This is a genomic window from Vibrio sp. 10N.261.52.C11, from assembly GCF_041471405.1.
GTDB lineage: Bacteria > Pseudomonadota > Gammaproteobacteria > Enterobacterales > Vibrionaceae > Vibrio > Vibrio crassostreae_C.
Genome location: NZ_JBFROI010000025.1, coordinates 7,210 through 122,552 on the forward strand (window position 1 = coordinate 7,210; position 115,343 = coordinate 122,552).

110 protein-coding genes, 1 tRNA gene and 7 pseudogenes (1 of these 118 running past the window's edge) are annotated in these 115,343 nt (G+C 43.7%); 54 read left to right on the top strand and 64 right to left on the bottom strand.

Features of this window, described 5'->3' with window-relative positions:
- Positions 1-169 precede the first annotated feature (169 nt).
- From AB4323_RS10275 to AB4323_RS10285, 3 genes are all read right to left on the bottom strand, one after another.
- Positions 170-850 carry a haloacid dehalogenase type II gene (locus AB4323_RS10275; protein WP_372152351.1) on the bottom strand — a complete coding sequence of 227 codons (681 nt, stop codon included), beginning with the start codon at positions 848-850 and terminating at the stop codon, positions 170-172.
- A 197-nt stretch (positions 851-1,047) separates the two neighbouring features.
- The gene (locus tag AB4323_RS10280) at positions 1,048-1,851 is read right to left on the bottom strand and encodes a MetQ/NlpA family ABC transporter substrate-binding protein (RefSeq protein ID WP_017059075.1); all 804 of its coding nucleotides are present in this window, start codon (positions 1,849-1,851) and stop codon (positions 1,048-1,050) included.
- Between the two features lie 331 nt (positions 1,852-2,182).
- Positions 2,183-3,091 carry a dienelactone hydrolase family protein gene (locus tag AB4323_RS10285; protein WP_372152354.1) on the bottom strand — a complete coding sequence of 303 codons (909 nt, stop codon included), beginning with the start codon at positions 3,089-3,091 and terminating at the stop codon, positions 2,183-2,185.
- A gap of 408 nt (positions 3,092-3,499) precedes the next feature.
- Between AB4323_RS10285 and AB4323_RS10290 the strand changes: the two genes are divergently transcribed.
- A complete protein-coding gene (locus AB4323_RS10290) occupies positions 3,500-4,126 on the top strand; it encodes a type II secretion system protein (protein WP_372152357.1) in 627 nt (208 codons plus the stop codon).
- Between the two features lie 11 nt (positions 4,127-4,137).
- On the opposite strand, the gene AB4323_RS10295 is transcribed toward AB4323_RS10290, so the two are convergent.
- On the bottom strand, positions 4,138-4,593 hold the full coding sequence (locus tag AB4323_RS10295; protein ID WP_017059083.1) for an Lrp/AsnC family transcriptional regulator: 456 nt from the start codon (positions 4,591-4,593) through the stop codon (positions 4,138-4,140).
- A 142-nt stretch (positions 4,594-4,735) separates the two neighbouring features.
- Between AB4323_RS10295 and AB4323_RS10300 the strand changes: the two genes are divergently transcribed.
- Positions 4,736-6,547 carry a PLP-dependent transferase gene (locus AB4323_RS10300; protein WP_372152360.1) on the top strand — a complete coding sequence of 604 codons (1,812 nt, stop codon included), beginning with the start codon at positions 4,736-4,738 and terminating at the stop codon, positions 6,545-6,547.
- A gap of 300 nt (positions 6,548-6,847) precedes the next feature.
- Here AB4323_RS10300 and AB4323_RS10305 read toward each other — a convergent pair whose 3' ends face one another.
- The 7 genes and pseudogenes from AB4323_RS10305 to AB4323_RS10335 form a co-directional block, all read right to left on the bottom strand.
- The gene (locus tag AB4323_RS10305) at positions 6,848-7,411 is read right to left on the bottom strand and encodes a LysR substrate-binding domain-containing protein (protein WP_372152362.1); all 564 of its coding nucleotides are present in this window, start codon (positions 7,409-7,411) and stop codon (positions 6,848-6,850) included.
- A gap of 104 nt (positions 7,412-7,515) precedes the next feature.
- Positions 7,516-8,784, bottom strand: a pseudogene (locus AB4323_RS10310) (HD-GYP domain-containing protein); the annotation flags it as partial.
- 317 nt (positions 8,785-9,101) lie between these two features.
- Entirely contained in the window at positions 9,102-9,596 is a 495-nt protein-coding gene (locus AB4323_RS10315; protein ID WP_017059097.1) for a YcxB family protein, read from the bottom strand.
- Between the two features lie 467 nt (positions 9,597-10,063).
- A complete protein-coding gene (locus AB4323_RS10320) occupies positions 10,064-12,058 on the bottom strand; it encodes a choice-of-anchor X domain-containing protein (protein ID WP_017059098.1) in 1,995 nt (664 codons plus the stop codon).
- A 12-nt stretch (positions 12,059-12,070) separates the two neighbouring features.
- Positions 12,071-13,588: an esterase/lipase family protein gene (locus AB4323_RS10325; RefSeq protein WP_372152365.1), complete on the bottom strand. Its 1,518-nt coding sequence runs from the start codon at positions 13,586-13,588 to the stop codon at positions 12,071-12,073.
- 489 nt (positions 13,589-14,077) lie between these two features.
- Complete coding sequence (locus AB4323_RS10330) at positions 14,078-15,175, bottom strand: nickel/cobalt transporter (RefSeq protein WP_372152368.1); 1,098 nt, start codon at positions 15,173-15,175, stop codon at positions 14,078-14,080.
- 94 nt (positions 15,176-15,269) lie between these two features.
- Positions 15,270-15,992 (bottom strand): DUF1007 family protein, encoded by a 723-nt coding sequence (locus tag AB4323_RS10335; RefSeq protein WP_029235926.1) that lies wholly within the window; start codon positions 15,990-15,992, stop codon positions 15,270-15,272.
- 475 nt (positions 15,993-16,467) lie between these two features.
- Here AB4323_RS10335 and AB4323_RS10340 point away from each other — a divergent pair, with 475 nt between their 5' ends.
- Complete coding sequence (locus AB4323_RS10340; protein WP_017059102.1) at positions 16,468-16,914, top strand: NifB/NifX family molybdenum-iron cluster-binding protein; 447 nt, start codon at positions 16,468-16,470, stop codon at positions 16,912-16,914.
- Positions 16,911-17,108 carry a (Na+)-NQR maturation NqrM gene (gene nqrM, locus AB4323_RS10345; RefSeq protein ID WP_017059103.1) on the top strand — a complete coding sequence of 66 codons (198 nt, stop codon included), beginning with the start codon at positions 16,911-16,913 and terminating at the stop codon, positions 17,106-17,108. Before AB4323_RS10340 ends, nqrM begins: the two co-directional genes overlap by 4 nt.
- A gap of 63 nt (positions 17,109-17,171) precedes the next feature.
- On the opposite strand, the gene AB4323_RS10350 is transcribed toward nqrM, so the two are convergent.
- Positions 17,172-17,450 (bottom strand): DUF134 domain-containing protein, encoded by a 279-nt coding sequence (locus AB4323_RS10350; protein WP_029235478.1) that lies wholly within the window; start codon positions 17,448-17,450, stop codon positions 17,172-17,174.
- Between the two features lie 34 nt (positions 17,451-17,484).
- On the opposite strand from AB4323_RS10350, the gene AB4323_RS10355 reads away from it, so the two are divergent.
- Complete coding sequence (locus AB4323_RS10355; protein WP_372152371.1) at positions 17,485-17,934, top strand: PaaI family thioesterase; 450 nt, start codon at positions 17,485-17,487, stop codon at positions 17,932-17,934.
- 34 nt (positions 17,935-17,968) lie between these two features.
- Positions 17,969-18,097, top strand: a pseudogene (locus AB4323_RS10360) (ABC transporter substrate-binding protein); the annotation flags it as partial.
- A gap of 42 nt (positions 18,098-18,139) precedes the next feature.
- Here the strand turns inward: AB4323_RS10360 and AB4323_RS10365 are convergent.
- Complete coding sequence (locus tag AB4323_RS10365) at positions 18,140-18,343, bottom strand: hypothetical protein (RefSeq protein ID WP_017059106.1); 204 nt, start codon at positions 18,341-18,343, stop codon at positions 18,140-18,142.
- Between the two features lie 364 nt (positions 18,344-18,707).
- Between AB4323_RS10365 and pnuC the strand changes: the two genes are divergently transcribed.
- The 3 genes from pnuC to AB4323_RS10380 all read left to right on the top strand — a co-directional run bounded on the left by pnuC (position 18,708) and on the right by AB4323_RS10380 (position 20,985).
- A complete protein-coding gene (gene pnuC, locus AB4323_RS10370; protein ID WP_017069647.1) occupies positions 18,708-19,442 on the top strand; it encodes a nicotinamide riboside transporter PnuC in 735 nt (244 codons plus the stop codon).
- An 8-nt stretch (positions 19,443-19,450) separates the two neighbouring features.
- Entirely contained in the window at positions 19,451-20,179 is a 729-nt protein-coding gene (locus AB4323_RS10375) for a nucleoside phosphorylase (protein WP_372152374.1), read from the top strand.
- Positions 20,180-20,304: 125 nt separating this feature from the next.
- Positions 20,305-20,985 carry a Crp/Fnr family transcriptional regulator gene (locus AB4323_RS10380; protein WP_136978221.1) on the top strand — a complete coding sequence of 227 codons (681 nt, stop codon included), beginning with the start codon at positions 20,305-20,307 and terminating at the stop codon, positions 20,983-20,985.
- Positions 20,986-21,144: 159 nt separating this feature from the next.
- Here AB4323_RS10380 and AB4323_RS10385 read toward each other — a convergent pair whose 3' ends face one another.
- The 8 genes from AB4323_RS10385 to AB4323_RS10420 form a co-directional block, all read right to left on the bottom strand.
- Entirely contained in the window at positions 21,145-22,848 is a 1,704-nt protein-coding gene (locus AB4323_RS10385) for an FAD-dependent oxidoreductase (RefSeq protein ID WP_372152377.1), read from the bottom strand.
- Between the two features lie 268 nt (positions 22,849-23,116).
- On the bottom strand, positions 23,117-24,019 hold the full coding sequence (locus AB4323_RS10390) for a VirK/YbjX family protein (RefSeq protein WP_372152455.1): 903 nt from the start codon (positions 24,017-24,019) through the stop codon (positions 23,117-23,119).
- A gap of 320 nt (positions 24,020-24,339) precedes the next feature.
- Positions 24,340-24,483, bottom strand: a complete 144-nt coding sequence (locus tag AB4323_RS10395; protein WP_017059112.1) for a hypothetical protein — start codon at positions 24,481-24,483, stop codon at positions 24,340-24,342.
- A 25-nt stretch (positions 24,484-24,508) separates the two neighbouring features.
- Entirely contained in the window at positions 24,509-24,784 is a 276-nt protein-coding gene (locus tag AB4323_RS10400; protein ID WP_017059113.1) for an HU family DNA-binding protein, read from the bottom strand.
- Positions 24,785-25,140: 356 nt separating this feature from the next.
- Complete coding sequence (locus AB4323_RS10405) at positions 25,141-25,836, bottom strand: VC0807 family protein (RefSeq protein WP_017059114.1); 696 nt, start codon at positions 25,834-25,836, stop codon at positions 25,141-25,143.
- Positions 25,837-26,007: 171 nt separating this feature from the next.
- Positions 26,008-26,664: a glutathione S-transferase family protein gene (locus AB4323_RS10410; RefSeq protein WP_372152380.1), complete on the bottom strand. Its 657-nt coding sequence runs from the start codon at positions 26,662-26,664 to the stop codon at positions 26,008-26,010.
- Between the two features lie 50 nt (positions 26,665-26,714).
- Entirely contained in the window at positions 26,715-27,905 is a 1,191-nt protein-coding gene (locus tag AB4323_RS10415; RefSeq protein ID WP_102333237.1) for a YbfB/YjiJ family MFS transporter, read from the bottom strand.
- Between the two features lie 405 nt (positions 27,906-28,310).
- Positions 28,311-28,883: a YceI family protein gene (locus AB4323_RS10420; RefSeq protein WP_372152382.1), complete on the bottom strand. Its 573-nt coding sequence runs from the start codon at positions 28,881-28,883 to the stop codon at positions 28,311-28,313.
- A 291-nt stretch (positions 28,884-29,174) separates the two neighbouring features.
- Here AB4323_RS10420 and AB4323_RS10425 point away from each other — a divergent pair, with 291 nt between their 5' ends.
- Complete coding sequence (locus tag AB4323_RS10425; RefSeq protein ID WP_102333238.1) at positions 29,175-29,891, top strand: DUF1826 domain-containing protein; 717 nt, start codon at positions 29,175-29,177, stop codon at positions 29,889-29,891.
- 52 nt (positions 29,892-29,943) lie between these two features.
- On the opposite strand, the gene AB4323_RS10430 is transcribed toward AB4323_RS10425, so the two are convergent.
- The gene (locus tag AB4323_RS10430; protein WP_372152457.1) at positions 29,944-30,252 is read right to left on the bottom strand and encodes a glyoxalase; all 309 of its coding nucleotides are present in this window, start codon (positions 30,250-30,252) and stop codon (positions 29,944-29,946) included.
- A gap of 166 nt (positions 30,253-30,418) precedes the next feature.
- Positions 30,419-31,147, bottom strand: coding sequence for a helix-turn-helix transcriptional regulator (locus AB4323_RS10435; protein ID WP_372152385.1), 729 nt, complete (start codon positions 31,145-31,147; stop codon positions 30,419-30,421).
- Between the two features lie 333 nt (positions 31,148-31,480).
- Between AB4323_RS10435 and AB4323_RS10440 the strand changes: the two genes are divergently transcribed.
- Positions 31,481-33,367 carry a methyl-accepting chemotaxis protein gene (locus AB4323_RS10440; protein ID WP_372152388.1) on the top strand — a complete coding sequence of 629 codons (1,887 nt, stop codon included), beginning with the start codon at positions 31,481-31,483 and terminating at the stop codon, positions 33,365-33,367.
- 106 nt (positions 33,368-33,473) lie between these two features.
- Here the strand turns inward: AB4323_RS10440 and AB4323_RS10445 are convergent, their stop codons facing one another.
- On the bottom strand, positions 33,474-33,875 hold the full coding sequence (locus AB4323_RS10445) for an ACT domain-containing protein (protein ID WP_372152390.1): 402 nt from the start codon (positions 33,873-33,875) through the stop codon (positions 33,474-33,476).
- A gap of 145 nt (positions 33,876-34,020) precedes the next feature.
- The gene (locus AB4323_RS10450) at positions 34,021-34,914 is read right to left on the bottom strand and encodes a LysR family transcriptional regulator (RefSeq protein ID WP_017059121.1); all 894 of its coding nucleotides are present in this window, start codon (positions 34,912-34,914) and stop codon (positions 34,021-34,023) included.
- 160 nt (positions 34,915-35,074) lie between these two features.
- Between AB4323_RS10450 and AB4323_RS10455 the strand changes: the two genes are divergently transcribed.
- From AB4323_RS10455 to AB4323_RS10465, 3 genes are all read left to right on the top strand, one after another.
- Positions 35,075-35,974, top strand: coding sequence for a Vmh family MBL fold metallo-hydrolase (locus AB4323_RS10455; protein WP_372152392.1), 900 nt, complete (start codon positions 35,075-35,077; stop codon positions 35,972-35,974).
- Positions 35,975-36,284: 310 nt separating this feature from the next.
- On the top strand, positions 36,285-37,100 hold the full coding sequence (locus tag AB4323_RS10460; RefSeq protein ID WP_017059123.1) for a TauD/TfdA family dioxygenase: 816 nt from the start codon (positions 36,285-36,287) through the stop codon (positions 37,098-37,100).
- Positions 37,101-37,356: 256 nt separating this feature from the next.
- Entirely contained in the window at positions 37,357-39,405 is a 2,049-nt protein-coding gene (locus AB4323_RS10465) for a response regulator (RefSeq protein WP_372152394.1), read from the top strand.
- Positions 39,406-39,555: 150 nt separating this feature from the next.
- Here AB4323_RS10465 and cqsA read toward each other — a convergent pair whose 3' ends face one another.
- On the bottom strand, positions 39,556-40,737 hold the full coding sequence (cqsA, locus tag AB4323_RS10470) for an alpha-hydroxyketone-type quorum-sensing autoinducer synthase (RefSeq protein WP_372152396.1): 1,182 nt from the start codon (positions 40,735-40,737) through the stop codon (positions 39,556-39,558).
- A gap of 316 nt (positions 40,738-41,053) precedes the next feature.
- A pseudogene (locus AB4323_RS10475) lies at positions 41,054-42,340 on the bottom strand (PLP-dependent aminotransferase family protein); the annotation flags it as partial.
- Between AB4323_RS10475 and AB4323_RS10480 the strand changes: the two are divergent.
- Positions 42,331-43,063: pseudogene (locus AB4323_RS10480) on the top strand (DMT family transporter); the annotation flags it as partial. The pseudogenes AB4323_RS10475 and AB4323_RS10480 sit on opposite strands and share 10 nt — an antisense overlap.
- A 117-nt stretch (positions 43,064-43,180) precedes the next feature.
- On the opposite strand, the pseudogene AB4323_RS10485 reads toward AB4323_RS10480, so the two are convergent.
- Positions 43,181-43,318, bottom strand: a pseudogene (locus tag AB4323_RS10485) (GTP-binding protein); the annotation flags it as partial.
- A gap of 449 nt (positions 43,319-43,767) precedes the next feature.
- Between AB4323_RS10485 and ihfA the strand changes: the two are divergent.
- Positions 43,768-44,064, top strand: coding sequence for an integration host factor subunit alpha (ihfA, locus tag AB4323_RS10490; RefSeq protein ID WP_004734853.1), 297 nt, complete (start codon positions 43,768-43,770; stop codon positions 44,062-44,064).
- Between the two features lie 172 nt (positions 44,065-44,236).
- Here the strand turns inward: ihfA and AB4323_RS10495 are convergent.
- Positions 44,237-45,231 (bottom strand): annotated as a pseudogene (locus AB4323_RS10495) (ABC transporter substrate-binding protein).
- A gap of 193 nt (positions 45,232-45,424) precedes the next feature.
- Positions 45,425-46,201 carry a RelA/SpoT domain-containing protein gene (locus tag AB4323_RS10500; protein ID WP_017059130.1) on the bottom strand — a complete coding sequence of 259 codons (777 nt, stop codon included), beginning with the start codon at positions 46,199-46,201 and terminating at the stop codon, positions 45,425-45,427.
- 324 nt (positions 46,202-46,525) lie between these two features.
- Between AB4323_RS10500 and AB4323_RS10505 the strand changes: the two genes are divergently transcribed.
- Positions 46,526-47,179 carry a thiopurine S-methyltransferase gene (locus AB4323_RS10505; RefSeq protein ID WP_372117441.1) on the top strand — a complete coding sequence of 218 codons (654 nt, stop codon included), beginning with the start codon at positions 46,526-46,528 and terminating at the stop codon, positions 47,177-47,179.
- A gap of 113 nt (positions 47,180-47,292) precedes the next feature.
- Here AB4323_RS10505 and purT read toward each other — a convergent pair whose 3' ends face one another.
- From purT to AB4323_RS10540, 7 genes are all read right to left on the bottom strand, one after another.
- Positions 47,293-48,468, bottom strand: coding sequence for a formate-dependent phosphoribosylglycinamide formyltransferase (purT, locus tag AB4323_RS10510; RefSeq protein ID WP_372152399.1), 1,176 nt, complete (start codon positions 48,466-48,468; stop codon positions 47,293-47,295).
- A 167-nt stretch (positions 48,469-48,635) separates the two neighbouring features.
- Positions 48,636-49,523, bottom strand: coding sequence for a cytidine deaminase (cdd, locus tag AB4323_RS10515; RefSeq protein ID WP_017069825.1), 888 nt, complete (start codon positions 49,521-49,523; stop codon positions 48,636-48,638).
- 357 nt (positions 49,524-49,880) lie between these two features.
- Positions 49,881-50,558 (bottom strand): LrgB family protein, encoded by a 678-nt coding sequence (locus tag AB4323_RS10520; protein WP_372102221.1) that lies wholly within the window; start codon positions 50,556-50,558, stop codon positions 49,881-49,883.
- Between the two features lie 2 nt (positions 50,559-50,560).
- Positions 50,561-50,932, bottom strand: a complete 372-nt coding sequence (locus AB4323_RS10525; protein WP_004734867.1) for a CidA/LrgA family protein — start codon at positions 50,930-50,932, stop codon at positions 50,561-50,563.
- A gap of 25 nt (positions 50,933-50,957) precedes the next feature.
- On the bottom strand, positions 50,958-52,382 hold the full coding sequence (sbcB, locus tag AB4323_RS10530) for an exodeoxyribonuclease I (protein ID WP_017091224.1): 1,425 nt from the start codon (positions 52,380-52,382) through the stop codon (positions 50,958-50,960).
- Positions 52,383-52,588: 206 nt separating this feature from the next.
- On the bottom strand, positions 52,589-53,437 hold the full coding sequence (locus AB4323_RS10535) for a sterol desaturase family protein (RefSeq protein ID WP_372102220.1): 849 nt from the start codon (positions 53,435-53,437) through the stop codon (positions 52,589-52,591).
- Between the two features lie 87 nt (positions 53,438-53,524).
- Positions 53,525-54,538 (bottom strand): DUF2804 domain-containing protein, encoded by a 1,014-nt coding sequence (locus AB4323_RS10540; protein ID WP_372102219.1) that lies wholly within the window; start codon positions 54,536-54,538, stop codon positions 53,525-53,527.
- A 169-nt stretch (positions 54,539-54,707) separates the two neighbouring features.
- Here AB4323_RS10540 and AB4323_RS10545 point away from each other — a divergent pair, with 169 nt between their 5' ends.
- Positions 54,708-55,742: an AraC family transcriptional regulator gene (locus tag AB4323_RS10545; protein ID WP_372102218.1), complete on the top strand. Its 1,035-nt coding sequence runs from the start codon at positions 54,708-54,710 to the stop codon at positions 55,740-55,742.
- Between the two features lie 4 nt (positions 55,743-55,746).
- Here AB4323_RS10545 and AB4323_RS10550 read toward each other — a convergent pair whose 3' ends face one another.
- Positions 55,747-56,697, bottom strand: coding sequence for a chromosome partitioning protein ParA (locus tag AB4323_RS10550; RefSeq protein ID WP_102427806.1), 951 nt, complete (start codon positions 56,695-56,697; stop codon positions 55,747-55,749).
- A 39-nt stretch (positions 56,698-56,736) separates the two neighbouring features.
- Positions 56,737-58,071: a sphingomyelin phosphodiesterase gene (locus AB4323_RS10555; RefSeq protein WP_102427807.1), complete on the bottom strand. Its 1,335-nt coding sequence runs from the start codon at positions 58,069-58,071 to the stop codon at positions 56,737-56,739.
- A gap of 415 nt (positions 58,072-58,486) precedes the next feature.
- Here AB4323_RS10555 and AB4323_RS10560 point away from each other — a divergent pair, with 415 nt between their 5' ends.
- Complete coding sequence (locus AB4323_RS10560; RefSeq protein ID WP_016786196.1) at positions 58,487-59,008, top strand: DUF2058 domain-containing protein; 522 nt, start codon at positions 58,487-58,489, stop codon at positions 59,006-59,008.
- 128 nt (positions 59,009-59,136) lie between these two features.
- On the opposite strand, the gene AB4323_RS10565 is transcribed toward AB4323_RS10560, so the two are convergent.
- The 4 genes from AB4323_RS10565 to AB4323_RS10580 all read right to left on the bottom strand — a co-directional run bounded on the left by AB4323_RS10565 (position 59,137) and on the right by AB4323_RS10580 (position 63,539).
- Positions 59,137-59,358, bottom strand: coding sequence for a hypothetical protein (locus tag AB4323_RS10565; RefSeq protein WP_017059142.1), 222 nt, complete (start codon positions 59,356-59,358; stop codon positions 59,137-59,139).
- A gap of 218 nt (positions 59,359-59,576) precedes the next feature.
- Positions 59,577-61,049: an aerolysin family beta-barrel pore-forming toxin gene (locus AB4323_RS10570; protein WP_372152402.1), complete on the bottom strand. Its 1,473-nt coding sequence runs from the start codon at positions 61,047-61,049 to the stop codon at positions 59,577-59,579.
- 477 nt (positions 61,050-61,526) lie between these two features.
- Positions 61,527-62,288, bottom strand: a complete 762-nt coding sequence (locus AB4323_RS10575) for a YdcF family protein (protein WP_372152405.1) — start codon at positions 62,286-62,288, stop codon at positions 61,527-61,529.
- 366 nt (positions 62,289-62,654) lie between these two features.
- Positions 62,655-63,539: a LysR family transcriptional regulator gene (locus AB4323_RS10580; protein WP_372152408.1), complete on the bottom strand. Its 885-nt coding sequence runs from the start codon at positions 63,537-63,539 to the stop codon at positions 62,655-62,657.
- Between the two features lie 132 nt (positions 63,540-63,671).
- Between AB4323_RS10580 and AB4323_RS10585 the strand changes: the two genes are divergently transcribed.
- Positions 63,672-64,682 carry an aldo/keto reductase family oxidoreductase gene (locus AB4323_RS10585; protein ID WP_372152411.1) on the top strand — a complete coding sequence of 337 codons (1,011 nt, stop codon included), beginning with the start codon at positions 63,672-63,674 and terminating at the stop codon, positions 64,680-64,682.
- 9 nt (positions 64,683-64,691) lie between these two features.
- A complete protein-coding gene (locus AB4323_RS10590) occupies positions 64,692-65,084 on the top strand; it encodes a heme-binding protein (protein WP_372152414.1) in 393 nt (130 codons plus the stop codon).
- Positions 65,085-65,198: 114 nt separating this feature from the next.
- On the opposite strand, the gene AB4323_RS10595 is transcribed toward AB4323_RS10590, so the two are convergent.
- Positions 65,199-66,572: an L-cystine transporter gene (locus AB4323_RS10595; protein WP_017085107.1), complete on the bottom strand. Its 1,374-nt coding sequence runs from the start codon at positions 66,570-66,572 to the stop codon at positions 65,199-65,201.
- A 184-nt stretch (positions 66,573-66,756) separates the two neighbouring features.
- Positions 66,757-67,452 (bottom strand): NAD-dependent epimerase/dehydratase family protein, encoded by a 696-nt coding sequence (locus tag AB4323_RS10600; RefSeq protein ID WP_280543072.1) that lies wholly within the window; start codon positions 67,450-67,452, stop codon positions 66,757-66,759.
- 718 nt (positions 67,453-68,170) lie between these two features.
- Here AB4323_RS10600 and AB4323_RS10605 point away from each other — a divergent pair.
- From AB4323_RS10605 to AB4323_RS10655, 11 genes are all read left to right on the top strand, one after another.
- Positions 68,171-68,782 (top strand): flavin reductase family protein, encoded by a 612-nt coding sequence (locus AB4323_RS10605; RefSeq protein WP_102444627.1) that lies wholly within the window; start codon positions 68,171-68,173, stop codon positions 68,780-68,782.
- Between the two features lie 44 nt (positions 68,783-68,826).
- A complete protein-coding gene (gene cobT / locus AB4323_RS10610) occupies positions 68,827-69,900 on the top strand; it encodes a nicotinate-nucleotide--dimethylbenzimidazole phosphoribosyltransferase (RefSeq protein ID WP_372152418.1) in 1,074 nt (357 codons plus the stop codon).
- Positions 69,900-70,706 carry an adenosylcobinamide-GDP ribazoletransferase gene (locus tag AB4323_RS10615; RefSeq protein WP_372152421.1) on the top strand — a complete coding sequence of 269 codons (807 nt, stop codon included), beginning with the start codon at positions 69,900-69,902 and terminating at the stop codon, positions 70,704-70,706. Before cobT ends, AB4323_RS10615 begins: the two co-directional genes overlap by 1 nt.
- A 9-nt stretch (positions 70,707-70,715) precedes the next feature.
- Entirely contained in the window at positions 70,716-71,336 is a 621-nt protein-coding gene (gene cobU / locus AB4323_RS10620) for a bifunctional adenosylcobinamide kinase/adenosylcobinamide-phosphate guanylyltransferase (protein WP_017059154.1), read from the top strand.
- A gap of 9 nt (positions 71,337-71,345) precedes the next feature.
- Complete coding sequence (cobC, locus tag AB4323_RS10625) at positions 71,346-71,963, top strand: alpha-ribazole phosphatase family protein (RefSeq protein WP_017059155.1); 618 nt, start codon at positions 71,346-71,348, stop codon at positions 71,961-71,963.
- A 139-nt stretch (positions 71,964-72,102) separates the two neighbouring features.
- Positions 72,103-73,899, top strand: a complete 1,797-nt coding sequence (locus tag AB4323_RS10630; protein ID WP_372152422.1) for a M3 family oligoendopeptidase — start codon at positions 72,103-72,105, stop codon at positions 73,897-73,899.
- Positions 73,900-74,177: 278 nt separating this feature from the next.
- The gene (locus tag AB4323_RS10635; RefSeq protein WP_017059157.1) at positions 74,178-75,206 is read left to right on the top strand and encodes a succinylglutamate desuccinylase; all 1,029 of its coding nucleotides are present in this window, start codon (positions 74,178-74,180) and stop codon (positions 75,204-75,206) included.
- 133 nt (positions 75,207-75,339) lie between these two features.
- Positions 75,340-76,335, top strand: a complete 996-nt coding sequence (gene btuC / locus AB4323_RS10640; protein WP_017096955.1) for a vitamin B12 ABC transporter permease BtuC — start codon at positions 75,340-75,342, stop codon at positions 76,333-76,335.
- Positions 76,322-77,080 carry a vitamin B12 ABC transporter ATP-binding protein BtuD gene (btuD, locus tag AB4323_RS10645; protein WP_136974865.1) on the top strand — a complete coding sequence of 253 codons (759 nt, stop codon included), beginning with the start codon at positions 76,322-76,324 and terminating at the stop codon, positions 77,078-77,080. Before btuC ends, btuD begins: the two co-directional genes overlap by 14 nt.
- Positions 77,081-77,138: 58 nt before the next feature.
- A complete protein-coding gene (locus AB4323_RS10650) occupies positions 77,139-77,498 on the top strand; it encodes a DUF6559 family protein (RefSeq protein ID WP_017066163.1) in 360 nt (119 codons plus the stop codon).
- 375 nt (positions 77,499-77,873) lie between these two features.
- On the top strand, positions 77,874-79,340 hold the full coding sequence (locus AB4323_RS10655) for a lytic polysaccharide monooxygenase (RefSeq protein ID WP_371724527.1): 1,467 nt from the start codon (positions 77,874-77,876) through the stop codon (positions 79,338-79,340).
- Between the two features lie 256 nt (positions 79,341-79,596).
- Here AB4323_RS10655 and AB4323_RS10660 read toward each other — a convergent pair whose 3' ends face one another.
- The 3 genes from AB4323_RS10660 to AB4323_RS10670 form a co-directional block, all read right to left on the bottom strand.
- On the bottom strand, positions 79,597-79,830 hold the full coding sequence (locus AB4323_RS10660) for a hypothetical protein (protein ID WP_017068278.1): 234 nt from the start codon (positions 79,828-79,830) through the stop codon (positions 79,597-79,599).
- A 59-nt stretch (positions 79,831-79,889) separates the two neighbouring features.
- Complete coding sequence (locus AB4323_RS10665) at positions 79,890-80,609, bottom strand: hypothetical protein (protein WP_372152424.1); 720 nt, start codon at positions 80,607-80,609, stop codon at positions 79,890-79,892.
- A 98-nt stretch (positions 80,610-80,707) separates the two neighbouring features.
- Positions 80,708-81,547, bottom strand: a complete 840-nt coding sequence (locus AB4323_RS10670) for a LysR family transcriptional regulator (protein WP_017078016.1) — start codon at positions 81,545-81,547, stop codon at positions 80,708-80,710.
- Positions 81,548-81,740: 193 nt separating this feature from the next.
- Between AB4323_RS10670 and gntH the strand changes: the two genes are divergently transcribed.
- The 4 genes from gntH (at position 81,741) to AB4323_RS10690 (ending at position 85,305) form a co-directional block, all read left to right on the top strand.
- The gene (gene gntH / locus AB4323_RS10675; RefSeq protein ID WP_017068281.1) at positions 81,741-83,366 is read left to right on the top strand and encodes a guanitoxin biosynthesis MBL fold metallo-hydrolase GntH; all 1,626 of its coding nucleotides are present in this window, start codon (positions 81,741-81,743) and stop codon (positions 83,364-83,366) included.
- A gap of 125 nt (positions 83,367-83,491) precedes the next feature.
- Positions 83,492-84,007, top strand: coding sequence for a hypothetical protein (locus AB4323_RS10680; protein ID WP_372100463.1), 516 nt, complete (start codon positions 83,492-83,494; stop codon positions 84,005-84,007).
- 185 nt (positions 84,008-84,192) lie between these two features.
- The gene (locus AB4323_RS10685) at positions 84,193-84,702 is read left to right on the top strand and encodes a hypothetical protein (RefSeq protein WP_017066167.1); all 510 of its coding nucleotides are present in this window, start codon (positions 84,193-84,195) and stop codon (positions 84,700-84,702) included.
- A 114-nt stretch (positions 84,703-84,816) separates the two neighbouring features.
- The gene (locus tag AB4323_RS10690; RefSeq protein WP_048658534.1) at positions 84,817-85,305 is read left to right on the top strand and encodes a GNAT family N-acetyltransferase; all 489 of its coding nucleotides are present in this window, start codon (positions 84,817-84,819) and stop codon (positions 85,303-85,305) included.
- A 135-nt stretch (positions 85,306-85,440) separates the two neighbouring features.
- Here the strand turns inward: AB4323_RS10690 and AB4323_RS10695 are convergent, their stop codons facing one another.
- The gene (locus tag AB4323_RS10695; protein ID WP_372152427.1) at positions 85,441-86,016 is read right to left on the bottom strand and encodes a nucleoside triphosphate pyrophosphohydrolase family protein; all 576 of its coding nucleotides are present in this window, start codon (positions 86,014-86,016) and stop codon (positions 85,441-85,443) included.
- Between the two features lie 213 nt (positions 86,017-86,229).
- Between AB4323_RS10695 and AB4323_RS10700 the strand changes: the two genes are divergently transcribed.
- Positions 86,230-87,300, top strand: a complete 1,071-nt coding sequence (locus tag AB4323_RS10700) for a diguanylate cyclase domain-containing protein (protein ID WP_372152430.1) — start codon at positions 86,230-86,232, stop codon at positions 87,298-87,300.
- A gap of 28 nt (positions 87,301-87,328) precedes the next feature.
- Here AB4323_RS10700 and AB4323_RS10705 read toward each other — a convergent pair whose 3' ends face one another.
- Complete coding sequence (locus AB4323_RS10705; RefSeq protein ID WP_009846920.1) at positions 87,329-87,895, bottom strand: DUF1415 domain-containing protein; 567 nt, start codon at positions 87,893-87,895, stop codon at positions 87,329-87,331.
- An 85-nt stretch (positions 87,896-87,980) separates the two neighbouring features.
- Positions 87,981-89,180 (bottom strand): MFS transporter, encoded by a 1,200-nt coding sequence (locus AB4323_RS10710; protein WP_102333264.1) that lies wholly within the window; start codon positions 89,178-89,180, stop codon positions 87,981-87,983.
- 110 nt (positions 89,181-89,290) lie between these two features.
- Here AB4323_RS10710 and AB4323_RS10715 point away from each other — a divergent pair, with 110 nt between their 5' ends.
- Positions 89,291-90,163: a LysR family transcriptional regulator gene (locus AB4323_RS10715; protein WP_372152433.1), complete on the top strand. Its 873-nt coding sequence runs from the start codon at positions 89,291-89,293 to the stop codon at positions 90,161-90,163.
- 89 nt (positions 90,164-90,252) lie between these two features.
- Here AB4323_RS10715 and AB4323_RS10720 read toward each other — a convergent pair whose 3' ends face one another.
- Positions 90,253-90,489 (bottom strand): glutaredoxin family protein, encoded by a 237-nt coding sequence (locus tag AB4323_RS10720; protein WP_016786183.1) that lies wholly within the window; start codon positions 90,487-90,489, stop codon positions 90,253-90,255.
- A 137-nt stretch (positions 90,490-90,626) separates the two neighbouring features.
- Here AB4323_RS10720 and AB4323_RS10725 point away from each other — a divergent pair, with 137 nt between their 5' ends.
- Both AB4323_RS10725 and rlmF read left to right on the top strand, forming a co-directional pair.
- A complete protein-coding gene (locus AB4323_RS10725) occupies positions 90,627-91,124 on the top strand; it encodes a YgjP-like metallopeptidase domain-containing protein (RefSeq protein ID WP_004734935.1) in 498 nt (165 codons plus the stop codon).
- A gap of 4 nt (positions 91,125-91,128) precedes the next feature.
- Complete coding sequence (rlmF, locus tag AB4323_RS10730; RefSeq protein ID WP_017066172.1) at positions 91,129-92,451, top strand: 23S rRNA (adenine(1618)-N(6))-methyltransferase RlmF; 1,323 nt, start codon at positions 91,129-91,131, stop codon at positions 92,449-92,451.
- 88 nt (positions 92,452-92,539) lie between these two features.
- On the opposite strand, the gene pilW is transcribed toward rlmF, so the two are convergent.
- The gene (gene pilW, locus AB4323_RS10735; protein WP_372122253.1) at positions 92,540-93,307 is read right to left on the bottom strand and encodes a type IV pilus biogenesis/stability protein PilW; all 768 of its coding nucleotides are present in this window, start codon (positions 93,305-93,307) and stop codon (positions 92,540-92,542) included.
- Positions 93,308-93,475: 168 nt separating this feature from the next.
- Entirely contained in the window at positions 93,476-94,417 is a 942-nt protein-coding gene (metA, locus tag AB4323_RS10740; RefSeq protein ID WP_017066439.1) for a homoserine O-succinyltransferase, read from the bottom strand.
- 275 nt (positions 94,418-94,692) lie between these two features.
- Here metA and AB4323_RS10745 point away from each other — a divergent pair, with 275 nt between their 5' ends.
- A complete protein-coding gene (locus AB4323_RS10745) occupies positions 94,693-95,061 on the top strand; it encodes an ATP-binding protein (protein ID WP_017065537.1) in 369 nt (122 codons plus the stop codon).
- 78 nt (positions 95,062-95,139) lie between these two features.
- Positions 95,140-95,562, top strand: a complete 423-nt coding sequence (locus AB4323_RS10750; protein ID WP_019824122.1) for a DUF3859 domain-containing protein — start codon at positions 95,140-95,142, stop codon at positions 95,560-95,562.
- Positions 95,563-95,670: 108 nt separating this feature from the next.
- Here the strand turns inward: AB4323_RS10750 and AB4323_RS10755 are convergent, their stop codons facing one another.
- Positions 95,671-96,777, bottom strand: a complete 1,107-nt coding sequence (locus AB4323_RS10755) for a M20/M25/M40 family metallo-hydrolase (protein ID WP_017059177.1) — start codon at positions 96,775-96,777, stop codon at positions 95,671-95,673.
- 261 nt (positions 96,778-97,038) lie between these two features.
- Between AB4323_RS10755 and AB4323_RS10760 the strand changes: the two genes are divergently transcribed.
- Complete coding sequence (locus tag AB4323_RS10760) at positions 97,039-98,997, top strand: diguanylate cyclase domain-containing protein (RefSeq protein ID WP_372152435.1); 1,959 nt, start codon at positions 97,039-97,041, stop codon at positions 98,995-98,997.
- Between the two features lie 135 nt (positions 98,998-99,132).
- Here the strand turns inward: AB4323_RS10760 and AB4323_RS10765 are convergent, their stop codons facing one another.
- On the bottom strand, positions 99,133-99,318 hold the full coding sequence (locus AB4323_RS10765) for a hypothetical protein (protein WP_017059179.1): 186 nt from the start codon (positions 99,316-99,318) through the stop codon (positions 99,133-99,135).
- A 273-nt stretch (positions 99,319-99,591) separates the two neighbouring features.
- Here AB4323_RS10765 and AB4323_RS10770 point away from each other — a divergent pair, with 273 nt between their 5' ends.
- From AB4323_RS10770 to AB4323_RS10785, 4 genes and pseudogenes are all read left to right on the top strand, one after another.
- On the top strand, positions 99,592-100,260 hold the full coding sequence (locus AB4323_RS10770) for a DUF2726 domain-containing protein (RefSeq protein ID WP_372152437.1): 669 nt from the start codon (positions 99,592-99,594) through the stop codon (positions 100,258-100,260).
- Between the two features lie 264 nt (positions 100,261-100,524).
- Positions 100,525-100,601 (top strand) — tRNA-Val (locus tag AB4323_RS10775).
- Between the two features lie 186 nt (positions 100,602-100,787).
- Positions 100,788-102,028: pseudogene (locus tag AB4323_RS10780) on the top strand (integrase domain-containing protein).
- A gap of 182 nt (positions 102,029-102,210) precedes the next feature.
- On the top strand, positions 102,211-102,402 hold the full coding sequence (locus AB4323_RS10785) for an AlpA family transcriptional regulator (RefSeq protein WP_004734946.1): 192 nt from the start codon (positions 102,211-102,213) through the stop codon (positions 102,400-102,402).
- 152 nt (positions 102,403-102,554) lie between these two features.
- Here the strand turns inward: AB4323_RS10785 and AB4323_RS10790 are convergent, their stop codons facing one another.
- On the bottom strand, positions 102,555-103,169 hold the full coding sequence (locus AB4323_RS10790; RefSeq protein WP_004734947.1) for a hypothetical protein: 615 nt from the start codon (positions 103,167-103,169) through the stop codon (positions 102,555-102,557).
- A 164-nt stretch (positions 103,170-103,333) separates the two neighbouring features.
- Between AB4323_RS10790 and AB4323_RS10795 the strand changes: the two genes are divergently transcribed.
- Together AB4323_RS10795 and AB4323_RS10800 are read left to right on the top strand one after the other, a co-directional pair.
- On the top strand, positions 103,334-104,806 hold the full coding sequence (locus AB4323_RS10795) for a hypothetical protein (protein ID WP_004734948.1): 1,473 nt from the start codon (positions 103,334-103,336) through the stop codon (positions 104,804-104,806).
- 281 nt (positions 104,807-105,087) lie between these two features.
- Positions 105,088-105,723, top strand: coding sequence for an inovirus Gp2 family protein (locus AB4323_RS10800; protein WP_372152441.1), 636 nt, complete (start codon positions 105,088-105,090; stop codon positions 105,721-105,723).
- A gap of 42 nt (positions 105,724-105,765) precedes the next feature.
- Here the strand turns inward: AB4323_RS10800 and AB4323_RS10805 are convergent, their stop codons facing one another.
- The 7 genes from AB4323_RS10805 to radC all read right to left on the bottom strand — a co-directional run bounded on the left by AB4323_RS10805 (position 105,766) and on the right by radC (position 110,269).
- On the bottom strand, positions 105,766-107,121 hold the full coding sequence (locus AB4323_RS10805; protein WP_372152444.1) for a hypothetical protein: 1,356 nt from the start codon (positions 107,119-107,121) through the stop codon (positions 105,766-105,768).
- Between the two features lie 56 nt (positions 107,122-107,177).
- Positions 107,178-107,864 (bottom strand): hypothetical protein, encoded by a 687-nt coding sequence (locus AB4323_RS10810; RefSeq protein WP_004734951.1) that lies wholly within the window; start codon positions 107,862-107,864, stop codon positions 107,178-107,180.
- A 107-nt stretch (positions 107,865-107,971) separates the two neighbouring features.
- Positions 107,972-108,307, bottom strand: a complete 336-nt coding sequence (locus tag AB4323_RS10815; RefSeq protein WP_371995725.1) for a hypothetical protein — start codon at positions 108,305-108,307, stop codon at positions 107,972-107,974.
- 148 nt (positions 108,308-108,455) lie between these two features.
- Entirely contained in the window at positions 108,456-108,707 is a 252-nt protein-coding gene (locus AB4323_RS10820; protein ID WP_004734953.1) for a hypothetical protein, read from the bottom strand.
- 176 nt (positions 108,708-108,883) lie between these two features.
- On the bottom strand, positions 108,884-109,324 hold the full coding sequence (locus AB4323_RS10825) for a DUF2787 domain-containing protein (protein ID WP_004734954.1): 441 nt from the start codon (positions 109,322-109,324) through the stop codon (positions 108,884-108,886).
- A gap of 49 nt (positions 109,325-109,373) precedes the next feature.
- The gene (locus tag AB4323_RS10830) at positions 109,374-109,802 is read right to left on the bottom strand and encodes a DUF2787 domain-containing protein (protein WP_004734955.1); all 429 of its coding nucleotides are present in this window, start codon (positions 109,800-109,802) and stop codon (positions 109,374-109,376) included.
- Positions 109,799-110,269 (bottom strand): DNA repair protein RadC, encoded by a 471-nt coding sequence (gene radC / locus AB4323_RS10835; protein ID WP_004734956.1) that lies wholly within the window; start codon positions 110,267-110,269, stop codon positions 109,799-109,801. The genes AB4323_RS10830 and radC overlap by 4 nt, the downstream gene beginning before the upstream one ends.
- Positions 110,270-110,387: 118 nt before the next feature.
- Between radC and AB4323_RS10840 the strand changes: the two genes are divergently transcribed.
- The 5 genes from AB4323_RS10840 to AB4323_RS10860 form a co-directional block, all read left to right on the top strand.
- A complete protein-coding gene (locus AB4323_RS10840; RefSeq protein WP_019350943.1) occupies positions 110,388-110,603 on the top strand; it encodes an AlpA family transcriptional regulator in 216 nt (71 codons plus the stop codon).
- A gap of 64 nt (positions 110,604-110,667) precedes the next feature.
- On the top strand, positions 110,668-111,108 hold the full coding sequence (locus AB4323_RS10845) for an RNase H family protein (RefSeq protein ID WP_004734958.1): 441 nt from the start codon (positions 110,668-110,670) through the stop codon (positions 111,106-111,108).
- 114 nt (positions 111,109-111,222) lie between these two features.
- Entirely contained in the window at positions 111,223-111,840 is a 618-nt protein-coding gene (locus AB4323_RS10850; RefSeq protein WP_004734959.1) for a bifunctional 2-polyprenyl-6-hydroxyphenol methylase/3-demethylubiquinol 3-O-methyltransferase UbiG, read from the top strand.
- Complete coding sequence (locus AB4323_RS10855; RefSeq protein WP_004734960.1) at positions 111,840-112,967, top strand: HNH endonuclease; 1,128 nt, start codon at positions 111,840-111,842, stop codon at positions 112,965-112,967. Before AB4323_RS10850 ends, AB4323_RS10855 begins: the two co-directional genes overlap by 1 nt.
- Before the next feature lie 153 nt (positions 112,968-113,120).
- Positions 113,121-115,343 carry the 5' portion of a UvrD-helicase domain-containing protein gene (locus AB4323_RS10860; RefSeq protein WP_371995724.1) on the top strand. 666 nt of this gene lie beyond the right edge of the window, so 2,223 of the gene's 2,889 nt are visible here — the first part of the coding sequence; it begins with the start codon at positions 113,121-113,123; its stop codon lies beyond the right edge, outside the window.

The following is a 115,343-nucleotide window of genomic DNA, read 5'->3' on the forward strand; positions in this document are numbered from 1 at the left end:
AGCTTATATTTGTTGCTAGGTAACTGCAGTTTTTAGGTAACCGACAGCGTCTCTATAACCAGAGCAGTTCAACACAAGGTTGATCAAAGCGGTTAAGTCAGTGTCCGGAATTTGTTGACCACTACAGGGTGGTTGTATCGAATCAGGAGTAGAAAAGTCTCTTGAGATTTTACTTGTCTAAATTGTGCTTAATTATCTGTTCTACCACACCATCCATCGTCTTTGAGCTAATCTCCGGCTTCAAATACAAGGAATGATACTCAACTCCTGTTCGGTCTATATAGGCTGCTTGTAAGCCAGCGGATAGCGCACCATGAGTGTCCCAATCATGAGTAGCGACAAGACGAAGGTTTTCGACAGGCTCTTTTAAAGTTTCGGCTGCAAAGTTATACACATCTGAATTGGGTTTGAAACTGCCTGTTTCTTCAACGGAAATGACGGTGTCGAAATAATCTTCTAAGCCTGAGTTCTTGATTTGAGAAGTGATGAGATCGAGGGATGAGTTGGAAAAAGCGACGGTTTTAAACCCGTTCTCGCGCAATTTGAGCAAAGACGCTTTGATATCTGTGTGCGGTGGTAGATTGGCAAAAGAAGTTAACAAGGCACCTTTGCTTTCCGCCGTTAAATCACACTTGTACCGTTGTGCAATAGCGTTGAGCGCTGCATTCGCTAATTCAGAAAAAGTAGATTTTACGTTTGTTGCGATGCAAACCGTTGAAGAGTGTAAAAGCTTTGAAAACCAAAGTGATAATGCATCCTCCTTTCCAAACACCGCTTTAAATTTAGGCTGTAATGACTCCAAATTTAAAACCGTTTCGTTTATATCAAAAAGTATCACTTCTTTTTTCATGCAAAGCCCCCAGATTTAATTGAATTTTATGCTTACATAATCTGCTCTGACGATATGGTTTTCAACCTCCATTCAAGTAACTAAAGCTTTGCTCTCTAATTTGAAAAGAAGCTGGAATGCGTCAACGACAACCCGCCAACTCAAATCTGGCGTTGCTTTATGAGTATCATGCAACGCCAAATCTGAAACGATTTAGCTTAATTTGCGGCTTCGATGGTGCCTTTGAAAGTGCTGTCTAAAAAGTCATTGATCTCTTGTGAGTGGTAAATTGAGATAATCTTTTTATACGTTTCATTATTTTTGTCTTCTTCTCGCGCCGCAACAACCATCACTGCTAAAGGTGCGTCTTTTTTCTCTAAGTAAATGCCTTGTTTCTTAGGGTCGAGTCCAGCCGACATTACATAGTTCATGGTGATTGCAGCAGCATCTACATCGTCAAGAGAGCGGGGGAGCTGCGCGGCATCCACTTCAACAAATCGAATGTTCTTCGGGTTGCTAACAATATCGTTTAAAGACGCGTTGAAACCAGCGTTGTCTTTTAATGAGATCAGCCCTGCATCTTCAAGCAGTAATAGTCCACGCCCGCCATTCGTTGGATCGTTTGGAATCGCGATTCGAGCGTTTTCGGGAATAGAATCAAGCGAAGTGTACTTGTTCGAGTAAACGCCCATACGCATCAAAATTGAACGTCCGATAGAAACTAACTGGCTATCGTGATTGGCATTAAAGTTATCGAGGAATGGCTGATGCTGGTAACTGTTCAGTTGGATACTTCCATCATCTAATGCTGCGTTAGGGGTGATATAGTCTGAGAACTCGACGAGTTCAATGTTTATCCCTTGCTTTGCTGCTTCTTTGGCAACAGCTTGTACAACTTGTGCATGTGGGCCAACTGTCGCCCCAATCTTGATGACAGCCTCGTCTTTTTTTCCACATCCTGTTACACCGAATACGAAAGCTAATGCCAACAGGGATGCTGTGATTTTTTTGTAGCTGTTCATGATAACTCCATTTAATAAATAAAAGACATGTAGACGTCTAGCTATCTATATTATCTATTTGCGCGATCGGGTCAATAGGTTTGTTTGAAGCGAAGTTACATTGATGAGCGGTTAAGTCAGTGAATCAACGAGGCTTCTGTACGTGAGACTCGACCGACAATCCCCTTCTAACCCCCTTGGTTTACATCTCAAACCTATTGTTGGTAATGGGAAAAGGGAGGAACTGATTACCGACCAACAAAGGCCTCGCGAGTGCGAGGCCTTTTGGGTTTTGTAGGGAATAGGGCAGTCACTCGGAATCTAAAGAAAACGGGTTCAGTAAAGCTAACTATTAAGAAAGCTTTTGGTTAAAGAACTCAAGTGTACGTTTCCAAGCTAACTCTGCTTCTTCTTCAGCATAGCGGCCAGTTGAATCGTTATGGAAGCCATGGTTCACGCCGTCATAGATGTAAGCTGTGTAGTCTGCTTCGTTCTCTTTGAGTTCGGCTTCATAATCTGGCCAAGTCGCATTCACGCGTTTATCGATTCCCGCAAATTGGATGAGCAAGGGGCCTTTTACATTTTTTCTTAAATCTGGTGCGGCAGGAGTACCATAAAATGGAACGCCTGCATCGAGTTGCTCTGGCATGACAGCGGCCAACATATTCACGATATAGCCACCGAAGCAGAAACCGACTGCGCCTAGCTTACCGTTACTTTTTTCATGGGACTTCAAGAAGTTTGCCGCTGCGATAAAGTCTTCTTCGATTTTCTCTTTTGATAGCGACTTCTGCATCGTTCGACCTTCATCATCATTACCTGGATACCCGCCAAGCGAATAGAGTGCATCAGGTGCAAACGCAATAAACCCCGCCGCTGCGAGTCGTCTTGCCACATCCTTTATGTATGGATTGAGGCCTCTATTTTCATGAATGACCAATACAACAGGCGTATTGCCCTCTAACTCTTTGGGTACAACCAAGTAACCATAGCCTTCGCCGTGTCCTTTAGGTGAAGGAAACTTCTCGTAGGTTGCTTTGATGGAAGGGTCATTGAAAGAGACTTGCTCTGCCTGCGCATAATTAGGAATCAGTGCAGAAGTTAGCGTCGTCATGGTTAAGCCAAGTACAGCTAGCCCAGATAGACGAGCCATAAACTCTCTGCGATCAATCAGGCCGTGTGCATATTCGTCGTACCAATCAAATGCTTCTTGAGGGATAGATCGAGTCGGCGTTGATTGAGATTCGGTATTTGGATTCATAACTTTTCCTTGTTGTGAGTTGTTTGACCAATCAACTATAGTGGAAAATTTGATATAATTGAACGATCACTCAATAACTTTTGAGCTATTTGTTATATCAAAGTACAAAAATTAGATGACAGTCCGATAAAACGATCACTTCAAATCGATTTCCATCGCTTTGGTTTGTTTTACGGAGCAATTCAATACAAGGTTGATTTGAGGGTTAAGTCAGTGAAGTCGGGTGTGATGATTGTTTGTTTTTAGGGAGGCTCTAAATCGAAGTTGGGCACATTAGAGCTAGGCTTATTTTCCGCAGACATGGACAAGTAAGTTTCAATGCAAAACGCTTGATTTTACTCTGGTATAATCTTTCTCATAGGGACGACCTTAGCGTTATCAGAACCTTCTTGATGAGAGATAAAATAGATGTTGAAACTTCTGCGTCAGATAAAAAAATGGAAACTTGTAACGTTTGGCTTACTGATGCTCATTGCCGCTTTTTTTATCTACAACCAGTTCGGGAACCGTATGTCCCGTGTCGACGAGGCAAAATTTCTAATCGGCCAACTGAATACTGTTTTGGATGCCGCTGAGCAATATTCTCGTGATAATGGCTCTCTGCCTCCTATTGCTTCCGATACCGATACGAACTTCGGCTACTTAAACATCAATCACTTAATTGCAAATCCGGGCTTATCCACATGGAAAGGGCCGTACCTACCTTATGAAGATACATGGATAGGTGGCGATCAGTACATCGACCACCCAGATTACATAGCAACGCAATTACTGCTTAAGGAAAAGGATAGTCTTTGGATAAGAGGAAGCTCCGAGACAGGTTGCGAATCGTCATCATCCACTTGCTCTGTTGCAGCTTGTATCTGGTTGGTACCAACAAAAGTCGCACAAGAAATTAATAAGATTGTGGACGGCAGTTCGAGTATAGAAAGCTCAGATGCGACAGGAAAAATACGTTACGAAAAAGCTTTTGGTGGCGCTCTTATCTGTATGATTGGAGATGATTATCCAATGCCTTCAGCACAGACACATTAAGTCGTTTCTAATTACCTCACTGGCAACTTGGTCTTAGTTTTTACCTGACCGAAGGCGAAGCTGGATTCAATAGAAGCAATATTAGGCAGGCGAGTTAGTTGTTTACGGATGAACTGCTCGTAGCTTTTTAGCGATTCACTGACTACATGCAATAGGTAGTCGTGATTGCCCGTCATCAGAAAACACTCTAACACCTCGTCAATCACTTCAATGTGCTGCTCAAAGTCTCGCATGTTCTCTTCTGTCGGCTTTTCAAGTTTCACCAACACAAACACATTGACTGGCAGGCCACACGCTTCTTGGTCGACACTGGCGTGGTAACCACGAATTATCCCTTGTTTCTCTAATGCTCGAACTCGGCGTAAGCAAGGAGAGGGCGACAGTGCTACTCGATCGGCCAACTCTTGATTAGACAGCCGAGCGTTGTTTTGCAGTTCAGCCAGTATTTTTTTGTCGATCTCGTCCATTGGCATAATCCATCAATATTGAATTTAGTTTGGCAATATTATTGCTCAAAGTGTATGTCTTACTTCGCAAATAGCAATTTTTAACATCTGCCCAAAACTAAAATTAAAGAAGGAACAACAAGCATGGAATGACTTAGGAATTATGAATACTTCAACTCAACTTAGCCCACTGCGTAAAACCACCAAACACGAACAAGCAGAAGCTCTTGCCGTTGAGCAAGCAAAGCATTTTGGTATCGACCCAAATAGCGATTACGGCATCACGCTGATTGAACTGGCGACGACACTGTACCAAGCCAATACCAAGACACACGATCTTTGGGCATTGACGGTTGATGGACTTTCAGAGCTCGATAAAAGTGACCGAATCGCTTGGTTTAACGCCAAACGTTTTTTGTCATTCCAGATCGCTAAGATCCTCGATAATCTGCAAAACCCAATGCGCGCCACTTACCAGTCTATTGCCACCAATAATGGTAATTTTGCGTCTAAAGGTGCGTATCCAATTTTCGATAATGTCGCTGCTATATTTTCTGCAAGCCCTGTGATTACACGTACCGCGACCTATTTGTTTGCGTGTACAGAATGGATTGAAGATGCGTTTAACGGTAAAGAGCCGTTGCACGATATATATTCTCGACTGCTTAACCCTACATCGATTTCACTGGCTAACCATATGGTTGATATCGAGGCAGGCTCTAGAGCCAACGAATACCTCGCATGGAACTTTAACTCGGGTATGGCGGCTATTGATGGGTTGTTGAGCCACTTGCTCGGGCATGAAGAGATTGTTTTGGCTTCACGCAATATCTACGGTGGTTCTTACCAGCTGTTGGAAGATTGGTTTGGAAAACCTTCTAATCTGAATGTCGCGGTAGAGTGGGTGGATGGTTACTCCGGTGATGAGTTTGCGACGCGCCTTGATGAGGTTGCTGATAAATACGCAGATCGCATCGCTGCAGGTAAGAAAATCTACGTTTACCTAGAGTCACCGTGTAACCCGCATGGATACGTGTTGGATGTTGCTAGCATCAGTAAAGCTGGTCACTCTCGTGGTTGGGATGTGATTGTTGACTCAACAGTGGGTACACCATTGTTGCACCCAGTACTAAAACGTGACGATGTGATGGAAAGACCAGATTATGTGATTCACTCCTACACCAAAGAACTGGCGGGTTCTGGCACCACAACTGCTGGGGTTGTGATTGGTCGCAATGAGACTATGTTTGTGCCAAAAGGAGAGGAGGTCACTTTCACCAAGCCCAACGGTGATGAGGCCAAAATCCGATGGAACGAAACGCTGTTTTGGAATGTGTACTACATTAAGGGTGCATTCCTAGATGCAGATAAAGCGTTTGAAGTGCTCAATGGTATGAAAACGTATGAGATGCGAGTGGTGCAAAAAACGATTAATACACTGACTCTCGCGAAGATCTTTGATGCTCACCCAGACATCAATGTGTCGTGTCCTGCTTTGCCAGATAGTGATAACTATGAACACTGCCAGAACAACATGTACTTGGGGCTACCAGCGGCGCTTTTCACTATCGATATGGAAGGCAATGGCGACCGTGCGCCAATCAATCGAGATGGCTTCAAACAGTTCTTCGACATGCTTGAGCCCGCTATCGGCATGCAAGTAAGTTTAGGGCAAACCAATACAGTGGCGCTGTGTCCAGCACTGACTACGCACTCAGAACTCAGTGATGAAGCGCTCAATGAAGCCGGTATCAAACCGACGACAATGCGTATCTCTATCGGCTTGGAAGATCCTCGAATGTTCATTGCTCATATTGTCGAGGCGGCTAAATTGTCGATTGACCGCAACCACGTAGATTTCTCATCCAGCTTCCCGGGTAGTGACAATATCGATGAAATCTATATGCAAACTTATATGGATGTACACCAGAGGTTTGTGAAAAGCTTGCCGAAGTTCAGTGAGCTGAGTCAGTAACTTAGGTCAGTAAGGAAAGCTAACAAGAGAAGTCAGCGAAGTAGGTTAGCTGTAAACGTTAAATGAAAAACGTAAGGCCTCGCATGTACGAGGCCTTTTGGTTTTCGAGTAATAACATAAACCAATCTAGAATAAATCTTAGAAAAATGCATCGATGAATCACCTAATAGCCTTTAACTCGTAGAATATGGGTAATTCATTTCTTATAACATAAGGCAAATATGAGTGGAAAAAGTAGTTTTTTGGACAACACTGATGTTGAGCACTTTTTCCACTCAATGAAGCTGCAATTAACGTTGGCTAGGGTCCTTTAATTAAAGACGCTATCGCCCCAAAACTTGGCGCACTAGCCACGATTTTTCTCTTCACTCCTCGTTTTTTAAGTATTGTGTCTATCTCAGTTTGGTGAGAATGCTCAAAAGACATGATGGCGTGAGGTTTGGAACAATATTGCTCTATCGTTGTTGGCGGTGTTTGCTTTTGAGGATTGTAAAAACAGACCTCTTGGTCAGAAAACAACTTAGTTTGAATTAAATCCGACTCGTTACTCGTTAGTTCAGGTGACAAAACAAAATCTACATCGCCAGACCTAAGTAATGAAGCCCACTGAAGTTGAGTTCTGGCTGGAGCTATGTGCAACGAGCTCATCGGCGCTGCTTTCTGGAAATCATGAAACATAGGTTTTATAACGGTTTCTATTTCATAGTCGTTAGCCGCGATGGAAAAAACTTTATCATCTATTAGTGGGTTGTATTGTTGTGAGTTTGCGAAGGCTTGCATCGCTATTACGATTTCTCTGGCTTTTTCAATAAGTTCTCCCGCCTTTGGCGTAGGCGCGATGCCTCTTCCTGAAGTGACAAACAATTCATCTTTTATGGATCAGGTCGCTGCTTTAAGTATTGCGCTGATTATACATCACCTTTGAATTGGGTAGCTAAATTTACTATGCCACTAGACACCTTTTCGGTTTAGTCAGATCGATATTTTTGAATGTCGACCTCGTCAACATGTGCTTCCGGCATAAATTTCTTCGCGTAGTCGAGGTACACTCCGCTCTCCAAGAACAGTAAGAATAAGTCCATATCCAAATGCTCATCCACTGCCATTTGATACATTATATCGATAGCGATACTCACAGGCTTCGCTTTCTTGTATGGCCGGTCTCCTGCGGTTAACGCTTCAAATATGTCTGCAATCACCAATATACGTTCTGGTATCGATAAATCCTCGGCATTCAATTTCCGTGGATAACCGTTACCTTTGAGTGTTTCATGGTGCGTGGAAGCATAGCGCGGTACATTGCTCAGTTCAGGTGGAAATGGCAAAGCTTCAAGCATTCTTATCCCACTAATCATATGCTCATTGATTTTGAAACGATCCTCCGGTGTCAAAGTCCCACGTGAAATCGTTAGATTGTATACCTCACCCATGTTGTATTGATGCTCAGGAACTTGCATTTGGATGCCATGCTCAGGTTCGAATTCGACGGGTCGCACACGTCTAATGATGTGCTCAGGTTTATCTTCTAGCAGTTTTTCCATGACTGGTAGAGACGAATCCTGTTCGGGTTTGTTCATTTCTTCAAATGGCGACAAACCCAAGCGATCGTCAAAGTAACGTAACCATGTTTTCTCAGCAATTTGCTTAATTCGAGCAACTTTATCTTCACTCATGAATTCACCACCGATGTTAGCCTTGGCAAGGAACTCAAAGTCATCGTTCAACTGGCGTACTTTTTCTTTAAACTCGGCATTTGCTTTATCCTTACTTACCTCACTGTGCAATAACACGTTTAAGTAATCGATTTCTGCATCTCTCCGTAGGACTTCAAACCGAGTTCGAATTTCATTGATTCGGTTGTAGTTCGCTTCAAGTTTAGTGCCCTTATCAACAATATGTTCTGGCGTCGTAATTTTTCCGCAGTCATGCAACCAGGCAGCAATACGAAACTCTCTTCGTTCGGCATCATTTTGGAAAGCAAAGTCTTTGAACTTACCGCTTTGGCATTTCTCAGCTGCACTTGCCAGCATCATGCCAATTTCTGGAACGCGATTACAGTGTCCTGCTGTGTACGGTGACTTATCATCGATCGCTTGAGCAATAAGGCGAATAAACGCTTCGATGAATTCTTCTTGTTGTTTTTCGTGCAATTGAATCTCAGCCATCATTTCCATCATGGCTTCGGAAAGTTCATCAATTTCTTTGACTCTGGTTGTCACATGCTGAAGCAATGCGAATGTGGTGCACCAAGCCAAAAAGTGAAGTTGAAGAAGGCTGCTTGGAACGATGATTATCGGGCACGAGTCTTCTTTGGGTTATAAATTGAACAAAGTGTGCTCGCGCCCTGCAACAGGGGGGGGGGGATGCACATGAACAAGGGTTTTCATGAATAGGGGCAATCGATGGAAGGGGCAATTTCGAGAAGGAAATTGCCCCTAGTTAAAGTGTAACCTGCATGCATATCGGCAAATAAGCGCTCACATACGCTATATAACAATGTTCCGTATTTAGCTTTCTCGATTATGCCTGCTAAGTCAGCAGGCATTTATTGGTGTTATTTCGCTTTTGATGCGGCGTGGTGTTCAATCATGAAGGCAATAGCTTCATCGTTTAAACAAGATTTACTCACATATTGGCGCTGTTTACCGATATGCAGGATAAAACCAAGATCGGTCTGCTCAAGTTGGTCGATGTCACTCCACGCGATGGTGTTGGTCGCTTTGTGGTTTTTGTAACTTACTCCGTTAGCGTCACCTTGAAAGACAATTTTGCTGCCTGCGCCTGAGCTGATTTTTTGTCGCCATAACCACCAGGTTCTTTTGCAGTACACACTGAATGCTTCAATCACACTCAAAACAATAAAGAACCAGCCAACATAGCCGTTAGGTAATAGTTCAAATTCCAGTAGAACCACACCAAAAATAAGAAACAGTATTCCTTTTAAGTAGGCTTTTGGAAATTGAGTCGGAAGGCTAGTTTGATCATAACACTCCGCGAAAAACGTCTTGTCGAGTTTGTATTCTGTAGTGAAACCGGGTTCTTTAGACATGTGAGGCTACTTTATGGTTCTCTGTGAATGGGCTGTCAGTGGGCAGGTGTCCCACGCTGCAATTTTGCAACTTGATTATTGTATCGCTTCTCACTGTTTTTATTTAGATATTTTGGCTCTGTTTTGTAAATCGATGATACTTAACGGGTCTATTCTAACTTTAGCTATCAGACTAGTGTAGGGGCATCTTTAAAGTCACCTAAAAAATTGGTGATGGGATGGATAGATCTGTGGAGTCACCCGGTTGTTGGGACTACTGGCCTTTTTGGATAAAACTTCGATCTCATTTTGTTGGTTGATGGAGTCTATAGTGATTAGCGTGCTTTATCACTACTGTTGAGGGGCTGGCATAGTCTGCTCTAACAGAATAAACATATGAAGCTTGCAAAGTTCATCACTGTTCACTCTGAGAGGCCATGCCCAAAGCGATACCTTGGGCATGGCCTTATTCTATTTCAGTTTTAGGATCAGTACTCGATGAATAATGACACCTGCTTAACGTTAATGAAGAAACTTCTTTCATAGGGAGAAGAGGTAAGAGCAATATCTAGTTTGTTCAACCCAGACACTCTCTTCTCATTTAATGCTTCTAATAGTTTAGAGTTGGTAAACCTAAGCGTTTGACCGGCTTCTACGTTGTTGAATGTAGTGAGTGGATTACTCCATGCTGCACATATTGTAAAAGACTCACAGAACGTGTCGTAATCCAGTGTGTTTGGAGACCAAGTTTGATTAACGATATGCGCAGTTACATTGTTGAATGGAAATTGAAGAGTTGAATCTCCGAAATCAACAATAAGCGTTGCCTGTTTAATTTTCCCTCGAACCTCACTTAAGTCAAAACTCGCTAGTGTTTCGTAGTCGTATGGGATTGAAGCCCCCGCTCTTAAGTAACCACCGACACGATGTTGCGTGACATGTGTTGCCGGGGTTGCTTGCCAGTTTTCTCTTTCCAAACCGAATAGGTTAGAGGGGAGGGTCACATTCACTGGCGGACTGAAATCAGAGGCTTGGTATGGTGGAGTTTGACCGAGAACTCCTTGTCGATAGGAGTCAACGCCACTGTAGATTAGCAGTGCGTTCAGTTCATAAGGACCATCGGCTTGCTTAAACGTGTCACCAGGAACGGTAAACTTGATGGTGTTTTCGCCAGCCTCAAGCGGTTCTTGGAAACTCACTAGCTCTAAATACTCTCCGGCTGCACCAACGATATTTACCGAACCTGTGTAAGTTCCACTGCGCGTAACATGGATAGGAAACTCAAAACTCAGCGAATCAATGTAGGTTCCATCTTGCGACATAGTCGGTGTGGTGACTAAACTCCCCGTGACTTCAATCGGTTCGCGGCAACGCTCAAAAGATGCTAAATCAATAAATTCTTCAAACTGAATTCGAGGGGCTGAAATTCGTATGTCATCTTGAGTGATTGCGTAGATGATCGTCGGGTTGGAGGTCAAAGTAGACGCTGAATCAAACGCGCCAAAAATATCTTCAGTTGAGTACTGTAGAGTGACGATTTGCTTCGCAGGTTTGAGTTGCAGACGTTTGCTTGTGTTCAGCTCGTCAATTCCATCGGTGAGGTAACCATGAATGGCAAAATCCCCCGCGGATTTAACATCAAGTTCCAAGCGCTGCTCTAAGGCAATAACACAGCCTTCAGAGGAAAACAGTGGAGCGAGTGAGAGGCTGACAAATTCAATGTCAGAGGGTAGTACGTGGATTTTTTTACTTGTCTGGCGAGTGATAGTTGTTCCATATTCTTCAAAAGACGTTATGCCTTCAATTAGATAATCCCCTTCAGCGGGTGGAACGAAAATATTGCTGTAGACACCATCTTTAGCAATAGCATCGAAATTGACACCCTCATCTTTAAGCGTCAGGCGTGTTTTTATTCCAGCTTCATCAATGATCACTGCGCTGGTTTGGGCACCTGTGATTGGATTCCCTTTGTTTGTCAGTAATGCAGAAACGGGAACTGGTTCACCGACCACAAATTGGTTTGCAGCTATCGCCATGCCAAACGCAATAGGGGATTGGATCGCAACCTGAGCAATAATTACTGTGTTGTAACTTGGGTTTGGAAAATCAACGACGATCTTCCATTCGCCAGGTTCAGGGTTAGTTACTTCAGGCAAAAATAAATAGCTGCCCGGTAGCGGCGGACTTTGTGTGTCACCTGAAAGTATGTTCGCTTGCACATCATTGGATGATGTTGCGACTTGCCCGTTAGGCTTGACTAAATATACGGTTGCATCATCCAACGGCACGATGATTTCTGCTTTTAGGGCTTCCGCTTTGTCGATGGTAAATAGCATTGTGACTTCGTTATCGTTACTAGTCACTGGTTGAGATAGTGTCGTGCTTGTACTCATCCCAACGGGTATTGCATTACTGGCGATAGCCGGTGTGATGAAGGTACAGAAAAGACTGAACACCATCACTAATTGCTTGATGAATTTCATTGTGGCCACTCCTTAGCGCATTGAAATAATTTGTTGTAGAAAACGTTCAACGTTTTGTCCCGTTTTCATTGTTGAGTGGTTAGCCAATACGTTACCCAATGCATTGGTATAACTTGGGTTAGCGCTTTCCAAGGTCACAACAACATCATTTTCTTGCGGTACTGTTTGAATGGCTTGGTAACTGACTATGGTGATTGGATGAGCTTGTGGTCCATGCACACTTGGCATTGTGACCGATTGAGTTTGAGTATCGAGGTAGGCCGCAGAACTAAAGCTTCTTAGCGCCTGCCAAGCGGTAACGCCTGCCCAACGCGATCCCCACGGGAATAGGCCAACGATATCAGGATCTTTCTCAATAACACCGTCTTGGTTGAGATCGGCATTTGCCCCAATAGAAAATGTATTTGCAATATTGCCGCGAGTACGCATTTGGATCGCGTTTGATGCTGTATCCGTTGTTAGATCACGGATACCAGGCATTTTAGGACCCGCAAACGGAATATTTGGGAGTTGCATGTACTTGCCAGCGTAATTATTTGGATCGGTACTGACGTTACTGTAGATATCGGCGTAGTGGTCCATTTTTATCACCGACAAATCTGCTGCGACGCTACCAAGGTGAGGTGTGGAGAAAGTAGAAAGGGAGGTTATCTCAAAGGAAGGGCTAAGTGCTTTGAGGTTTTGGGTATCTAGCCCGCCTTTACTGTGTGCAATGACGTGAACTTTGTCGGATTTCAACTCATCGAGAAAACCCTGAATTTTGTTGTTCAAGATATTAGCGTTAGTCGCTGTGGTTCCATTTTTGTCAGCAGAGAAACGAGTATAACGAATGCCATAGTCATCAAGTGTAGAAAGCACGCCTGGAGCCGTATCATCATCCCAAGTGTCTGATTGTGCAGCAATGCCATGAGCAAGAATCACAGGAATGGCAACATCAAACTCGATTGAGACCCAATCGACAGACATACACCAGTTGTCTCCCGTATTGCCAGTATCAATATCGACGCGAATCTCATTGTTTTGGCCGAACTTGACATCACTGATATCGACTTGAAGGTTAGTATCCGTCCAGCGGTTATCAGCGCCTTGCAGCGTACCTAAAGACTTTCCGTTGAAAGATACGATATCTATTTCTGGAGCAATATTACTGACGTTGGCATTGGAGTCTATGTCGAAGACCGGCATGCTGATCCTTGCGTTAGAACCGATAACGCCTTTTTGCTGCATATCGCCCAGTTTACTCGGAGCAATTCTCCCGTCACTTTGTAAAACGTTGGGGCTGACAACCATAGGAACAGGTAAAGAGATAAGTAGAGGTCCGCCAGAAGCATAGGTACAACCGGTATCCAGACCAGGACCAGAATTGACAACATAAACGCCGAGTACTTCTTGCGGTGGGGCTATCCCAGAGCTTTGTGAGCGCATCGAAAAATTACGCAATTCGTGTGAATCAGGTATATCTTCGGCACTCGCGAAACTCGGAGAAAGTAACAAAACACTGAGCGTGGCGCTCGGAATGTATAGTTTCATTTGTTTACCTTTGAGTATAGGTTATCCAAGAATTTGGTTGAAGAAAGCTCTATCTGTAGTTGTAAGGTAAAGGCTTGGAGTTTGATGTGAAATTTATTGGGTATAATTTCGGCTTGTTACTCAATTGATAAAACTGCTGCTCTATTTTTTTTCAAAATAGGAAGAGTGCGATCGCAGTTTCTGGATTGCGGAAGTTATGTCCTTATTTTCAAAAGGAGGGGGATAGTGCTCTAATATTGTTAGAACAATCTAAGTTAGTTTATGAAAGAGTAGCTAAGAATAGGAAAATCAAAGTTGGATGTAGGTTTGTTACAGAACTACATAGAGCGCGCTGTTCTGAATGGCTGACTACTAACCTAACTGGCTGTGCAAAGTTAGGTTAGTAGAAATTATGTGGCTGTTAATTCAGATTTGAGAGATAAGGGCTAGTGTTTTTTAGTAAAAATGGTAAAGGTCGCAATAAACTGAGGTTTGTTATTACATCGTTCGCTACATAGTGAAAACAGGCGACATACCGCTGTCTTGTCCACTCATTAGCAACAAGCCAATTAAGACAAGTAAAACACCACCGAATAGCTGTAAATAATGACCTGCGGCTTTTAGTGAAGCACTGTTATTCTTGTTACCTGCTGCCAAATAGCGTTTTACCAAGTTCTTGCCTGTTAGTGTCATTATAGCAATCGTCGAGGTTGTGAAAGCAGTACCAATCGCCATGGAAAAAGCACTGACAACACCCATCCAATATAGGCCAACCATGTTTGCGAAAAGCAGTACCATGATGGCTCCGGTGCACGGTCTTACGCCAATCGTCACTATAATTCCAGCATATTCTCGGAGCGTTGAGGCTTTGTTGATTGCGTCTGCATCGGCTACATGCTGGTGGCCGCACCCACAGTCGGCATGAGAATGATCTGCATGAGTGTTAGCTGCGGCTTGCATTGTGCTAGTAGCGTCGATTATCGGAGAAGGGGCTGATATTGATGAACGAAGTGCCATTGGCGAACGCGCTGAAATTGTCGCAGCTGTGTCTGTTGCGAGTGTAGTGATGGCTTTCACTTTCAGCTTAGGCTTACGCATAGCGGTGTAGATGTTTTTCAAAGCCTTCCAACATATAAGTGCGCCGACGACCGCGACTAAGGCAAAGCTTAATGAAACAAACATATTCGCTTTGTCATTCACTACTCGCATGGAAGCACTAAAGCCCCACAGCAACACGCTTACTAGTAAGATTGCGACCAATGCTTGTAAAAAAGCGGAGACGACCGTAAGCACTAAACTCGCCTTGGCTTTGGTTGGGTGAGTCGCTAAGTAAGTCGACACGATAACTTTGCCGTGCCCAGGCCCCAAAGAATGAAGCATGCCATAGATAAAGCTGAACCCGATAAGGTAACTGCCTGCGCCCCAAGGGTTGGATTTAGCTTCATAGAGCAGGTCTGCAAGTTCTGAATTGACTTCTCTTTGCCATTGAATGCTAGAGATAACTAACGATGGCCACATGGAGCACAGTTGATACGCACCAATAGCAATAAGCACGAACGCACCAGCACCAATGAGGTAGTGATTGATTTTGGATTGATTTTTCTTCATTTAACAAGAACCTATATCTGAAATCTTTCTGTTAATTAGTTGCCATGCTTAATCAGCTAGACGCTGACTTAAAGGCTGAAACGAACCACTGCGACTAAGAAGCGGGAACCGCCGCACAATGAAGCTCAACCGATTGTGTAAACAGTTGGCCTAGCGTGTTATCTGGATCTGCATCGACAGGTAAAGACATTGCATAACTCATTTGCTCTGGCGTCGGGTTAGGCTCGATTAATTCTAAATGGCATTGTCTTGCTAGTTCAGGTGACAATGTCACGTCGCTGTTGGATAGCCACGACATGTCGACAAAGTAACTAGGGTCAAAAATCAATACGCGAAGCGAGTTTCGTGTCACAGGCTTAGGTTTAGAAAGTGGTAGGTCAAATGTTAGAACCATCTTGGCTTTATCACGCTCAAACTTTGCGTTCTCAACCACCTGATATTTGATGGGCTCTTCACCATCATAAAAGTACGTGAAGTAGTGCTCGTACATCATGTTTTCGATTACAGACGCAGCGAGCTTTTTGAATGTTTCAGTTTCTGTATCGGCAGAGACGTCTTCTCCATCCAACATGTACATCGAGGTCATTGCATCAAAAGACCACTCCATAGAGAGACCGGTGATCATGCCATTCTCTCCCTCAATATGAGTTTTCATCTCTATCCAAGAGTGAGGGTGGGCATATAGATTTGGCGCAAAACACAATAATGCTAGGCCAACAGTCAAGCCCTTGAGAGAGCGAAAGCATGTCGAGAAACGGCTTACATAGCGTGTGGAGAGGCGATTGATGACATCGATTAGAATAAATGGCTGTTTCATGAGAAATGATGGTAATTTAGTGTGATGTTATATTATAACAACTCGATGCGTTGTTCACTTCAAATTATAAGCTTGTTTACATTGAAGCCGACTGCAATTCTTGATTTTCAATCCAACCTATTTTTCCTATAAACATCTTTGATTGGTCCCTAATTCGACATTATTCAGACTAGTGTGTGACGTTGAATAGTCGATTAAGCTCTCGGTTGTGCGAGGCCTTTTTGTAATGGGTTTGAGCTTGGCTCTTGATAATAGGCATTAACAACGCAAAAAATACCCCCAGTAAAAATACTACCCCCTAGTATATATGGTTATTTGAAAGGTAACTGAGATAGGCTGAAGATGACGGTAAGTTTGGGTGCTTGTGATCTTAGTTATCGATCCAGTAAATCTTATTTTTCACATGATAGTTATTGGCATATGCCAATAATGGGGCGTATGCTGAACTCTTGATCATCAATAACAGGAAGTTACTATGTTATACGCAGTACCTTGTCGCGACCTTCATGTTGGCAACCACTTTGCTCGTTCCCCACAGATCGCGATTGTCGATGAACAACGACAGATAAAACAGATTGTTCCTTTGATTGACTCCGACACCTCTTGCAATAAAAAGAAGCAATGGATTTCGGTTCTCCGTTCTTACGATGTGAAATCTGTGGTGGTTCGTTATATTGGTAAGAAGATGCTGGCGCACTTGTTCAATAACGATATTCGAGTCTTGGCATCGACAGGTAAGGCAGAAATCGGGGCTTTGGATTTCGACAATCTACGGGAAGTGACCGATCTCGATTATGGTCGCGAGCCGAGAAATAGTGGGTGTGGCAATAAAACGTGCGGCGAAAACGGGCACAAAAAACAAGCTTCGATTCTAATGGTACAGCCTAATCAGCTAGGTGCTATTCGAGGGTTCCGACAATGACCTTTTTGTTGACGCTATTGGGGTTTGTCGGAGTCGTTACATTGATGGCGATAGGCGTGATTTTTTCGCGCAAGCCAATCAAAGGCAGTTGTGGAGGACTCGCACAGTTAGACATTGAGCGTGAATGCAATTGCAAGGATGTGTGTGAAGGGCAAAGCAAAAAGCTGTATCAGATTACTGAGCCATCAAGCTAAGTATCGAAGTAAGCATCAGAGTTCTCGCTCACTGAGTTAAATAACTTCTGGCTAACACGTTAATTAACTACTTTGAATCACCAACGCGTGACCATTGACGATGCACTTGGCGACTTTAGCTCGTGCACGCTTGATAATGTTGCCGAACGTTTGGCGAGACACCTGCATTTGTTCAGCGGCTTCAAGCTGGCTCAGGCCTTCTTGATCAGCCAAGCGCAAGGCTTCGAGCTCTTCCAATAGCAATTCTTCTTTATGAAGCTCGTCCATAGGAACACCATTGGGCTTAAAACAAGAGTAAGCCGTACGGGTACACAACTGGCGATGTTTTTTTGGTCGAGCCATATCAATCTCTAGCAATCTATGGGTAAAGGTAAGTATGAAGGTTTTCATTCCACACAATCATCGGCGTTGCCAAGTGTGCAGCCAAGGTTTTTTCAACGACAGCGCCATTTGTTTTGAAGCTATTGGCGAGCATGACTCTTTAACTAAGCATGAGGCAGTAGCTAAATATAAAACCAGAGCCAAGATTGTACCAACAGATAAAGCTGAGGGCTACGATGGCATCATGCAAGGCGGCATTGTCACCACACTGCATGACAGCGCGATGCTACATTGTCTATTTCAGAATGATATCAAGGCGATGACGGTGAGTTTAACCTCTCGTTTTCACCATCCGATTTTGATTGGTCAAGAACTGGAAGTTCGTGCCCAGTGGGTGAAAAGTAGACGTAATATCTACTTCCTAGAAAGCCAAATTACTCAGTGCGGAAAGTTATGTTCGTCGGCACAAAGTCAGTTTATGTCAGTTTCTAGCTATCAAACTTAAGCTTGGTATAGCGGTGTTATTTTATCAGTTATAAAAGTCCAACTACGGTTTCATAATCACTGAAAATAACGTGTACGAAGAAGAGATTAACCGCGCCCTGTTGAAGATTCGTGAGTCACGAAAGTGGCGTAAAATCTTGGTCGATTATTTCGCAGATCAGTAATCGAAATTAGAGGCTTATTCAAAAGCTTTTGGACTTTCGCCGTTACAGTTGATCTGAATCTGAGGCCTTGATCTTTTTGAAGTATTTAAATGCACTCCAAACCGCGTAAGCCGCAACCCCTACAATCAATGCCGAGCGAAGGAGAATAGGCGCATCATGCTCAAGTTGACCAACATGAGGAACAATACTGGCAAACAATCGACTGGTAAAAAGCAGCCCCATTACTAACATAATTACTTTATTCATGTGACCTGCCATACAATTGAGTACGTTGCACAGAACGAGTTTTGGGGCGATTACACGGTTAACACGCCAGACAACGATTCTGCTCGAGATAAAATCATGCGCTTCTCAAACGTAACCGTCAATGCGATATCGGCGTTAAGCCAGTAAGCTAAAATTTCGTTTTTGGAAGGGGGCTGTTCTGGTGCTGGAGTTTCGAGTTCGAGACTGTGGGAGGGCTATGACATCTTCCCGTGAAATTGATTTTCCGGATTTAATATTCTGATTTATGATCGCATGCATTCTAGGGGGGACAAATGTCCTCCTTTTTATTTGGAGAGGCGCAATAAAATAGGTGCCACTAAAACAAATAATAAAGGACACATCTATGGACCTATTCGCTCTACTTGATATCAACAATACTTTAGTCAATATCCCAATAGGGGATGGCTACGCAATGAGCTGGATTGAAGCATTCGGCACCGTGTTTGGTTTGTTGTGTATTTGGTTTGCAAGCCAAGAAAAAACCATTAACTACCTGTTCGGATTGCTGAATGTCACCTTATTCGCGGTTATCTTTTTCCAAATTCAGTTATACGGACTGTTACTTCTACAACTCTTTTTCTTTTGCGCCAACATTTACGGTTGGTACGCATGGACACGTCCTAATGAGCAAGGTGAAACGCTAGAAGTTCGTTGGTTGAGCCAAAATAAACTAGTAGCAACGGCCGTAGCGTGTGCGATTTCTATTGCTTTGTTAACTATGTACATCGACCCATTCTTTTTTGCGCTAGCAAACATCGCGGTAGATAGCCTGAATCTATTTGGTGCGGATTTAGCGGAGCCAGTGCTTGAACCGGATGCGTTCCCATTCTGGGATGCCACGATGACCATTCTATCTATTGTTGCTCAAGTTCTTATGACACGTAAGTATGTTGAAAACTGGATACTGTGGATTGTGATTAACATTATCAGCGTTGGTATTTATGCGACGCAGGGTGTGTACGCAATGTCTGTTCAATACGCAATCTTAATGTTTATTGCGGCAAACGGTACTCGTGAGTGGGCACGCACAGCTAAACGAAACAGTGATAAATCGTTAACTCAAGCAACGGCTTCTTAGGAGTGAAGATGGCAAAGCAACCTCATATCTGCGTTGATGAAACGCAAATTGCTCCGTTAGTTATTGTTTGTGGTGAGCCAGATAGAGCGAATCGAATCGCTAACTTGCTTGAACATGCTGAACTGGTCTCTGAAAACCGTGAATATCGAATCTTCACTGGTCAATATCAAGGTAAAGCGATATCGGTTTGCAGCACGGGCATTGGCGCACCTTCAATGATCATTGCGGTAGAAGAACTTAAGTTTTGTGGTGTGACTCATATCATCAGAGTAGGGTCTGCAGGTGCGATGCAGTCACATATCGGGCTTGGTGAGCTAATTATTGCAGAGGGCTCGGTTCGCGATGAGGGTGGTTCTACCGCTTACGTTAAGCCGTCGTATCCCGCCTATGCAAGCTTCTCTCTGCTTAAAGAGCTAGACAAGTTCTTGCAGCAGCAAACAACACCTTACTATTTGGGCACGGTACGCTCACACGACAGTTTTTATACCGATGACGAGAAGGCGCTTTGTCAGTACTGGAATGGCAAAGGCATTTTAGGTGCAGACATGGAAACATCCGCGCTGTTTACCGTGGGACGCTTGAGAGGGCTTAATGTCGCTTCTATCTTGAACAATGTTGTCTTGTACGAACAAGATGTAAAGGAGGGCGTTGGGCAATATGTCGATGAGGCAGAGGTAATGATGCAAGGAGAGCGGCTAGCGTCATTAGCGGCACTGGAAGCATTAATTACTCAATAAGAGCCTGAATAAATGCAAGACGAAAGCGACGGGAGACCGTCGCTTTTTTATTGGGTTCTCTCCTGTGGTTTAAGTGGTTACAATCGTTTGAATATAAACAGCAGTAATGCAATGAGAGAGTAAGTATGAAGATTGCACCATACTCAAGCGGACGCTTTAAAAACTACTTAGAACAAAAAAGCTCTGAATTTAGAGATCTCATCTACCAACACCAAGTTAACTCTCGTTACTTCAATCAAAATGATGAAATCCTACGTCAAGGTGAGCAGCTTCAGTATCTTTATGTAGTGCCCGCAGGAAGAGTCTCTATGAGTATTTCCGCGGCTAATGGGCGACGCTTTCAATTGGGCGAAGTGAATTGTGATTACCATATCTTCGGTGAGATGGAGTTTTTCACGCAGACCCCTTGTCAGTGGAACGTAGTGGCTGATGAACACATGCAAGTTGATGTTATTTGCATTCAGAGATTAGCAGAAGCACTACTTGAAAATCCGGGGATGATGTTCTTCTTTGCCTCTGCATTGGCGGAAGATTATCAAGACTCTATGGGTATTTACACTAACCGTCTTTTACACTCAATTACCTACAACATTGCCTACGACTTATTGGTTCAAAGCGAGACAAATACTGTGTTAGGCGGTTTCGATAAAGTGAATCAAGAAGCGGAACGTTTTGGCACATCGAGCAGAGTGTATCGAAGAGCGGTTAAAGACCTATTAGACAAAGGTTTCATCAGAAAAGGAGAGCAAGGGTTAGAAATTGTCGATCAGCGAGCACTGCAAGCTTTTATTGACTCCTACGAATAATAAAAGAGCTTGGCACTTACTTAAATGCCAAGCTCGGTTTTTCAATGTTTACTATTAACTACTCGCATCTATTTATGAGCGACTTTCTCTCAGCAACTAGCAACTAGCAACTAGCCCGTAAGTGTCCGCGCACCATTACCGGCGACTAAGTATTAATCCTTAAGCTTTTGCATACATGAGTGTTCTATAACCACCGATTAAGTTGCGTGCTTTAAAGCCGTTGTTGACGAGTTGGCGATAAGCCACGTTACCACGTAACCCGACTTGGCAGTAGATTACAATCTCTTTGTCTTTTGATAGTTCGTCCATGCGGTGACGCAGTTGGTCGACAGGAATGTTGATTGCGCCTTCAATAAAGCCACCATTTTCTAGTTCGCTAGGGTTACGAACATCGAGTAGGAGTTGGTTGTCGCTTAATGTTGCAATCTCATCGAAATGAATAGGTGTCGCGTCACCTTTAATAATATTGTTGGCAACAAATGCGGCTTGGTTAATCACGTCTTTGGCACTCCCGTAAGGTGGTGCATAGGTTAATTCAAGGTGTTGAAGCTGATCAACGGTCATACCTGCACGTTGAGCTACTGCCATAACATCAATGCGTTTATCAACGCCATCTTTACCGACGGCTTGCGCACCTAGTATTTTCCCTGTCTTAGGGGCGAATAACATCTTGAACGAGACAATCTCAGCGCCAGGATAGTAGCTAGCGTGGCTTGCGGTATGCACATAGACTTTTTCATAGTCGACGCCTTCACGCTTCAACTGTTTTTCGTTTTTCCCTGTTGAGGCAACGGCTAGGTCAAAAATCTTACAGATAGCTGTGCCCTGTGCACCTTGATAGATTTCATTGCGTCCGAGCATGTTGTCGGCAGCCATACGACCTTGACGGTTAGCAGGGCCAGCAAGCGGAACTAGAGTTTGTGCACCTGTGACAAAGTCTTTTTCTTCGACCACATCACCCACAGCGTAGATGCTAGGATCGCTAGTCTGCATCATTTCATTGGTGTAGATACCACCTAGTTCGCCAATTTGAAGTCCTGCTTCTTTTGCTAACTTAGTCTCAGGACGCACACCGATAGCCATGATTAAGATATCAGTAGTTAATGACTCGCCATTATTAAGTGTTAATTCTAATTCACCCTCTATGTGTTGGTGCTTCTCGCTCTCGCCTGAATCAAAACTTGCGATGTGTTCGTTAGGTATATATTTCACAGACTCAAGCGCGACGCCGAGTTTTAGGTCGATGCCTTTGTCACGAATCTCCGCATGGGCAAAGCCGGCCATTTCCCGGTCTACTGGCGTCATTACTTGGTCAGCCATCTCAATCAACGAAGTCTTGATCCCAAGCTGATGAAACGCTTCCATCATTTCCAAGCCGATAAAGCCACCGCCAACAACTGTCGCGTGCTCAGGTTTATTCATTTGGATTGTTTCGATGATGCGATCCATATCTGGAATATTGCGTAGTGAATGGGTGAGGGGGTTATCGATTCCTGAGATGGGAGGAACGACGGCACCGGCTCCAGGGCTGAGTAATAAGAAGTCGTAACTCTCGCTGTAGTGATTACCATCAACAAGATTTTTGACTGTAACGGTTTTATTGGTGCGATCAATAGAGGTAACTTCGTTCATCACTCGTGCGTCAACGTTGAAGCGAGCTAAGAAGCTTTCAGGTGTTTGTAACAGAAGCTTGCTTCTATCCTCGATATCGCCACCTATGTGGTATGGCAATCCACAGTTGGCAAAAGAGACGAATGGTCCTCGTTCAAACATTATGATTTCGGCTTCTTCACTAAGACGACGAGCGCGTGCAGCAGCTGAAGCACCTCCAGCTACGCCACCGATGATTACAATTTTAGTCATACGTTTACCTATTACTGTCTCTAAGTTTAACTATACAAATTGCCGAGCATAGAGCTTGTATCTTCTTAATGATCAGTACTGGCTGGTCGCCGGCGATTGAGTAGTTTTCGAAATACCTAGATACTATAAAGATGTAAATTAGCATTGTCTAATATTTATTTTGAAGCTATCACCTCGGGATTGAGCGTTTGGTCCAAGGGCTGTGATTAGACTAAAGCACGCTAGTAAAGGTAATACGCGTTAGCGAGTCGAGTACAGGTTAGCCAAATTAACTGTCATGAGCATAATGAACAGGATCACGGATGTGCTGACTGATTACGTTCTTCAGATCTTGTTCATACAGATCTAGCCAGGCATAACGCTCGCGATACAACTTACGCTTTTGACGTTTTAGAGCTTCAAGATCTTTCTTGTTCGGGTTTGTCGGGAGACGATAGAAATAGTTATCATGCACCTGTCCATCGTGCTCTTCCCACAGACTGTCGTATTTAAGGCTGATGTCTTTGTTTTTCTTACCGTAGCGTAATGAGTTCGAGACATGACCAGACTCTTTTACCGCATAGATATTGTCGATACCCAAGTTAATAGCGAGCAGTCGTAGTGTTTCTACCATGAAGGATTTAGGTCTTAAACCGTAAAAAGCTTTGGTGAATGTGCGGCTAAATCCATTGTCATTGGCGCCACCCTGTATACCGCCGATGTAGATGTTGTTGTCGAAAACAGTAAACGAAATGGTATACATTTTTTCGAGTTGAGAGTTGGTCAATGAAATTGTCAGTTCACCTTCTTTTCTCGCGTTTCTTTCGAAGCTGAGATTAACCAGATAAACGTTGTCATCTATCTCAAGTTTTAAAAGATTGAGCCTTTCGTTATAGATTTGGTGTCTAGCTTCTGTTGCGAAGGTGTTTTCAAACCAGTCGTAGTGTTTGGATAAGATATCGATCTTTTCTTTATTGCTAAAGCCAGTACATAAGTAGGGAGTCACAAATTTAGAAAGGAAGTTGGGTTGCTTGATAAATAATAACTTTCTCTCTTCAGAGTTGAAATTATTACTCATTTTTCGAGTAGCTGAATAATAAAACAGGGCTCGAATAGTAAACTTAACTATCGCTTTGTACTTACCCTTATTTTTATGGGTATTTGCTTCAATCCCCATGCGAACGACATTCATAATCACCTCAAAGAAGAAGGATTGCTCGAACATAGTCGTGTCATGAACCCTTCCAATAATCTCACCAATAACAAGAAAATGATGATAGTGAAAAAGGTGATTTGGGTAAGTATGGATATGTATAGCTATGTAACTCAATCAGTTACTTAGCGTTCAGATGTTGGACAGATGTGTTTGTCGCTTTAGTGGGGAGGGGTATCAATGTTATTTATTAGAGGCGCTTGCTCCTAAATCAAAAATGCCACTACAAATCTGCAGTGGCATTAGAACGATAACAAACTATCACCTTGCTTAAACCTAAACTTTAGTTCTTATATAAACTAAAGTTCTAACAGTTTAGCCAGTTCACGCTCTTCGAGAAGCTCTTCAATGCGTTGACGAGTCTTAGGCGTTTCGGCTTGCGCTTTAGTCGACTTGCCTGCTTTTTTGCTTCGGCTCGTTTTCGCTTTTTCCTTAGTCGTCATCGTAATCTTCCTTGTGTTTTTTGTGTTACAGGTTGCACGTCTCTTTTAGTGCCTTGCCCGCTTTAAATGCTGGCGTCTTTGATGCGGCAATCTGAATCTCTTCTCCGGTTCGCGGGTTACGACCAGTGCGAGCAGCTCGAGAGTTAACTTTAAAGCTACCAAATCCAAGGATCGATACGTCATCACCGTTCGCAAGCGAAGTAGAGATACCTTCAACTAGCGCATTTAGTGCTGTGCCTGCTTGGTCTTTTGAGATGTCTGCAGAAGTCGCGATGTGTTCAACTAATTGAGATTTGTTCATAATCTATATTCCTTATTGAGTACGGCTGGCGTCTACCTTTAGCACCTAGCTTATGCGATCTTATCAACAGCAATTGAAATAATGTCAGTGAGCGGGTAGAGCTTTGTAAAGTAACCAACAGAATTGACTATAAAAGCATCTGTCGGTTCAATCAATGCAATTCATTGATTATTATTGGTTTATAGACATGTTGCCCAAATTTACTTGAGAAAAGAGCATTAGGGTTGCCCGTTCGATTCATAATCCAAATCGAAGCTGTCATCTATCACGTTGATAACGAAAGAGTAAAAACAAAGAAGCCCAGCTTAATTGCTGGGCTTCATGTTGTGCTGTCAGAGCGATTTGTTAATTCAGAACTATTTAGTAATAAAAATTTGTTCTGTTTCTAGTGATGTCATCGTGCGAACTTGACGCCAAATGTAGTAGAAAATACCTAACATCATCAGCATGCTTGGGATGGCGATTGCTGGGTAGCTGTAAAGTGTCAGCTTGCCAAGTTCTTCATTAAAGGCAGCGGTGCCAGCAGGGCTAGTCACAATCCAAGTCGCTAGGAAGTAGTTCATAGCTGAAGAAAATGCGAAAGTACTCGCGAATAGGTAGTTGGATGTCATTAGACAACGATCAAACTTTGCTTGGTTACCGAACTGCTTTAGGCGCTCTTCAATAAGAGAGATATTTAACAGGGCCGGTGTGAAGATAACTTTCTGGATAAACGGGTAGCGGGTGAAGGTTGAGCCAAGAACCGCCAAACCAATTAGACCAGGGATTAATGCTTCTTTTAGTGCTAACCAACGAGTGTCTAGCTCAAAGAAACCAATACCGCCCGTCAATAGCACGCTTACAAAGCCGAGCGCAGCGATGAAGTTGAACTTCTTATTGCGGATTAACTCCATGCCACCATAAGCAATAGGGAAGGCAAGGGCAACAAGCAAAGCTAAGCCTGTTCCGAGATGCTCATCTCCACTGAACTTCATTAAAATGAATGAAGGAAGAAAGACGTTAAACACGACTTCGAAAAGAGGACTCGATTTTTTGTTTTCTGTGTTACTCATAATTTCTAAATACATTATGTTATGGATTTATTCTCACTGATTGTTGTTTACCTCGCCCAAGATGTAAAGCCTTAAGGCGTCATGCTGTGTAACGACATGTGACATCAACGACATCTCTGAGCCTATCTCTCGTTGAATTCAAGACTTTACGCATTCTAGTTCTGGATGCTTTTAGGTCTCCCGACCGAACGAATCAAGCAACGTTTCATAATCAGACTTGTTTGCCAAACTCTCAATGCTTATAAGTGTCAGTACGTCTGCGAATGGAGAAAGGTGTAAAAAATCGATGATGTTGCGGCTGTCCACTTCATCAAACAATTCAGTATGTCGAAACTGGACGTAATCTAAAGCTACATGGAGATACAAGGTGGCCAAGTTGTCGCTCAAAAGGGATTCTAGTCCTTGTTCTTTTATCTCTTGGTCAAGTTGCTCTAGGGCGGCAACCATACCTTCTTGCCCTCTATGGATAAGCGCATTGTCACTGTCTGCATAGCGAATCAATGCCGCGGTTCTAAACGCGATCTCCATTAACGTCTTTGCTGTTCCTAACGTTTGCATTTCATTGGCACGACTTAACGTTACCTGACGTAGCGTTTGAGGCTGGTACGTTTCAATTAGGTATTGGCAAATGCACAAGCTTTCCGTTAGTGCTGTTCCGTCTTCAAGTTTGAGTGCTGGAATTAAACAAAACGGATTGACGCTTTTTAGGTTGGCCGGGGAGCTCCATGGATCAACCCAAACAAAAGACAGAGGAGAGCAGCGTGATAGAAGCGCAGTTGCTACGACTACGCGCGAAAACGGGGAGGTTTCATTTAAGTAGAGTTGCATGATAATCCTTTATTGTATTCGTCAGATGAACTCTGGAAGCTAGCTTAGAACTAGGTCATGTGTTCAGGCTTAGAGTGAGTTACAGTCATTAAGGTACACACCGCAGACAGCACCAAAACAGCAGTACTAATGGTGAATAACACGTCGTATGAAGCCATATGATTTAAGTAGTACGCCATCAAAAGCCCAACCACACCTTGTGATACAGCAAAAGAGAGTGTCATTCCTGCCCACGCTTTGGTATGCAGTTCATAGCCTACAATCTCCAACGTGTAAGTCGACACTAGAGTTACCGTTCCCGGCGTGAAAATACCAACCAGTAATGAAGAAATTAACAGCGCGATAGGGTGTGTACTAATAAGCGGTAATGCGACGCCTAAAGCCTTGAGGCTAAATGCAATACAGAGGGATTTTTTAAGCCCTAACTTGTCTCCCAATACACCGGTAATCAATGGTCCAATGGCGGCGCCAATACCAAAGGTAGCCCAGAATAAACCACCGCTGCTAAACGACATACCCAGTTCGCGCACGATGTAATCTACCCAAAACAAGGTATGGGGTAAGTAGCCAATAGCGTCGAAGGTATACGCTAACAGAATAAGCGCAACGCTGATTAGTTTTGGCTTTGAGAGCTGAGAGAAGGAGGATTTTATATAAGGCGCTTTAGACGTGTTAGGTTGGGTTTGCCATGCATTCCAAGTCAGTATCGTTGTGACTAATGCGATGACTCCCATGCCAATCCAAGCCGACACCACACTAAAATAGATCAGTACTGGGATTAATGTGCCTGATAACATCGCACCAAGTCCAATGCCTGAAAATATGACACCGCTGACACGCGCCTTCACATCGGGATTAAACTTTCGGACAATCACTGGTGGGGCGACAACCATTAATAAGGCACCCGCAATTCCAGCCAACGTTCGCCAAACATAGAACCATGTTAAGGGCGCCTCTTGTAGCGCACAGCCTAAGTAACTAAAACTGCTCATCAACATAGCGAATCGAATTAACTGCCCAGCACTAAAGTAACGCAGCAGTATGTTGGCAGCAGGTGCACCCAATATGTACCCAAGAAGGGTCGCGACACCAAGGTAAGATGCATCACTTTCGCTAAACCAACCACTTTGAATGAGAGCCGGCATTAATGCTATATAGGCAAACCTACCGATCCCGTTGCCTATTAGAGTGGCCCCCATTCCAGCCAAGCTGTCTCGATTAACGATGTGTTTATTCAGCATGAAAAGGGCTCTTTTTAGGTTTAGCTAGATGTTCTAGCACTAGGACAAGATCTTTGTTTAGTTTTGCATATTGACATCATTCACCATCAATATCACTAGGCGGTTAGTCATATAATTTGCTCATTTAAAACCGGTTTGAGATAGGTAAATAGCGAGTGTGTTTAAACACTTAGGTGGATGTGTTGTTCTGCCGAGGATAAGGCAATAAGCGATTGTTTTAATCACCGCAGATTTGAGTGATTAATTGTTAGACTAAAGTTGGACGACCGACCGCTTTAATTGAACATGAGTGACTTGTTTATCTAGGACTGTTTGCTGACTTGCCGGTTTTAACTGACATTCACCCACCTTAAACGATAGATGAATGTGAATTAAGAAAGATCTAACTGGGTAGGTGTGAACCCATTATTTATCGAAGAGCAGATTGAAGCTTAAAGGGATTTTGTCGGAAATCGCTAACCTACCAACGGTAGCTGATAGCTTGTTCAAGTTGTCTGTCGATATTCCAAAATCAGCGCCATTGACGATGATTGTCGAGGCTGAACTAACCATCACTAACTCTTCTGATGGAACGATTAAAACGGGAAAATCAATCGTTTTTGTTACGCCGTGCAAGGTAACCTCCGCTGCAATGGTTGTTCTTTTTGGGTCACCAGACAACATTGACGGTTCAACTTTTCCAGAGATTTTCACTTCAGGGAAAGTCATCGATTCAAAGTAGAGCTCATTGAGCCTCTGATCGCGAATATCCACGCCAGTACTCACACTTTTTACGTCCAACAATATGGCAAATTGACCCTCTTCGGTAAGACCACCAGATAAAGGCTTGATGGATGCGGGCTCAACAACAAACTGCTTCTTGATGGTTGCGAACGTGATATTCGATAAATTGGGGTCTAACGTGTAGCCCGTTTCCGCGAAAGATTGAGCGGAGATAACGGTGCATAGGAGGCCGAGTGTAGAGATTAGTTTTTTCATAAGTTGTCACCACATTGATGAATTCACAAGTTTAACGTTCTCGAGTCGTGCATTTTTGGAGTCTTTATTTGAACTAAAGATAAATTAGAAAAAGATAGATAGAAGCTTAGTTCAGCATTCATCAAATTACCTGACGAAGGTAGAGCATCGCCATATTATTGGAACCATGATCGGCAAAGTTACTTGTGTAAGTTTAGTTATGTTATAACATAACTAACAGTCACTATTACTGTGAACGACGTTTGCAGTATTAAAAGAGAAACGATAAACATGCATCAAGGAGATGACGTAATGAATGCCGTGTTGACCAAGCCTTTGATAACGAATAGCAATCAGCCACTTAACATTAATTCCGTTGTGAGTATCAAGGATCAGGCGAATCATAAGCCAGGACTTAGCGCTTCTGAGCAGCCAACGGTATTAGCGGATATCTACCAAAGCGATATTAATATAGCGGTATGGCAGCGACAGTTTGATGAAGATTTAACTATGGCAATTAGTGAATTCATCGCCTCGAATCCTAGCTTCAGTAAGTCTGTTAGCGTGTCACCTGAATATGCTCTCGATAAATTGGAATTTGCCACCGATGGAACCGCTTCCAAAGCGTTATTAGAAAACATGGCAGAGCTGGTGGATATGTTCTGTTGTTTGTTCGATCTTGAAGAAGTAGGGCTCCGTTTGGCGGTTCTGAATAAAGCGATGTGTCCTCGTTTTCATTTTGACCAAGTTCCTTGCCGTTTAGTGACAACCTATCACGGCGTTGCGACTCAATGGCTGCCAAACGAATCGGTCGACCGTTCTAAGCTTGGCCGTGGAAGTAATGGACAGCCAGATTCGGGTTCAGGCCTATACGCTCATGAATCTGATATTCAACAAATGGCTAATGGTGATGTGGCGCTATTGAAAGGGGAGCGTTGGAGTGGCAATGAGAATAGAGGCCTTGTTCACCGTTCACCAGTTACGTCATCAAATGAGACGCGACTATTGCTGACTCTAGATTTCGGTTAGTAAGCTTTTATGAGATGAGCAAGCGGCTCAAATACGGCTTGCTCTTATTCTTTTAAGCGAATACGCGGATACGGTGTCCGTCTGGATCAACAGCAAGGAAGTTGATGCCGTAAACGGACTCTTCTGGCGTTTGCTCAAACTGGATGCCTTTTTCTTTCCATGTGTTGTAAATGTTTTCCAGTGTCTCTTTATCCGCAAGAGGCATAGAGAGCTCAGTACCGCCACCCTTGATGTTACTTGCTGGTGTTAGAACATCTGCTTGCTTGAGTGTGATTTTAACATTGTCTGCAAAGTCTAGAACAGCAAAGGTCGGTGATAGAAGCTTTGGCTCGCAATCAAAGGCTTTAGAATAGAAATCCATGCTGCGGTGAATGTCAGTGACATAAAGAACAAATGAATCGATGGTAAACCTAGTAGCTCCTGAACTGTTCAATTGGGTTTGCCGTGTTGGTTTCAGTTAACTCGGTTTTTGTGTTGAGCCCGGTTTGGGACCACAGCAATGTATCGAACCCCTGTGACAGTTTTTGTCAGTAGCGAATCACTTTATCTGCAATGCCTTCCATGTTCTGCCAATCTTTGATCAAGTCGTGGCGCGCATGCTGGTACTTTTGCTCAAGTATTTTCCATTCGGTAATTCTGTCGAGCCTGAAATTACGATACGCACTTCGCGTTTCACACCAAGCGACCAAGACATATTGTTGTTCGAATAAGCCAATCAACATTGGCCAAACGATTCTAGAGCTAATCTTAGCTTTGGCGTCTGTGTAATGAATCTTAGCTTTGGCGTCTGTGTAATGAATCTCAGCTTTGTTCTGTTGCTTAATTGCGAACTTGATGTCCGACAGGTCAATGGTTAACTCTGCGACTTCAATGATTGAAGCAACACGCACGATATCTTCACTGCGTTTGGCCTGGTGGTCAGCAGGTAACACAGCAGAAATCTTGGCAATGGCATTTCTAGCTGACTCACTGAATTCCCCATTGGCTTGCTTCGCTACCCATTCAGCGCCAAGCCGTAACGCTTCCAATTCTTCCGTTGAAAACATCATCGGAGGGAGAGTGAAGGTCGGTTTCAACTGATAGCCAACTCCTGCTTCACCATCAATTTCAGCACCTTGTGCTTGCAGTGTCACGATATCGCGATAAATAGTGCGAGTACTTACATTGAGTTCTATCGCCAAGTAGTCGGCGGTAACTGGGTATTTATGGCAGCGTAATAGTTGGAGTAGGTCAAAGAGACGTTGGCTTCGGGACATAGAAAAACTCAGACGACAGAATGAACGATTAGATTAATGGATCAAAACCCGTAACGCTATTTAGGTTGTGAGAAATGGCGTGATCTGTGCCTTTACCAGTCCTAAAGTTTGACGCCTACCGTTGAACTTATTCTCGTTTCCAATTTGAAATTTAGAGTTCACCATTCTCTAAATCAATGGGTTACGATGCGTGCACTTACTCACATATATCAATATTTCAGTTCCTCATCGGTTTCTTAATTTATTTTAAAGCGTAAAATATATCCCGCTTGCAAACCGCTTTGGCAACCAATTTGTTCGCCACGGTTTTTACTTCCAAATTATAGGTTTCCTATGTTCAAGAAACTCTCGCTTAAAAATAAGCTGGCGATTTCAGCCAGTATGGCCATTATCCTGGGGGGGATTTTGGTCGAGGCATTGTCTTTTCGTGCTTCACTGCAAAGGTTGGATATTGAAGTTGAACAGCGCTTAGAGGGCGCATCGGCTTCGTACAATCAATATGTATCGGATTGGATCTTATCCAAAGAGCGTGCGCTTACTTCTCTTTCGAAAGAATCCAAACAAGAAGGCTTGGTGACTCATCTAAAACAGGTTCGTGACTCAGCCTCTTTTGATAATGTCTTCTTGGCATTTCCTGATGGTTCGCAAAAGAACGCGAACGGAGTAGTACTGCCGCCGGGCAATGATGACCCACGTTTATGGGGTTGGTACACCAATGCGGTTGCGAACCCAAGCAAGGTGTTCATGGATAACCCAACGGTTGCTGCAGCAACTGGGGCGAACGTTGTTTCATTAGGAACAGCAATGCAACTGCATGGGCAACAGGTTGTGTTGGGTGCTGATGTAGAAATTACAGACATCTTAAACAGTCTAGAGCAGGTGATTCTTCCAGGTGAAGGTTACATGTTCATCGCGACCAACAAAGGCACGGTTTATACGCACCCTGACACTAAGTTACTGAACAAGAATATCAGTTCACTTGGGTTAGATTTTGCGGACGTACAAAAGGCGCTGACTAGCGGTAAAGACACTTCTATCGAGTTGAATGGCAGCGACTATGTTCTGTACGCACGTGCGATTGATGGAACGAGCCTGATTACTGTGAGCGTTGTTAACCATGACTCTCTGGTTGCGCCACTATTTGATGCAGTGATTGGTCAAGTGTTGGTGACGCTACTTGTGGTGATCGTATGTACCATACTGTTTAACCTGTTGTGTACGATTCTATTCCGTCCGTTGAACCACGTATCTCAAGCACTGGCGCAAATCGCGAATGGTAGTGGTGATTTAACTCAACGCATTCATGTTGAAAACCAAGATGAAGTGGGCGAGTTGGCTCATAACTTCAATACCTTCGTTGGAAGTTTACAGCAGTTGATTGGCCATATCCGTGGGCAGTCAGAGCAGCTAAACAGCCAGTCAGAGCAAAGTGCTCAGCGTGCGAACCGTTCGGTGGATGAGCTTAATCATCAGCAGCAAGAAATCACCATGGTCGCGACGGCCGTAACTGAAATGGCGAGCGCCACGCAAGAGATAGCATCGCATGCCGAGCAAACAGCAAAAGCGGCACAAGACTCAGCGACAAGCACTAACAGTGGTCACGCTCTGGTCGTCGACACTAAAGGTTCTATCAATAACCTAGCCAATGAAGTGAACGAAGCAGGTAATGTGATCAGCGAGCTAAACAAGCACGCTCAAGAGATCTCGACCGTACTCGCAACGATTCAAGGTATTGCAGAACAAACCAACTTACTTGCTTTGAATGCAGCGATTGAAGCGGCTCGTGCTGGTGAACAAGGTCGTGGATTTGCTGTGGTAGCGGATGAAGTACGTGTGCTTTCACAGCGTACCCACTCTTCAACGGAAGAGATCAAATCAACAATTGATATCCTGCAGCGTACAACGGCGCAAGCGGTTGAGCTGATGGAGAGCAGTTCTAAGTTGGCAATACATTCAGTAGAAGATGCCGATCGAGCTTCGCATGCGCTTGAAGAGATCAATACTGCAGTTGCTTTGATCAGCGATATGGCGACTCAAATCGCGACGGCTGCTGAAGAGCAAACACACGTGACGGGCGAAATTACCCAAAACATTACGACCATTAAAGATGTTACTGACCACTTGGTTGTGGGCGCACAGGACAGTTTAACTGAGTCAAACGAACTTAAAAGCCAAGCTGCTGGTTTAAGTGACAAAGTGGCGACTTTTAAGCTTGCTTAACGGTCTCGTTTTCTGATGCCTGATCAGTGAATGAACAGTGAGCAATAAGCCAAAGCGACGTAGATTACGTCGCTTTTTTCGTATTTGTGAGTCATCGAACTCTTAATTAATCAGTTTTTGAAAACTCTTTCAGCGCACTCATTGCGGCTTCAGCTTTGTCTTTTTGAACGAAGATGTGGTCGTGATAGTAGCCTGCAACAACGTTAGCGCTAATGCCGTATGAGCCAAGCTTTGTCGCAAACGCTGCCGTCAATCCAACCGCTTCAAGGCTTGAATGTACCGATAAAGTGATAAGGCTAAATACAGCGTCGAAGTTTAGCTGAGCTTTGGTCGCAACATCTTCTTCAAGAACTAGAGTTAAACCTTCTTTCTCACAAAAAGTTGAGATTGGATTGAGCTGAACATAGTCTGCTAACGCTCCGTCGACAGTGCAAAAAACATAGCTCCCGTCGGTTAATTCTGGTGACATGGATTTCAGTAGAAGGTCTAGGTCGGTAATGGCAGTCATAGTCAGTTTCCCTGCGTTAATAAGCTAATTGATGATGTATGCAGTCACGATAGAAGCAACTGACAGTTAAGTAAAATTAATGATTTTAATTCTGCATCAGTTTTACTAATGGCAAGTTTTCCTCCTTAGTGATGGCATCGTACTTCTACCAACTTGTCGATTGTTCCATCTCGTCAGATAAATGGTCGATAAAGGCTCTTAACAGCGGTGTGACTTGTTTACGCGTTCCATAAATAGCATGAACACCGAGCGTTTTAGGTTGCCATTCAGAAAGCAGTGGCACTAATAGACCATCACGCATCAAGGTTTCCACTGAAGGGAAGGGCAGTAAACAGATACCGTTGCCTTTGAGTGTGGCAGAAAGCAGAACCTCTGAGGTGTTTGCACTGATATTCCCTTTAATCGGAACCGATTCGAGCCCATTGGGGCCATTGAACGTCCAAGCGGTTTTGCCAAAGTAACTGAACGATAAACAGTTGTGGTGCGCTAGATCTTGGGCTTCTGTGGGTGTGCCTTTCTCTTTTAGATATTGAGGCGATGCGCAAATCACGGAGCGGCATTCACCGATCTGCTTCGCGACAATATTGGGCGTCAGTTCGTTGGTTATGCGAATGGCCAAATCGATGCGTGACTCAACCAGGTTGACGGTCTGATCAGTCGAGATAATGTCGATAGAAACCTCTGGCCATTTGGCGATGAAGCGACTAATTGATTCCATCAAGAAGCTATCGACAATCGAGTAGCTCGCAGTAATACGCAGCTGACCTTTTAAATGCTCTCGGTTTTGGTTTCTGATCCCAGCTAGGGATGTTTCCAGTGCCAAAAGTTCTCTGGCGACCTCAAGTGTTTCTTTACCTGCGCTGGTTAAACTCAAGCTTCGTGTTGTTCTGTGAAGCAAGCGTGTGTCCATCCATGTTTCTAACTCACCCAAATAACGAGTGACCTTGGTTCGTGATAGATCAAGGTGCTCTGCCGCTGCGCTCAAACTGCCACGTTCCACTATGGTGACAAAGACATTCATTGCCTCGAGTTTATCCATTGTTTTATTGCCTAGAGAATTAAACCGACCTCAGTATATGTCCGAAAACTGCAATAGTTAAAGTCAATTTGATATCTATTTCATCTAAAAACAATCAAATAAGATATTTGGACATTCAACGAGTTGGCAGGTGTTCAACTCCAAGTATCGGAATAAAGCCATGAATACGTTATCGAAAAACATGTTATTAAAAAGCATGCTTTTAGGAACCATAAGCCTAGGAACCGTGCTGGCATCAAGTGTTGCGCTAGCGACAGAACTGAACATTACTCACTATAACCCCGGCGAGAACGCGATATTCCCGGCAAGCTCGGTATTGGTCTCGGGTGAGAAAGAAGTGATTCTGTTTGATGCGCAATTTAGTGTGGCTGATGGACAAAATTTGGTGGAGCAAATCAAAGCGACTGGCAAAAAATTATCGATGATTTACATCAGTAGCGGCGACCCAGATTACTACTTTGGTTTGGAACCGATAGTTTCGGCATTTCCTAACGTTAAAGTCGTTGCCAGTGAAGCCGTTGTCGCGCATATCAAACGCACCAAAGATGCAAAGCTTGAATACTGGGGGCCTATATTAGAAGGCAACGCGCCCTCTAAGGTGATTGTTCCAATGGTGATGAACGACACAACATTAAGCATCGAAGGTGAAACCATCGAAGTGAAAGAGATAAATACACACCAAGCTTACCTATGGGTTCCGTCTGAAAAAACGGTGTTTGGTGGCGTGTCGGTGTATAGCGGTGTGCATGTATGGATGGCAGATACTGCATCGAAAGAGATTCGTAGCCAGTGGTCACAATCGTTGGAGCGTATGAAAGCACTAGAGCCAGAGGTTGTAATTCCGGGTCACTATTTAGGTGAAATGCCAACAGGAATAAATGCAGTTCACTTCACGAAGGATTATGTGGCTGATATTGAAAAAGCGTTGGCGAGCAAAAGTAATCCAACATCGGTCGAGATCAGTGATTACATGAAGAAAGCCTACCCGAAATTTGAGGCTACGGAAGGCGATTTAGAACTTGGCGCGAAAGTGCTAAGCGGCGAGATGGCTTGGCACTAGAGTTGATTATCTCGGTTGTGTCCCAGAACAGTCTGAAGATTGTATGCTAGATTTATTGGTGATACACAACTGGAGATATCGATGATCTGGCTTTCAGTGAAAGTACTACAGATTGGACTTGTCTATGGATACAGGAAGTATCAAAAAACGAAAAGAGCTCCAGCTTAGGAGCTCTTTTTTTGTTTCGGAGAGACGACTTTCTATTTCAAGTGAGAAAGAAAATCAGCATTTACCCGGTTTACAGTTAGTAGTCAGATTAGCCTAGTAGCCAGATCCGCCCTGCAACTCAATATCACCAATAAGCGAAAGTATGTTGAAAATAGAACCCATTACTCCTCACATCGGCGCTCGTATTCACGAACTAGAGCTTTCTACATGCAGTGCTGATGAACTCGATAAGGTGTATCAGGCACTTATTGCCCATCAAGTGATCTTTCTCGACGGGCAGACTTTGTCTCCAGAACAACACTTGATGATTGCACAGCGCTTTGGAACGTTAGAACCTGCACATCCTTTCTTCCCTCGCGTGGAAAGTGCGCCACAGGTGAGTGTGATTGAAACAACCCGTGGCAATGCGCCAAAGGAAAGTTATTGGCATACCGACTTAACGTGGCGCAGCTTGCCGTCGAAAGCTTCCCTGTTGCATGCTCAACACATTCCAAGCATTGGTGGTGACACTATCTGGTGTTCTATGACTGCGGTTTTTGAATCTCTACATGAAGATATGAAAGCTAAGTTGAGAGGTTTGTCGGCGACTCATTCGCTTGTGGCCTTTGAAGGTATAGAATCAGAAGACATTGATCTCGATTGGCACAAATCCTTGATTAAAACAGCACAGGAGAATCCGCCAGTGGTTCACTCTGTTGTTCAAGTTCATCCTGAAACGGATAAAGAAACGCTCTGTATCAATGAACAGTTTACTCGTTATATCAACGAACTCGACCGCAAAGAGAGTGATGTTTTACTCAGCCAACTGTTTGAAATTGCGAGACGCCCTGAGTTTCAAGTTCGTTTCAAATGGGACAACGGCTCAATGGCGATCTGGGATAACAGGGTAACGCAACATTACGCAGTGATAGATTACGGGGATACTCCAAGAAAAATGCATCGAGTAACAGTGACATAGCGGTAAGCTGAACACAGTTATCAAAAGAACACCGCGCATGCCCATCCCTGAACCAAGCACTCGTACTTAAATTTAAGCGTCAGCAGGGTGCATCATTCATCTACGCTTAATAATAAAAACAAATGCGTTGGTACATATTTGATTGAAACCTCACTGCTCGGACGTGATGTGTAATATAATCGGCGCCAAAATATAAGTATAAAAACCAAATCATAGAATTAATAAACGTCAGGGCTTAGAGAGCAAAGTATTTCGTATGAACGCGATTCGTAAAGTTTACCAGTACGCAGAACCGAATTTAACCCTCGTGGGTTGGATGGGCTTTGTCGGCTTCCCAATTTACTACATTGTGTGGGAGTTTTTGTTCCCGCAACCCTACGAAAACTTAGCGCTTCGCCTGTTTTGCTCGGTATTGTTCTTTGGCATTATATTTCGCAATCGCGTCCCATTTGAATGGCGAAAATACCTTCCGGCTTATTATCAAGTTGCCGTAACTATCTGTTTGCCAGGTTTCTTCTTCTACATGCTGCTAATGAATAATTGGTCCAACGTTTGGGTTATGTCATTCATGTCGGCTATTTTCCTCCATATTTTATTGGTGCACGTGACGAGAGTGATGTTTGCACAAACCTTTGCTGGTATTGGGATTGCTACCTTGTGCGCTTGGATTGCACAAGGCTTCTACCTCGAACTCACAATGGATTGGACGCATGTGCCAATCTTTTTGTTTATCTACTTATTCGGCAACTTGTTCTACTTCCGCAATCAGGTGGAACATGAAAACAAGGTGTCATTGGCGAAGTCTTTTGGTGCGGGTATTGCCCATGAGATGCGAAACCCTCTAAGCGGATTACTTACCTCTATTGATGTCATGCAGTCCATATTGCCGAACCCTAAAAGTGGCGATCAAAAAGGGCAATATGCGTTAAGCAATGAAGAAGTGATTCAGTTGCGTGAAGTGGGCGATGAAGCGATGGAGATCATTCATTCCGGTAACGAAACGATAGATCTGTTACTGACTTCAATTGATGAAAACCGAGTCACTCGATCTACCTTCAAGAAGCATTCAGCTCAAGCGGTGATTGAGGGTGCGATAGACAGCTTTAACTACAAGCGTTCAGCCGATAAATCAGCAATATCTTTAGACGTACAGAGTAACTTTGATTTCTTGGGTAGCGACACCTTGTTGAAGTACGTGATGTATAACTTGTTCAAGAACGCATTCCACCATCGCAGCCCTGAAGATTTTCATATTCATGTCACTATGTGTAGTGATGAAGTGGCCAATCAAATAATGGTTACCGATAACGGATCAGGCATCTCAAATGATGTGATTCGACGCATTTTCCAGGACTTTTATACTACTGGCCAATCGGGTAATTACGGCTTAGGTTTGCCATTTTGTCAGAAGGTAATGCGCTCGTTTGGTGGTGAAATTAAATGTCAGTCTGAAGTGGATCAATGGACACAGTTCACGATGACTTTTCCATCTTTGTCTTCCCATTCGGTGAAAGAAATCAAGAATGAACTGACTAAACTTAAGACTGTGCTAATGGTGAGTGACCAGAAAGTTCTCACCAATAAAATGACTGAGGTAGCCCGTTTTATGGGTTTTGAGCTCACGGTGTTGGATGTAGCATCAGCGCTTAAAAATAAGGAATACCAGTTCGAATTCGACTTGATATTCGTTGACATGGAGAGCTTGGATTTAAGAGCTAGTTGCCTCGATAAGATTGAATCGTTACTTTCGTTCACTGAGGCGCGAATCATTTACTTGTATGAGCGTCATCCTATCAAGCGTGTACGTAACATTTCTTTCGAGCCTATTTGGGTGGAAACACAAGTCTGGCTACTAAATACTAAAGCGACCATTGACCGTTTACTGTTTGACTCCAACTACGTGATGCCATCGGTTGCTGTAAAACCGCTAGAGGCCACCACTAGACGTACGATTATGGTGGTCGATGACAATGAATCTCTACGCCGATTTACGGCAATGTTATTGGAAAAACAGGGCTTTGATGTTGTGCAAAAAGAAGACGGACAACAAGCCTTAGATGCGCTTGATACCGACGAAATCGACTTGATCCTAATGGATATTGAAATGCCAATCATGGACGGTGTTGAAGCTTCTCGCCGAATTCGCAGTGCCGACAAAGAATACTCTTCGGTGCCGATTATTGCTCACACGGGTGACAGTTCTCCCGTTACCTTGGAAAAGATGGAATCATCAGGCATGTCGGACTTTATTGTTAAACCTGCCGATAAAAACCGACTGTTTGATAAAATTGCTCACTGGATTTAGCGGGTGTAATAGTCTGAAGTTCACGGCCATTGGGTAGACATAGATTCAAGAAAGAGCTCAGCGAATTGCTGGGCTCTTTTTGTATCGCGACATGATAGCGTCCATTCAGTCCTGCCGTTGGTGTTGGTTATAAATATGGTTCGAAAAAGGTTACACGAACTCTAACTCGGGGTGATGGTACGCTTCGTGACAAACCGTGAGCACATGGTCAATGTCTCTTGGTGTCATATCGGCATTCACTGAAAAACGGATGATGTTTTTGTTCTTGCCAGTCGCAGGGCGGCAGAATACCGCACCGAACACATCACGTTCTTCTAAGAAGTCTCGCACACGCTCCGTGTTTCTTTCATTGCCGCACTCTAGCGCTACAATTTGAGACTCACTGCGGATATTAAAGCCAATTCGCTTTAGCCCCGTAGTCAGCGACTTAGCCCGATTGAATAAGGCTTCTCGTTTGTCTTCCGCACCTTTGATCACCTCCAACGTTTTCTCTAAACGAACCACTTCTTGTGGTAACACTGTTGAGCTAAAAATCGCAGGGTACGCCACAAACGGCAAGGTTTTAGACAGTTGTTTAGGGCCAAGGATTGCCCCAGCGCGATAAGCAAAGGTTTTTGCCAAGCTAACGGTGATGAAGTCGACTTGGTTGGTGAGCCCCAATGCTTGCACTAAGCCTGCACCATTCTCTCCATGTGTACCCAGTGAATGGGATTCATCAACGACGACCGCACAATCAAACTCTTGCGCCATTTCGTAGATGTCGCGCAGTGGGGCAATGGTGCCTATTGTGCTGTAAACCGAGTCGACAACAATGACACCTGAGCCGTGGCGCTCTAACTGTTTGCGTAGGTGATTCATATTGTTATGCATAAACGGATGGGCAACTGCGCCGGCAGCCCGAATCCCTTCCCATAGCGACATGTGTGCAAGGAAATCAATATACACAGGTGTGCCCGGTGGACAGATGGTTTGCAATAGCCCAATATTGGCCGCCCAGCCCGATTGAGAAAGCAAACAGCTCTCCATTCCAACATAGTTCGCAAGCTTAGTTTCGAACGCAGGTTTAGACTGATCATCTTGTAAGAAAATGGCAGACATCACCACGTTGTCATCGTGCTCACAGATCGCCGCTTGATGGGCTTGTTGGATCTGTTTGTTGTTTGACAGCGCTAAGTAATCATTGCTCTGCATCACAACGGAATTACGCTGGGGGCGTTTACCCAATACTAAATGCTTCTGGCTTTGGTTCTGGGTAATCAGGTCTTGAATATAGAAGTTCAAGCGTTCTTCGATAAAGGAAGGTAGTGGTTTGTTTTTTGTTTTATCACTCATAATAGTTCTCTTCAAATACAGGAAAACGCCAGCGCTGACGGCTGTATATTGACGATTAAAAGTGAGGTGTCATTAGCCAAGTTGCATATTTTTGTGCGTGCTTGCAAACTCAGTATTTAAGGGTTTTGAGGCGAGTGATTTTCCTTACGGTTCGGGGCTTTAACCTAGTTCAGATGGGAATAATAGCCTTCTTTTTTATGATAAAAGGCTATTAAAATTCGGTGTTCGAGTGGCTATGAAAAGGTCGATTATGAAAAGCTACGATGTGCTAGCTTTGTTTATTAACTAGCACGTATTAGCTATGAATTAGCACGTATTAACTATGAATGTGAATCAGTTCTATCAAGTCGTCCAATTGCTGCTTGGCTTTCCCCTCTAACGAGTAACTAATATTGATGCGTAAGCAATTGCTGTAAAGGTCGAGAGTGCTGAACAGGTGTCCAAGCCTAATATCAATGTTCTTCTCGGTAATGCCCTGAGCAAAGGCTGACTGGTTCAAGCTTGGGATTTGCAGCCAAAGCACCATGCCACCTAGTGGATTACTTATCTTCACATCTTGAGGAAGGTGCTGAGCCAAATAACTTAGGTATTGTTGGCGCAAAGACAAGATCTGAGTGCATCTTCTCCTCACGTGCTTAGCGTATTGGCCAGATCCAATAAAGTCAGCAACCGCAAGCTGAGTAGGCAGGGCAACGCTGTAGCTCGCAGCTGAGAACTGAGCCTTGTATTCGTTGATAAACCTGCCCGGCAAGCACCATCCCAAACGGTAACTCGGTGACAAACTTTTCGATACTGATCCACACCATAAGACAAAACCGCCTTTGTCGTAGTATTTCGCGGGGAGCGGCGTGTGTGAGGAGTAGGACAGTTCCAGATACACATCATCTTCAATGATCGGCACTCGATAGTGATTCGCTAATTCAGCCAGTTTCTGCTTTTGAGTGGCTGACATGTTGATCCCTTGAGGGTTCATATGAGAGGTACAAAAGATCGCGGCATCGACTCGTTTGTTCTTCAGATGCGCTTCTAGCTGTTGCAAGTCGACACCATCATCGAGCGATGGGATTTCTATGATTTGGCGAGACATCTTTCCGAGTAACTCCAGAATGCCATTGAAACAAGGAGAGCTAATCGCAATGGTGTCGCCTTCTTTGGTACACGATTCAAGTGCAGCTTTTATCGCCGACATGCAGCCTGCAGTGATAACCATCTCTTCAGGTGAAAAATGGACATCGAGCTTGGCAAAGTGAGTGGATAATGCCTGTTGTAACATCGGCTCACCTTGTGTATCTGGGTAATGGTTGAGCCTACTTCCCATCCGTTTAATAGCGCGACGAAAACTTCGTTCCAATTCAACGATCGACTGCTCATCATTGGTGGTGCTCGAAACCCCTAAAGGTCCGCTGATTGAGTTGTGGGTCGAAGAGGTTTGCTTAATACTCGATATCTTACTCTCAAACTGTGCCCACTCAGGGGTTGAGTGAGCAGGTTTATGAGGAGAAAAAAAATATCCCGCTTGCGGTCGAGAATGAATCCAACCTTGTGATTCCAGTTCTTGGTAGCAGCTCACCACGGTCGACATGCTGATCGCCTGTTGCTTGGCGCTACTTAGTCAGTTAAGGCTTTGTGTTCGGTGTGGGTATCTGGGGGTATGGCTTCATGGTCGATCACTGCTGGTTTATCGTCTGGGCTTTCATCGGTCTTGCTTTCAACCAACGTATTAATCGGCATGGCGGTTGGCGTGTGGGTGTTCAAGGAGAGTGCTTCCGTACGTAAATTAATGGGTGCGATGCTAGCCATGTGTGCGTTGGCGGTATTGGTATCTGCAGCAACGGGCAATGTCACCGTTAATGGCGTGATCTTGATTATGATTGCGGCGTGCAGTTGGACCTTGATGGGCGTGATCGTTAAGGCATCGAAAACCACTCAAGCTTTTGCGTTCAATGTCTGGGGGATGCTGTTTGCTCCAGTGCCATTAGTGTTATTTGCCGTGATGTTACATGGTGACCAAATTATCTGGCAGGGCATCGAACAATGGGATTGGAACACGACGATTGCGGTGCTGTTTCAGGCTTACCCAACCACGCTATTTGGTTATTGGGTATGGAATAAGCTGCTAATCCAATACCCTTTAAGCACGACCGCGCCGTTAACCTTGTTAGTGCCTATCTTCGCATTGATTAGCGGTTACTTTATGTATGATGAGGTGCTGTCTGTGGCTCAGGTTGTTGCATCAATACTGTTTCTTGTCGGAATTGGTTTGATTGTGAAACCTGCGAATGTAACGAATACCAAAGCGACACAAACACTTGCTGAACAAAAATGATTGAAGAAAGCTGATATTGCATGAGCAGCTTTGAATGACAAATAAGACCTCGCACTTGTGAGGTCTTATTCTATGTCGAAGAAGTGAAGTTATTTAAATAACCAACTTACTAAGCAATCAACTAACCATACACGCAAGTAACTGGCTCTCAAGATCATCGTCTATTTCTAGACCGATCATTTCTATTCTGATTTCGATACACTCATCGAGTTCTGATTCCGTCAAGCCATCCTCTGTTAAGTTGTAACCGAAAACCTCAAAAGAACATAGGCTTTTATAAGTGAATTCGAATTAAATTCTGAAATGATACAAATCTTATATTTAATAACGCTTATTTAGTAACCTCTGTTGAGTCCCATATCAAATCAAGTGGCTGATTTTATTGGGTATCGGAGAAAAGTCTCGAAAATTATTATTTAGTTCGCTAAAGTTTTAAATTCTATTAATGGTTGTTTGTATGGAATATAACGCCATTTCGTTACTGTTGAGTAGATGGTTTTTAGCTATATATGTGAAATTTGAAGCGAGTTATCTTTCTGATTTGAAAGAATAATTAAATAGTTAAGATAAAAAAGTTGGCGAAAATCAGAAGCTTGGCATACACTTTCCTTGTAAATGACCTTATATCATTGATTGAATAGGGTAAATGCTTTGGCGCTACTGGCGATGGTAGCAATGTTTAACATAGCTTTGAGGAAAGTTTTATGGCACTCACGAAGGCCGATTTGGCTGAGAACCTGTTTGAGACACTCGGATACAGCAAGCGGGATGCCAAGGAAACGGTGGAAGTGTTTTTCGAAGAAGTTCGTAAAGCGCTCGAAAATGGCGAACAGGTAAAACTGTCTGGTTTTGGTAATTTTGATCTTCGCGAGAAAAACGAGCGACCTGGTCGTAACCCGAAAACTGGTGAAGACATTCCAATTTCTGCTCGACGTGTTGTTACTTTTAGACCGGGACAAAAACTAAAGGCCCGTGTCGAAAATATTAAAATCGAGAAGTAGCCAAGCAATAGACCACGCCTAGCGTGGTCTTTTTGTATCTGCATAGAGTTTAAGCTAAACGCATTTCTTTAATTTTTAGTAACCTTTCTCAAACTCCATCTATTTACTGTCCGGTAAGAACTTGCTTTAGATGCGAAAACAGAGGCTAGGCCTCTGACTTTGAATCTTCACTCTAAAGGGCTTGTTGAACCTTACTTGCGATGTCTTCAGACACCCAAGGCTTCCATACCTGTGGTGAGCTTTCTAGAAAGTAATACATGGCTTCTTCGGCGTCGGCTTGGTTGTCTTCCATCCAGGCCAGCAACTCACTCATTTGTTTATTGGTAAAACCACGCTTTTCAAAGTATTGGTAGGCAAGAGGTTCGTTATTAGCAAAGGCTTCTGTGGTGATTGTGTGAACCGGTGCTGGTGGATACATGGTCACTTTAGGAGATTCACAATCAGGTTGTGTCGTACAGTTACGGAATTCCTCAATGTCAGTACCACTTCCGAAATCAACCTTCACCATTTCATACTTACCTAGCACAGGCGTAGGCGACCAGTAATATCCAAACCATGCTTTTTTGCGTTCGTAAGCTTTCGCTATCGTACCTGCTAAAGCGGCGCCTGAGCCGGGATCAACCATTTCAAAATTGTGATCTTCTAACTTAAGCGCATCGAACAGGTGACCGGAGGTAATCTGACAAGTCCAACCCGCAGGGCAGCGATAAAACGCAAACTTCTCATCATCTTCTGGGTGTTCAAACAGCTTTGCGTTTTTAATCACACCTTCAATGGTTGTAAGCTCTGGGTACTGTTCAACAAGGTAGTTTGGTACCCAGAAACCTTCTTCACCGCCGTTGACCAAAGACTTGCCCGCGTAACGTAGACGCTTATCCGCAACACCCTTATCCAACGCTTCTTTGATGCCATTAGTCCAAAGCTCTGGCGCAACATCAGGTTGACCTTTTTCAATCATTGACGTGCCCGTAGGGACGCTATCACCGGGGATTAAGTCCGCTTCACAGCCGTAGCCGTTATTCAAAATGAATTGGTCGACATGAGCAATAGGCTCGCCGAGTTCCAGTTCATGTCTGCAATGGTGATCTTTCCGCATTCGTCAGCACTAGCGTGTACAGAAAACGCAGCAAGTAGCGCGATGGAAAGCATGGATTTGTTATTCTGCATTGACGTAATTCCTTTTCTTGTCAGAAGCTTATTCGCTATAGAAACAGAAATGTTCGACGGAGAAAAGAGACTGAGATCTAAATTTAAACGATCTGATTATTTGGGATAGGAAGTGGAGAGGCTACTCAACAAGTACTAAAAAGGGCTGCGAGTGCAGCCCTTGTGATGTTTATTGGAATAGCCTATCTATGTGTTAAGCCGCTTTAATGTGCGTTGTAATGTACGGTTGCCATGCTTGTTGGTAAAGCTCTAAAGATTGGCGTCGTAGGCTATTGATTTGTGCCGCTTCGATATCGTTGATTGGGCGATGTTCTGCAATTGCGTGACGCTCAATACCTTGGATAATTTCGTACAGCTCGTGCTCAGGACCACTTTTCACATCAGCAATCGCTTTTAAGTGAAGTTGAACCTCTGCAATGATGTTGGTTTTAGGTAAACGAACCAACAAGTTAAGGTCACGGTAACCAGAGTCAGCCGGCGATTTAAACTTATTTTTCAGCTTAACAACGTCTGCTTCACGGCTTAGCGCTTCGTAAACTTCAACCAAGCTCTCCACATCGTTCGCGATGATAGTTGCACGGGCTAAGTCGGTAATTTTTGTCACATCACCATCAAGCTCAAGGGCGATTTTTTCTTCTGCGCGAGCTTGAGATTTAACGCCAGCAAATAGCGCTTCAGAATTGGTGAGTAGGGCAGTACTTTTACAGATAGTTTCTAGTTCAGCTTGGCCTTGATGCGCTTTGCTGTACAAAATATCGAAGTCGGTGTAAGGCTGAGTCGGGCGTGAGTCGAAGGCTTTGATGCCGTAAAGGCCGCTCAAACTATGACGGAATACGTTTGAAGATACTTGGTTTTGCGCAGGAGTGCGCGTTTGATCTGTTGAACTTGTTGAAACAGGTGCTGCTGCGAATGCAGGCGCTCGGCTCAATACCAAAAGCATTAGGGCCGTCGTACGGAGAAATACACTCATTCAAACTCCAAAATACAAGGTTACAAAAAACGGGTAGTCAAAAGGGGTAACCAGTAACGCACAAGAGTAAAAACAGCTTAACTAAACTCACTACATATTTAATGGGGCTAGCTAAGACAGAAACCAATTCTAACGTTTAATATTGCTTTAAAATGTGAAGATATAGCCAAATAACCCAACCGTTAGTTCCGCAATTATCAGAACTTTGAACTTAGCCAGTTTCTGATTTTATCGAAATCAATTTAGTACTTTAAACCAAGCTAAGGTTGCTCTTACCTCTCTATACTGTACCCTTGCATTATGACTGTTTAACATGAACGAAAGATGAATAATCCTGAATTTTGGCACAATAAATGGGCAGCCAACCAAATTGGTTTCCACCTCGAAGATGTAAACCCACTTCTGATTAAATTTTGGGAAAAGACTGAGCCTAGCTACGAGAAGAGTGTGTTTGTTCCACTTTGTGGCAAAAGTGAAGATCTGATTTGGCTAGCTTCAAAGCATGAAGATGTTCAAGGTGTCGAGTTAAGCCAGATTGCGGTTCGCGCATTTTTTGCAGAGCACCTTTATACCCCGACTGTGACTCAAATTAGCGGTCAGCACGAGCTCTACCAATTCGATGAACTGAACATCTACACGGGCGATTACTTTTCAGCGCCAATCCAACCTGTCGATACCATTTATGATCGCGCGTCTTTAGTCGCATTGCCTGAAGAGATGCGAGTGCAGTATGTCGAGCGTTTGAAACAACTACTGAAACCGGGTGGTAAGATTCTTTTGGTAACACTGGATTACGACCAAAACGAAATGGCTGGGCCTCCGTTTAGCGTACCTAAGTTAGAGATTGCTCAATTGTTTGCAGGATACAAAATTACATTGTTGAATCAAGATATAGCGAACGATGAACATCCGAAGATTGCTAAGAAAGGCTTGTCTCGCTTCTGTGAAGAAGTGTATTTGATTGAGTCAGACGCTTAAGTTCAGTCTGCTTAGTTAAGCGAACAGATAACACCAACAAAAAGACGGGCTCGATAGCCCGTCTTTTTATGGTTCAGATTTGAACTCGTGATTGTTCAGAATTGAATAGCAGGTTAGTAAATCACTTTTACTTTTGACGCGCTCTCAATTGCATCTTCAATCGCTGTCTCAGTGCTGTTGCGACGAGTAAGCGCCACACCAAGACGACGGCGACCATCGATATCAGGCTTACCAAACAAGCGAACTTGCGTTTGTGGTGCGTCTAGCGCTTCTGCAAGGCCTTCAAAGCGGATATTCGTTGATGTGCCTTGACCAAGGATTACGGCAGAGGCACAAGGGCCATACTGAGTAATTGATTTGATCGGCATACCTGTAAATGCGCGTACGTGTAGTGCAAATTCCGATGAGTCTTGAGACATCAGAGTAACCAAGCCAGTATCATGTGGGCGAGGGGAGACTTCATTGAAGATCACGTGGTCGCCTTTAACGAACAGTTCAACACCAAAGATGCCGTGACCGCCTAATGCGTTAACCACTTGCTCTGCCGTGTATTGCGCCGCTTTAAGTGCGTTGTCAGACATGACCTGTGGCTGCCATGATTCGCGGTAATCACCGTCTTCTTGGCGGTGACCGATAGGCGCACAGAAGTGAACACCGTCGACTGCGCGAACGGTAAGTAGCGTAATTTCGTAATCGAAGTCGATGAAGCCTTCAACGATTACACGACCCGCGCCAGTACGACCGCCTTCTTGTGCGTAGTCCCAAGACTTCTGAATGTCTTCCTCTGTTTTGATAACGCTTTGGCCTTTACCTGAAGAGCTCATTACTGGCTTAACAACGCAAGGCATGCCCACGAATTCAACAGCGGCTGAGAAATCTTCAAAGGTGTCTGCAAAGCGGTAAGGAGAAGTGTTCAGCTTTAGCTCTTCTGCAGCTAGGCGACGGATACCTTCGCGGTTCATCGTTAGCTTAGTCGCATTTGCAGTGGGAACGACATTTAAACCTTGCGCTTCCAGCTCTACCAACTTGCTGGTGGCAATAGCTTCAATTTCAGGAACCACATAATCTGGTTTTTCAAGTTCAATGACTGCTTGCAGTGCATCGCCGTCTAACATGTCTAATACATGACTACGATGTGCAACTTGCATTGCTGGTGCGTCTGCATAACGATCACAAGCAATAACTTCCAAACCTAAACGTTGGCACTCGATAGCAACTTCTTTGCCGAGTTCACCTGAACCTAATAGAAGTACACGAGTAGCATTTTCACGAGTAGCGGTACCAAACATAGAAATTCCTTCCGATCTTTTAAACGATTGATTGAAAACGGGGTGATCATACTTATTTAAATGACAAAAGCAAACGTTTGCGCAAGTTGCTACGTTAATTACAAGTATAAAAAAAGCAGCCCCGTTAAATAGGGCTGCTTATTTAAATTATTGTTAACTAGATGTACTTAGATTGCTAAGTAAGTCACTGGAATGTCGGGATTAATCGCTTCTAATGTAGATTGCGTATCCGCTAGGTGACTGATGCTACCTTCGGCAATTTCAACCAACGCTGCACTTTCAATCTGTTCAAAATCGAAGCCAGCCAGTTTAAGTTGAATCAACGCCACTTGTAGAGGAGGTAAGCTCGGGTTGAACGCTGCGTTTTCAGCGTAAGCACCGGTGAAAATCTCACCCGACGTCAATTGCAGTGAAACACCACTTAGGTTTTTGGTGTAAGGAGCATGGCTGCGGTTTAGTGCTGCTAGCGCTTCTACAACAATAGGCGTTGTTTCTTCGGTCGTGTACTTATGATCAAGCTTAGTCATTAGGCCAGTCGTCACACCTAAATCAGCAGGGCCGAATGAGTCTGGTAGGTACTCTTGCAGAGACATTTCATCACGTTGTGGAAGCTGAACTTTAAGTTCTTTTGCTGTGGTCAGTTCGTTCATGAATTGACGACAGTGACCACAAGGACTGAAGTTTATGGTGATATCTGAGATACCTAGTTCGCCTTTCATCCAAGCGTGGCTGATTGCAGATTGCTCAGCGTGAACGGTTTGACCAAGTTGAGCACCAGCGATTTCAAGGTTTGCACCAAAATACAGAGTACCAGACAAACCACGCACGATTGCACCAACATAAAAGTCAGATAACGGAGCGTAAGAATACGCTGCGGCAAAAGGAAGTAGCGCAATACGTAGTTCGTCATCCGCTAGACCACTTGCTTGCAGTAGGCTAGCAAATTGTTCTGGAGACAATGTCGCGTCAAAGTTGTCTGCTAATACGATGTCACTCAAAAGTGCTTTGATTGCTGTTGGAGCACTTTCCAGCGCCAGGGTAATACGACTGTTCATGTTGAATCCTTAATTGACCTTAGGCTTTAATTCTATGCAATGCTCAGGAATTTTCTGTGACCTTTATCACTACTGCGTTGTTGTTGTTACATTGGTTTGCATAATTAGAGTGAGGTCACAGATGAAATCGATTGCAAGAGTAAAAACTACCATTGATATCCCACTTATTGGCCTAAACAGGGCGCGATTTGACTGCTATTGCCGAGTAATTGCGAGAAAAAAGCCCAAGCTATCACTGAAATAATCAGGTTATGCTTGGGCTTATTGATATCTGTAACGCTTAAAATTCGCGAACCAGTGAGTTTAGCTATTTACCAACTCATCTATTAGAGCGCGTATAAACTGTAATCAAAGTGGTTAAGAATAGAACCAAACCACGAGCGAAAATATACTCGGTGCGATGATTGAGGTAATGACGCCACAAAGCACAAGAGCCAAAGAACTGAATGCTGCATCTTCCTGATTCTTTTCCGCACAAGTCGCGGTGCCTAAAGCGTGAGACACGGTACCCATGGTTAAACCACGGGCGATCGGGCTCTTAATACCAATGAGGTTGTAGATTGGGTAAGCAAAAATTGCCCCAAATAGACCCACAATCAATACCAGTATTGCCGCAATCGCTGCTTCACCACCTAAATGGCTCGATACTTCCATCGCAATTGGTGTGGTGACTGACTTACCTAATAAACTCGCAATCAAAGTTAAGTCCGCTTTAAAAGCCACTGCTATTAATGCCGTTGTTGTCATCGACATCACACTGCCTAGCGTGCACGCAAAGGTAATGATGCGCCAGTTGGCTCTGATTTGAGGTAGCTGCTCATAAAGTGGGTAAGCAAGTGCAACAACCGCAGGCTGCAGCATGTAGGTAATCCAAGTGTTGTCAGCATAGTAAGTCTCAAACGGTACTCTAAAGAACGTGAGCATCGGAATGATGATACCAATGCTGATAAGCAGGGGGTTACACAGCGGCGAGTTTACTTTTTGACTTACCCAGCGAGCAAATAGGAATACCACGATGGTGAGTAGAATCCACATGATCAGTTACCTCTCGAAAGCAAGCGGTCTAAGAACCATGATAAGGATACTAACACCAATAATGTGCCACCAACGGCGCTCGCCATAATTGGCAATGCGTTCGCGATGAGCATGTCGAAGTGATCCATCAACCCAACACTGATCGGAACAAACAGTAAGATCATTAGGCGGATAATCAAGCTTGCGCCGGGTTGTACCCAGTGCGAAGGAACAATACCAATCACCATGGCGGCAAACAGAATCAACATGCCAAAAATACTGCCAGGGATTGAGGTATCCAAAAAGTGCTGTAACGCGTTACCTGCTGTAAGTGCACCTATGATTAAGGTGAAGGAGATTAAGCAGTAAACCAGTTGGATCAATCTTTCTTTCAAAGTGTTACGTCTCTTGATAATGGAATTAGCTAGCTAACTTTTCTACGTATTGATAAACCGCCTTCAAGATAGCCATTTTCTTCTCGTCGCTTTCATGTTCATGCGCGAGGTTTTCAAGGTTTAGCATGTACTCTTCTAAACGGCTTTCATAAAACTCACGACAATGGTTCGCCCATTTCAATTGCTCAGCTTCGTCGAGCGTCCATGGGAAATGACGAGCACGGTAACGGAACAGTAACGGTTTAATACGTTCATCACCGAAGGTGATATCTAAAGCTGCCAAGTTATTTGGGTCAGTTTCGCGAATGATGTTCATCGCTGTTTTATCAGCAGGTGAGAAGAAACCGTCATAAAGGTGTGTATCAACATCATCACTCTTTTCGTACTCTCGCTCTTGTGAGTACAGGCCGATCAGTTTTTCGCGGATCTCTGGGTGTTCGCGCAGCAGTGCCAAGTTCTTCAAGCATTGTTGGCGATCGATACCGATGGTTTCGGCATTTTCAGCCGTCAGCGTTTTGGCTGGAGCAAGAATAGGGCACTTGTTCAGTTGAACCAATTTGATTGGTACTGGTAGCTCGTCTTCACCCAGTTCACTGCGTTTGGTGTAGAGTCTGTCTCTGAGTTCATCAGCGTCCAGTTCTAACAGTGGGCTTGGATCTTTGGCTAAATCAACCACGATAACCGCATTTTGATTGGTTGGGTGCCAAGCCATAGGCACAATCCAACTTGTGTAGTTGCAGTCACGGCCAAACATGCCCGAAACGTGCATCAATGGTGTCATGTTTACGATATCAACCAGATCATTCAGCTTACGCTTATGACGCATGTTGTAAAGGTAATCGAACATCTTAGGTTGCGCAGCTTTCAGCTTCTTCGCTAACTCGATGGTCGCAATAACATCGGCCATCGCATCGTGCGCGTTCTCGTGTTCAATGCCGTTTGCCACAGATAGGTGTTCCAGTTTGAAGCTTGGGTAACCTTCTTCGTTCTCTGGCCAAACAATGCCTTCAGGACGCAGTGCGTGAACAGCGCGCATTACATCTAATAAATCCCAACGAGAGTTGCCATTCTGCCAGCTCCACGCATATGGGTCGATGAAGTTTCGGTAACAGGTGTAACGCGTTACTTCATCATCAAATCGAATACTGTTGTAGCCAAGGCTTGTGGTGTTAGGTTTCGCTAACTCAGCATGGATCTTAGCGATAAACTCTGGCTCAGGGAGACCTTGTGAAGCCGCTTTCTGTGGTGTGATACGGGTGATCAACGCAGCTTCAGGCGCAGGGAGGTAATCAGCGGGAGGTTGGCAATAGATAACCAGAGGCTCTCCAATAACATTGAAATCTTGGTCGGTACGAACACCTGCAAATTGACTCGGACGGTCTTTTGCTGGGCTAACGCCCCAAGTTTCGTAATCGAAAAAGAAGTAGGTCGGCTGATTATCTGAACTCATTGAATTTCCTGAACAGCAAGCGCAGAACGTTTACTGTGGCTGAAGGTTAGTTTTGTTCAGTATCTGATAGTATGCGGTACGCGTGCAACCCAGATCACAAATAAATTGCCGGAAAACGGTGCTTTACTATTCAATCGAGTCAGTGGGGAAGGTTTTGAAACCAATTGAGGCGGTTTCTTAGTTAATACAATCTGTCTATCGTCCGTTTAATCCGATGGAGGCGAGAGTATCAACTGGACTTTCTGCTTCATGGTTAACTCTCGGTTCTTCAAATCTTTGAATATGGCCTTCCATTCTTGAAAGGTGACCACTATCGGATTAAAACTGTTCACGGGTTTGGTGACGCCATAACGTACAGTTTCAACTTCAGGTTCGAATGTACCAAATAACTTATCCCAGATAATAAGAACGCCGGCGTAGTTCTTATCAATGTATTGCGGGTTTTTGCCGTGATGTACTCGATGATGCGAAGGGGTATTAAAGATGTATTCAAGTGGCCCCAAGCTTCGTATCCATTGTGTATGGACGAAGAACTGCAAACCTAGATTCAGAAGCACCACAAAGATGACCCATTTAGGGTCGAAACCTATGATGACGAGCGGTACCCAAAATAGCCACATGCCTGCGAATGGGTACATCAAACTCTGACGGAAAGCCGTACTGAAGTTCATCTGTTCTGAACTGTGGTGCGCGACGTGCGCGGCCCACATCCAGCGAATACGATGGCTTGCTCTATGGAACCAATAATAGAAAAAGTCTTGTAACACCATCAATACGACAAAACTCAGCACGCCCATTTCAATGTCCATTAAGCGCCAACCAAACAGCCATAGATACAGCTGCACGACCAATAACCCAGTGAGCAAATCGGAGAGTTGATGCATTCCCGCCAGCGTGAAGTTACACATCACTTCTGAAAGTTTATAGTTGGAATTGTCTGGTAGTCGACCTTGCTTCTGACCGATAAAATACTCAGCCAACATGCACACCACGAATAAGGGCGCTAATACCAGCAGTAGCCATTCTGGGTGATTGATTAATGCGTCGATATTCATGTTTTATCCTTGTTGAGACGCCATACGCGTTCTTAGTATCAAGTTTACTTAGACTTGCTCGCCTGAGATTCAATCAGCAGAATTACGTTACCAGCGAGCAAAGTGATCTTCTGTTAGGCCAAGAACACCATCGAGTTGATGTGTCACTCCATTGTTGTCTTCAATCGAGCCAGAAAAGTGACCAATGAACTGACGAAAGTTACTCTTTAACAGCCATAAATTGAGCTTTTCGCTGCGGTTATTTAAGGGCGTAAAGGTCAGGTTTATACGTCCATCTTGTGATGTTATCTGCCAAGGTAAATTCGTGTCTTGGCGACTGAACGTAAACTGTACCGGGTTAAGTAAGTGTCTGGTTCCACTGACCCACAATACGCTTTCGCAGCCTCCAGTCTCATTCACGCCCGCCGCGAGGTTTAGGCCAATATCTGTGCCATTGGATTGCGTGTTGATACTTGCCCAGCGCCAACTGGTCTCACGCCTCATGTAACCCGCTGAAAAGTCATAACCGGCACGAGCTTGTTGGAGAACGAGTGATTCTCCCTTGATTTGGATTTCACCGCTGATGCGCAAAGCATTGTGCTTTTGGGTGTAAGTCCAACCTGAATAACCCGTTGGGCTGCACATCGCCATTGGCAAGCTGTCGGTTTCAGGCTCTAAAGCGATATCGGCCTTGATGAGTTTGGTATTCAAGCGAACTTGCCATTGTCCGCCTTCAATCTCAAAGGTAATGCTTTGGCCTGCAATGTTTGTCGTGCCGTCAAATGGCGAAGCGGTAACTTGTTTATCAAACCCTAATGGCCTCAACCAAGATGCCTCTTCTAGATGGTTGTTTTCAATATCGTACAGATAACAAAATGCCGAGCCTAAGTAGCGAATATCCGCGATAGCGACACCAATAATGTGCGTGTCGGTAACAATGCTGACAAATTGGAATTGTTTGTAGTGGAAGTGCTTCTGCCAAGAGTTTGCTTTTGCATCCATCGAGTTTCGGTAGTCAAAGTTCTCGATGTTCAGGTGCTTTGGGATGCCATCGAAATGTCCAATGATCGGCTGACCATTAGAATCAATCAAACTGTGTGGAGCAGGATTCGTTTTTATCATTGCGATAGTTCACATAAATTTAACAACTAAAGCCATTGTGCGATGAGTAGCGTAGAATTGGGAGGTCATATTCGGACAAGAGCGCGTTACCAATCACGATTTTGTCAGTAGTGTTGTTGAAGCTGAGTCGTCATGTTGATGGGAATGGGCTCGATATAAGGAGAGACGATTGGAGATTATCGCGGAGTATAAGCCGACCGGACATCGGCATCAGTTGGGTACATTAGATATCGCGCTGCTGTTGAATACGTTAGAGCAACGAGGTCTCGATATTGAAAGGCTACTCAATGATGTGGGTTTGCCGAACATGGATTGGCGAGACCCGAATGGAAAGCTGACTTACGCTGATAAACTTGCGTTATTTAGCGTGGCGAATCAGAGCTTTCCTCACGATGGCTTAGGGCTTTGGCTGGGGGAACACGCTAGCTTGAGCCACTTTGGTGTGTTGGGTTATGCGCTATCGACCAGTCAAAATGTCGGGGAGGCCATCAAGTCGGGCTTTAAATATCTGCGCCTGAACGGTCCTATTTTCTCGGTTAAATTGTTTCTAGATTCCGAGCATGCAGTGATTCAGATTGAGAACACCTTGGAAGTGGGCGATCTGCTCCCTTTCTGCAGTGAGTATTTCTTAAGTTCCATCGTCTCTTTGTTCAAAGAACTGACTGGTCATGAGCTGGATATTCACACTTTGGCTTTGCCTTATGCTCGTCCCAATTACGCTAAGCTCTATGACGACCGTTTCCAGTGCCCTGTAGTTTTTGAGCAGAGCCATTGTGAATTGCGTTTTGATGCCTCGGTTTTATCACAGACCTTATTGACTCATGATGCCGCGACACTGAAGCGCTATCTTGCGTCTTGCCAGTCGATAGTCGAAACGTTGGACTCTGAGCATCTGCTGACTAATCAGATCAAAACGATCTTTTATCAAACCGCAGGTAGTTTCCCGAATATTGAACAACTCGCGGATGAGTTTGGTTGTAGCTCTCGTACACTCAGGCGAGAGCTAGTGACCCATGAATCCAGTTACCAAATATTGCTTACCGAAGTTCGAGTGGAGCTGGCCAAAGAGCTATTACTCGGCACAACCATGAGCATTGATGACATCGGTGAAAGGCTCGGTTATAGCGACCCTGCAAATTTCAGAAGGGCGTTTAAAGGTTGGCTCAATAAAACGCCCGCTCAGTTTCGTGATGGTTTAAGTTAAGGCGTTACTTGCTAAAGAACTGTTCTCTGAAATCGGTGACTTGCTGCTGATAGTAACTGTCCCAATCTTGTTGAGTCCAAGTGGCATAACTTGATGAACGCTGAGAGCCTAAGGTCGCTTTGAGCTGATCCAGTTGCACGTGATAACTCATCACGGTTTGTTGCTGTTGTGCGACTTGTTGTTCTCGCGCGGCAATGTTGCTGGCCTGCGCTTCATCTAAGTAGGCATCTTGAAGGTCGGCTTTGACTGATGCTACTTCAGCAGGGCTATAGCTGCTGGGTATCAAAGATACTGCCAGTTCATATTTTTGAAGCTGTGTTTCGGCGTTTAACGTGCCCGTATTGTTTTGCCATTCACTAAGCAAATCTTGATAGTTGGCCAAAAACTGGCTCGCTTCGTTCTCTTCAAGGGTGTTGGCGTCAAGCGTAAAATCCAGATGAGCAAACTGGTCAGCGAATAGCTGGTGGGCCAACTCTCCCCATACTTGCTGTGCAGATTGCTTGAATAAGGCAACACGATCTTCAAGAGTCTCTATGGATTCAAGTGGGATAGTGCTTTGTGTTAATTGCCAGTCAGCCGATAGCTGCGGATAGTCGCTCAGTAACTCAAACCATATGCCCGGCAATTCTGATTTCAATCGTGCGAGTTGCTTTGCGCAGTCATCGCGTTGTTGGCAAAGCTTCCAGAACCCATCGAGTTCATCGAACAAAGCCTTGCCTTCAAGCTCACTCAAGTTTTCAGCAAGAATTTTACCGTCCAGTGCTCCAGCTTGGGCTTGATTGCTGTGCGATGCGGAGTTTTCCGAACTAGCGGTTGCAGTAGGCGTGGAATTATCGTCATTAGTTGTCGTAGAAACACGCGGCTTAGGTTCTGTGTGTTGAGCAGAAGATAGCGCTGTTTCGTTCGTTTTTGATGACCAAGAATAGCCAATAATGCTCGCCGTTAAGACGAGCATTAGGGTTAATATAACTCGATGCATTATGCGTTCACCGAGTTACTTAATGACGGCGCTAACAGGGAAGTGGTCTGAAAGGTTGTAGTGCTTCCATAACTCACTGCTTGTTGATCTTGGGACATCCACACGATTGTCGTTATGAGCTTTGGCGGCATATTCCGAGCTCACTACCACATAATCGAGATACTCAACGTTTTCACCACCCGACATAGGTTCACCCGCAAAGTTGTTGATGCGTGGGTCAAAGGTAGAAGCGGTGTAACCTGAGTAGGTTGGTTCGTCAGCTTGCAGGTTAGCGAACATCTGTTGGTAGTCGTCTGGGAACTTGAGCTTGTTCACGTTGAAGTCACCGCTGTAAACCACAGTTTCTGATGCCGGGATATTCAGAGACTGCGCCAGTGCACGCATCTGCTTGAATTGACGTTGTCGGTAATCACGAGCGGTGTCCGTATCGAATGATGCCGTGTGGGTACCGAAAACATGGTAAGCCTGACCATTCTTGATAACTTCCGCGTAGTTAACACCTTTATCAGCAAAGCAATCTGTGCCCGTGCAATCAGGGAAAACATACTGCGCTTCATTAACGATAGGATAGCGGCTGACAATGATCACACCACCGTCGTATATGTTAATCCCATCTTTATCGAGCATTTTAGTTTGATAAGGATACTCTTTCGCAAGCTCACGCAAGAACTCATCTCTGCCGTTAGCAAACACCTCTTGAAGCGCCAACACGTCATAGCCCTTTACATATTGAGGGAGTAGGTCATAGCGGTCACCAATATGTGAAGCGATGGCAGGCAGCGCCCAGATGTTGTAAGTCATGACCTTGAGTGTATTGGCATCCGGCTCTGGTTGCTCATCCACTTTTGGTGGGGTGATGGTGTAATAAATATCATCATAGCGCGCTGTAGAATCGGCTTTGAGGGCTAGCTCTGCATTGACCCCGAACGCATCGGTTGTGCTGCGATGAATATTACGATCGTCATGCAATGTTAGGTTGACGTCTGCGGCACTCAAACCATGTTGCAGTGTCGAGTTATACCAATGTCCCTTCATGGTTTGGTTGAGCGTGACACTTTCGCCCACAGCGTTTGATACCACAGTGTCAAACTCATAGGTCTTCCCAGATTTCACACCAGTCCAGCGGTTGAAACTTATCAGCTTCTTCGTCTCCCAAGGACCAATCTGTTCAACATGCTGTTGCCACTCATCACCGAGTTGAAGTAGGTCGGTACCAGTGTGGTTGGCTTGAATGGTCATCACTTGATTGGTGTTATTGGTGAGATACACGTCGGTGTCTGCGATCGCAGAGGTCGAAGCGATTGATGTGGATGCCACAAGTGCAGCTAACCAAGTCCATTGAGTTTTCATCGTTTACGTTATCCTTATTGATTGATGTCTAGAATAACGTAGTCAAGAGTTATGACATTGGAGTTATAACTCTATGGCATTTATTCAAATATGAGATATATGCCAAGGTTTTATAAAATTGATTAACCATTGAAAATTAACATATTGTCTTATCGGAATGATAAGTGGTAAGCGCGCGAATAATAGGGTCAGTTAATGCTTTCGAGTCGGTGGAACAGCCAATATTGGCGTGCTTAAGTGAAAACTGTGTGTCGCGGTAAAGTGGAGGTTGTGAGCAACAAGAAGGGAATATGGACACAGCTTAGAGCTATCAGCATAAATTTTGCGATTGTTCTGTAATTTACTCTTGTTCAGTAAACAGAAACCTCAAAAACAGGTATGATAGTGCCGTTTTTAATCCTGAACTGGGAAAGTCATGGCAAAGTTAACACTCCAAGAGCAGATGCTTAAAGCTGGCTTGGTAAATGAGAAAAAATTAAAGAAGGCGAAGAAAGGCTCTAAAAAGTCTCGCGTTCAGTCTCGTGAAGCAAAAGCGGCAGCTGAAGAAACTAAACTGGCGCAGCAAGCGAAAGACAAAGAGCTAAACCAACAGTTGAAAGAACAACAGTTGAGCAAAGAAATTAAAGCTCAAGTGAAGCAACTGATTGAGATGAACAAGATCGAACAGAAGAACGGTGAGATCAAATACAACTTCACCGACGGTACGCTAGTTAAATACCTTTACGTAGAAGATCTGACTCAAAAGCAACTAAGTAAAGGCATTCTAAGTATCGCGCGTCAAGGCGAGAGCTATGTTGTTATTCCAACAGCAGTAGCGAACAAGATTGCTATGCGCGACGAAGAATCTATCGTTGATACGCAGGCAGGTAGCACAGACGAAGTAGACGAAGATGACCCGTACAAAGACTTCGTGATCCCAGATGATCTAATGTGGTAATCCGTTTTACCTAGATCCATTTTAATGGTTAGCTAAGTTTACAGGATCTAAGAATGCAGCGAACAATCACTCGATTGGCGCTGCATTTTTTTTGGCGCGAAATGACTTCAACAAATCTTGAATAAAGCTTAGTGTTCTGACATGCCGTAAACAAGGCTATCATTGGCACTTGCATGATCGATAAAATCGGTATTAGCGCGCTGTTCGTGTTGGTCATAGCCATCGAAGTAACAGTCGCCAATTTCATTGCGCGGGCAAACGTGAATGTGGTCTTTGATGACCAGTTCGGTAGAGCAGCATGGGCAGTGTTTTACATGTCCAGTGAGTACCGTAGATCGATTTGGTTTCATACATCCTCCTGATAGGCACTGTAATCTGATTGCCTATTTGCACCCTAAGTTACGCAAATTAGTGTGTCGTTATGATTTCATTTTTAAGTCAATGAAAAACGATTCAGAAAGTGAATACTTAGCGGCTAATACAGATGTATGACTGAGAGAATGTAAGACGAATCAAGCCCAGAGCAGACGCAATGGGCTTGGAATAACAGCTGAAACTTTCTATGGGCTTATGGCTGCATTGGGGTAAGCGTTAGCTGAGCGCTGTTATAACCCAGTTGCGCTAGGGCTGCAGGGTCGAAGTCAGTCAGAACCTTGATGTCACCAGCGTAGTAGGGTGTGTAATCGCCTGAAGGTGTCATGGCGTTAAATGAATCAATAGAGTGCTCGGTACCAATATCGATCATTCCAGAATATTGTGACTCCGCACTAAACTGGCCTGAAACATAGGTGTAGAAAGGACGGACACTGGCACCTGCGGCGTACTGCATGCTACTTAAACCATTGGTGTTGATTGCCCAGCTCCAATCCCACCATTTCATCTCTCCAGGAATATAACGGTGATCCCATTGGTAGCGGATATTGGCTTGATCTTCGCTGGTGGTTCCCATGGTAAAGGTGTGAGAGACCGTCGGGCGGTTTGTTGGGTGTGAGCTTAGCGCATTGCCGCTATAACGAAGGAAACCTGTGAAGTTCACGTCGTAACTCATGCTGATTTTGATACGGTATGGGTAAGTGATGGTAGAGCGTAAGAACTCTACTTGAAAAGGAAGTACTGAGTGAGCAGGCACGGTGATGATGGCTTCCAGTTCTGTTGGTTCAAAACGAGCACCATTGTTGGTATCGGAGAAACGTTGGCCATCTTCTAGCGCTACTCTTACTTCTGTCTTTCCAACTTGTGGCCAATGAAAGGTTTCATCAATGACGACTGAATCAGCAAGGTCGAAGCGTTGGGTTTTACTCCATTGTGTGGATTGCTCAAAATGAAGGTCAACGACGATTTGTTTAGACTGATCGTCGTCATTGATTGCATAAGCCGAGACGGTTTCAATCAGTTCTTGGTCGGTCTCTGTCATAGAACCGTGTAAAAACGATGTGTTATCGAGCGTGTAAGCGAAGTTATCAACAGTGATGCTTGTCTTCTCATCACAGCGATAACCGGCACAGCTTCCATCGTTATTGCCTTTAATCTCCCAACCATTGTTAAGCGGTTTTATTGCCATGTCTTGGCCGACGTAACGCGCGCTATCGCCTCCAACCCAAGCGTAACCGAGGTTATGGGCCAAGTAACTCAGTGGCCTGATAAAGTTCGTGTTGTCGCTGACTAAGGCGCGTTGAATATCAAGGTTATTGTTCGTTTCGATAGCTTGCGCTTCGTAGTAAGGCAGGCCTGCGTCTGGGGTATTGGGGTAGCACCAAGTATTGTCACTTGGTTGTCCTTGTTTGATGAGCCCGTGGTAGCCAGACCCCATGATCACCCAGTCATTTTTAAGGCCAGCAATGTCCCACACATTCATGCGAGATAGTAGGGCGGTTTTGTGTTCTTGAGCTTCTGTATTACTGAGCGGACGATAATCGGAACGGCAGATATCTTCACCGAGGTTATCCAATACGATTTGGTCTGAATATATCTTGGCATGAGTGGCAAAAGAGATGAAACAGAGGGCAGAGCTAAATAGAACGGTTTTACTGACGTTAAGCATGAATAAGTTCCTAAATGCCATTATTTGGCTACTTTTATTAGAATCGAGTTATTAGATTTTATTGATATTATTTAAAGCCGAGGGGCTCTAGCGGGGTGTACTTTGTCATATAAAACAATGCCAAAAATACTGAAATGAATTGAAAATAAATACTTATAGATATCAGGAGGTTGTACTGATCAACTTGTTGTTTGATAAAGACTTATCTTGATGACTTCAATTAGTTTCAACAATCCAATCTATAGGTGATTAATTGTTGAACGTTTCTGTTTTTGAAGCCTCGTTATTTGGTATGTTGGCTTGGAAAATTTAGGCCAGCAAGATGGATTAGATAGGTTTATTGTTTAAAGGAGGGGGAAGTACTGAGTAAGCCAAATAAGGAGGGATGTTGTGATAAGCAAGATCGAAAAATGCAGCCAACAACCGTTCGATTGCTGCTGCATTTTTTATTGTTCGAGTTAACTTAATTGGAAGAGATTAAGCATCACCTGGTTTTTCGCGTTTGCTGTTCCAACCCATAAAGTTGTAACTGTTGTAACGAGCAAAGCCAATCTGTTCATGCAAAGCAAAATCTGTGACCGCAAAGTTGTACCACAATGGCAACCATGAAATTTGAGCAGCCATATAGTCGGCTCTCACTGGAATAACATTCAAGCCGAAGTGGTTGAAGTAGAGCTCGCTACGACGAATATGTAGGCCAGATGAAACCAACACAATGTTGTCGAATTTATGATGCTTCATTAGGTCACTAGTGAGCTGAGCGTTCTTCCAAGTGTTGACGCTATTTGGCTCTTGAATGATGTCACCCATCGGAACGCCAAGTCTCAGCAATTGTTGCTGATAAACTTCTGCTTCGGCAACTCCGTTATTTTGTGCATCGCCACCACTGATGATCACTTTGCATGTGGTTTGGGTTTTGGAGCAATCTTTATATTGGCTGGCGGTTTCACTGATTCGGCCAAAAGAGAAAAAGGCTGGCTCGAACTCTTGCGTGCTTTTAATTAACTGCGTTCCCGCACCCAGAAGAACAATGGCGTTATTGTCAGACCATTGGATATCAGGCTTATTTTCGTAATCGGCTTGCAGATCGTTCAGTAAATAACGAGGAATTAAACCTGAACCAATCAGCACAAATGACGATATAAGAACAAGAGATAAAAACAGAGAGGTTTTTCGCCACTGAAGTAAACGTGTAAAGCCTACGAATAGCAGAAGAAGTAATAATATAATAAAGCTCATGAGGATCCTGTTATCGAACTGGTGCCAAGATGATGTGACATACTGAAGCGGTGCATCATATATCAGTTATGTTAATCATTCATAGGTAACTCATTGTATTATTGAACAAATGCACGATTTCTTTCTATCAAGAACAATCATCGATGAGAGCATTCGAAAAATCGCTTTATTATTGTTCGATAATCCCATTTTAAATATAGGCATATAAATCAAGAGGGTTATTTAAACCTTATTTCGTGTTATTTGATTTATCTGTTCATCGGTTTCCGTTTCTTCAACTCGTTAACTCAGCTTTCATATTCTTAAACTACCAAATCTTCAAGCTCTTAAATGATCGAGCTCTCCAGTTTTCAAGATCTTAAACTATCAAGCTCTCAAGTTTTCAAAGTAATGCTGAACAAATTTAACGAACACTTGGTGTTTCTTTGCCGGATAAATAACTTGCGGATAGAACAGATAAATACTGTTGCCTTGTTGCAGACATTCATCAGGCAGCACTCGCTCTAATTCTCCCAGTTCGACCTCTTTCGCAACGTAGTAACTTGCAATACGGATGATGCCACTGCCTGCCATAGCTTGTTGTTTGAGCAAGTGGTTGTCATTGCTTGAAAGCCAGCCGGACACATCAATATTTGCCGATTTTAAAGGCCACTCGGTTTGGTGCAGCGTTGCTAAGCATTGATGATCACTTAAGTCACTCACATTGGTTGGACGACCAAATTGGTCAAGATAACTGGGAGTTGCGACTAAATCATGCTGATAGCTAATCAAGTGTTTCGCCACCATGTTGTCAGGTGGCGTGTTGGTGGCACGAAACGCGATATCGATATCATCTTGATTGAGATTAAAGTTGGTGTAGCTGCTGTTTATCTCAAAGCGGATTTCTGGATATTGTTGCCTAAACTGTTGGCAGATATCGAATAGATATACCTCAGTAAACATCTTTGGTGCGGTGAGGCGCAATAGACCTTTTACGATGTCGTGTTGCTCAGAAACACTGCGTTCAAGCTGTAAAACTTGCGAGCGAATCGTTAAGCCTTGCTGTAAGGCGCGTTCTCCTTCTTGAGTTAAACGAACACTGCGCGTGGTTCTGACCAAAAGCGGGCACTGTAAATCGTTCTCTAAACGTTTGATCTGCTCAGAAAGGTAGCTCTTAGAGATACCGAGCTTTTCGGCTGCCTTGGTAAAGTTGAGTTGCTGAGCAAGTTCTACAAACAGGATCAGTCGTTCAATTCTTTTGTGTTCGTTCATTCGCGCGTTCCTATCAATCTATTGTTCGTCATATCAAACAATCATTTCGTAACTAGCATATTCTGTTTTTTTAAAAGAACAATATGATAGAGGCATATTTCTGGTCAGCAAATTTTCTAAGCGAGAATCGATATGACGAACAGCATTGAATCTACAAACAAAACGAATGACAAAAAGAGTATCCCATTATCAAACCATCTGCCGAATGTTGGGCAAGTTGTCTATGGTTGCATGGGGCTAGGTGGTGGCTGGAATGATAACCCAGTGACGAATGCGGATGTTGCTCAAACACGAAGTGTAATCGACACCGCACTAGAATCCGGTATTAACTTATTCGATCATGCGGATATCTATACCTTCAGCAAAGCTGAGCAAGCCTTTGGTCAAGCTTTACAACAAGCCCCTGAGTTGCGCGAACAGATGTTCATTCAATCTAAGTGTGGGATTCGTTTTGAAGGTGAGGGCAATGTTGGTCGTTATGATTTCTCGGCTGATTGGGTAAGCCAATCGGTAGACAGTATTCTCAACCGATTGAATACTGAAAAGCTCGATGTGCTGTTATTACATCGCCCTGATCCTTTGATGGAACTCGATGAGCTGGCAAGAACGTTAGAGCACTTAAAAGCGCAAGGTAAGGTCGATTTCTTTGGTGTGTCGAACATGAACAGCCATCAAATTCAGTACCTGCAATCTGCGCTCGGGCAGCCCATTGTCGCGAATCAAGTTGAGATGAGCTTAGCAAAGCTGGATTGGTTGAACGATGGGGTGATGATTAACTCGCAAGGGCACCATCAATCAGACTTCGCCGCAGGCACCCTTGAACATTGCCAAATGAATAACATCCAACTGCAAGCTTGGGGTTGTTTGGCACAAGGCCGATTTGCTGAGCAAGGTTTGTATTCAGAACATGAACACGTGAAAAAGACGGCGCACTACGTGGCTCAGTTAGCAAATCAATATGGCGTAGAAAGTGAAGCGATTGTGTTGGCATTTTTGCTTCGTCACCCTGCTCGTATCCAACCTGTTATTGGCACCACAAATCTAGACCGAATCAAAGCTTCAGCGGTGGCGACTCAGATAAACCTGTCTCGTGAAGAGTGGTACAACTTATACGTGTACTCACGTGGTCAAGCGCTGCCATAAGGAATAAACATGTTGAATCAAAAGATCGCACAACAATTGGTGTCTAACGCTCTTGATATTGCCAAGCATCATCAACAAGCAATTGCGGTGAGCGTATGTGATACGCACGGAGAGTTATTGGCGTTTATTCGCATGGATAATGTGAGCGTACAAGCCGGGTTGTTAGCACAGAACAAAGCTTATACGTCTGCAAGAGACAGACAGCCAAGCGGTAACTTAGGCGCTTGGGCGAGAGAAACCGGTAAAGACTTAAGTTACTGGACCGATTCAAAGATCACTGGCTTTAAAGGCGGTGTTCCCATTGAGAAAAAGGGACAGGTGATTGGCGCAATTGGCATCAGCGGATTGAGTGAAGATGACGATGAAGCGCTCGCCGAAAAAGTTATCCAACGAGTGCTCTAAGCGCTGTTGCTTGTGAAGTAACTGAAGCTAGAAGTAACAGATAATAAAAAACCGATGCATGTGCATCGGTTTTTTTGTTTAACGAGACTCAAGTTATTGAATCAATCGAATCCATTAAGCGTTCGCTTGTTCCAGATCTTGTTGCTTGTCTTTCTTACCCATTAGGCGGCTTGTAATCGTACCGGCTGTCATTGCACCAGATACGTTAAGCGCTGTACGTGCCATATCGATAAGGGGTTCGATAGAGATAAGCAGTGCTGCAATCGTTACTGGAAGCCCCATAGCGGGAAGTACGATAAGCGCCGCGAACGTTGCACCGCCACCTACGCCAGCAATACCGAATGAGCTCACTGTGATAATAGCAATCAGAGATAGAATGAAGTTGATGTCCATTGGGTCGATACCAACCGTAGGCGCGACCATGACTGCGAGCATTGCAGGGTAGATACCCGCACAACCATTCTGACCAATCGTCGCACCGAAAGTTGCAGACAGGTTAGCAATCGCTGGTGGCACATTTAGCTTAGTAATTTGAGCTTCAACGTTCAGTGGAATCGTTGCAGCAGAACTACGCGAAGTGAAAGCGAACGTTAGGACCGGCCAGATTTTTTGGAAGTACTCTTTCGGGTTTACACCAACAAAAGAGACCAACACACCGTGAACAACAAACATCAGGATGATTGCTACGTAAGAAGCAACGATGAAACCGAGTAGGCTTAGGATGTCTGAAGCACTCGATGTTGCGACTACTTTCGCCATTAAGGCAGCGATGCCGTATGGCGTGAGTGCCATGATCATCTTAACTAAGCGCATAACGATAGATTGCGCAGCGTCAACGAAAGTACGGATCGGTGATTCTAGCTCTTCTTTCTCAGCCATTACTTTACGAGCAGCAATACCTGTTAGCACGCCGAAGATAACCACAGCGATGATAGACGTAGAGCGAGCACCGGTTAGATCTGCAAACGGGTTAGTCGGAATGAAACTAACCAGCATTTGTGGAATTGTTAAGTCAGACACACTTCCCATGCGGCTTTCTAGTGTTGCAATACGAGCTGTTTCACGCGCGCCCTCTGTTAAGCCTTCAGCCGAAAGACCGAATGCTTGAGCCACTGCAATACCAACAATTGCAGAGATCGCTGTTGTTGCGAGTAATACTGAAATAGTGATACCAGAAATCTTGCCCAGTGAACCGCCTTTTTCAAGCTTCACTACAGCCGCAATCATTGAAACCAAGACTAATGGCATGATTACCATTTTAAGCAATCCAACGTAACCACGACCAACGATGTTTACCCAGTCTAGTGTCTCTTTGATGATGGGATTGCCTTCACCAAATAGCAGCTGTAGACCAAGGCCAAATGCACTACCAAAAACTAAACCGAGTAAAACGAGGCGAGAAAGTGTGTTTTCTTTTTTCTGCTGTCCGTAGAGAAAAAAGAGGATACCAGTGAATACCGCTAAGGCAGCGATAGCTGAAAATGACATTTGTTTTCCTTATGAATAACTCTAAATCAATTAGGCACCTAGATGTATAGGTGTCAGTACTGCTGCTAAAATAACGTTCTGTTACAAAACGTAAAATAAGGAAAAGTAATTTATTAGAACGATTAGTAATATCCACTCAATGGTATGGGTGGATATTCAACATTGTGATGAATAGGTGAGCTTTTTAGCGATATTTTGCCAATAAATTGAGCATGTCACTTGACGAGTAAATTTCGGTATTTTTGAAATTATTTTCGAATAATCGGAACAACATTGCCTTCGCGACGTCTTCCGCTTGAATAGGGCGTAGGTTTTTGAACTGACCAAACATAAAGGGAGAGACTAAAGGAAAGATGCTTTGCAGGAGTTTTTCATCGGCTCTTGGTTCATCACGTTCACCAACCAGCGGCCCCGGACGTGCGATGAAAAGCTGCTTGAAGCCAATACGTTTTAAGTTTTGCTCCATTTGCCCTTTGCAACGAAGGTAGTGTGAATAAGAATCTGGCGAAGCGCCATAGCTCGAAACGACGGCAACGCGTTGTACCCCAAGAAACTTCATCGACTGTGCAACCTGGCTAACCAATTCAACATCGATTTTGCGAAGTGCTTCTTTTGATCCTGCCTTTTTCTTAGTCGTACCTAAGCAGATAACGCCAAGTTTAGGCGTCGCATTCGTATCATCCCAACTCGTGACTTGCAGGTCATTGTGAATGAGCGTGTGGAGTTTATTGGAGTCAAACTTTGCATTGAGGGATCTGCGGGATAACGCATAGATATTGTCGACAGCGGGCTCATCAATGAGCTGCCTCATCACATGATGACCAATTAGCCCTGTTGCACCAGCCACAACAACCGATGTTTTGTCTCCAGCAATGCTCATTTTAATCCCTTATTCACTCCACAAGTGCTTGTTTAATATAAACAGTGTTTGAATTTTAAGCGAATAAAAGTTTGTTAAACGAGTGGTCAGTAGTATGTGGGGAGTCGCCTGTTTATGGAAAAAGAGATGATTTAGTTTGGCTTGACGCATAAGCATGGTCTGAAGCATAAGTACAGTCTGAAACATAATTGTGGGGTGAAATATAAATGCGGGGTTAAAAATAACTAAGGCGTTAAAAATAACAAAGCCCGCTGGGCGACGGGCTTTGTTACTTACTTTGTTGCTTTCTAGGTGAAGGATAGTGGGATTTTCCTTACCTTTTTGCTGGTTTTCTTACTTGATTTATTTGGTTTTCTTTTACTTGAGTTTGGAATCATTACACCTCCTAAATCGTTGTTCTGTTTTGTCTTTCAATCGATTGTCTTTCTTTGTGTAGCGTCAGTGTTGTGGGCATTCACTGTATGGGTACTTATCAATGGAGAGATTAACAAGTACTTTAGATAAAGCATAAACGATGCCAAAATGTAAGTTATTGATAAATCTATTATCAGTATTGTAGGTGTTTTAGGGTTCGTCAATTTGATTGTCAATTTGAGAAAAAACCAGTGTGATCTGTTTAAATTAAGAACACTCTCTACGGTTTCTGTTGATTAGGCATAGATACAGTATTGCTTAACACGTAAACTGAGTCGTAATTCACATAGACCAAGGACGTGCTATGAACCTCAAGCTTGATACTCTTGCTCCCACTCAGATTTATCACCTGATGACACAAACCGTTGTTCCTCGCCCTATTGCGTGGGCATTGACGGAATCTTCTGAACAAGAGTACAACCTAGCGCCTTTCTCTTATTTCACGCCTGTTTCCAGTAATCCGCCGCTACTGATGTTATCGGTCGGGAAGAAACCGTCTGGCGAAATCAAAGATACCACCCGTAATGCCCTTGAAACGGGTAAGCTAGTGATTCACATTGCTTCTTCAAGTTCTGCAGAAACAATGACAGCAACAGCAGCCACGCTCGATCATGGTGACTCTGAAGTAACAGCGAATAATATTGAACTGGTTGAATTTGAGGGCTTTTCTTTACCGAGAGTAAAAGAGTGCGCGGTCGCTTTTGGCTGCACCTTGTACGAAGTAAAAGAGGTTGGAGAGGTGCCACAAAGCCTCATCTTTGCCCAAGTCGAAACCGTGTACATTTCCGAAGATGTGATCGATAAAGAGAGTGAACGTCTTAAGGTTGATGCGTTGGCATTGGACCCACTGTCTCGACTTGGTGGCGGTGAATACGCGACGCTTTCTAATGTGTTCTCTGTTGCTCGCCCAAAATAGCCAATCCTAAATTAACGTACCCAGAATAAGCGTTTTTAAAAACTATGTTAGATACCCAATACTCGCAGTACATCCAACACCGAATTGACCAAAAAACCAAGCCGCTCGGTGCGCTTGGCTTACTAGAAAAAGTCGCTCATCAATTGGCATTGATTCAGAGCCAAGGCAAAGAAGCTGCGGTTGAACACATCGAATTGAATAAGCCAAGTATCATCATTTTTGCTGGCGACCATGGCATAGCAGATGAAGGTGTGAGTATTGCTCCAAGTGCCGTAACACAGAAGATGGTGTTGAACTTCTTAAGCGGTGGCGCGGCGATCAATTGCTTCTGTGCGGTGAATAATATCGATATCACGGTAGTCGACACGGGGATATTGTTGCCTGTGGAATCAGCCAGTGACATGTTGATTTCTCAGCGCTTGGGTACGCGAACCAATAACTTTGCCAATGAAGCGGCAATGAGTTTAGAAACGGTTGAACGTGGAATTGAGTTAGGTACCGAGCTTGTATCTAGAACCATTTCGAATGGCACCAATATCATCATGTTTGGTGAAATGGGCATCGGTAATACCAGCAGCGCATCAGCGATCTTAAGTGCATTATCGAATCGTGCTGCAGCGGAGTGTGTCGGCCTAGGCACTGGCATCAACAATGAACAGCTTGCACGTAAAGTGGCTGTGGTTGAGCAAGGTGTTGCGCGTTGCAAAGGTTTAGAGTTTAAAGAAGTTAAAGAGCTTACAGATATTAAAGGGCTTAAAGATATTAAAGAGGTACTAGCACAAGTCGGTGGCTATGAAATCGTTCAAATGGTGGGTGGTTTCCTTGGCGCTTACCAGAACAGAACACCAATATTAGTCGATGGTTTTATCGTGTCGGTTGCAGCGTATGTCGCGACCTTAATTGAACCGAACTGCCGTGATTACATGATCTTTGCTCATCGCTCTGAAGAGTCAGGGCACAAAATTCTGTTAGAACTGCTAGACGCTGAGCCACTGCTCGATCTTGGATTGAGATTAGGCGAGGGCACGGGTGCTGCGCTAGCTATGCCCATTATTCGTACGGCAGCCGAGTTCTATAACAACATGGCGAGCTTCGAAAGTGCTGGAGTCACGGTTTAATGAGTGATGCATCAGAAAGATCGTTGAAAGGTCGAGTCACTTATCAGTGGGAACTGTTTGCGCTGGCGATGGGCTTCTTTTCTCGCTTGCCAATGCCAAAGAACACGCCCTATTCATCAGAGCGAATGAATCGTTCTGGGCGCTACTTTTCAACGGTTGGTTTGTTACTTGGTGTTCTTTGTGGCGCTGTGTTCTTGCTACTTGATGCCATATTGCCGAGTGCGGTGGCGATCTTTTTGATGATGAGTTTTAGCCTGATGCTCACTGGTGCTTTTCATGAAGACGGCTTAACCGATATGGCCGATGGCATTGGTGGCGGCATGACCTTAGAACGCCGTTTGACCATCATGAAAGACAGCCGAATTGGCACTTATGGCGCGTCTGTACTGGTTATGGCTCTGCTTGGCAAGTGGGTGCTGTTGAATGAACTCATAAGCATGACGGGACTGTTTATGGTAATCGTGACCAGTTATACCTTTAGCCGCGCGATTGCTGCATCGCTAATTTACGACATGCCTTATGTCAGTGATTTAGATACCAGTAAAAGTAAACCATTGGCCAACAAGCAAACCAAAGGCGAACTTGTCTTCTTGTTGCTGGTAGGCGTGCTGCCTAGCCTGTGGTTTGGTCTTGAATTCGCTTTGGTTTTATCTGTCGTCGCCTATCTGTTCAGAACAGGTTTTAAAACGTGGTTAACGGCTCGAATTGGCGGCTTTACTGGGGACTGCTTGGGTGCGGCTCAACAGTTAATGGAGTTGCTGACTTACCTTGTATTCATTACTGCATTTTACAATGGCTTTCTATAACGGCTTCCTATGACCAACACGAATGAAACTATTCAAGCTAATCAAATTAATCAAGCAAGTCAGCGAAACAGCCATTTGGTATTGGGTGGAGCTCGTTCTGGCAAGTCGAGTTTTGCAGAGCAACAAGCATTATGTGCGCTTGAAGCATGTTCAAATGGACGCCTCAATTATATTGCGACAGCGACATATCTTGATGATGAAATGCGAGAACGAATCGCGCACCATCAACAACGTCGTGGCGAGCAGTGGATTGAGCATGAAGTACCCGTCGAATTAGCCGAAAAACTGCAGTCTTTTGAGAAAGAAGATGTGGTATTGATTGATTGCCTAACCTTGTGGTTGAACAACATCATCTTTGAACTGGGTGATGACGCAACTAATGAACAGGTTGAAGCCGTGGTTGAAGTATTGGTCAAAAGCGTCGAGCAAAGTCCGGCGCAAATTATCATGGTCTCTAACGAAGTCGGTTTAGGTGTGGTGCCGCTGGGTAAAGTGTCTCGCTTGTTTGTGGACAATGCAGGACGAATGAACCAAGCGCTAGCTCGCGTCGTTGAGCGCGTCACGCTGGTTGCTGCCGGATTGCCGCTGCACTTAAAACCATCTAATCACTTGCTTGATATTCAAGGCTAGGTCGCACACATGGTCAATGGAACAACCAAAAACATCTATTTGTTAAGACATGGCAAAGTCGAAGGAAAAGCTGCGCTCAATGGTTTATCTGATGTGCTGGTCAACTCTGATCTTCAAGAACAGATATGTGAGGCACTAACTACACAAGACATTACCTTTGATAGCGTGGTTAGCTCTCCACTAAGACGATGTGGTGATCTCGCGAGCTTGTTTGCAGAGCGTATGTCTGTGCCTTTATCAGTTGCATCGGGTTTTCAGGAAATGAACTTCGGTGAAGTAGATGGTGTCCCATTTGATGAACTTGAAGACAAGTGGGGAATGTTAGAAACCTTTTGGAAAGACCCTGCTAATCATCAATTAACTGGCGCAGAAAGTTTACAGAGCTTCCACGACAGAGTAACTCAAGCTTGGTCGCAACTTTTGAATGATTCAAGTGACAACATATTGTTGGTTACTCATGGTGGTGTGATTCGCATACTGCTAGCGCACTGCCTTAATATTGATTGGAAAAACCCGAGTTTGTACTCGAAGTTATCGATAGAAAACGCATCGATAACGCATATTCAAATCACTCAGTTTGCGCAGAGCTTTATCAGCGTTAAATCGATAGGGATACCTGTTCTCTGAGTGTTCAAAAAACACAGTTTAAGAATTAACAATCTTTTAGATCTGTAAATAGAAACAGAAATATAAATAGAAGTATAAAGCGGCGTTCACAGCCGCTATACCTGATTGGTATTACTACCTACGTGAAAGGAATTTAGTCATGACAACACCAAGTTGGGATCTAAGCATTGCTTATAGCGATCTTAATGATGCAAAAATCGAACAGGACATTGAACTCATTCAGCAGTGCATTGAGCTGTTGAACCTACACGTTGAAAAGCGTCATATCATTCTAGCGATGCAAAACGCGATTCAGACTTCAGAAGCGGCAGGCACGTTACTGAGTACAATCAACACCTTCGCTAATTGCCACGCATCGGTCGACGCGACACACACAGAAGCGAAAGCATTGCTTGGTCGTGTAGCGAAGCTGAACTCTGAAATGTCTCAAGCGTTCAGCCCTTACGAAGATACGCTAATTCACGCAGAACCAGAATTTATTGATGCAGTATTAGAGCATGATAGTGCGGACGTAGCAGGGCAGCGCTTTGCGATTGAAAGCTCTCGTAAGTTATCAAGCAGCCGACTCAGTGTTGCTGAAGAGCAGTTATTGGCAGCGATGAAGGTTGATGGTCGTGACGGATGGGGTCGTTTATACGATAACCTAACCGGATCTTTAAAACTGTCGCTAAAGCTGGACGGTGAAGAGGAAGCCCTAGGCTTTTCACAAGCCGCGAGCCTGTTGTACGGCAGCGAATTCGACAAACAAGAACCAGCATGGCGCGCGGTTCAAGGTGCGATGAAAACGCACCAAGAGTCTTTTGCTTCGATTCTAAATGCATTGGCGGGTTGGCGACTGACTGAAAACAAAAAGCGTTCGAAGATTAGCGATGTGCATTTCCTAGATCCAAGCCTACACGGCAGCCGCATTGTGCCAAAAACGCTAGACACCATGATGTCGGTAGCGAAAGCTAATCGAGCTGTTGGTCAGAAAGCAGGTTTGTTAATGGCAAGAGTTCACGGGCTAGATGAAATGAAGCCTTGGAATCACTTAGCTGCGATGCCGCCGCTGGGTGACGCTGAATCTAAGGTTTACCCATTTGATGAGGCGATCGACGTGATCAAAACTGCGTTCGCTGAAGTAAATCCAGAGATGGCTGATTTTGTCGCTTTGATGGTTGATAATGGTTGGATTGATGCCGCACCAGCAGCCAACAAACGTTTAGGCGCTTACTGCACCAAGTTTGCTGCTACACGCACTCCGCTTGTGTTCATGACATGGAGCGGTAGCCGCTCAGACTTAATGACATTAGCGCACGAGTTAGGCCACGCGTTCCACAACTGGGTGATGAAAGACATGCCGTTGTGTCAAACACGCTACCCAATGACGCTAGCAGAAACCGCTTCGATCTTTGCTGAAAATATCGTTCGAGACCATTTGTTAAAACAAGCACAAACACGTAATGAGAAACTTGAAATGCTGTGGGAAGAGCTTTCTTCTTCTTTGGCATTAATGGTGAACATTCCCGTTCGTTTTGAGTTTGAAAAAGCCTTCTACGAGCAGCGTGAAAAAGGCGAGCTAACGGCTCAGCAGCTGTGTGACTTGATGGAAACGACTTGGAAAGAGTGGTATGGCGATGCAATGACAGAAGCTGACCCTTACTTCTGGGCGAGCAAACTGCATTTCAGCATCTCTCAAGTAAGCTTCTACAACTACCCATACTTGTTCGGTTACCTGTTCAGTAAAGGTGTTTACGCTCAGCGCGATGCGAAAGGTGAGCAATTCTACGGCGATTACGTTTCGTTGCTTCGTGATACGGGCAGCATGATGGCGGAAGAAGTCGTTCAAAAGCACTTAGGAATGGACCTGACTCAAGCTGATTTTTGGCAACAAAGCATCGACATGGTCAAAGTTCAAATCGATGAATTTGAAAGATTGCTCGATCAGGAAGATTAATTGATCTCAATCTGTTCATAGCAGGTAAGAGCTGTGTTAGCTTACGTGGCTCTTATCTTGCTGGCATAACCTGAGATAAGCCGAAACAACCAAAAGTCTCTTTAAATAGAGAAAGTTATTTGGAACAGATGTCGGTTAGTAAAGTCAGCAGGTAATATAAAAATATATGGGTAGTATTTGTGAGTGATAACGGAGTTTCTGTTGATAAGTGCGATCCTAGCAACACAATTTCTATGTACAATTTATTAACATACGGCCGTGCAATTAAGGAGTAGCGCATGACGAAGACCCTCTTTCGCCAATCATTTCTTTTTGACAGCCTAGATCTTGAGCAAGAAGTGTTTGCAGGACAGACCGTACTGAGTAACGGTGTTCAAATTAAGCTTCATCAACGCGGTGTCTTGGAAGTGATTCCCGCGGATTTTAATTCTGAAACCAAGAACATCATTTTTTCAACCGGTGTTCATGGCGACGAAACTTCACCAATGGAGCTGATCGATAAGCTCATTGAGGATATTGAAACAGGTTTCCAAGTAGTAAACGCGAGATGCTTGTTTATCATAGCTCACCCAGAAGCCACTAACGCGCATACTCGTTTTCTTGATGTGAACATGAATCGTCTGTTTGATGAAAAGCAGTACGAGAGCAATCGAGAAGTGGATATCGCGAAGAACTTGAAGTTCTTGGTGACTGAGTTTTACAAAGAAACGGAACCTGCCACTCGTTGGCATCTAGATTTGCACTGTGCAATCCGTTTATCTAAGCATTACTCGTTTGCAGTGAGCCCTAAAGTTCGCCACGAAGTACGCAGTAAAGAGCTGTTTGATTTCATTAACAGTGCGCACGTGGAAGCAGTGTTGTTGTCAAATGCGCCAACCAGTACATTCAGTTGGTACAGTGCTGAAAACTTCGAAGCGCAAGCACTGACAATGGAACTAGGGCAGGTCGCGAGAATTGGTGAGAACCAACTTGATAAGCTAACGGCTTTTGACTTGGCGATGCGTAACTTGATTGCTGAAGTTGAGCCAGAGCATTTACCTAAGCGAACCATCACTTATCGCGTGAGCAGAACCATTGTTCGTTTACATGATGACTTCGATTTCATGTTCTCAGATTCTGTAGAGAACTTTACCGCGTTCAAGCACGGTGAAGTATTCGGTCATGATGGTGATAAACCGTTAATGGCTAAGAATGAAAACGAAGCGGTGGTGTTCCCTAATCGTAATGTTGCTATCGGTCAACGAGCAGCCTTAATGGTGTGTGAAGTTGAAACGCGATTCGACCATGGTCAGCTTGTGTACGATTAATATCGACTCGGGTTTAAACGACGAAAACAACCGCTCAACTGGTTGAAATATCAAGGTTCACATTACGGTGTGAGCCTTGAGTTTATTTGGGGATACAGGTAAGGTTACGCGAACATTTTCAAAGTAGCTTGATATGGATTTCCAACAACTTCTTCACCAAAAACAGCGCAAATGGACTAGAGCCATTTATCTGATGGCAGCACTGCTTGTCGCGCTGAGTGCGATTTACCTAATGGTTGGCGATCTTTTCATTTCCCCTCTGGGCACATTGTCCACGTTAGAACAAAAACTACTGATTGATTTACGCTTACCTCGACTATTGGCGGCTATTGCTATCGGGGCAGGGTTAGCCGTATCTGGCGCAAGTTTACAAGTCTTATTGGGTAACGTATTAGCAGAGCCCGGTGTGCTCGGCATTTCTGGTGGTGCAAGTTTGGCGATGGTTATCGTGCTGTTCTTCTTGCCGTTTGCTCCCACACCAGAACTGTTCATGATTGCCGCCGTTTTAGGCTCGCTCTGTTTCACCGTGATACTTGTGAGCATGGTAAAAACGATGCGACTCACCACGGCTAAACTACTGCTGGTGGGTGTGGCGCTAGGTATTCTTTCTGGCGCGATGGTGACATGGGCGTTCTATTTTAGTGATGACTTAAGCCTACGCTTGTTGATGTATTGGCTGATGGGTAGCTTAGGTGGCGTGACTTGGTATCAACACTCGCTCACGTTGGTGATGATCCCCGTGATTATTTGGCTGTGCCTGCAAGGTAGTAAGCTAGATAAGTTAATGATTGGCGAAACGCATGCCGCACAGTTAGGCGTAAACGTACCGAGATTGCGCTGGCGTCTAATTTTCGCCGTGTCTATTTTAGTCGGCTGCGCGGTAGCTTTAGGTGGCGTGATCAGCTTTGTTGGCTTGGTTGTGCCACACTTATTGCGTTTAGCGATTGGTACTGATAACAAATACCTTCTTCCTTTGTCTGCCGTTGCTGGCGCTGCGTTGTTGGTGTTTGCTGATATCTGTGCAAGAACCTTATTAGATTCCGCAGAGCTACCTTTGGGTGTGATGACCACCAGTATCGGTGCGCCTATCTTCATTTGGATGTTAATTAAAAATCATGATTCAAATTAAGAGCCTGAGCGTTGGCGCTCGTTTATTACCACTATCATTTGAGCTCAAGCAAGGGCAGGTGACTCACGTTATCGGCCCGAATGGCAGCGGTAAAAGTACCTTACTCGAATCGATATCTGGCATTGGTGATGGTTACAAAGGTGATATCAAGATCGACGGGCAGGATTTGTCGGAGCTGTCTTTACAAGATTTATCATTGCATCGTGCTTACTTGTGCCAAAGCGCAAGGCCAGCCTTCAACTTAGAAGTGTTCCAATATCTTGCATTGTCACTGCCAAGCTCCTCACACGGCCTTGATGCTGAAATCAACGCAGCTTTGGAAGAAATCAGCCAGATGCTAGACATTGCAGACAAACTTCATCGCTCAATTCAGACACTGTCTGGTGGTGAATGGCAACGCGTACGTTTGGCGGGAATGTGCCTGCAAATTTGGCCGACACTTAACCCATACGCGAAGCTGCTGATCCTCGACGAACCCGCAGCTCCGTTGGATATTGCTCAAGAAGCCTTGTTGTACAAGCTCATTGAACGAGTGGCAGAGAAGGGCATCGCTGTGATCATGGCTAACCATGATTTGAACAGAACACTAAGACACGCAGACCAAGTGTTGTTGCTCGATAAAGGTGTACTTCAAGCATCAGGCTCAGCTGATCAAGTGCTTACCCCTGAGCAGCTAGAGTCCGTGTTCAACACCGAAGTCAAAAGTATCTCAGTCGACAATCAGACCTATCTTTTGTTTGGTTAAAAGACTAATTAGTTAAGCTGCTCATTGGGTTTAAGGCGAGTTAGTAAAGGAAGCAAATATGTTTAGATACATCCAAAGAAGAAGAATCAAAAAGGTGATTAAGTCATTGTCTGCAAAGATGGTGAAGAGCTACGGAAGCCGTGATTTCTTCTCTATTGGGCAGGTTGAAACAAGTTCTCGTGAGTTGAGTAAACGCCAACAACAGATTGCTTTAGCCTTGTTTGCGGATCCACAAGATCTTGCTGTTGAATTAGCTCCAACTATTCAGTTGCTGCGTAATGATGTGTCTAATGACTTCTTTGGCGGAGAAGACTACACAGCGCGAGATGTACTTAATCTATTGGGTGGCGGCGGTTGGAAGGGCGGTCGTATGGACGATGACATGTCACATCGCATGGGCATGCATAGCCGTTATTAAATATCTTCTTACTACCTAACGCCTTTATATCCCCAAAGCGGCTTAATCATAAAGCCGCTTTTTTATTCATTCCGAATAATGTTCCCTCAATCAACATAGAATACTGAAACGTCATAATTCGAAGCAACATCATCTATCTACAACGCATTTGTTTGAGTTGTGTGATGCTGATTCCTATCAATATAAAACCCGCTGTTATTGATAAAATTGACGTATATATTTTTCGTTGTTCTTTAAGTCAGAAACTATAAACCTTCGAATTACAGTGCTGGTTGGTTAGTAACCAATTGGTTTTGTGTTTAGGGTAAAATAATAGAGAGTGGGAAAGTGACAACAATAAATAATAATATTCTAAAAATAGCAGTGGGTATGGCTATGCTATCGAGTGTGCCGTCAGTGGCAAATGCTCATGGTTGGTCTGAGTTTCCAAGCGCGCGTCAGAACACGTGTTACGAGCAAGGCGGGATTTGGTCGGGTACACCACCTAATGCTGCGTGTGCGCAAGCAAAAGACATTTCGGGTTCATACCCGTTTGTTCAACGTAACGAGTACGCGAAAAATGTCCAAGATTTCAATAATATCAATGCTGTAAAAGCGGCGATTCCTGACGGCACGTTATGTTATGCCAACGATTCGCAAAAACGCGGCATGGGTGCGCCTCATACTGGTTGGACTCGTACCGAGCTAAATACTGGTACGTTTGAATATGTATTCAATGCGACAGCGCCACACAACCCTTCTTTCTGGGAGTTCTACCTAACGAAACCAAACGCGGACCTAAGCAAAGGCCTAGCGTGGGGAGACTTAGATCTTATCCAAGAAGAGGGTAACGTTCCGGTTAATGGCGGCAAGTACCGCATTAATGTCACTATTCCTTCAGACCGTTCTGGCGATGCGATTCTATTCGTTCGTTGGCAACGTGATGATGCTGCGGGCGAAGGCTTCTACAACTGTTCAGACATCACTATCGCGGGTGGCACAACCCCTCCACCAGAGCCTACACCTCAACCTGATCTAGTCCGTGGCGACCTGTTTGTTTCTGACCAGTTTGGTACGCCAGAAATTGGTGATACGGTTAAGTACGACATCATCAACAAGTACGGTGAAGTCGCGCGTAGCTTCGACATCGTTATCGACGCTTCAAACGTTAACGATTGGGCTCGCTTGTTGGCTTCAGAGATTAACGGCTGGCACGAAGAGTTTAAAGATGGCGCGATCTTCATTGGTGATTGGCACGCTGAAATGCAGCACTACATGTACTTCCAAAACGATCCTTCACGTAACTTCTTTAACTCAAAAGATAGCCGTGCTTCTGGTCAGTTAACGCTGATTGATGGTGGCGACGGTGGTGTTGAACCATTAAAAGGCGACATCTACGAGCTAGTGAAGAGTGACAACGTAGTGAATGCTGGCGACAAAGTTGTAATTGCAACAAGCGAAGCGGCGACATTGACTCAAACTCAAGGTACTTCTGTAAGCATTCAAAATAACGGCACGGCTTCTATCGTAGTTGATACCACTGGCATCACTGCAAACGAAACTTTATCGTTTATGGCTAGCTCGATTGAAAGCGACAGTGTTGAAACCTTCACTTTTGAAGTAATTGCTGATGACGGTGGCGTAACACCAGACCCAGATCCAACGCCGGATCCTGATCCGACTCCTGACCCAGACCCTACGCCAGATCCAGGTACGTGGGACTCATCAGCGACTTACCTTGGTGGCGAAGTCGTGACTTACTCGAACCAGTCATGGAAAGCACAATGGTGGGTTCAAGGTGGCACTAACCCTAAAGCGACTTACGAAAATGACAAATGGGGCGTTTGGCGTCCAGCCAACTAATCTTAACTATTGTTAGTTAATTAGCCTTGCAATAATAACCAAGACACCACACTTTTTGACGAGTGTGGTGTCTTTTTTAGCCTCTGCATTTGCGGTTTTGAACGTCATTAGCTTAGAGAAAAGTGATTCAGAAACGGAGTCTTAATCGCTGAGTAGGGCTCTATAAGAAGATGAGAGTTATATAGAAAACAAGAGCTATATAAAAGACCAGAAGCGTGAGTTTCTGGTCTTTTACGTTTTGTAATGTGTTGAAGAATTATTCCAGAGTAAGGTTTTGCTTAATCTCATCGTTAAGATACCCCTGATCAAAATCTGGTGTCATGAATTCGACGAAGGAGGAGTCTAGATAGCTGGTTTCTAGATAACTCGGCTCTAGATAATGGGAGTCTAAGTGATCAGCACTTACGTAGGTGGGAATCGCAGAAAACAAAACGATACTGATCGCTGCAGCGATATTAATGGCTTTGTTACGTTGAGAAGTAATTTTCATAGTAGTGCCCTCGAAAGGTGGGCAAATCCATCTGCCTATGAGAATTGAATCTGAGATATTTAGAAGTCGTAAGACAAACCAAGTGTGATGATGCTGTCGTTGTCGATCGGGCCCATCGATTGGCCGTTCAAGTAAAGGTCACCTTCGTTGGTGTTGAAATAGGTGTATTTCACGTAGGGTGTCCAGTCGTCGATGCTCTTAGAGAGAACGACTTCGTGTTCATTGGTACGGTAGTCGCCTTGATGAAAGATTACGTTGTCATCGTTGTGGGTAAACCCGCCATTGGATCCATCACTGTTTTCGTGAGTGTATTGATAAGCTAAATCCCAGCCTGCGAGTGAGTACCCCGCACCGGCGATGAACTTATTGGTGTTGATCGTGGTGTCGCTTACATTCTCGAGTACTTGCCCTGACTGGTTATATCCCAATCCACTGAATACATTGAAGTTGTCGTTCACTTGATAATCGATAATACCTTCGATTAATAACTCTTCACCGTTGTCCCATTTACTAAGTTCACCGTATAAGTTGAACGTGAAAGATTCGCTGATGTGAAAATCGTGCCCGTAACCCGCTGCCAACCAACCCTGGTCATCAAAACCTATATAGACTTGTCCATTTTCTGAGGTATCGATTAATGCGCCAGCTTCTGTGGTGTAGACACCGTTATCAGCAGCATTAGAGGCAACGTTTTGTTCGATGTAAACTTGAGTCGAAGTCGCAAACGCTGCGCTGCTGAGTAACGTAAGTGGTAGAGCAATAAGGTTAAGTTTTTTCATGGATTCTCCAGTGTCGTTCTATTGAATTAACTTGCTGGAGAGTATGTGATTAAACTGAATTTATATTAATAGGGTTAACTTTAGTTAAAACCTCAGTTTCATTTATGTTTCCTTAATGCTGATTTGATTGCTTCACGGGTTTTGATGTGTTGCTCGTCGTTAGCGTAACGGCGGTGATAGAGCATTCGAAACGTGAGCGGTTTTAATTTGATGGGGATAGGGTGAACGCGTAAGCCAAGCGCTGGTGCGAGCATTTCTGCAAAAGAACGAGTAGAAGCGGCGATATAATCTGTCGTGCTTGCCAAAATCAGCATGCTTGAAATTGAACTGGTTTCAATTCTGACTTTTCTCGGCTCGATATCGCTCTCTGATAAAAACTCGACCGTGTTCATGTTGGCGCGTTTGATCTTGAGCGCAATATGTTCCTCTTGGAAATACTCTTCTTTACTTAGTGTCTCACCAATTCGAGGGTGGTTGATTCGAGTCAGACACACGGGCTCCTCATCGACGATGGTTTCTTCAATCAATGAGTGTTTCTTACTCGAAAGTACATCAATGACGATATCTACTTTTTGTGCAGTAAGCGCATCAAACAGTTCTTCCTCTTCGAGTGGCGCTTCCGTAAAGCTTACGCCTTCAACCTGGCTAACGAAATGAAGCAAGCTCTCTGTGCAATAGACTTTAAGGTCATTCTTTTGCTGCTCAACCGTTCCAATGATGTTCAATGGGTCTTCTATCTTATTAGCGAGTGATACCGCTGCTCCAGTGGGCGCGATACCTCGTCCTTCTCTCACAAATAAAGCCTTGCCCACGACCCCTTCGAGTCTCTTAATCGCCGCGCTTACCGCGGGTTGAGAAATATCGAGCTGCTCTGATGCCACGGTGATAGAGCTGTGTTTGTAAACGGCCAAAAATGTCGTCAGTAGATTAAGGTCCAAATTCAGTTCCCTCTATTCTTATTGCCACTCATCCAAATCATGGTGGAGTCGTTATTAACTCATAAATGAAATGGAGGTTTTAAGTAAAGTTTACACTATATATCAAGGTTCTGTTTATTAATAAACTTGTTTGCATCGGAGTGAGGAAGGAACTTCATTCATTTACTAAATACTCAGACCGATAGGTGAAACTATGAGAACTTTCGCAAAATTATCAATCATCTCTACAGCAATGATCATCACGACAACCGCTTTTGCTGCTGACCCAATGATGCAATACAACACCAAGCAGACTAACTCTGATATTCAAAAACTCGAGAAATTTGAATATCACGAGGGTGAAACTCTTGAAGAGTATCTAAGCACTCAACCTAAGGGGAACTTGTACTCTTCAGAAGAAGAAGTGCTTTCTGTGTTAATGGGCGGTGTAAACAATGGTGACTATCGCAAAGAAACCAATTCAGGTTGGAAAGAAGGCCTGATGTTTGAGGGCATTGCACCTTATGGCGATCACATGGTGTCAGGCGCCAACTGGTTCCCACGCACTGAAGAAGTTCAACCGGATGAAATGCGTGTCACGTTCATGGGAACATCACCAATGATTCGCCCGGGGCAGGCAAACACCTCGATATACGTAGAACTGGGTAACGGCTCTAACTTTGTCTTTGATTTAGGTGAAGGATCAATTGCGAACTACGTAGCGGCGGGTGTCGCGATGAATGAACTCGACCATATTTTCATTACTCACTTGCACGTAGATCATTACGGCTCATTACCTTATCTGTATCAATTTGGTGGTTGGAATGGTCGCTGGGAAAAGCCGCTTAACATTTATGGCCCGAGTGGTGCGACTCCAGAATATGGCACTCGTCATATGATTGAAGGCATGCAACAAATGTTGAACTGGCACACCGATGCATTTGATGTGTTCCCATCAGGCAACGACATTGTGGTTCACGAGTTTGATTTCCGCGACGACGGTGGCGTTATCTATGACCAAGACAATGTGGAAGTGATTCACTGGCGACGCAGTCACGCAAAAGATGGCGCGTCTGGTTACCGCTTAAATTGGACTCAAGATGACGGTCGAGTGCTTTCATTTGTTTGGACAGGAGACGGTCGCCCAACGGAGTTGGATTTGAAATACGCAAAAGGTGCAGACTTGTTCATTACTGAACTGCAAACCGAAACGTTTGGTGTGTCTTCGATTATTCAAGGTGTGCCGCCATTCTTAGCTCGTTACACCGTTGATACTCACCATACGCCAGCGTACGCGGCGGGTTATGTGGCCAATGAAGTACAACCGCGTTTGTTCATGACAACGCACATGACATTCGACCCATATCTCAATGAGGAAACCGTTGCAGAGGTTCGCCACCATTGGCAAGGGCCTTACCACTTCGGCGCACCAGATGGCATTGTCGTTAACATGACTAAAGATAATGCGTGGGTTCGTGAAGGTATTTTACCTGATTTCCCGAATGCGCGAGCGCCACAATTTGATATGGCAGATGGGTCTGACTTTAGAATCCCATTACCGAAAAACAGCCGTGAAGACATACAAGAACAAGAGATTCGTGATTTAGAGTTAGATCCTAAACTGTACTACCCAGAAGGCTACCATCCAGAGCTGTTAACTGAGTGGCCAGTCGACCGTGACATCGTGATCCCAGCTGAACAAGTACCAGAAGCAATGAAGCAAGGTATGAACACCAAGCAAGAATACATGGATAGAGTGCGTGCTCACCACAACCTTGAGCGCAAGTCGGTAAGTCGTCCAACTGAGCCTGGTGAAGGAGCAGGAACCGATAACAAATAGGGTATTTGCAGTGAGGGCTGATATTGCCCTCACATCCTAAAAAGTTAGGTAAATAAACCCATTCTCTTACTCAATCATAAAACTATTGCTTACCACTTCTTTGCTTAGAATATCTGGAGTTCATTATGAAAAAATCAATTTTAGCGGTCGTCATTCTATCTTTAGTGTCAGCGTCTGTTTTCGCTAACGGACAATCCAATGCTCACAACTATCAACCTGGTGCGACGAATAACTCAGAACGTTTAGCGGATATTGATCCTAACTACGAACTGACCTTACCTTCAGAAAAAGAAGGCTACACCATGTATGACAACCAATCCATGTCAGATGGCGGGACCTACACAACGTATGTTAAACCGAATCCTTCCGATGCAATGCATGTTGCCGATGAAGGCTCGCTAAAAATCACGCACGGTGAAGGCGGAGGCATTATGACGGAATACACAATAAAGGATGGCCAACACGCTTTTTCTGTTATGTGTGGATACACCTCGGGTCCTTCATTCTGGGCTGATGGAAAACCCGCGAAGGTATGTGAAGAGGCGCAAGCACTAGCGGTTGCATTGGAAGCAAAAGGTGAATGGGAGGTGAAGCCAATGACTTACACCATCGCACCAGCAAGAATCGTAGTTGATAAGTGATTTTTGTCTACAGAACGCTCGTTATATCGAGCCTCGTTATCCAATCATATTGATTATTTGTAGTGAGACAGAGGGGTACTCAGGCTGAAATGGTCTTAAAGTTCCCCTCAGCTTAGCTCAAATAACAAGAAGCTAAGTCAACCAACTAATCAAATTTGTATTCGAAAATACAGAAGGTCTATCCTATGAAAAATACCATTAAGCTACTGGCTATCGCATGTGTTTTACTTACTCCAATGCTTGTCGCCGCTGCCGAACATAATCACAGTCACAATCATTTTAACCCTGAATTAGAGCAACTTGGCGACGACATTATTGGCCTAACCGTGTGTTACAAAAATGGTCATCTATCAGATGAGAATCAAGAGCCTGCGTTTATGAACCTTATCAACCACGCCAATGTAGAAGGTGAGGAGCTGGGGATGTACTACATGGATAAGTTGGGCCCTAAAGCCGAGCAAATCATGAGTGATGATGAGGCTCGACGTTTATGGACTGAAGATTATTGTGCTGATTTGACTGATACCTATTTGGACTCAGACAAGTTAGCTCAAAGAGCAAATGAACACAAAGGTCATTCCCACGGACACGATCATGAACATCACCATAATCATGACCACCATGGACATGGCGATTTAACGCCAGAGGTACTTGAACAAGATATTGAGAGAGGGCGTTTACTCAGTATCAACTAAGCCCAATAAAATAAGTCCATCCAACCTATTGTTAAATATTTACTATTTGTTAGTGTGTCTAGGTGCACATTGAGGATGTGTTTCATATTTAGCGAAGAAATATTAGGAGTTGCGATGAGTATTATAGTGAGACGGTCTGAGCCGTCAGATGCAAAGGGAATAAAAGAAGTTTACGAATGCACTAATGCTTATACCGGTACGCTGCAACTCCCAAATCCATCTCTGGAAAGCTGGCAAAAACGAATCTCTAATATACCTGACAACGTGTACTCGTATGTCGCGATGATCGACGATGAGATTGTTGGCAACTTGGGAATGGAAGTGTGCGTGAACCCAAGAAGACGACATGTGGCTTCATTTGGTATGGGTGTTAAAGACGATGTGTTAGGCAAAGGTGTCGGTAGCCAACTGCTCGCAACAGCAATCGACTTGTGTGATAACTGGATTAACATCAAGCGAATGGAGTTAACGGTGTATACCGATAACGAAAGAGCGATCAGTCTGTATAAGAAGTTTGGTTTCGTGATTGAAGGAGAGTCCGCAGGATTCGCTTTCAGAAATGGCGAATATGTGGCGGCTTATCATATGGCTCGACTAGTATAGCGCTCGGCTTCTAACCAAGGCTACAATTAAAACAGCTAGAGTTCTTCAATAGATAATAAAACGCCACGTTACAATAACGTGGCGTTTTCTATTTCAGTCAACTGATGCTTTGAAGCGCTTCAGTTTTAACTCTACTTAAGCTGTAAGAGGCTCAAGGTTGGCTGGACGGTAGTGTACAGATTTTAGTACTTTACCTTGGCGAACTGTTTTACCTTCCGATACAAAATCTTCAGCGCATTTAGCAATGATGTATTCACCTTTTTGAACCGCCATTAGCTTAATGTTCTGCTCAGCATAGAATGCTTCTGTTTCTGCGTATTCTGTTTCATTACGGCATACTTTGCTCATGTTGCTTGAGTGTACTTCGTCCCAGCAAGGTAAGAAGTCAATTGAACGGTTTTTGGCAACGTTCAACAGTAAGTCGATTAAGTAGCTGATCGCTAGGTTGTCTTCTACTTTGGATTGGCCAAGGTGAACCAAACGTCCCATCAAAACATAAACGCTGTCTACAATAGCGTCCGCTTGTTCGATTTTAGAGTCAGCTTCTGCAAGTTCTGTTAGCTCTTCGATCGCTAGAGAGGTATGTAGCGTATCGCCTTTTTCGTCCATTGTTTCAGGAGCAGCAACCGGCAGATCAAAAGTACTGCGGAACTCTTCAATGTCGCGGTAAAAGTGATCGTAGATTTCTTGGTTTAGTTGAGAAAGGTTCATATTCCTATCCATTTTGTTTCGTTAATGGACCATTTTAACAAAGGTAGGAATGGGGTGCTAACGCAAAGTGGAAGAACGCGACTTTTATTCATTGGACCAATGAGGTATTTTGCATACAAACTAATTGATTATTATGTTTTTTTACACTTTACTCTTCTTAATATACGAAATATTAATGTTGCCATTAATGTCAGCAGTAGTGGAATCCCATTTATGAACCAAGCCAGTGAAAGCGAAATTGTTATACGCCGCTTGTATCAAATCACCAATGATTATCGAAAGGGCTTCGATATTCAGATCGCTCAGCTGCTTATTATGGGGCTTGAACGCTTCAACCTTGATATTGGTATCTTATCGAAAGTCGATGGCAATACTTATGTTGTTGAACATTGTGTTACGCCTGAAGGGGTAGAACTCAATAGCGATGACACTTTTGATTATCGTTCAACCTATTGCGAAATTACCTGTAAATCGATTGGTCCTATCTGTATTGAGCATTGTGGCAAACACGATAAGTATGCGAAGCATCCTGCTTACCAGTCTTTTGGCTTGGAGTCTTATATTGGGGTTCCCATTTTCGTTAATGATGAGCTTTATGGCACCTTAAACTTTTCAAGCCCAGCACCCTATCATCGTGAGTTCAAAGAGTTCGATGTCGACGTGATGAGACTAATGGCATCATGGATCGAAGTGGAGCTGGTTAGAAGGCAGCAAGAACGAAAACTCAAAGAGTTGAATGAGAAATTGGAGTATCAAGCTCTGTATGATCCTCTGACACACTTGCCAAATAGACGTTGCTTGTTTAAAACGTTGAATGCGGAAGTCGAGCAGTTAAAAGGCTCTTTAGGAAAGGGAACCTTGGCGGTTGTCGACATCGACTTCTTTAAACAGGTTAACGACATTTACGGTCACCAAATGGGCGATGTTGTATTAAAGAAAGTGGCGAGCGTGCTGAACAATAACACTCAAAAGGGTGAGTTTGTGGCGCGTTTTGGTGGTGAAGAGTTCATTCTTTGGTATCCAAATAAAACACCAAATTATGTTGAAGATAAGTTCATGACTCTTTTGCAAGAGATGAAGAAAATCACACTGGATCGAAAGCCTGTCACTATATCAATTGGTGCGTGTCATTTTGAGTTGAGTACAGGGGATACCAAAGGGGAAAGGATGTCGGCGTTAGATAAGCTCATCAAAGTTGCCGATGAGTGTCTGTACATTGCGAAACAAAATGGACGAGATCAGTTCATTTCTCGTCCATATCATCAAGAGCGCTCAGGAATATGAGCCATCATGTTAGCGATTAACTGAACTATTAGCTAAACAAGTAAGGGAACAGTTGACGGCGTTCTTCTGGCGTTAAAGACTCGACTCTCGCGATGTTGGTATCAGGAATCGCTTCAGGGTTAGGGTAGTGCTTCAACACTTTTTCCATACTCGCTTCACGAATCAAATGGTAAACCGGATACGGAGAACGGTTCGTTAGATTTTCATCGTCTTCTGGATCCGCACCACCAAAGCAATAGTCTGGATGGAAGGTTGCCACTTGGTAAACGCCTTCCCAATCTTCTTGCTTGATCAACGCTTCAATCCAATCAATGAACATGTTGTAGTCGAAGAAATCTTGCAGCATGTTGGGTACAACCACCAAAGTCGTCTCCAACTCTGCGACAGGCGTGTTATCTAACTCTACGAAATGCGTCATGATGTCTTCCAATAACGCTTCTTCCGTATTCGCTTCACTCACAAAGATCTTAATCTGTTTATTACGTTGTGGCTTGGCTGCGAATGGACACAGGTTTAGGCCAATAACGACATCATCTAACCATTGTTTAACTTGGTCGTGGATGGTTTGAAGATCTGTGCTTTGAGTGTTCGACATAACAGGTTCCGAAATGAAATTTTGCGTAGGATATCAGAACGGACGTTAATCAAAAGCAATAATTGAGTTACAAACTCAGTCGTAGTTATGCTTGTGCGAGTTTGGAAGTCGATACTTGTAGCTGTTTCAACTGATAGACCCAAGCAAATATCGCGACATAGAAGATTGAACCACCTGCAATCACGCCATTCCAACCGAACAGTTGCCAGCAATATAAAAGCAAGAATCCACCTAAACTACCGCCAATATAATAGTGAACCAGATAGAGCGCGGTCGCTGTCGCCTTAGCGCTCGGTGCTTTTTGACTCACCCAAGAGTAGGCAAGAGTGTGGGCAAAGAACGCACCGCCACTAATCAATAACAAGCCAGCTAACATGAACGGGACTTTATCGACCGCAGAAACCAGCATTCCAATTAAGCTAATACACACGCCCATCAATATTCCGCTTAACGGGTCAAAGCGAAGTGTCCATTTGTTGGAGAGCTTAGAGCTTACCGTACCGGCCAAGTAACATAGGAATATCAGTGAAGCTAAACCAACGGGTACCGAGTGAGGTTCGGATACTAGCCTAAAGCCCATTACAGAGTACAGGTTAACAAACAGCGCGAAGTTAGCACCACCAATCAACATGGCAAGCCACAAGGTACGGTTTCTTAAGTGCATTACAACGGAGCGGTTGTGATGAAAGAACAGCCCTTTTTGAGGTTTGAAGTTCTGTTGGTCAGGTAGGCGATAGGCAATAAAGAGTGCACCAAGCAATGAACCGACAACGAAAAACAGTACAGTTGCATGCCAATCGAAATAGTCTGTAATTAAGCCGCCTAATACACGTCCGAAGATTCCACCCAATGAGTTGGCCGCAATATAACCTCCAATCGCGACAGCAAAGGCTTTGGGTGTTAACTCCTCAACCATATAGGCAACCGCCACACCAGCAAACGCCGCCACAGCGATGCCCATAAATGCGCGGGCAATAACGAGTTGCAACAAGGTAGTCGTGAACACCATGCTTAACCCTATTAATGGGATAGCGAACAGACTGAACAGAATAATGGGTTTACGACCAAAGGTTTCAGAGGCAATTGCCCAAGGTACCAAGCTAATCGAAAGGCCGAGTGTTGTAGCAGCAAATAACCAGTTGATCTGAGTTTCAGATACTTGGAAGTGCTCCGCCATGTGCGGCAAGATTGGCTGAAAGAGGTAAAGGTTACAGAAAATGATAAACGAGCCAATCGCCAATGATTGGGTGATGCGTTTGTATTGAGGACTGCCTTTATCAAACATTTACGTTGTGCCTGCACGAGTTAGTAAGCTATTTGTGAACAAGTTATCAGTACAAGTGTGATTAAAGAAATATATTAAAAATATCACCTCTATATATTAAATATATCGCCATGCTTGAATCAAAACCTCTTCGACATTTTCTGGCTGTTGCGCAGTTTGGTAACTTCACTCAGGCCGCCAAAGCGCTGCATATCGCGCAGCCCGCATTGAGCATTTCTATTAAAAAACTAGAACAGACGCTTGAGTTGATTCTATTCCGTCGAGGCGATAAATCCGTCACTTTAACGGAGGAGGGCAAAGTACTGTTTGAGCATGCAAAGCGAATCGCCCAGCAGTTTGATGATGCTCAGCTCGCGATGAATGAACTAAAGGGGCTAGAAAAAGGCGAGGTTCGATTAGGCGCTCCAAGTATGATGGGCAGTTACTTTTTCCCCCAAGTCGTGATGGCATTTAAAAACCAATACCCAAACCTAAAGTTGACCTTGATTGATGCAGGCACCGCATCTATTCGTGAAATGCTGTTAAACGGCGAACTCGATATTGGCGTAATTAATCATGAGAACGTTCCAGATGATTTGGAAACGGATCATCTGTTAAGTTCTGAGATGGTCGCCGTTGTCGGTAAGGAGCATCCGCTAGCACAACAGCCTTCGATGACCTTTGAAGAATTCTTTGCTCAAGAGCTGATCATGTTTAAATCGGGCTATTTCCACCGCGATTTTATCGATGCGACTTGTAAGAAGTACAATCTCGATATGACCATTGCGTTCGAAACCAATTTATTGCCAATGATTCTTTCTATCGTGAAGCGAGAGTTTGCCATCACCGCGTTGCTTAGCTTGGTGACAGAATACGAGGAAGATGTCGTAGGCGTGCCATTTAAAGACCCTGTGAAACTGAACCTATCTTTGGCGTGGAGAAAGGAAGGGTATCTGTCAAAAGCAGACCGAACCTTTATTGATTTCGTTAAGCGGTATGTGTGATTTAGTAAGATTTAAATAAACAAAGCCCGAACATCCTAGATTGGATATTCGGGCTTTGTTGTATAGAAGTATGACTGGCTCAGAGCACGTTAGGTGTTCTTTGAGTTATACATCTTATCGAAGTTTTTCTGATTCCAGCCGACCATCACTTGATCGCCGATTTTAAGCACGGGGATAGAACGAGCACCCATTGCTTGCAATTCTTTACGGCCACGCTGCATCTTTGCATTCGTCAGGCGGTAAACAATTTTCTTAGAGTCTAAATACCTTTGGGCATCTTTACAGTGCGGGCATTTGTCTGCGACGTACAATACAACACGTTTCATTTTTTCATTCTCTTGGTGAATCTCGCTAAAGTGTAACGAATCCTAGGTGATTAGAAAAGTGTGATCAGTTACACTATGCGGCTCAATTTTCAAGACCACAACGTATTGTCGTGGTGTAACTTGTACGGTCTTTCAGCATGCATCCTTCTTTACGCTATATTCAAGGCTATCCTAAGCACATTCTAGATCCTGTTACTCAACTTGTAGAGTCGGGTAAATTGGTGCCTTGGTTTGAAGCTCGCTACCCAAAGAATCATGAAATAAAAAGCGAGAAAGCCCTGTTTGACTATGCGATTGAGATAAAAAATCGCTACATGAAAAAAACACCACCGATCAGCAAAGTGATTTACGACGGCAAGATACACCTAATCAATAATGCGTTAGGTCTGCATTCTTACGTTGCTAAGAATCACGGTGGAAAGATCAAATCAAAGAATGAAATTCGTATCGCCAGTGTTTTTAAAAATGCACCAGAACCTTTGCTAAGAATGCTGGTGGTACACGAACTGGCGCATATCAAAGAGAAAGAGCACGACAAAGCCTTTTACCAACTATGCTGTCACATGGAACCGGAATATCATCAACTTGAGTTGGATGCCCGTTTATTCATGATGTATTTAGATTTAAAGAAGTAGCCCAATGAGCCAATCACAAAATAGAACGACGCTAAGCCTGTCGAAAAACAGCACTTCATCAGCAAAAACAAAAGACAACCAAGCTGATGTTAAGCCAAGTACAGCTAAGCCAAGCAGCGACAAGCGTATTTCTACAAAGAACACATCTGATAAAAGCCGCAAGAATAGTGCACCTAAAGGCGCGGGCAATAACAAAGCAAAGCGACCTTTTGCAAAAGATAGCAGAGGTAAACCGGGTGCCAATAAAGGATCATCGAATAAGGGTTCTTTCAATAAAACGGCTTTTAACAAGAACGCAGCTCAGAAAAGACGCTCGGCTGAAAAACCTCAAGGTGGATTACACCCAAGAAACCAGCACACTGGCCGCTATAACTTCGAGTTACTAGTTGCAGCCTTGCCTGAGCTAAAAGAGCATCTGATCAAGAATCCGGTTGGCGAAGACACCATTAATTTCTCTGATCCATTGGCTGTTAAGCTACTCAACAAAGCTTTGTTGGCGCATCACTATGGCGTTAAACATTGGGATATTCCTGCTGGTTACTTGTGCCCGCCAATTCCTGGTCGTGCAGACTACATTCACAGAGTGGCCGACATCCTTAATAGCGATGGCCAAGGTGAACCCTATAACCACGCGTCTGTGAAAGCATTAGATATTGGTGTCGGTGCAAACTGTATCTACCCAATCATTGGTGCGACAGAGTATAAGTGGCGTTGTACAGGGACAGATGTTGATTCAGTCTCCATCAAAACAGCGAACTTCATAGCGGAAAGCAACCCTAATCTAAAAGGTAAGATCCGCGCTCGCCTACAAGCTGACTCTGAATCTATCTTTAAGGGCGTGATTAAGGATAATGAACGTTACGATGTCACTATTTGTAATCCTCCATTCCACAGCTCTCTTGAAGAGGCTGAAAAGGGGTCACAACGTAAACTGGATAATCTAGCGGCGAACCGTGCTAAGAAAGCCGGTCAGTCATTCAAGCCTGAAACGAACAAGAAGCCAGTTAAGTTAGATAAATCAACTAAGCAAGCTAAACCAACCTTAAACTTTGGTGGTCAAAAAGCCGAGCTTTGGTGCCCAGGTGGTGAAGCCGCTTTCATTATGAAGATGGCAAGAGAGAGTCAACTTTTTGCTACTCAAGTTTTGTGGTTTACGACATTGATTTCTAAGAAAGACAACGTCGATATGGTTCGTTCAGAACTGGGCAAGCTGCGAGCGAAACAAGTAAAAGTCGTCGAGATGTCACAAGGCCAGAAGGTAAGTCGCTTTATCGCATGGACCTTTATGGACGATGAGCAAAGACAAGAGTGGATTGCGCTAAAATAGCGGCTGCACTTAGTTAAGTTATTAAGCTGAAATACGGACGGGCTTGTTGTTAACGCAACAAGCCCGTTTTTTGTGTTTTACCTATACGCTAAGCAGAAAGCAACTCATCTAACTTACTCTGATATTTCTGCTCTAGAGCTCTGTTGCCTGCTTTATTTTCGAGATCGACCAAGATTTTAAGTGATGGAATTTGATAGCCATAACGCTGGTGGAATTTGAATAAACGGAGTCGAGCTTCATTGTAATCGGCGTCACTCACTTCAATCTTTGAAAGCTGCAGTATCGATTTCACGCGGTTTGGATCGTGGTCAATTGCTCTGCTAAAGTAGTACTTCGCTTGGTCCGTATTGCCAGCCTTAAATGCGCAAAACGCGGCATTTTCATAACTTGCAGATACCAAGTAGTAGTAAGGTTGATCGATAGCGCGATTAAAGTACTTATCAGCTTGCTCGTATTCGCCCTGTTTACACAAGAAGGTACCGTAGTTGTTCAATACATTGCCGTTTCTTGAATCAAGACTGAGTGCTTTACGGTAAGTGGTTCTCGCTTCATCTACTTCACCCACTTGTTCGTAGTAATGCGCCATTGAAAGCCGAGCACGGTAGTAGCTAGGTGCGTGTTTAATCGCGAGCTCAAGGTTTTCACGCGCTCTCACCATATTGCCTTGTCCCATATAGCCCAAACCTAATTCGATTCGAGATTCAGACATCGCGATAGGATCACTTTCAATCTTTGGCGGTCCTTCAGTGACAGAGACACAACCGGCCAAGGAAAGCGAGGCAAGTAGTACCACACTTGATAACGAAAGAGGGCGGGACAACGAAATCGGATTTGAAAATGATGGCTTGGCAGGCATGTGAAGCTCCTTATGAACACCAACCCATCATATGAAATCAAACCCATTGAAGTCGTAAATCTATCATGGAATGCGACCCACACACCATAAAAAAACCGCGTCCAATTCGTCGTTTTATCAACAACATACTGAACACGGTTTATGTGTTTGTGAATCGGAAGAAAGAATTTAATCGTCTTTGGTAAAGTTGTCTTCGCTGAAATGATCCAGATCGTAAGGCGTTTGTTGGTAAACGCAGTAGTTTAGCCAGTTTGAGAACAACAAGTGTCCGTGGCTGCGCCAGCTTGCAACCGGTTTGTTGTCTGGATTGTTATTCGGGTAGTAGTTGATTGGTATCACAGGCTCCATGCCTTCACCCAAATCTCGAATGTACTCATTGTGAAGTGTGTGAGAGTCGTACTCAGGGTGACCCGTTACAAACACGTTTCGCTTATCTTTGGTTGCTGCTAGGTATACGCCTGCAACATCAGAAGTTGCAAGAACATCAAGGTCAGTATGTTCCGCTAAGTACTCTTGAGAGAAGTCCGCATAGCGAGAGTGCGGAGCTAAGAATGTATCGTCGAAGCCACGTAAAATAGGGTGGTATGGGTTATGTATCTCGTGGTTATAAACACCAGACAGCTTCTCTTTACGAGTGCGTTTTGGCAAATCATATAATAACTTCAAACCAGCCTGAGCCGCCCAACACACGTATAGCGTTGAAGTAACGTGCTTGTTTGCCCATTCCATGATGGTTTTCAGGTGATCCCAGTAGATCACATCTTCAAATTGAACCAAGCCAAGCGGCGCACCAGTGATGATCAATCCATCAAAGTTTCTTTCTTTGACCATTTCAAATTGGCGGTAGAAGTTATCAAGGTGTTCAGTCGGTGTGTTTTTACTTGGTCGGTCATCAATGCGCAGCAGCTCTACATCCACTTGCAATGGGCTGTTCGATAGTAGGCGTAAAAATTGAGTTTCAGTTTCAATCTTCTTCGGCATTAGGTTGAGGATCAAGACTCGAAGTGGACGAATTTCCTGTGTCGATGCTCTTGATAACGGCATAACGAAGATGTTTTCTTCACGAAGAACATCGGATGCTGGCAATTGGTCTGGAATGCGAATAGGCACAGCTTTCTCCCTAAGCTAGATATGTAGACGTCTATACATCTAAATCTATAGTAGTTTGATACGCTTGTCGATATGCAAAATGGATAGATGTAAATTATTTGTGTTTTCTATCAGAAGCAATCCACGCGCTTCGAGGGGAGTCTCATTGTATTCAGTGATTGTCTGAGTCGTGTGTAAGTACTTGGTTTTCGTATGCTGAGCAGAGGCAGTTATCAGAGCAACTCGTTACTATTTACGATAAACTCATGTTTTCAAATTAGCCTGTACAGTGACAGATGAAGTTAATACTCATTCGAGGGTTGCCCGGTTCTGGCAAATCAACAAAAGCAAAAACCTACGATGCATTGCATGTCGAAGCCGATATGTATTATGTGAATGAGCAAGGTGAGTACCATTTTGATCCTAGGCAGCTGCAACAAGCTCATGAGTGGTGTCAAAACACAGCTGAAAACGGCTTAAAGCAAGGGTTTGATGTGGTTGTTTCGAATACCTTTATTAAGCATTGGGAAATGAAAGCCTACCGCCAACTTGCACTCAAATATAAAGCAGAATTAATTATCGAAGTGTGCCGAGAGCAATATGGCACTATTCACGACATTGAACCTTCAGTAATTAAGCGTATGGCGAAAGACTGGCAAGAATAGCCTCGTTCTTCTTCTGCTTGCGTGGCTGAATGGCAAATAGAATTAAATTAATAGAACAACTTCAAGGTAACGATTGAAATGGCAAAGCGCTCTGTTGTGGTCGACATGACTTCTTATGGTATCTATTCCACATGGGATTCAAAATCTAAAGATCTTCCAAAAATCCAAGAGTTCACCACCACCGTTGATGCTGAAATCGACGTAGAGTTTGGCTATATCCTGAATATCAAAAAAGCCAAAGGTGAGAAGATCCGTTACTGCATTTATCACCCAAACATCACCACAGACAAAGGTGAAGTGCTCGAACCGTTTGATGGTGAGGAGTATGTCGGTAACAATGACTGGGATTTCTACTTAGGTGACACTATCTGGGCTCCTGTCTCGAACAAGCTAGGAAAGTGGCGCATGACGGTTGAGCTAAAAGGCAACATCATCGCCGACAAGACATTCGACCTAGTAGCAAAAGACGAAGGCCAATTCTGGAAGCGTAGAGGGTTTTAGGTTCGACCTTCTATGCTCACCTAAACAACAAAAAGCCGAGCATCGTGATGATGTCTCGGCTTTTTTCATTGTGCTAGATAGAAGTGACTACCTAACTAATGGATTCGATTATTGCGTTACGTAAGCCACAACAAACTCAGTGATTGCGACCATGTCTTTCACTGCAATGTACTCTTCAGTGGTGTGAACTTTCGCCATACCAGTAGAAAGGTTAACTGTTGTCAGGCCTTTTGCGTTGAAGTTGTTTGCATCGCTACCGCCGCCAGTGCGTTTAGTGTTCGCTGTGACGCCAAGCTTCTCAAACGCCGATTTGATAGAAAGAATGTGCGGATGATCGTCTGCAATAACGAATGCATCGTAAGCACGAGTTGATTCGATTTCTACTTCAGCGCCGAACTGCTTAGCACTTTCTTGGAATGTAGAGATCATATGTTCAACTTGAGCCGTTAGCTTTTCGCCGTTTAGAGAACGTGCTTCAGCCACGACTTTAAGCTCTGGCATTACGATGTTAGTTGCTTGACCACCTTCAACAATACCAACGTTTGCTGTCGTTTCTTCATCGATACGAAGTAGGTTCATCTTAGTGATAGCGTCTGCAGCAACTTGAATTGCGCTGATGCCTTCTTCTGGTGCTAAACCAGCGTGAGCAGGGCGACCTTTGATTTTAGCAACAATCTTCTGCTGGCCAGGCGCTGCGTTTACGATAGTGCCAATTGGACCGCCTGTATCAAGTACGATTGCGTGCTCAGATTGAATGTAAGACATATCGAAGTTCAAAGAGCCGAACAGACCGCCTTCTTCGAATACAGTAAATGCAATCTCGATAGTTTTGTGCTCTTGTCCTTCAGCTTTAATGCAACGAACCGCTTCCATGATAGCTGCGATACCAGACTTGTCGTCACCACCTAGAATTGTGTTGCCTTTTGAACGGATGATACCGTCTTCGATGATTGGCTCAATGCCGATGCCTGGCGTTACTGTGTCCATGTGGCAGCTGAACACTGTGCTACCTGGAAGAGTGCCATCTAGACGAGCGTAGATGTTGAAACCATTAGACACTTCTTCAGGAACCGCCAGTTTGTGAACTTCAAAACCTAGTTCACCGAGTTGCTCAGCCAAAGCTTCAGCAATCGCTTTTTCGTTACGAGATTCACTATCAATTTTCACTAGATCGCAGAAATGTTCTACAAGACGTTGTTCATTAATTTGGGTCATTGTTAATTCTCATTATGCTTCCGCTTGTTCAAAAAGAAGCCGCGGAGGTAGGAACAGGAAAATCACTATAACGCCAATGAGGTAGATGATTGTCTGAGTTAAATCAAGAAAGTTGCCTGATTATTCTAATTAATGAGAAAAACCCAATTCAGATCCACCAGTGCGCAGGATTTTAATCTGTATATCTGTCGGGTATAATGTTTGACCGCTCTTAAAAAAACGTCAATAAAATTGGAATTCAATCAATAATGGCCCTGATAAATGAATAGAAACAATGTGTTAGGTTCATTCCTTTTCGTGGTGCTGATGAGTATTGTGCTGGGGCTGTATTTGCTCTATCCAACTTATGACGACGATTTAAAGCATATTCGCCCTGAAAACCCGAGTGTTTATAGTCCAGAGAAAGAGTTATCACTCTCTCAATATGGATCTGCGTTGATCGATATTCTCGATGTATCTCGCGGTGACCCTAATTTAGCTTCCCAACAACTTGAGGCTCTCCAAGCCAAGTTCCCAGACCAAGATAAAGCCATCTATCGTGCTTACGAATTGATGATTTTGTCCAACCTCGCGCAACATAAGTTGGATACCGAAGCGGTTTCCGAATACGTCAGGCAGATTAAAGCACTCGCACAACACGAACATATGGGTTGGCTAAAGGCCCAATCTCTCGTTGAATTGGCGATTGAATACATCAGTAAGGGTGAGCTAGCGGAATCTGAAATCCAAATCAGAGCAGCGATAGATATCGCAGAATCGCTTCACTATGAAGAGTTGTTGATTAAGGCCTATAACACGGCTGGTGTCATCAATAACATCCGCAATGACTTTCCTGAAGCTCAATACTTTTTCCATAAAGGTTTAGACCTTGGTAAGAAGTACCCTCATCACATCTACAACAGCAAGTTAGTGTCAAATATGGCACTGCTTTATATCTATTTGGAAGACTGGCCTAAAGCGCTCAAGCTGATTAAAAGAGCCAAAAAGCTCTATTACAAGAGTGGACTACTCGAAGCGTCTACCATCGGCGTGCTGCATGTGAATGAGTCTTTTGCTTATCTGCGCAGTGGTGATTTAGTCAAAGGCCGAGAAGCATATCAAAGTGCGGCTAAGCTAAATGGCGATAACGTGAGTGAACGATACAAAATCATCCTATTAAAAGCAGAGAGTGATGTGTTGTTGGCGGAAAAGAACTTTGAGTCAGCACGACAAGTCGCAAACTTGTGTCTTAGATACCCAGGCGTGGACAAATACACACTTCAATTGGGGCAGTGTTACCTAAATAGAGCCTTAGCGAACATTGGTTTGAACCGAGATAATTTTGTTTTTGCTGATCTAAAGCGATCGTCTGCAATGTTCGATGTTGTGGGGACTCGCAGCTGGAAGGTCCTCGGCTTAAGAACACTTGCTGAATACTATGATTCGAGAGGCGACAGCGAGAACGCACTTCGTTACTTCAAACTCTATTACAAGGGCAACAAAGCGCTGCTATTTGATAAGCGCCAGAGTGATATCTTTTTACTAGAGCAAGATTTCGCTACAGCATCATTAGCTCGAGAAAACGAACTGCTTAACGCAGAAAAAGAGTTAGGTGAGCTGACATTAGATAAGCAGCAGCTACGAAATCGAATTGTTGTCGCCTTGGGTATCATGGTGATGATAAGCGCCACGTTACTATTGATAAGGTTACGCTCGATCCAGAAGACCAACAAAGAACTACTTAAGCAATCAACAAGATGCGAACTGACAGGCTTATACAATAGGCGTTACTTAGAGCAACGGTTAACTCAGCCGATGCCACATCATTTGTCGTCGTTTGGGTATACGCTCGCTATTCTAGATTTAGACCGCTTCAAACAAGTTAATGACACTTATGGGCATGATATTGGTGACCAAGTGCTGGTGGAAGTCGCTAAGCGTTTAGAGAAAATCTTATCAACAAACGATGTAGTGGCAAGATGGGGTGGGGAAGAGTTTGTTTTGTTGCTGGCTGGGAATCAAGATCCTAATAAAGAGCTTAAGCTTATAAGGCAAGCGATCGCTGACCGAGCGATTGAAACGCATTCTGGCCCATTAGAATTAACCACATCGATTGGTGCGACGACTCATCTAACGGAGCAACAGTTGAATAGCCGTACCTATAAGAAACACTTGAAATCGGCAGACGATGCTTTGTATCAAGCTAAGCAGTCAGGGCGCAATAAAGTCGTTATCATTTGAGTTCCTAAACTTAGTTAATCCCCTGCAATCAAGAAACCTGAACTTCAATAACTAAGCGAATAAGAGTGCTTATCTGAACTAATACGGCTATTTACTCTTATTCGCTTAATTCATACTGTGATTTGGCTTGGTGGGTTACTTAGCGACACCTTGAAGCATTTCAACCAATTCGCCTTCTGTCGCTGGTTCGCTAGCGAGTTCAATCACAGCCGAAGCTCCTCCCTTTAACATGTAGGCTTGGGTTCCGCAGTGGTCATAGTGGAACCATTTACCATCTACACATACGTCGGTATAACATCTTGGGTCTTGTTTAAGTTCCATATCAATTTCCTTATTAACATTTGTCTAACGTTTTTCAGACTAGTTGATCACAAATCTAGGTAAATTGATCTAAATCAATCTAGAGTGTAATTGATGATTTAATTATCAAAATAAGAGAGGTGTGTCTAGTGAAGGAGCGACCTCTCGTTGGGCACTGCGCTCAAAGGTCGTGATTCTGGTTGGCAACTCTCGCTCTTTTGCTTGCCAGGTGATGCTTTTCTACATACGCTAGCTACTCTCTTAATCCCTATACAGACTTGATTGTGTTGGAAAATGACTAATATCTTTATCGTTGTAATTGTTCTGGTTGTGTTCTTTTACTTTATTCAAAAGTATGTGGTGAAACACGATGACACCAAAGACCACGCTTATCAGAAGAAAGGCGCGTTAATGTCGGCGCAACAGGCGACATTCTATAATGCGCTAAAATCAGCTGTGGGCAACCATGGGGAAGTGTTTGCTAAAGTCAGCATGTCGAACGTACTTGTTCCTGCTAAGACGAACAATAAGAAGAATTGGTTTATCACCAACAACAAGATCTCACGTAGTTACTTCGACTTTGTTGTTTGCGACCCGCGAACGCTAGAGCCCCGCGTTATTATCGAACTTGATAACGGCAAAGAGCTCAATAAAGGGAAAGTCGATCGCGAAAAGCTACTAATTCACGTGTGTAAATCGGCAGGTTTACCTCTGATTGGTGCTTCAATTAAACACAGCTACCAAGTGAGCCGTTTGAAGAGGTTACTGGCAGCCCACATCGATCTAATCGAACCATCCAAAGAAGTGCGATTTTGTAAGAAGTGTGGTAGCCCAATGATCATCAAACTGGCAAGCCAAGGCGATTACAAAGGCCGACGCTTCTTCACTTGTAGCCGCCAGCCAAACTGCACCTATACCGAAAACTACAACGTTGTATTCGATGTGGATGAAGATTCTAACTAATATCTTGAGTTAAAATGCTTTATTAGAGGGGTAAGACACGAAACAGGCAGAGGTATATAGCTATTGAACTAGAGGCGAAATGTGATCTACTTCAAGCCATTGATCTGCTTTGTGTTTAAAATTTATTCTGATTGTTGTTTTTAAAAGCAAACGAACCGTTTTGTGCAAATTTATCCTTGCACGCTACCCATTCACTCGTTATTATCGATCTCGTTCTGAAGCGTTAGCCACTTAGTAAAGCGGTTAGTTAAGTTTCAAAGCATTGCCCGCTTAGCTCAGTTGGTTAGAGTACTTGCATGACATGCAAGGTGTCACTGGTTCGAGTCCAGTAGCGGGCACCACATTATACGAAAGAGCCCACCTAGTGTGGGCTTTTTTGTGCCTGTAATTCCTTGCTTTATCAGGCTCTTAGCCATTTCTTGGTCCCAAGAGATTCCATGATGTGTTGTAAAATCCACCGTTTAAAGTAATCTCTGAAGTAGTCTTTTAAGATCTAAGCAATTTCGAGGTTACTTCAGGGGGTTACGATGGCGAAAAAGGTACAGCCTTTAACGGCTACTCAAATCAAACAAGCAAAGCCTAAAGAGAAAGAATATAATTTAGGTGACGGTGATGGATTATCATTGAAGATTAAGCCTATAGGAACAAAACTATGGCGTTTTTCTTATTATCATCCCATTTCACGAAAGCGCTTGAACCTAGCCTTAGGTAAGTACCCTGAGGTCTCACTAGCCAAAGCTCGAACCAAAGCTATTGAAGCGAGAGAACTACTTGCTGATGGTATTGACCCTAAAGAGCACCGCGACACAACTCTCAGAGAAAAACAGTTAGAATTGTCGAATACGTTACAGTCGGTATTTGATGACTGGATTGAAGTGAAGAAAACAAGCGTCAAAGAGCAAACGGCTAAGAAATTAAAGCAACGCATTGAGAAATATCTCTTACCTGACCTAGGTAAGTTTCCTCTTGGTGATATAACAGCCCCTCAAGCGATCAAAACAATTAAACCCATTGCTAACCAAGGTAAGCTAGAAACAGTCGGGCGCTTGTGTCGCAACCTCAATGAGATAATGACCTTTGCAGTAAACACGGGTGTGATTGAGCACAACAAGCTCGCAGGCATTGGTAAAGCCTTTGAAACCGCCAAGTAACCAACCAAGCTTCGTTAGCCCCAGATGAGCTTCCAGAGCTCCTCAAAACAATCAACTACGCATCCATTAAACCCATCACTCGCTGCTTGCTAGAATGGCAACTTCACACCATGACAAGACCTGCTGAAACCGCCGGGGCACGTTGGAATGAAATTGACAGAGAAAAGATGCTTTGGATTATTCCTGCTGAAAGAATGAAAAAGGGGAGAGTACATACCGTCCCTTTAACAAAACAAACTTTAGATCTATTAGAAACTATTGATTTCATCACAGGTGATAGTGAATATCTTTTCCCTGCAGACAAAAGTAACAAAAATCACATCAACAAAGAGACAGCAAATAAAGCATTAGTAAGAATGGGCATGAAGGGCAGGCAAACTTCTCACGGTTTACGCGCATTAGCCAGTACCACTCTAAATGAACAGAACTTTGAACCAGACATTATTGAAGCTGCACTTTCTCATGTGGATAGGGATAAGGTAAGAAGCGCATACAACCGAACTGACTACCTTGAACGCCGTAAAGTTATCATGGCGTGGTGGAGTGATCATATCGAAGAAGCTGCTTCGGGCACTTTGTCGATGAGTGGTAAAAAGAGCCTGAAGGTTGTGGGTTAATAGGTGGTACATGTAATTTGATTTCAGCAAACTCATGTTACGGTGTAACTAGTGTCCTTCACTGAATTTAGAAGTCGGGCAGGGCATTGGCATAGGGCATGGTTTTTCTATTATGCATATAACCTAAATAATTTCAGACATATGTCATTTAAGTGAAATCCACTCACTTACAAGGTGTCAATATGCCAAACGTAACCACTCGATTAATTCGTCTTAATGAAGTACTAGTAATGACAGGCTTATCAAGGTCGGGAATGTATCGCTCTATAGAAAAACAGCAGTTTCCATCACAGGTGCCAATTGGAGATAGAGCTGTTGCCTGGGTAGAAAGTGAGGTTCAAGACTGGATTCTTGATAGGGTTGCTCACAGGTAACAAATTATGTAGCGGAGAAGGTTGTCACTTTCCGCTACATAGTAGTTTTATTGCTGCTCAATATATTATTACTTAATTTATCAATAGCTAAAAACGTGATGCCGGAGAAGGAAATTACTCGCATAGTGTTAACCAATAGCAGTTACAATAAACTATTTATAAGGTCTTCGCCGTCCTCCCAACCTTTTGGTACGTAGTCTTTCGTCCCTGTCGTTCAATGACTTTTGTAAGGTTGCATTCTTCTCCTTCAACTCTGTTATCTCTTTTTTTAGCTCCTCAATATCCAACAGTTCTTTTAATAGTGAATCAATCGCGTGCTCTTCTCGTTCCAGTTTTGGAAGAAAAAGGTTGGCCTCGAATTTCTTATTTTTGTTGTTTTTTATAAGGTTAACGGTAGCCACAAGCATTTCATTCACTACGCATGTTTTAGATACTTTCCGCCGTTTAGATAGGAAGTTGAGGCACTTTTTTGCATTGGGGGATAGTAAAAATGTTGACGTTTTTTCGCGCTTTGAATAACTACGCCATGCGCTTCTTAATAGGTTTACATTGTGCTTGTCTTCGCTACTGATATCGTTTTTACTCGTCCAATTATCGATGAAGTTTTGAGCAAAGCTTTCATCCATTCTGATGTCATTAAGTGGTGTTTTTTTTGCGATTTCTTCTATCCATATCTGTCTTTTAGCATAGTTTTTTAACCACGCTGCCATTTCTAGATCGTCTGCTTTGAACCAGCTCATTCTACTTTTTAGCGATTTTTCATTCATAAAATAATACACCTGTCATCCACTCTTAAAAGATAGTAAATGTTCCATGTAAAATTTAAAAACTTTATTTTAAACATGTTTTAAATTTGTGATTAAAGTGGTTTTAAAGCTTGTAAGGCTTTCTTATAATTGGATGTAAAATAGGGTTTATATAGTTGGATCTAATGATTGTTATTAAGGTTTTATCTGAAGTTAAGCATCTTTCTCCTGAGGGAAGGTACTTATTTTTAGCAATAATCTTCGAGCAAATTCATGAGAGATATTCGTCGGTAGATGTGTCGATTTCACGTCTCCGTGAAAGCTTTGGGGTCTCTCATAAAGTTGTTTCTGAATTGCTTGAATATTTGCAATGTCATGACCTAGGGGTCGTGACAAAGGTAAAGCATGGAAAGCACAAGTTCACTTTTGATTCAGTCTATTTAGACTCATTGAAGGCGGGTGGTTTTCTATCCGTTCATGAGGCATTTTTTGAAGTTTTTTCATCAAAAATTCAAACCGTTCTAAAAGAAAAAGAGCTTAAACTCAGGCCCTCAAACCTCCTGTTGATCGGGATATTTATCCTCCATACAAATGAATTGGGTTTTATTCAGTCATCCACTACTGGGGGGAATGAAGAACGACTATCAGAAAGTAAGATTCGACGTTTAATGGGGGGGATTAATCAAGGCCGTTTGAAATCTCAACTAGCAACACTGCGTGATATTGAATTTATCAAGAGCGTGGCTGGTGGTGGTGTGTGTCCGATCTACTTCGGCAAGTTTGGCAAGCGATATCAGGTTGATTTAGCCTTTTTCTCATTGAAAAAAAGTGAAAGGAAAGTCATATCTGATAAGGACACACTAAAAAACGTGAATGGCTTAATATATGAGACGCCTGAATGCTATCTGATCTATCAAACAGCAAAAGAGTGCTCTCTGAAATATGAATTTGATTTTGAACTTCCTTTCAAACTCTCTTTTTTGATGGGTAAAAAAATCAATCTTCATAAGAGGCTCGAAAAGACGGAATCTAAACGTATAACTAAAACAGATTTCGTTGATGAGTTTGATCTGTCACGACTAGTGCGCGCTCCCTTTTTCAGAATGAATGGACTTACTTTAGGTATTTTGGAGAAGCTAGAAATTTTGACGGCTTTGATACTGGTGAGTCATTGGCGATCACTAACCAGTGAAGGATTCGATAAGCTGGATAAGTTACTGGAGTCAGATTCCGAAGTTCAGCAAGTTGTTCTAGAAGATTCAATATTTACGCAGAAATACCTCAAAGATTCAAATGATTCAGGGTTATTGAAAGATGTGCATGCATTTTGGAAGCATAGTTTGCTCTCTCTTTCTTCAGGGCTAGCAATGTCGTTAGCAAAAGTGATTCGAGGGCATTGTGGTCAATATGCTGATTTGAAAAAGGTCAATCTCTTGATGCATGATTTTCAACACTACGTACCAAGCAAAGGGAAGTACCCTTCCTGTAATATTTCAGCGGCATATGTTGTTGATGACACCTATTACGACCTAAGTATCATTAGCTCTAAATCTCATGATAGTCAAACTCTTCGAAGAGGGCGTTTGCCTGATTCGGATTGTGATAATCGAATGATAAAAGAGCAGACCTATTATATTTTGGCGCAGATTAACAGATGAACGCTTGGTACTTAATTTCAGAGTAACTTCAAATACTGGAATTTCGAGTTTATTACCCGGAATTGATTGACCTGTAACGTTGACATCATGTGTTTTGGGTTAAACCAGAATGGAATGATTCGTCCGGAGCATGTTCAGATATCGTTATTGCGGTATGGTAATATTACGTATATACCATTCATCAACTTACCCTTACCAAACACAATTCAATAAAGATACTCACCTCATTAAATAACCACTCCCAATCATCCTATACCAGAGACATTCACCCCAAAGGTATAATGATGAAAAAACTTAAAACAACGACAAATGATACATTCAATGGATTGCCAATCTTAAAGCTAAAAGGTGGTTTAGTTCTTAGCTACCTTGATAAGCTGTATGACACGATTGATAAAGCCGTCACACAACACCCTCGTACGACAGCCATTAGAGTAGACCTACGTTTAGCTAAGTCTTTATTGTTCGATGACACTGGAGTCATCAAGAACTTTATTGCTTCGCTGGATGCTCAGATTCAAGCTGACCTCAGTCGAAAAAAAAGGAGAGGTCAGACTGCTCGTAGTTGTAAGGTTCGATATGCTTGGTGTAAAGAAAGAAGCACGTCATTGAGTCACCATTACCACCTTGTCTTGTTATTGAACAAAGACGTGTACCATTCTCTTGGAAGGTTTGATCAAACAGGCAATTTATCAGACATGATAAAGAAGGCGTGGTGTCGAGCGTTAGATATCAAAGCCAATGAAGGTGATAGCTTAGTCCACTTCCCAGACAACCCTACCTATTGGTTAGATAAAAACTCAGATAAATTCGACCAACAGGTGGATAGCCTGTTTAAACGAGCCAGCTATTTAGCTAAGGTCGAGACCAAGCACTACGGCGATAGATCACGAAGTTTTGGGTGCTCTCGAACCTAAAAAAAGAGGGCAGAACATGCCCTCATTAATCCTTCTAAATAATTAGTTTTGAGTGACGGTTTGCATCTTAATAGCCGTTATTGAACTCACTTCTTTTTCCACTGTAGTACCAGCGTCAAAGTTGATGTAGTACTCGGTAAACGTTCCACTTGGATATTGATAGAACATCAGTTCATTATCGCTTACGACAGCCATTCGTTCATTGGCGTCGAGTTTAGTACCACTAGACGCATCGATTGTCGTTGTAGTGGGTTGGTTAAGTTCAGCCTTATTGACATCAAAACGCATGAAACTAGGTAATGCACTATTATCATCGGCACTTGAGTACATGCAGTACAGTGAGGTTTGGCCTGCATTGGCTACGTGGCCACTATGCGCTTTAGAGGGTTCGAGTTGTGTAATGGTTTTGGTTGTATCATCGAACTGATACACAGAGCAATCTGAATGCATTTTATAATCACCACGGACCACACTCATGGAGGACGGCCTGTATCCATTGGTGGTCCATAGAGCATCGGTTTGGTCTAAGGTAGCGCCATTCAATGTAAGCTCGATCAGTGCATCATCGGAATCTCGAATTGCATAGAGTTTATCTGCGTATAGAAATGGAACAGACAACAGTGACGTATCGTAACTAAAGTTGTGCTCTGTACCGTCTTGCTCTACCCACGTTAAGCTATCACCACTCCAAGGAACGGTGACAATATCACCTGTTGATAGAATGACGTTGTTTCTGAAGTAATCATCAAAGACTTTAGAAATGGTAAACGTACCATCAACAAGCTCTGCTTTATGCAGGCTGAGTTCATCACTGTGCCTTAAGTAAATACGTGTGCTGTCTCCGTTGTGGGAAAAGCGTGTATTGGTGACCCAAGCCTCATGTTCAGCTTCCACCTTCTTATAGATAGGAACACCGCTCTCGACCAATGGATAAAGATCACCGGTATTCTTGTCCTGTATGAGGGTGTAATTGCCTTCATACACCACGTCATCCACGGTGACAGTGACATTGCTCATGTTGATTGCGGAGTAGGTGGTATTTAGGTCGACGATCATATCGATAGTCGGAGTCACAACGCTCTCAGCATCATCGCCTTCAAAGCTAATCGAGCTTACCTCACCGTTTTCTGGGTTCTCATAAACGTAAGCACTTTGCCCGTCGTCTAAAGGCGTATTGAGCGTTGCTGCTCTAGAATATGCTCGATAGCCAGTTAAATCGTGAGCGCGAGGCTTAAAGGTCTGAAAACCATCATTAACAACACTCATGCTTGATATAGAGCGCGTTTGGTCGGCTGGTGGAGACGTTGGAGTATTACTATTGGACCCCCCTCCGCACGCTGTCAGAGCGAAAGCGATAGAGCTGACAAGAGTTGTCTTCAATAACATAGTATTTTTCATAATCCTTCCTTGTGTGGTTAGTTGAACATGTTGGTCTTGTTCTTGAATGTTGAGTTTTATTTAGAGGTAATGGCCTCAGATAGTAAAAATCCTTCAGGGTAGGTGAACTCGAACGTACTGACGTAGATGTCTTGAATTTGGTTGAGTGGGGCTGAGCAAATACGCTTTTTGAATTGGTAGATCAATTGAAGGCAATCATTCTCTAATACCAACCCAAGTGGACAAACGTATTGAAGCACTTGTTCGTTACGTAGATGGAGCCGAGCTTCGCGTTGGTGATAGATGGATAGACAAAGTTTGTCAAAAAGAGCCTCGTTATAATCATCTTTGTTACCAAGCCGTTTATGCCGAACATGAGTACGTGAGGTTTGGCGATGATTCGCTGATAGTAAGGGGGCAAAACAGTCCTTAACACTTGAACGATAACTTTCAGGAAGCATCGATCTTAAGCTCTCAAAAGCGAGTTCAATAAGTAGAGACTCGCTAGGGCCAATAGCATATTGAGAATGAGCTCGTCGATGGTAGCTATAAGGGAGGCTTCTATCGTCTTTTTCCACATCTAGATAAGTCGTCAAGATGTTCAAGCAGCGTTGTACAGTGCGTTTCGAGCGTTCAATGCCTGTATTTGTTAGTCGTTGATGAACTTCGTTCGCCGTGATCTTTCGTTGAGTAGGGATGAGAGAGTAAACTTCAAATACCAACTCAATATGTTCGATGCGTTGCTTGTTGGGTTTAGAGGGCATGGGACCACCAAAATTGAAACGTGATCAATCGCCTCAACACTTTTGAGTGATGAGTTTAAGAATCAAGTTGATTAGGGATCGGCTGGTGGCCACACAGCCTGATGCAATTACTTTTTGTAGTTAATGGCGAGTTTGTCTGCGAAAGGGTATTTAGCTATTTCATAGTCTGGGTTTCTTGTGGCTAAATTATGCGCCGATATTGCGGCGGCTGAAGCTAGGCCAAAAATGACTGCAGGACCGGAAGCCAAGGTGGCAGCCATCGTTGTAGAGCGACCTGCTGTGTATATTCGACAAGATAGATTTTGAGCCTCTATAAGCCGTTCAATCTTTTTCACCGTCTGAGAGAAGTTTTTTACCCGAGTTAAGGTGAACGACTCTTTTCGTTGGATTAAAGCGATGAGCTCTTCATCATTGGTATGATGCAGTACATTACTTGTGGTCATTGTGAATCCTTAGTTGGGTGTCTATGAACCATCACTGATGGCATTAGGATAAGGATGGGTGAGACAAATAACGTCTCACTCAAATGGCGGATAATGATTATGTGAAATGGGCTGTATATTTGAATGTAAATGACCTCGGGAAAGGCCATTATTTATCCTTTGCTGCTTCTAGAATTTCACTCAGTAGATAACCTCGGTTCATCAATTCAATAGTGGCTAAGAGTCGTTTCAGGTGGGTGGAAGAAAGGCGTTGAACGAATTCAAACAGTTCGTGATCTGAGCTTTGCTCTACCTCCTTTTTAAAGTGCTGATACTGTTCATTAAGGTAATGACAACTCGCGAGAGCGACTCTGATGAGCGCTTTTGTGAGCTGCTCTTTTAATGGGGAGATATTGTGCATGATTGTTATCACTTATCGGTAATGTCGTGATAAGTCGTGGGATGGGAGTCTATGATGAAAAGTCATTCAGGCCTTGCTACATATAGGGTTAGCTCTCTCCGAAGCACGACTTTTGATGGCTGTAGTGGTCCGGTGCCTTTGTATCGTGACATAGATCCGGACGGGTTGTTCTCTCATTACGAAGTGATAGATATAGAGTCAAACGCTTCCATATCGATGTAGTTTAAGAAGTTATCCTGCCAAAGCTCGAACATCTCTACAGCGGAATAGTTGCCCTTGATTGGGCTCCATCCCCCGAACTCTGTAAAGAACGCTTGGTCTCGAAAATCAAAGTCTAGACATCGTGCCAATTCTGGATACACATTCCCAACGTAAGCAAAATCAGTGATGTATTCGACATTCCATAGACCACTGGAGATCTGTGTCATCGCGATTTCAACAGGGTGAAATCCACCAGCTTCTGAGCTGTATGAACTATCTCGAAAGTTGAACGTCAGGTAAGTACTTTGGGCTATTGACTCACACTGGGTTAATTGTTGTTGAAAATGGTTGTTTAACAGTGCGTGAAGTTTGTCTGACACGGGTAAACTTGATGGGTGAAAGAGCAGAGTAGACATATTGATGCCTCCTTGAATTTAGATGAAAGAGTGTGGTGATTGGTTAGCCTTAGCGGACTTGAGTGAGTTGTATGTCATCGAAGACATGCTGAGTTAAATGCTCATGGAAAGCGCACATCCAGGCTTGGAACACTTTTGTTGTGATTGGGTGGCTCAGGCTCGCTGCCCCCGCATCTGGTTGATAGCACCAGTGATTAAGTAGGTGGAAATAGAGATACACATCGAGCGAGTCGGTGGCTTGGTCTTGATAAGTAAAATTGGCCACGAAAACCAAATTCCAATCAGAGCGTGAATTCTCCCGCTTTAACTGAATCTCTACAGGGGCGACCCCTTCCTTTGTTTTGTAGTAGCTTGTATTTCGGCAGTTGAGTGCAATGCGTGTCGTGTCTTTAGGGATCGAGTAGCGAGCGATGGTTTGTTCTAACTGCTGGTGGAGTTTGCTATTGAGGGTGAGGTCACCATAGTGTTTCTCAATCATAACCAGCCCCTCTCTGCAAACGATGTGCATTGTTCTCCGACAACAATATGATCCAGAACTCGAACATCAATGAGCGCTAAAGCATCTTGCAATCTCGTCGTGATGCGCCTGTCTGCTTGTGATGGCGCAGAGTCGCCTGATGGATGGTTATGAGCAAAGATAACTGCTGCCGCATTGGCCTTCAGAGCAGTCTTGACTACCTCTCGTGGATAGACGCTTGCCGCATCAATCGTCCCTTGAAACAACTCCTCAAACTCAATTAATCGGTGTTGGTTATCTAGCAACATGACGGCAAACACTTCGCGTTCACTGCCGCCTATCTTAAATCGCAAGTAGTCTCGGGTAGCTTGTGGATTGGTAAATACATCTCCTCGTACATAACGATCTTCTAATATCTCAGCGGCTTTTTCTAGAACGCGATGTTCATGCTCTTGCTGTGAGAGTAGTGGTGGTGAAAGTGTTCTCATTTTGGTTCTCCTTTAATCAGGCTTTAGGTCATTCACTTTAATGACATATACCTCAAAAAGGTTTGAATCAGAGTAAGCCGAGCCAGCCTCATTTTTTTTAACACTATCTCCTTATCCCATGAGGACCACAGACATAGGAGAACGTCCCATGAGATTTTTAAAGCTAAAAGAAGTGATTGAGAAAACCGCATTAAGCCGTTCGGCGATATACAGAAAAATGGACGAGGGTGATTTTCCTGTATCGGTAAGCTTGGGAGATAGGGCGGTCGCTTGGGTAGAAGAAGAGGTGAATAACTGGATGGAAATGCGCTTGGCTGAAAGACCAAGCCATTAAGACACTGCACCAATTAAGGCATTACCAAAATGGTAGGCCAAAACTCGAACAAAGGAGCAAGACCATGAATGAAGAAAACTGTGCAATCTATATCGGTATCGCAACATCAAAAGGAAACGCATCAAAGCTACAGGGTGGGATTGGTATCAGTGTTTATAACTACGATGGGCAGTTAGTTGACAAAAATAATCTATTAGTCGGTGAGATTGCCGATAGTGCTGAGTTAGAGCTTATCGCATTGATAGAAGCTATAGCTTATGCCAGAGATGGAGACTGCCTGTATTCGAGTAGTGAATATTGTGTGAAAGGGTTCAATGAATGGTTAGATAACTGGAAAGCAAAGGGGTGGCGAAAATCTGATAAGAAGCCAGTAGCTAACCGTCATTTATGGCAACAGGTCGATATGCATCGAGCGAGCAAGTTTGTGGAAGTAAGGCGAGCGCATAAGGTCGGGGATTATGAACAGATGGGGAGAGCGGGGGATATGGCTAGGGAGGTGCTTTGAACTGGCTTTATTCTCCGAGATCTTAATCACAGTTATTAACACTTATCAAAGACTTAATCGTCATATTCAAACGACCTATATATTATCGAGTCAGATTGATATATAGGTCGGTTTATGTCGGGAAATACTTCTTATTACAACGAAAACGCGGTTCAGCTTTCAAACCAATATGATTCTTTGGAATTTGAAAATGTCCACCGTGCGTGGCGCATGTATTGGCCTTGTGGTGCTATAAGGGTACTTGATATTGGTGCTGGCTCAGGCCGAGATACGAGGTGGTTTGTTGAACAAGGCTGCTCAGTGGTCGCCGTTGAACCAGCAAACGAACTTCGCCAGTTAGGGATCTTAAACTCCTCGACTCAAGTTCAGTGGTTAGACGACGCTCTGCCTGCTTTAAGCAAAGTCAGAAAACTGTGTATTCAGTACGATTTGATTTTACTTTCAGCGGTATGGATGCATTTAAATTTGTCGGTTCGAAAAAAGTCGATCGATGTGTTGTCTGAACTGCTTTCCGAGAATGGAAAACTAGTGATCACATTGCGTCATGGCGGCTTTAATGATGGCCGCAGTGCTTACCGTGTTTCAGTCGAACAATTAGAAAGGTTAAGTGAAGCTGTAGGGCTGACAGTCTGTCACGTTGCTGAAGACACTGATTCATTGAAGAGAAAAGAGATATCTTGGCAAACCGTAGTGTTAGAACATGCAAGATCTAACAAAAGCAAGGGTCGATAATGGCATTAGAGTATTACTTAGATCGTTTTCAAAACCTGAAAATGAACAATGCTGGTGGCAAAAAAAGTCCTCATAAAGTCTGTATGTTGCTGGCTGTTATGGATCTAATTCAAGCAGGGCATATTTCGACCAATAAGATCTGCCTTAACCAAGCCCTTAAAGAACGTTTTACACATCACTTTGATAACCTAGCTCAGGGGGCTGACAAAAATACCCCAGAAAACCCTTTCTTCCATTTGAGAAGTGAAGGCTTTTGGCACCTTTTCTTCAATGACGGTTATGACAATACGTCAACCAGTCGTTATTCAGTAAAGGCGGTCTCCCACGCATATATTGACGATGAGCTGTTTAGCTACATGAAAAGCTATATCGTTTCTAACGAACTAAAGGATGCTTTAGTTTCTAATCTATCTGATCTAGCGACGTTATATCATCAGTGGTTGATTGATATTGGTAAATCTGAAAAAACCGCGAAGAACTACCTTGGAGCCATAAGAGGCTCGATATCTAATTGGTTGATGGATGTTGGTGAGTTAGAAGCACCGCTTACTGATATCAATTCGTATCGTGAGTTTGTTGGTTATGAAGAAAAAGCGAGAAAGTTGGAACAGTTTCAAATTTGTGACTCTAGGGGTAAGGGGATGTACAGCGCCGCTTTGTCTCATTACCACAAGTTTTTAGCTGACCTATCTCAAGTCGATGTTAATGCAGACATCAAACAAGTGATGACTGACAAAACTTTGTCCGAAACTGAAAAGACTATTTTGGTTAATACAAGAGTAGGGCAGGGACACTTTAGATCAAAACTGATTCAGATGTGGGGTGGTTGCGCCATTACAGGGTATCGAAATACACAGCTGTTATTGGCTTCACACATTAAACCCTGGCGAGATTCTAGTAATGAAGAGCGATTAGATAAATTTAATGGTTTGCTGCTTCTTGCCAACCTAGATAAAGCGTTTGATCTCGGTTTTATCTCCTTTGATGATAACGGAAAGGTACTTATTTCAAGCTACTTGGAGTCTCCGGATATGATCGGTTTAAAGGAAGATATGGCATTTAGAATCATGCCGGATCACAGACCATACCTTCGTTATCATCGAGGCGAGTTATTTAAAGGACGCTAATTGAATTCTTGCTCAATACCTTCAGAGGGCTCTGGGTAAAAGTCAGAGCTCTATTCCCTTCAATACCGATGTAGATCACTATAGTTCATACTTTGTCATGTAAACTACAGTTGCATATAACGTTATCATTCCAACTTTGCGATTGTATTTTTAATGACGAAACTTCTCCTCAAAACCAACTTTTTGGCACACCTTCTTGGCAAGCGACAACAGGTAAACGTTAACGAAGACGGTATTACCATCTTCAAAGACAATATAAAAACGTTGTACCAGTGGGATACGATAGGTGCTCCTCCAGTAGCCAAATTAGGCTTTTCAGGTGGCGTTTTGTCGTTTGAAACAAATGACGTCGGTTTGTCCGTTCCGATGTTGAGCTACCTATTTGCACATCGACACAAACACACTTTCTTTCCTTTTTGGGCCAACAGTAACGCTCAGAAACTGATTCCATTTTTGGACCAAGTGGAAAATGCCTCTGCCGCAAGTTTTATTAGAACGTCTGAAACTCAAAGCTTTCAAACCATCGCAAATAAAGAAGCGAAAAGGTGGAAGGGATGGCGGTCAGCTTTAGGGTTAAGCGAACTAGCCCAACAGGTCGCTCACACACTCGATGTAATTTGTGCCTGGAAGCCGTCAGATATTGAGAATATGCGCGATGCCTATGTTAAAAATCAGCTAACAGAATACGGAATGTTTTTCGACAACGTCGAATCTAATCCGTTAACAGAGAAGCAGCGAATCGCTTGTATTACGGATAACGACAACAATCTGCTTTTAGCCGGGGCGGGTACCGGTAAAACCAGTGTTATGGTTGGTAGAACTGGGTATCTGATTAATAGTGATCAAGCGACTGCAAATGATATCTTGCTACTGGCTTACGGGCGTATTGCAGCTAAGGAAATGGACGAGCGCATCAAAGACAAACTGGGTTTTGATGACGTGAGAGCCAGCACCTTCCATAGCTTAGGTATGAAAATTATCGCCGAAGTCGAAGGTTCAAAACCAAACCTATCCCTATTTGAAGACGACATTAAAGCTAAATCAAAATGGATGAACGATAACCTAGAGCAACTCATGCTGGATGATGGCTACCGTGAGTCTTTACTTGAGTACTTCAGCTCGTATTACTTTGTTGATAAGAACCCTTTTGAGTTTCAAAGTGAAGGTGAGTATCTACAGTACTTAACTGACAATGACATTCGTTCGTTGAAAGGCGACCAGGTAAAGAGTTACGGTGAGGTTGTCATTGCCAACTGGTTATTTAGAAACGGAATTAATTATGAGTATGAGGCGAGCTATCGATTTGACGTAAGTACAGATCAATATCGTCAATATCACCCAGACTTTTATTTACCAGACCACGACATTTACATTGAATACTACGGTACTGATGAGCACGGTAATACAGCCCCGTGGATTGATAAAGTTCGCTATCAAGAGTCGATTGAATGGAAACGCCAAACGCACAAGCAATACCAGACAGGCTATGTTGAGGTGTTCTACCACCAGCATAAAGTTGGAAAGCTTCTTCAGGAGCTTGAAAATAAATTGTTGGAGCGTGAAGTCGAATTTAACCCCATCCCGCCACAGGACTTACTTAATAACCTGCGCCAGTTAGGTCAAGTAACAGAATTGGCTAAATTGTTTAGTGCTTTGGTGGATATGTACAAAGCAGCTTGTCTTGATGATGTTGCGATAGATAATGTCATTAGAAATTCAATCGATCCTAAGCAAACAGAGAAAGCATTAGAGCTGTTGTATCCACTATATAATCGGTATGAGCTGTTTCTTCGTGAAAAGCAGTGGATAGATTTCAATGACATGATCAGTAAAGCATTGATGTACGTCCAAACCGGACAGTTTATTTCATCCTGGAAATTCATCTTAGTAGATGAGTTTCAAGACATCTCAGAGCCCAGAGCTAGGCTTGTCAAAGCGTTGCGTGATTCACTGCCTGGTACGTCACTGTTTTGCGTTGGGGATGATTGGCAGGCTATTTATCGCTTTAGTGGCGCGGACGTTAAGCTTACTACTAATTTTGTTGAGTATTTCGGTGCGACTTCGGAAACAAAATTGGATTTAACGTTTCGTTTTAACAGTGCGATTGGAGATGTAGCAACGCAATTTGTCACCAGAAACCCAGTACAAATCAAAAAAGACATTCAGTCCTTGATTAAGGTTAATAAGCCTGCTGTATCGATACTCAGACAAGGCAGAAATGAACAAGGTGTATCTCCCCTAGAAAAAGCGCTAAATGCTGTTTTGGCTTGCGTTCATACCTCAGGTAAACCAGCGCAGAATAAGGTGTATCTCCTAGCCAGGTTTTGGCATCAAATGCCTGATTACCAGCAGCTTCAAGAAATTAATAGACAGTAC

Excerpts from the sequence above, each read along its gene's own strand:
- AB4323_RS10275 (WP_372152351.1), bottom strand. The coding sequence starts at position 850 with ATGAAAAAAGAAGTGATACTTTTTGATATAAACGAAACGGTTTTAAAT.
- AB4323_RS10280 (WP_017059075.1), bottom strand. The coding sequence starts at position 1,851 with ATGAACAGCTACAAAAAAATCACAGCATCCCTGTTGGCATTAGCTTTC.
- AB4323_RS10285 (WP_372152354.1), bottom strand. The coding sequence starts at position 3,091 with ATGAATCCAAATACCGAATCTCAATCAACGCCGACTCGATCTATCCCT.
- AB4323_RS10290 (WP_372152357.1), top strand. The coding sequence starts at position 3,500 with ATGTTGAAACTTCTGCGTCAGATAAAAAAATGGAAACTTGTAACGTTT.
- AB4323_RS10295 (WP_017059083.1), bottom strand. The coding sequence starts at position 4,593 with ATGGACGAGATCGACAAAAAAATACTGGCTGAACTGCAAAACAACGCT.
- AB4323_RS10300 (WP_372152360.1), top strand. The coding sequence starts at position 4,736 with ATGAATACTTCAACTCAACTTAGCCCACTGCGTAAAACCACCAAACAC.
- AB4323_RS10315 (WP_017059097.1), bottom strand. The coding sequence starts at position 9,596 with ATGTCTAAAGAACCCGGTTTCACTACAGAATACAAACTCGACAAGACG.
- AB4323_RS10320 (WP_017059098.1), bottom strand. The coding sequence starts at position 12,058 with ATGAAATTCATCAAGCAATTAGTGATGGTGTTCAGTCTTTTCTGTACC.
- AB4323_RS10325 (WP_372152365.1), bottom strand. The coding sequence starts at position 13,588 with ATGAAACTATACATTCCGAGCGCCACGCTCAGTGTTTTGTTACTTTCT.
- AB4323_RS10330 (WP_372152368.1), bottom strand. The coding sequence starts at position 15,175 with ATGAAGAAAAATCAATCCAAAATCAATCACTACCTCATTGGTGCTGGT.
- AB4323_RS10335 (WP_029235926.1), bottom strand. The coding sequence starts at position 15,992 with ATGAAACAGCCATTTATTCTAATCGATGTCATCAATCGCCTCTCCACA.
- AB4323_RS10340 (WP_017059102.1), top strand. The coding sequence starts at position 16,468 with ATGTTATACGCAGTACCTTGTCGCGACCTTCATGTTGGCAACCACTTT.
- nqrM (WP_017059103.1), top strand. The coding sequence starts at position 16,911 with ATGACCTTTTTGTTGACGCTATTGGGGTTTGTCGGAGTCGTTACATTG.
- AB4323_RS10350 (WP_029235478.1), bottom strand. The coding sequence starts at position 17,450 with ATGGCTCGACCAAAAAAACATCGCCAGTTGTGTACCCGTACGGCTTAC.
- AB4323_RS10355 (WP_372152371.1), top strand. The coding sequence starts at position 17,485 with ATGAAGGTTTTCATTCCACACAATCATCGGCGTTGCCAAGTGTGCAGC.
- AB4323_RS10365 (WP_017059106.1), bottom strand. The coding sequence starts at position 18,343 with ATGAATAAAGTAATTATGTTAGTAATGGGGCTGCTTTTTACCAGTCGA.
- pnuC (WP_017069647.1), top strand. The coding sequence starts at position 18,708 with ATGGACCTATTCGCTCTACTTGATATCAACAATACTTTAGTCAATATC.
- AB4323_RS10375 (WP_372152374.1), top strand. The coding sequence starts at position 19,451 with ATGGCAAAGCAACCTCATATCTGCGTTGATGAAACGCAAATTGCTCCG.
- AB4323_RS10380 (WP_136978221.1), top strand. The coding sequence starts at position 20,305 with ATGAAGATTGCACCATACTCAAGCGGACGCTTTAAAAACTACTTAGAA.
- AB4323_RS10385 (WP_372152377.1), bottom strand. The coding sequence starts at position 22,848 with ATGACTAAAATTGTAATCATCGGTGGCGTAGCTGGAGGTGCTTCAGCT.
- AB4323_RS10390 (WP_372152455.1), bottom strand. The coding sequence starts at position 24,019 with ATGAATGTCGTTCGCATGGGGATTGAAGCAAATACCCATAAAAATAAG.
- AB4323_RS10395 (WP_017059112.1), bottom strand. The coding sequence starts at position 24,483 with ATGACGACTAAGGAAAAAGCGAAAACGAGCCGAAGCAAAAAAGCAGGC.
- AB4323_RS10400 (WP_017059113.1), bottom strand. The coding sequence starts at position 24,784 with ATGAACAAATCTCAATTAGTTGAACACATCGCGACTTCTGCAGACATC.
- AB4323_RS10405 (WP_017059114.1), bottom strand. The coding sequence starts at position 25,836 with ATGAGTAACACAGAAAACAAAAAATCGAGTCCTCTTTTCGAAGTCGTG.
- AB4323_RS10410 (WP_372152380.1), bottom strand. The coding sequence starts at position 26,664 with ATGCAACTCTACTTAAATGAAACCTCCCCGTTTTCGCGCGTAGTCGTA.
- AB4323_RS10415 (WP_102333237.1), bottom strand. The coding sequence starts at position 27,905 with ATGCTGAATAAACACATCGTTAATCGAGACAGCTTGGCTGGAATGGGG.
- AB4323_RS10420 (WP_372152382.1), bottom strand. The coding sequence starts at position 28,883 with ATGAAAAAACTAATCTCTACACTCGGCCTCCTATGCACCGTTATCTCC.
- AB4323_RS10425 (WP_102333238.1), top strand. The coding sequence starts at position 29,175 with ATGAATGCCGTGTTGACCAAGCCTTTGATAACGAATAGCAATCAGCCA.
- AB4323_RS10430 (WP_372152457.1), bottom strand. The coding sequence starts at position 30,252 with ATGGATTTCTATTCTAAAGCCTTTGATTGCGAGCCAAAGCTTCTATCA.
- AB4323_RS10435 (WP_372152385.1), bottom strand. The coding sequence starts at position 31,147 with ATGTCCCGAAGCCAACGTCTCTTTGACCTACTCCAACTATTACGCTGC.
- AB4323_RS10440 (WP_372152388.1), top strand. The coding sequence starts at position 31,481 with ATGTTCAAGAAACTCTCGCTTAAAAATAAGCTGGCGATTTCAGCCAGT.
- AB4323_RS10445 (WP_372152390.1), bottom strand. The coding sequence starts at position 33,875 with ATGACTGCCATTACCGACCTAGACCTTCTACTGAAATCCATGTCACCA.
- AB4323_RS10450 (WP_017059121.1), bottom strand. The coding sequence starts at position 34,914 with ATGGATAAACTCGAGGCAATGAATGTCTTTGTCACCATAGTGGAACGT.
- AB4323_RS10455 (WP_372152392.1), top strand. The coding sequence starts at position 35,075 with ATGAATACGTTATCGAAAAACATGTTATTAAAAAGCATGCTTTTAGGA.
- AB4323_RS10460 (WP_017059123.1), top strand. The coding sequence starts at position 36,285 with ATGTTGAAAATAGAACCCATTACTCCTCACATCGGCGCTCGTATTCAC.
- AB4323_RS10465 (WP_372152394.1), top strand. The coding sequence starts at position 37,357 with ATGAACGCGATTCGTAAAGTTTACCAGTACGCAGAACCGAATTTAACC.
- cqsA (WP_372152396.1), bottom strand. The coding sequence starts at position 40,737 with ATGAGTGATAAAACAAAAAACAAACCACTACCTTCCTTTATCGAAGAA.
- ihfA (WP_004734853.1), top strand. The coding sequence starts at position 43,768 with ATGGCACTCACGAAGGCCGATTTGGCTGAGAACCTGTTTGAGACACTC.
- AB4323_RS10500 (WP_017059130.1), bottom strand. The coding sequence starts at position 46,201 with ATGAGTGTATTTCTCCGTACGACGGCCCTAATGCTTTTGGTATTGAGC.
- AB4323_RS10505 (WP_372117441.1), top strand. The coding sequence starts at position 46,526 with ATGAATAATCCTGAATTTTGGCACAATAAATGGGCAGCCAACCAAATT.
- purT (WP_372152399.1), bottom strand. The coding sequence starts at position 48,468 with ATGTTTGGTACCGCTACTCGTGAAAATGCTACTCGTGTACTTCTATTA.
- cdd (WP_017069825.1), bottom strand. The coding sequence starts at position 49,523 with ATGAACAGTCGTATTACCCTGGCGCTGGAAAGTGCTCCAACAGCAATC.
- AB4323_RS10520 (WP_372102221.1), bottom strand. The coding sequence starts at position 50,558 with ATGTGGATTCTACTCACCATCGTGGTATTCCTATTTGCTCGCTGGGTA.
- sbcB (WP_017091224.1), bottom strand. The coding sequence starts at position 52,382 with ATGAGTTCAGATAATCAGCCGACCTACTTCTTTTTCGATTACGAAACT.
- AB4323_RS10535 (WP_372102220.1), bottom strand. The coding sequence starts at position 53,437 with ATGAATATCGACGCATTAATCAATCACCCAGAATGGCTACTGCTGGTA.
- AB4323_RS10540 (WP_372102219.1), bottom strand. The coding sequence starts at position 54,538 with ATGATAAAAACGAATCCTGCTCCACACAGTTTGATTGATTCTAATGGT.
- AB4323_RS10550 (WP_102427806.1), bottom strand. The coding sequence starts at position 56,697 with ATGCTCGTCTTAACGGCGAGCATTATTGGCTATTCTTGGTCATCAAAA.
- AB4323_RS10555 (WP_102427807.1), bottom strand. The coding sequence starts at position 58,071 with ATGAAAACTCAATGGACTTGGTTAGCTGCACTTGTGGCATCCACATCA.
- AB4323_RS10560 (WP_016786196.1), top strand. The coding sequence starts at position 58,487 with ATGGCAAAGTTAACACTCCAAGAGCAGATGCTTAAAGCTGGCTTGGTA.
- AB4323_RS10565 (WP_017059142.1), bottom strand. The coding sequence starts at position 59,358 with ATGAAACCAAATCGATCTACGGTACTCACTGGACATGTAAAACACTGC.
- AB4323_RS10570 (WP_372152402.1), bottom strand. The coding sequence starts at position 61,049 with ATGCTTAACGTCAGTAAAACCGTTCTATTTAGCTCTGCCCTCTGTTTC.
- AB4323_RS10575 (WP_372152405.1), bottom strand. The coding sequence starts at position 62,288 with ATGAGCTTTATTATATTATTACTTCTTCTGCTATTCGTAGGCTTTACA.
- AB4323_RS10580 (WP_372152408.1), bottom strand. The coding sequence starts at position 63,539 with ATGAACGAACACAAAAGAATTGAACGACTGATCCTGTTTGTAGAACTT.
- AB4323_RS10585 (WP_372152411.1), top strand. The coding sequence starts at position 63,672 with ATGACGAACAGCATTGAATCTACAAACAAAACGAATGACAAAAAGAGT.
- AB4323_RS10590 (WP_372152414.1), top strand. The coding sequence starts at position 64,692 with ATGTTGAATCAAAAGATCGCACAACAATTGGTGTCTAACGCTCTTGAT.
- AB4323_RS10595 (WP_017085107.1), bottom strand. The coding sequence starts at position 66,572 with ATGTCATTTTCAGCTATCGCTGCCTTAGCGGTATTCACTGGTATCCTC.
- AB4323_RS10600 (WP_280543072.1), bottom strand. The coding sequence starts at position 67,452 with ATGAGCATTGCTGGAGACAAAACATCGGTTGTTGTGGCTGGTGCAACA.
- AB4323_RS10605 (WP_102444627.1), top strand. The coding sequence starts at position 68,171 with ATGAACCTCAAGCTTGATACTCTTGCTCCCACTCAGATTTATCACCTG.
- cobT (WP_372152418.1), top strand. The coding sequence starts at position 68,827 with ATGTTAGATACCCAATACTCGCAGTACATCCAACACCGAATTGACCAA.
- AB4323_RS10615 (WP_372152421.1), top strand. The coding sequence starts at position 69,900 with ATGAGTGATGCATCAGAAAGATCGTTGAAAGGTCGAGTCACTTATCAG.
- cobU (WP_017059154.1), top strand. The coding sequence starts at position 70,716 with ATGACCAACACGAATGAAACTATTCAAGCTAATCAAATTAATCAAGCA.
- cobC (WP_017059155.1), top strand. The coding sequence starts at position 71,346 with ATGGTCAATGGAACAACCAAAAACATCTATTTGTTAAGACATGGCAAA.
- AB4323_RS10630 (WP_372152422.1), top strand. The coding sequence starts at position 72,103 with ATGACAACACCAAGTTGGGATCTAAGCATTGCTTATAGCGATCTTAAT.
- AB4323_RS10635 (WP_017059157.1), top strand. The coding sequence starts at position 74,178 with ATGACGAAGACCCTCTTTCGCCAATCATTTCTTTTTGACAGCCTAGAT.
- btuC (WP_017096955.1), top strand. The coding sequence starts at position 75,340 with ATGGATTTCCAACAACTTCTTCACCAAAAACAGCGCAAATGGACTAGA.
- btuD (WP_136974865.1), top strand. The coding sequence starts at position 76,322 with ATGATTCAAATTAAGAGCCTGAGCGTTGGCGCTCGTTTATTACCACTA.
- AB4323_RS10650 (WP_017066163.1), top strand. The coding sequence starts at position 77,139 with ATGTTTAGATACATCCAAAGAAGAAGAATCAAAAAGGTGATTAAGTCA.
- AB4323_RS10655 (WP_371724527.1), top strand. The coding sequence starts at position 77,874 with ATGCTATCGAGTGTGCCGTCAGTGGCAAATGCTCATGGTTGGTCTGAG.
- AB4323_RS10660 (WP_017068278.1), bottom strand. The coding sequence starts at position 79,830 with ATGAAAATTACTTCTCAACGTAACAAAGCCATTAATATCGCTGCAGCG.
- AB4323_RS10665 (WP_372152424.1), bottom strand. The coding sequence starts at position 80,609 with ATGAAAAAACTTAACCTTATTGCTCTACCACTTACGTTACTCAGCAGC.
- gntH (WP_017068281.1), top strand. The coding sequence starts at position 81,741 with ATGAGAACTTTCGCAAAATTATCAATCATCTCTACAGCAATGATCATC.
- AB4323_RS10680 (WP_372100463.1), top strand. The coding sequence starts at position 83,492 with ATGAAAAAATCAATTTTAGCGGTCGTCATTCTATCTTTAGTGTCAGCG.
- AB4323_RS10685 (WP_017066167.1), top strand. The coding sequence starts at position 84,193 with ATGAAAAATACCATTAAGCTACTGGCTATCGCATGTGTTTTACTTACT.
- AB4323_RS10690 (WP_048658534.1), top strand. The coding sequence starts at position 84,817 with ATGAGTATTATAGTGAGACGGTCTGAGCCGTCAGATGCAAAGGGAATA.
- AB4323_RS10695 (WP_372152427.1), bottom strand. The coding sequence starts at position 86,016 with ATGAACCTTTCTCAACTAAACCAAGAAATCTACGATCACTTTTACCGC.
- AB4323_RS10700 (WP_372152430.1), top strand. The coding sequence starts at position 86,230 with ATGAACCAAGCCAGTGAAAGCGAAATTGTTATACGCCGCTTGTATCAA.
- AB4323_RS10705 (WP_009846920.1), bottom strand. The coding sequence starts at position 87,895 with ATGTCGAACACTCAAAGCACAGATCTTCAAACCATCCACGACCAAGTT.
- AB4323_RS10710 (WP_102333264.1), bottom strand. The coding sequence starts at position 89,180 with ATGTTTGATAAAGGCAGTCCTCAATACAAACGCATCACCCAATCATTG.
- AB4323_RS10715 (WP_372152433.1), top strand. The coding sequence starts at position 89,291 with ATGCTTGAATCAAAACCTCTTCGACATTTTCTGGCTGTTGCGCAGTTT.
- AB4323_RS10720 (WP_016786183.1), bottom strand. The coding sequence starts at position 90,489 with ATGAAACGTGTTGTATTGTACGTCGCAGACAAATGCCCGCACTGTAAA.
- AB4323_RS10725 (WP_004734935.1), top strand. The coding sequence starts at position 90,627 with ATGCATCCTTCTTTACGCTATATTCAAGGCTATCCTAAGCACATTCTA.
- rlmF (WP_017066172.1), top strand. The coding sequence starts at position 91,129 with ATGAGCCAATCACAAAATAGAACGACGCTAAGCCTGTCGAAAAACAGC.
- pilW (WP_372122253.1), bottom strand. The coding sequence starts at position 93,307 with ATGCCTGCCAAGCCATCATTTTCAAATCCGATTTCGTTGTCCCGCCCT.
- AB4323_RS10745 (WP_017065537.1), top strand. The coding sequence starts at position 94,693 with ATGAAGTTAATACTCATTCGAGGGTTGCCCGGTTCTGGCAAATCAACA.
- AB4323_RS10750 (WP_019824122.1), top strand. The coding sequence starts at position 95,140 with ATGGCAAAGCGCTCTGTTGTGGTCGACATGACTTCTTATGGTATCTAT.
- AB4323_RS10755 (WP_017059177.1), bottom strand. The coding sequence starts at position 96,777 with ATGACCCAAATTAATGAACAACGTCTTGTAGAACATTTCTGCGATCTA.
- AB4323_RS10760 (WP_372152435.1), top strand. The coding sequence starts at position 97,039 with ATGAATAGAAACAATGTGTTAGGTTCATTCCTTTTCGTGGTGCTGATG.
- AB4323_RS10765 (WP_017059179.1), bottom strand. The coding sequence starts at position 99,318 with ATGGAACTTAAACAAGACCCAAGATGTTATACCGACGTATGTGTAGAT.
- AB4323_RS10770 (WP_372152437.1), top strand. The coding sequence starts at position 99,592 with ATGACTAATATCTTTATCGTTGTAATTGTTCTGGTTGTGTTCTTTTAC.
- AB4323_RS10785 (WP_004734946.1), top strand. The coding sequence starts at position 102,211 with ATGCCAAACGTAACCACTCGATTAATTCGTCTTAATGAAGTACTAGTA.
- AB4323_RS10790 (WP_004734947.1), bottom strand. The coding sequence starts at position 103,169 with ATGAATGAAAAATCGCTAAAAAGTAGAATGAGCTGGTTCAAAGCAGAC.
- AB4323_RS10795 (WP_004734948.1), top strand. The coding sequence starts at position 103,334 with ATGATTGTTATTAAGGTTTTATCTGAAGTTAAGCATCTTTCTCCTGAG.
- AB4323_RS10800 (WP_372152441.1), top strand. The coding sequence starts at position 105,088 with ATGATGAAAAAACTTAAAACAACGACAAATGATACATTCAATGGATTG.
- AB4323_RS10805 (WP_372152444.1), bottom strand. The coding sequence starts at position 107,121 with ATGAAAAATACTATGTTATTGAAGACAACTCTTGTCAGCTCTATCGCT.
- AB4323_RS10810 (WP_004734951.1), bottom strand. The coding sequence starts at position 107,864 with ATGCCCTCTAAACCCAACAAGCAACGCATCGAACATATTGAGTTGGTA.
- AB4323_RS10815 (WP_371995725.1), bottom strand. The coding sequence starts at position 108,307 with ATGACCACAAGTAATGTACTGCATCATACCAATGATGAAGAGCTCATC.
- AB4323_RS10820 (WP_004734953.1), bottom strand. The coding sequence starts at position 108,707 with ATGCACAATATCTCCCCATTAAAAGAGCAGCTCACAAAAGCGCTCATC.
- AB4323_RS10825 (WP_004734954.1), bottom strand. The coding sequence starts at position 109,324 with ATGTCTACTCTGCTCTTTCACCCATCAAGTTTACCCGTGTCAGACAAA.
- AB4323_RS10830 (WP_004734955.1), bottom strand. The coding sequence starts at position 109,802 with ATGATTGAGAAACACTATGGTGACCTCACCCTCAATAGCAAACTCCAC.
- radC (WP_004734956.1), bottom strand. The coding sequence starts at position 110,269 with ATGAGAACACTTTCACCACCACTACTCTCACAGCAAGAGCATGAACAT.
- AB4323_RS10840 (WP_019350943.1), top strand. The coding sequence starts at position 110,388 with ATGAGGACCACAGACATAGGAGAACGTCCCATGAGATTTTTAAAGCTA.
- AB4323_RS10845 (WP_004734958.1), top strand. The coding sequence starts at position 110,668 with ATGAATGAAGAAAACTGTGCAATCTATATCGGTATCGCAACATCAAAA.
- AB4323_RS10850 (WP_004734959.1), top strand. The coding sequence starts at position 111,223 with ATGTCGGGAAATACTTCTTATTACAACGAAAACGCGGTTCAGCTTTCA.
- AB4323_RS10855 (WP_004734960.1), top strand. The coding sequence starts at position 111,840 with ATGGCATTAGAGTATTACTTAGATCGTTTTCAAAACCTGAAAATGAAC.